Genomic DNA, 112,115 nt, shown 5'->3' with positions numbered 1-112,115 from the left:
GCTCGGCGAGGGCGTCACCGGCTGGACCGCCGGGGACCGCGTCTTCGGCGGGAAGCGCCACGAGGCCATCGCCGACTTCATCATCACCGCGCCGGAATCCCTGCAGCGGACGCCCGAACGGCTCCCGGACGAGGTCGCCGCGACCCTGGACATCGCCGGACGGACCGCGGCGGCGGCCATCGACCAGCTGAAGCTCACCCCCGAGGACACGGTGCTGATCGGCGGAGCGGCGGGAGGTGTCGGGGTGCTGGCCACCCAGCTCGCGGTGGCCACGGGAGCCACGGTCATCGGCACGGCGTCCGAGCGGAACCACGAGTTCCTGCGGGAGCTCGGCGCGATCCCCGTCGTCTACGGCGAGGGGCTGGAGGAGCGGGTGCGCGCCCTCGGGACCCCCACCGCGGCCGCGGATCTGAACGGGACCGAGGTGATCGACGTCGCGCAGGCGTTCGGCGTGCCCGCCGAGCGGATCACCGCCATCGCGGCCCACGGCCGTGAGCCTGAGGGCTTCACCGCCACGGGCGGCGGCGACGCCACGCCGGGAGCCCTCGGACGGATTGCGGCCGGACTCGCCGAGGGGACCCTCGTCCTGCCGCTCGAGGCGAGCCACCCGGTGGAGGAGGTCGCCGACGCGTACCGGCTCCTGGAGGACGGGCACGTCCGCGGCAAGGTCGTCGTCACGCTCAGCTGAGCGGAGCGGCGGGGCCCGGGCCGTGACGGACCGGGGCTCGCCGGGCCTCCTACCGGACGGCGGATGCCTGGACGGCGGCCGGTTCGAGGGTGACCGTCCGGTCACACACGGCCAGCGTGCTGTCCCGGTGGGAGACCACCAGGACGGTCGTCTCCTCCCTCAGCCCGCGGATGACGTCCAGGACGCCCTCCTCGGAGGGGCCGTCCAGGCTGGCGGTGGTCTCATCGAGCACCAGCAGCCCCGGTTTCAGGAGCAGGGCCCGCGCCAGGCAGAAGCGGGCCCTCTCCCCACCGGAGAGGCTCGTGCCGCGTTCCCCCAGGACCGTGTCCAGTCCATCGCTCCAGCGCGGACCCTCCAGCGGCAGGCCCACCCGCCGCAGCATGGCCTCGGCAGCCGCGCGGTCCACGTCCGGGACCGCGAGCCGGAGGTTGTCCAGGACCGTCCCGTGGAAGACCGGGGTGTCCTGCTCGACCATCGTCACCATCCTCCGGAACTCCGGCTCGGGGATCGCCCGGAGCTCGGCACGGCTTCCCTCCGTGCCGTGGAGGCTGATCGTCCCGGCATCCGGGGACCACAGCCGCACGATCAGGCGTGCCAGCGTGGTCTTCCCGGCGCCGGAGCGCCCCCGGAGGCCCAGCAGCTCACCCGGCCGCACGCTCAGGGAGAAGGGTCCCAGGGGCGGCGAGCCGTCGTCGTGCCGGAAACGGACGTCCCGCACGCTGAGCCCCAGCGGCCCGGCCGGGTGGAAGCCGACCGGCTCCGCGAGCGGAGGCTCCTCGGATGCCAGGCCGATGCCGTCGAGGACCCTGCGGGCGCTGGCCCGGTGCGGCTGGAGCTGGGTCACGGTCGCCGCGGCGTCGGCCACCGGGGCGAGCAGTGTCAGCGATCCCGCCACCAGGGCGGGCACCCACAGGGGGTCCGTCCCCTGGCCGAGAGCGGCGAGGAACACGGACACGACCGTCAGGAGCACGCAGAGTTCACGGACCGATCCCGCGAGCGCCAAAGCGGCTGCGAGCCGTCCCTGCACGGCATCCACTGCCGCGGCCTTCCGCGCGAGCTGCGCCTGCACGCGGTCCTGCAGCCCGAACCCCAGGATCTCCCGCGTTCCGCCGAGCAGGTCCACCACGGTGGCGGAGACGTCGGCCCGGGCATCCTGCACCGCTTCACCGAGCGCGGTGGTGCGGCGGCCGCCCAGAACCGTGACCAGACCGAGCGCCAGGGTCCCTCCGAGCAGCGAGAGAGCCACCCCGGGCGCCTGCGCGACCAGAAGACCGAAGCCCAGCCCGAGCAGCACCACGGCCCCCGCCAGCTGGGCGATCGTGTGGGCGTAGAAGAACTCCAGCTTCTCCACATCGCCCATCGCGGTGGCCGCGAGCTTCCCGGTGTGCTGGCCCCGCCGCCGGGACGGCACCCCGCGGGTGAAGCCGTCGAACAGGGCCATCCGCAGGGCGGCGAGGATCCGGTACGCGATGCTGTGCGACACGTCCATCTCGTGCCAGGTGAGGACGGCACGCAGCAGCACGGCGGAAACGCCGGCCAGCCACCACCCGGGCGCGGCGGGTTCATGCCGCAGGACGGCGAGCGCCACCACGGTCGAACCGGTCACCGCGAGCGTGACCAGCGCCAGGTTGTTCAGGAGCCCGACGACGGCGGTCCACACCATCCCGGGCCACTCGCCGGTCAGGTGCGGGATCAGGGCGAGGAGCGGGCGCCGCGTCCCGCGATCGGAGGAGGCGCTCATCGCTGGGCTCCTTGCGGTTCGGAGGAACGGGTGCTCTGGTGAAGGACGCCGTCGGACAGGAGGAGCACGGTGTCCGCGGCGGCGATCGCCTCGGGCCGGTGCGCGATCATGAGGACGGTCCGTTCGCGGGCGTGGTCCCGCAGCCCCGCGAGGACCTCCTCGGCCAGTTCGGGGTTGAGGGCGGAGGTGGGCTCGTCGAGCAGGAGGACGGGCCGGTCCGCCAGGAGTGCCCGGGCGATCGCGAGCCGTTGTGACTGCCCGCCCGACACCGATCCCCCGGCCTCGGACAGCACGGTGTCCAGCCCGTCGGTCCACGCGTCCAGTTCCGCGGCGAGGCCGGCCTGCCGCAGGACACGGATCAGGTCCTCCTCGGTGGCCGCGGGATTCACCGCGGTCAGGTTCTCCCGGATGGTGCCCGGGAAGAGGTAGCTGCGCTGGGAGACCACGCCCAGCTCGCTCCGGAGCAGGGGCCGCCCGTCCAGGAGGATCCGCCCCTCCGCGGCCGGGAGGAACCCGAGGAGGAGATCGAAGAGGGTGCTCTTGCCCGCGCCCGAGGCTCCGGCCAGAGCCGTGATGCCCCCGGGGCGGAGTTCCGCCTGGGCGCCGCGGAGGACCCAGGGCGCCTCCGCGGAATAGCGGAAGGAGAGCCCGTCCAGTACCAGGTGGCCTTCTGCGGGGCTGACCGCGGCGGCGGCGGTGCCGCCGGGGGCGGGCCGTGCGCCGTCCCCTGAGGGTCCGGCGTCGGACGGTCCGGCGTGAGCCGCCTGCGTGACCGATCCGCCACCCGCCGCGTCGATGCTGCCGAGAGCCGACAGCCCGAGGTACCCGGCGTGCCACTGCCGGGCGAGGTCGCGGACCGGACGGAAGACCTCGGAGGAGAGGAGGAGCACGAAGTACACGACGGCGGCCCCCGCGACTCCCGCCGTCGGCCCGGCTCCAAGGGCGCTGAGGGAGGCCAGGGCAGCCGCGGCGAGCAGCCCCGCCTGGATGCCGAGGTCCGTGAGGGCGGTGTCGGCGAGGGAGACGCGCATGGTGGCGACGGTCGCGCGATGGAGCTGGTCCGAACGGTCGTCCAGCCGGGCGCGGACACCGGGGACCGCATGCAGGATCTTCAGGGTGCGCATGCCCTGCAGCGCTTCCAGGAAGTCGGCGCTCAGGTCCTCATAGCTGTCCCAATGCTGTCGTCCACGGCGGGTGAGCAGCCGTCCCCAGAGCCGAGGAGCCCCGACCGCCACGAGCACGGCGGCCGCGAGCATGAGCGCCAGCCAGGGGTTCAGGAAGGCGATGCCGACGAGCAGGACGGGGCAGAGGATCTGCAGCTGCAGGGCGTGCGGGATGTACTGGCTCAGGTACAGGTCCACACCATCCACCCCTTCGGTGAGGGCCAGGCGGCGCGCGCCCGTGCGTTCGGAGGTGTCGTGCAGGCGGTCCGGTTGCAGCAGACGGTCCATCAGGTTCCTCCGCAGGTCTCGGCGGACCGCGGCGCCCAGCGAGACGGCGAGGCGGCTGTGCAGCTGGAGGAGCGCGCAGCGGAGCAGCCCGCAGAGCAGGACGGCCCCGAGCGGGGCGACCGCGGGATGCGCCGCGAGTGACTCGCCCCGCGGCGGCGCGGCCAGGGCCGCGAGCGCCTGAGCGAGGAACCATGCCTGCGCCCAGTAGCTCATGGTGCTCAGGCACAGGACCGCGGTGACGGCCGTCAGACGGCCCCGATGCCCCAGGCTCAGCGCCAGGAGCCTTTTGTCAACGAGCATTCCGGTGTCCTTTCCGGGGGTGGCAGTGCTGTCGGGGGCTCATCGTCCGGTGCCCTGGGGTCCGGCGCCCTGTGTTCGAAAGCCCCGTCCTCTGTACCCGAGGCCGTGGAGGGTCGGACGGCCCGGGACGCCGCCGGTCCATCCGCTCACCGGGCGGAAGTCGAGCCGCGGGCTCGCGCCATCGGGGCCGTCCGCCAGCGAGGAGTACAGGACGTGAGCGGCCAGCTCCGCCGCCCACCACACGTCACGGGCGTCCGGAACACCCTTGGCCTCGAAGAGGACGAGGCCGTCCAGGGTGGACAGCCAGCGCTGACCGGCAGCCCGCTCCGCGAGGTCTGGATCCTGCAAGGCGGCACGGCCGATGTCATCGGTCCTGTTCAGGAGGGCGATCCGGCATCCCGCGGGCTGCGGACCGGGCAGCGTCCGCCGCGCCGTGGTCAGGAGGTCCCGCACCGCGGAGACGGCGGCCTCCGCCGCCGCGCCGCCGCCGTCGGGCGATACAGCGTCCAGGGCCGCGCTCCGGCGGGCCCGCAGCGCCGCGGGACCCGCTCCCGGCAAGCCCTGGTACGGCAGCACCGCGGGGGCGGGTCGATGCGCGACGGCCCAGGCGACGACTTCCGGCAGCAGGCGCGGCCTGCGCTCGGGAACGGGGAGCGGCCCCGGGCCGGCCGACGGGGTCGCGACACCGGGCAGGAAACCCTCCAGGGACACGGCGGCGAGCGCGAGCTCCGGCCCGGTCGCGGGCCACCGTTCCTTCCACTCGCCGTACCCGGGAAGATCCGCCAGAGCGGCCAGCGTCCCCGGGTCGGACCGCACCTGCGCCGCCGTCACCCCGTGCCACGCCGCGTGATGCGCCAGCGCGGCCACCGCATAGGCCGTGTCGGAGAGCAGGAGCGGCAGGGCGCGGTGGTGGTACCGGGCGGCGGTCCGCTGCGGCAGCACGGTGAACACGACGACGGCGCCCCGGCCGACAGCCCCACCCGGAGGACCGCTGCGGCGCAGCAGGATCCCCTGCTCGGCGTCGAAGGCGTAGCGTCCGGGAGGGACGTCGCACCCGGCGCCGCACACCAGGTGGACCTGGACCGGATAGCACGCTCCCGCGGACGGCACGGCGCGACGGCGGATCGTGCCCGGGCGTCCCGTCGCCGGGTCGGGGTGCAGCTCGGGCCCCCAGAACACGGTGCGGATCAGGGACAGCACGGGCACGCGTTCCTCCCCGGGGAGGACCTGCTGGATCCGTCCCGGCCACTGGTTCACCCGCGGCCCCGGAGGTTCGGGAGGTCCGGGGATCTCCGAGGAGAACGCCCGGAGCAGAGGGTCGGCGTGAGAGGTCGTCATGTCACATGTGGGGCGGCGGGACGAGGGTGAAGTCTTCGGGCCGGTGCGGGGCCGCGTCCCGCCAGCCGCGGTCCAGCGCCACCTGAGCGAAGCGCGGGCAGCCCAGATAGGCGAACGCCGCCGGAGCATTCGGCACCAGTCCCCCGACGACGGCGCGCACCACCCGCAGGCCGGTCTGCGCGACGTCCGCGGTGGTCAGGTCCCGGAGGTGGACCGGGTGCCCGGCCTCCCGCAGGCGCGCGTGCACCTCCGGCAGGGCGACGCCGTCCAGGGTGTCGATGTCCACGAGGCCGAGCTCGGGCGCCATGAACCGGGAGGCGAGGTGGTGCACCCGGGGATCCAGCCACAGCTGCACGTGGGCGCCGAGGTCCCGGACCGCAGAGAAGTGCTCACCGGCGTCGTCCAGGTAGGCGCGGTCCTCGCGATGGTCCAGATAGAGGCCGCGCGCCATGAGGCCGGCCTCCACCGCCTGGAAGACCCAGCCGTCGGCGTCCTGGCAGCCCTGCGTGTAAATCCAAGTGTGGACCGCTTCGAGGACCGCTTTCCGGGCGGCCTCCGCGGGGTCGGTGCGGCAGGCGAACCCGGCCGCGTAAAGGCCGGTGTCCGGGTCGTGCACCAGGGCGGCGACGCACGGCGCGAACTCGCTGGGCATCTCCACCACCCAGTACTCCAGCCGGCAGCCGGCCATGTCTTCGACGAGGCCGGGGACCGACTCGGGCCGGATGCCCCGAACGGGGCCGCCGAGGTGCCACCACAGTTCCAAGGCGTCCCGCTCGATGACTTCGAGCACCGCCCGGTCGGCGGCGTCCTGGAATCCCTGGCCGGTCGCGATCCCTGCGTAATTGAGGTGGTGCACGCGCGGCAGTTCACGGAACCGGCGCTGCCGCCAGTTCAGGTACACGAGACTCGCGGGCAGCCAGCAGTCGGCGGAAGCGGACGGCGCGGCGCCCTCCGCCGCGGTGGATGGTCCAGCGGCGCTGGGCGGCGCGGGTTGCGGGGCGCCACCGGGCTCCGTCGTCGTGCAGCGGACCCACAGGGTGCGGACGTCGTCCTCGAGGTTGCGGTACGGGAACCCGGTCCGCGCCTCCTGCCAGGGCGCGAAGCGGGGCAGCGTGTCCAAGGGCGCGTGGCGGAGGCCCTGCGCGCGGAGTTCGGCCGCGGTCGCGACGAGGTGGTCGCCGTCGTCGAGATCGGCCGGGATGAAGTTGCCGCAATACCGTTCCATGCCTTCCGCGACGGCCGCGATCCAGGCCTGGCGCTCGTCCCCGAAGGTCGTGCCGAGCGAGACGCGGTCGGCGGGCCAGTCGCCGAGCCAGCGGGCGTCGGAGACCTCGGCGGTCATGGAGGTGTAGGCCGGAGGGGCGTGCTCGGGCGTGAGCACGGGACGGACCCTGCGGATGATCCCGGTCTGTTCGTCGACCAGGGCCTGCAACGGCAACGGGCTGGCGGGAGGGGCGGCGAGGTTCATGGGGTTCGGGCTCTCTGCTGTGGTGGGTGAAGCGGCGATGAGGACGGTGTGGCCGGGAGCTCGTCACGGGCGACGGGCCTCCAGGCGGGCCCGGTGGGGTCCGGGGAGCCGGGGTCCCGGGAATCGAACGCCCAGGTGCGGGCGTGGTCCGGCGGGGCCTCCGACCAGGACCTGATCCGATGGAGCAGGCCGCCCGCCGCCCGCAGCGCGGCTTGCCGGCGCGGTTCCAGATCCGCTGCGAGCCGGTGACCCCACGGCCCCCAGAGCAGCTCCGTCCTGCCTTGCCCCCAGGCGCCGGCGAGGCGGAGCGTCTCCGCGGCGAAGAAGTCCCGGCTCCCGCCGATCACCAGGAGAGGCGTCCGGAGCGACCCGTAGCGGGCCGTGAGATCGAGGGGACTCGCCACCCAGAGCCGCCGCCAGGCCGCAGTGGCGCCCGGACCGTGGACACCGTCCTCGACGACACTCAGCACCCCGTGCCGCCGGGCCTGGTCGCAGAGCCGGTCCAGCTCGTCGTCCGGGAGCGGCGGACCGGATTCCCGGGCGAAACCGTGCTGATGCCACCAGCCGATCCGGTCCCGCAGCCGCGGGCGCCCCTGGGGATCATGCGCGGTCTCGAACAGGCCGAGCGCGGGCACCATCGCCACGACGGCGACGGCGGGTTCGGACCTTCCCGGAACGGCTTCGCCGGGGTCCCCCAGCTCGAGCGTCCGGGCGGCCTCCAGCGCACAATGGGCGTCGTAGGACGCGCCGGCGAGCAGAACCCGGCCGCGCAGCATGCCCTGTGACGCCAGGCACCGGACGGTCGCGGCGCCGTCGTCGCCCTCGGAACGGTAGGGGCGCCACTCGCCCTCGGAGCCGTACCGGCCCCGGACGTCCTGCACCACCACGTCGAATCCGGCGCGGTTCCAGGAGGCGGCCTGGGCGCGGTGCCGGGCGCGGCCGTAGGGGGTGCGGAGGAGGACGGTTCCGCGGCTCCGCCCTGTCGTGTCGGGGCCAGACCACGGGTAGTGGTCGGCGAGCAGGCGGCAGCCGTCGGCAAGCGTGACACTCACCGTGCGAGGAGAGGCTTCCGTCACCGCCGCCTCCCCGGATGGGGCGCCGGTTCGGGATAGGCGAGGACGAGATGCCCCGTGGCGAGAAGAGTGGTGGTGTCCAGGCGCCAGAGGGTGCGGCGGTGCTCGTCGAGGGCGGGCGTGTGGTGCTGCCAGTCGGTCAGCACGGTCAGGAGCCGCGCGAAGAAGAGGGTGACGGCCGCCGTCGGCAGACCGTCGAGGAGGTCCCCGGGCTGCTGGCGGCCGAGCCAGGTCTCCAGCTCGGCAGGGGCGGACGACGCCGCGAGTCTGCGGCGCAAGACCTGGCGGGAGTCGGGGTCGCCGTCGTGCAGCCGCAAGGGGTCGATGAACAGGAGGCCGCCCTCGCGGTAGCAGCGCAGCACGCCGGTCCCCGCCGCGGGGAGCCGGTCGGCCAGGCCCCGCTCGCCGGGCGTCTCCGCGACGTGCAGCAGGAGGCCCGGCAGGTGGCCGGGGAGGGTCAGTGCGTCGGGAGTGACGGTGCGGAGCCGGAGCGCGGAGCCCGGAAGCTCGGCCTCCAGCATGCGGGTGAAGGCCTCGGCGGCCAGGATTCCGACGTCCGTGCGGCCGGCCACGGGGGCCGTGCGGGCGCGACGGCGGTCCTCCAGCTCGCCGCGGACGCGCGCTTCGAGGGCCGGCCCGAGAGCGTCGGCCCCGTCGCGCTGCTCCGCCAGGCGCAGGAAGGTCCCGTCCTCGGTGCGCACGGTGGTCCGCCCCTGGACTTCGAAGGCGTCGACGGTATGGATCGTGGGCATGGTCCCTCTTCGCGCGTGGTAAGTGACGGGTCCGGCGGGCCGTGCTCCCGGGGGCGGGCTGCCGGCCGCCCGCCCCCGGTCAGTGCTCAGCCGAAGCTCAGTCGAACGGGTTCTCGACCAGAGCGTTCGAGTGCGTCGCGGAGAGGTGCGCGAGCTGTTCGGTCTCTTCAACATCAACCAGGACCTTGGTGTTCTCCATGGCTGGTCTCCTTTCGGTGTGGGTGATCGCTGCCGTGCGGCAACATCGACAGGCTATCGTTAATGAGAATCATTCTCAAAATCAGAAAGAACCGCCATGTCTTCAGAGCTTCTTCTCGTCGCCGACCAGCACGCCGGCGCCGTCCACTTCCTCGACCCGGCCACCGGCGCCGAGGTCGCCCGGCTGGACCATGTGGTGCTGGCCGAGCACGCCGGCGTGCTGGGTCTGGGCGGCGGACGCTGCGCCTTCGTGGACGACGGCGGCGGGGCGGTCGTCGTGGTCGACCCGTTCCGCCGGGGCGCCCCGTCGGACGACGGGGTTGAGCGGATCCCGGTCGCGATTCCGGGAGAACACCTCGCCTGCGACCCCACGGGCAGATACCTCGCCGTCACCACCGGCCTCGGCGCCTCCTGGGAACCGTGGAGCGATCTGCTCACCGTGATCGACCGCGACGCCGACGGCGGCCCCCGCTCCCGCCGCATCCGCACCCGGCCCGGGGAGCCGGGAGTCGTGGTGACCGGCGTCCCCGGGGAGCCGCGCGTCGTGCTCCGGCACCGCGAACCCGGGGCGATCGAATCCCTGCCGTTCCACGCCGTGCTGGAGCAGGGGGTCCACTGCCCTCCGCTGCGCGGTGAGATCCTGGACGGCTTCCCGGCCGACGGTCACGGCGACGCCTACGACCCCGTCACCGGGACGCTGTACGTGGCGACCGGGCGAGGCCTCGAACGGGTGGACGTCGACGGGCCGGAGCCGCGTCCGCTCGGGGTTCTGCCGTGGATCGCGCCCGGTCGCGCATACTTCCTGCGGTTCGACCCGGAGCGGCGCCTCCTGGTGGCCGTGCTGCGGGACGGAGGCGGGAATCCCCGCGAGTGGACCTCCTGGGCCAACCACCTGTGGGTCCACGACCTGGGCTCCGGCCGCACCCGGACGGCGCCGCTCGACGACGGCCTGATCTTCCGTTTCGCGCTGACGGCGACGGGGGTCGCCGTCGCGTCGGTGCACCCGGACGGGGACCGGCTGACCGTCCTCGACCTGGGCGGGCCGGACAGCCCGGACGGCCTCCCGGTCCGGGGCCGCTGGGAGCTGCCCGCCATGGACCACGCCCCGCGTCCCGGGCACGAGCCCTGGGACGACGCCGACCGGCGGGCCATCGCCGCCTCCCCCTCCTCGGAGCTCGTGGCCGTCACCCGGGGCGGTCACGGCGAGCTGCACCTGGTGGACACCGCCGCCCCGGGAACGGCGTGGCGCACGGTTCGGATGGACGGCCCGCTCCGCGACGGCGGTCACTTGGCGTGGCTCTCGGCCTCGGCCGACGCACCCGGGGACACGGTGGGCCGGTGAACGGCATCCCGGGTTCCGGCCCAGGTCAGGAGCGCTTCCGACGGCTCCTGCGGCGCTGGGACGCCAGTCCGCGGCAGGGGATCCCCCAGCTGTCCGGGGACGTGGCGGTGTTCCTCTGGCGCGGCCGCGACGACCCCCAGCCCGCGCTGCACGTCGCCTCCACGACCTCGCTCCGGAACGCGTGGGACCTGCGCTCCGGACCGCCCCCGGCGACGTCTCCGGGCACGCCGTTGCCCACTCCGGACGGACTGCTGGTGCGGGGATTCGCCCTCGCCCCGGACGGGTCACACGTGGCCGCTCTTCTCAGCGGCGTGGGCGAGGAGCTTGCACGGGTCTGGCTCCTCGCCCCGGACCGTCCCGCCCGGCCGCTCCTCGGCGCCCGCTCCTGGCACGCCGTCCCCGTGTGGACCCACGGCGGGGAACGGCTGTGGGTCCTGGACGGCAGTCCCGGCGCGCAGCGGCTCGTGGCCTGGCTCCTGCGCGACGCCGAAGAGGGAACCTCACCGTCCGCGACGCCTTCCGTCGTGCCGTTCCCCGACGGCCTGGCCGGCGACCTCCCGGGGCGTCGCCTCACCCTCGGCGCCGACGGCGAGGCGCTCAGCCTGAGATCCCGGGCGCCCGGGCGCCCCGAGCAGCAGTGGACGCACGACGGCGGCGCCTGGGTTCCGCTGGACGTCACGGGCGCGGCCGGCGGCCCGGGGTCTGCGGCGCCGCCGCCCGTTCCGTCGAGACCGGGGGCGGAGCCGGCGTCGACGCCGACGCCGAGGTCGATGCGGGCCGCAGAGCGTCCCGACATAGAGCAGCCGGGTTCTAAGCAGCCGGGTTCTGAGCAGCCGGGTTCCGAGCGCGAGCTGGCCCGGCTCGCCACGGCCACGGGAACCCTCCGCGCGGTGGAACGCGATGGCGTCACGACCGTGGACCTTGAGGGATCCGAGCTGGTGCGGCTGGGTCCGGCCGAGCGGCTCCAGGAGCTGTCCGTGAGCCGGACCGCGGCCGGGGACCCTCCGGACGGGACGCTGTGGATCCGCACCGCGTCCCCCGAACGACCGTCCGCCGTCGTCTGTCTTCCGCTTCCGCACCAGCCCGGCGGACCGCCCCTCACCGCGCCGCTCCAGGCACCCATCGGGCCGCCGGGTGCGGCGCGCGCCCGGCCACGCCTCACCGGCGCCCCGGAGGACATCGTCCATCGGCGGCTCCTGGCCACGGCGGATGACGGGACTTCGATCCCCCTCATCGCCTCCGTCCGGGCGGACGCGCTCGGACCGGACGGCCTGCCCCGGAGTCCGGCGCCACTCCTGCTGAGCTGCTACGGCGGCTTCGGGGTCCGCCATCACCCCGAGGCCGAACCCAGTGTGCCCGCGTGGCTGGAGGCCGGTGGCGTCCACGTCGCCGCCCAGCTGCGCGGGGGCGGCGAGCTGGGACCCGCGTGGCACGAGGCCGGCCGGGGCTCCGGCAAGACGCGGACGGTCCGGGACCTGCTCGACGTCGCGCGTTTCCTCGCCGCGGAAGGCTGGACCACCCCGCGGCGGACGGTCGCGGTGGGGGCGTCGCATGGGGGCTTCGTCGTGACGGCCGCCGCGCTCCGGGATCCATCCGCCTTCGGAGGTGTGATCGCCGTGGCCCCGCTGCTGGACATCGTGGACCTGGACCGGCACGGGCTGGGAGGGCAGTGGCGCCACGAGTTCGGGGCGGACGGGGAATGGCCGCCGGAGGAGCGCGCCGCGGCGTCGCCCCTCCACGTGCTCCGCCGGACCGGACGCCTGGACGAGGCCCCGGCCCTGCTGTGCTGCGTCATGGGGCGGGACGAACGCGTCGACAACGAGGCGGCCCGCGAGTTCGTCCGGCTCTACCGGGACCGCGGCGGCCAGGCGTGGCTGCGTGAGGAGGCGGACTCCGGGCACGGGCAGCGGCGGGCCTCGGACGTCCTGGACTTCTCGGCCACGGTGCTCGCGTTCGCCCGGGCTGTCGCGGACCGGGACGCCTGACGCGCCTTCACCCACGGATTCGTGGTTCACCCCCTGAAATTTCCGGGGGTGAACCACGAATCCGTGGGTGATCCCATCACCTCGCTGACATCGCCGCCCGTCGAGGGGGGTGTTGCATTCCCCGGCCCCGGCCTAGCGTGGAAGAGAGGGGCGATGCCCCGCCGCCGCCGTCGGGAGCACGGCGCAGCACCCGGTGACGGTGGTTCCATCCGATCGAGGAAGGGGAACACCATGACGTCACTCTGGCTGGACCGGCCACCGATCGAAGGAGCCGGGGAGTTCGTCCCGGAGGCCCGCTACGACACCGTGGTCGTCGGCGCGGGACTGAGCGGGCTGGCGACCGGACTGCTCCTGGCCCGTGGCGGCCAGCGCGTCGCGATCGTGGAGGCCCGCGCCGTCGGCTCCGGCACCACCGGCAACACCACCGCGAAGCTGAGCCTCCTGCAAGGCACCCGGCTGTCCGCGCTGCGGGACCGCCACCCGCTGAGCCTGGTCGAGGCGTACGTCGAGGGCAGCCGGGAGGGCCAGGCCTGGCTCCTCCGCTTCCTCGAGGAACAGGGCGTCCCCTTCCAGCGGCGTGACGCTTACGTCTTCTCCGTGACCGACGACGGCGCGCGCCAGCTGAGCGCGGAGCTCCAGGCCGCGCGGGAGGCCGGGCTGGACGTGGCGGAGGCTGCGGCCACGGAACTGCCGTTCCCGATCACGGCCGTCCTCCGCCTCGACAACCAGGCGCAGTTCGACCCGATGGACGTGCTGGACGCCATGACCCGGGACTTCCTCGCCCACGGCGGGCTGCTCCTGGAGGGGACGCGCGTCCACGACCTCGAGGAGGAGGACGGTCTCATCCTCCGCACCTCCCGCGGCAGACTCCTGGCCGATCAGGCCGTGCTCGCCACCGGCATCCCGTTCCTGGACCGCGGCGGCTATTTCGCCCGTCTCCACCCCTCGCAGTCCTACGCCGCGGCGCTCCGGCTGCCCCCGGGCACGCCCGTCCCACAGGGCATGTACCTCTCCGTCGAGACGCCTGCGCGGTCGCTCCGCAGCGCCCCGGGCGACGACGGCGAACTCCTCCTGATCGGAGGCAACGGCCATGCGACGGGCAAGGAGCCTTCGCCCCAGGCCCGTCTCGACGAGATGCTCGACTGGGGCCGGCACCACTTCGACGGAGCCGAGGTCACCCACACCTGGTCCGGCCAGGACTACCGTTCGGCGGACCGCCTGCCCTACATCGGACCGATGCCGTTCGGCGGAGGCCGGATCTTCGTGGCCACCGGGTACGACAAGTGGGGCATGAGCACCGGCATGGCGGCCGGGCTGGCCCTCAGTGCCGAGATCCTGGGCGGTCGGATGCCGTGGGCCGAGGCGCTGCGGGACCGGCCGGCCACCAGCCCGGGGCTGCGGTCCGGGCTCGCGCAGAACGCCGCGGTCGCCGTCGACTGGGCCAAGGACTGGGTCAGCTCCCGGTTCCTCTCGCCGCCGGACGCCCACGAGGTGGTGCCCCGGGAAGGCCACGGCGTGGTGGCGCACGACGGCGGCAGGCCGGAGGCGGTTTCCACGGTGGATGGACGCACGTGCCGGCTCTCCGCGGTCTGCACGCACCGCGGCGGGATCGTGCGCTGGAACGACGCCGAACGCAGCTGGGACTGCCCCTTGCACGGGTCCCGGTTCGCCCCGGACGGCACCGTGCTCCAGGGTCCGGCGACGCGGGATCTGGTGGTCGATTCCGTGGCCACCGGTGCCGCGACCCACGAGCCGGAGGAGTGAACCCTGCGCTTCTCGCGTGGTTCACCCACGGAAACGTGGTTCACCCCCTGAAATTTACGGGGGTGAACCACGTTTCCGGGGGTGATTCCGTCAGCACGGCCGGCCCGGTTTCATGACACAAGATGAAGGCTCCCGTCATACTTCTCCCCGGGGCCTGGTGCTAGATTTTTTGCAGAGTAACGAGCACCGGTGACAAGCCCTGACTGACCGGTCGGCAACCCTCCAGACGCGGCGGGGTGCCTCAGGTGACTACTCGGCATGTGTCAACTGCAAGCGCGAAGGAGCCCCACTTGCCTGCCCGCAAAGAACCCACGTCCGCCCCCGCCGGAACCACCGGCGCCGCCAAGGCCACGACGCCCCGGAGCACCGCGGCCAAGCCCGCCACCCGGGCTCCGCGCACCACCAAGGCCACGGCCGCCAAGCCGGCAGCCGCCAAGGCCTCCCCCGCGAAGGCCGCCACGACGACGGCGACCGCCCCCGCCGCCGAGCAGGCCGCTGTGGCTGCGCCCGGCGTCGCGCCCCAGGACGTGACGGCCGAAGCGCCAGCCCGCCTGCCCTACCGCCTCCTGACCGGCCCGGACACCCGCGAGTTCTGCGAGCGGGTCTCCGCCGCCCTGGCCGACGGGTACATCCTGTACGGCAGCCCGTCCGTGACCTTCAACGGGGAGACGGTGATCGCGGCTCAGGCCGTCGTCCTGCCGTACGCGCCGCCCGCACCGCCGGCCCCCGTGGTCGATCCGTACGCCGTCCCCGCCACCGGCTTCGCCCCCTACGGCGGTGCCCTGTGAGCTACGCGGGTGACCTGACGCCGCAGCAGGCCTGGGACAAGCTCAAGGACGGCGCCATCCTCGTGGACGTGCGCACCGAGGCGGAGTGGGCGCACATCGGCCGCCCGAAGGCCCCGTCCGGCGACCCCCTGTTCATCCAGTGGAACCTGGCCGGCGGCGTGCCGAACCAGGGGTTCCTCACGGAACTCGCCGAGCAGGCGCCGGAGGCGGGCACCGCGGACCTCGTGTTCCTGTGCCGTTCCGGGCAGCGGTCGATCGCGGCTGCGGAAGCCGCGACAGCGGCGGGCTGGTCCGCGTACAACGTCCTGGAGGGCTTCGAGGGCGTCCCGGACCGGTACGGGGAGCGCACCGTGAACGGCTGGAAGAACAGCGGCCTGCCGACCACCATCGGAGCGTGAGGCATGGCGTTCAATCCTGAGGCCGCATCCTGGTCGCCGGCCACCCAGGCGGTGCGAGGCGGCTTGGACCGCACGGGCTTCTACGAGACCTCCGAGGCGTTGTTCCTGAACTCGGGCTTCGTCTACGACTCGGCCGAAGCCGCCGAACGAGCCTTCACGGGTGAGGACGAGCGCTTCGTCTACTCCCGGTACGGCAATCCGACCGTCGCCACCTTCCAGGAGCGGCTGCGGCTGCTCGAAGGCACCGAGGCGTGCTTCGCGACGGCGTCCGGCATGTCCGCGGTGTTCACCGCTCTCGGCGCGCTGCTCGCAGCCGGGGACCGCGTGGTCGCGGCACGGTCGCTGTTCGGGTCCTGCTTCGTGATCCTGAACGAGATCCTGCCGCGCTGGGGTGTGGAGACGGTGTTCGTCGACGGGCCCGATCTGGAGCAGTGGCGTCAGGCCCTGGCCGTGCCGACGCAGGCGGTGTTCTTCGAATCGCCGTCGAACCCGATGCAGGAGATCGTCGACATCGCCGCGGTCAGCGAGCTCGCGCACGCCGCGGGCGCCACCGTGGTGGCCGACAACGTCTTCGCCACCCCCATGCTGCAGCGGTGCACGGATCTGGGGGCCGACGTCGTCGTGTACTCCGGGACCAAGCACATCGACGGCCAGGGGCGTGTCATGGGCGGCGCGATCCTCGGGACCAAGGAGTTCATCGACGGGCCCGTGAAGAATCTCATGCGGCACACGGGGCCGTCGCTGTCGAGCTTCAACGCCTGGGTCCTCACGAAGGGTCTGGAGACGCTGGACATGCGCGTGCGGCACTCGTCCGCCTCCGCCCTGACGCTGGCCGAATGGCTCGAGCGGCAGCCCGGCGTGAACTGGGTGAAGTACCCGCTGCTGCCCTCGCACCCGCAGTTCGAGCTGGCGCAGCAGCAGATGAGCGCCGGCGGCACCGTGCTGACGTTCGAGCTCGCGCCACTGCCTGGCGGGACGGCCAAGGATGCCGCGTTCACGCTGCTCAACGGCCTGAAGATCGTGGACATCTCGAACAACCTGGGCGACTCCAAGAGCCTCATCACACACCCCGCGACGACGACGCACCGCGCCATGGGCCCGGAAGGCCGGGCCTCGATCGGGCTGGGTGACGGTGTGGTGCGCCTGTCGGTCGGGCTGGAGGATGTGGACGACCTGATCCGCGACTTCGAGCAGGCGCTGGCGGACTAGCGACCTGGAATGCGGGGTCAGTTGATGCCGCGTGATCGCTGATCATGCGGCATCAACTGACCCCGCATCACGTCCGGGCCGGGTCGCGCCCCGCCTTATAGCCCAGCCGTGCTATAACGACTCCGGTCATGGGGAGCGCTCCATGGGTACCCCTCCCCATCGACTGTTGGTGCGCGGTCCGGATAGCTTTGAGTCAACAGAAACCGGGCAGGCCGGGTTCACCACGAGCAAGGAGTAAGACAATGGCAGTTTGGGGTGCAGACGTCCAGCAGCTTCGGGCACTGGGTAAGAAGCTCGAAGCAGGCGCACAGACCATCGACGAGCAGCGCAACCAGCTCACCAGCGCACTCAACGGCGTCCAGTGGATGGGCCCGGACGCGGACAAGTTCAAGAACGAATGGCAGTCCCAGCACGTCCCGGCCCTGAACAAGGTCGCCGAAGCACTGCGCACCGCCGGCAAGAACGCCGCCAAGAACGCCCAGGAACAGGAAACCGCTTCCCACTAAGCGGCCCACCCCACCCTGGTGGGGAAACCTGGACCCACACCCACGGCGGGCACCCCACACACGGGGAGCCCGCCGTCGGGCGTTTAAAACACACCCCCTCCCCCGCGAGAGAACAGCTGGTGCCACTAAAACCCCGCCAAAAGGGCATCAGCTGTTCCTTCGCGGAGTCGGGAGGCGAACTGGCCGGCATGGGGAGCGCTGCCCATCGACTCCGGGGCCGGGGCTGCGTACCGTGATCGCAGGATCCCCGGCCGCGACAGCCCCCGGGCAGAACAGCAAGGAGAAGGTCATGGCCGTTTGGGGCGCGAATGTCGAGCAGCTCAGGACCCTGGGCAAGAAAATGCAGAAGGGCGCGGACGTGCTGAACGACCAGCGCACCAGCCTGTCCTCCAGCCTGAACAGCACGCAGTGGATGGGCCCCGACGCGGAGAAGTTCCGCTCCGAATGGGACTCCACGCACGCCCCGGCGCTGTCGAACGCGGCGCACGCCCTGAGCGTCGCCGGCACCGCCGCCGCCCGCAACGCCAACGAGCAGGAGCAGGCCTCCCACTGACGGGTCGCCGCGAGGGAACACGTCGTGCCCCGAAATCAGCGCGGAGAGGGCACCATCTGCTCCCTCGCGGCGGACGCGCGACGACGGCGGGAGGCCCCGCCCGCCCCCTACGCCCGCACCGAGTCCCAGGTCAGCCAGGTCATATCCACCGAGACCTCCAGCCGCGAACCCCCGCCACCGGACAGGATGCCCTTGAGCGGCGCCACGTCGCGGTAGTCCCGGCCGCGCGCCACCACCACGTGGAAGTCCCCGGCGGCCTTGTGATTGGTCGGATCCCAGCTGTGCCAGGCGCCGTCCCACCATTCGAGCCACGCATGAGACTGGCCCGCGACGGTCTGCCCCGGGTCGGCCTCGGCCCGCGGGTGCAGGTAGCCCGAGACGTACCGGGCGGGGATCCCGAGACTCCTCAGGCAGCCGATGGCCAGGTGCGCGAGGTCCTGGCAGACCCCCTGCCGCTGGGCCCATGCCTGCGCCGCATCGGTGTGCACCCCGGTGCTGCCGGGCATGTACGTCATCTCGCCCCGCAACCGGGAGAACACCTCCTCCGCGGCGGCCTTCGGCGTCGGCCGTCCGGCGAGCGCCGCCACCAGTTCCGTCGCCTCGTCCCCCGGCGCCGACAGGTCCGTCTGCGGCAGATGGTCGCTGAACTCGTCCTGCACGCCGCGGCTGGACAGCTCGGCCCAGCCCAGCGGCTCGCCGTCGGACGCTGGTGCCTGTTCGCGGTTCACGTCCACCGTGGCACTGGCCACCACCTCGAGCCACTCATGGGGTTCGTGGACCTCGAAGGTGGTCACCTGTGTGCCCCAGTAGTCGGCGTACCGGGATTGGGTGGCGCCGGGCCGCTCGACGGTGACGCGGGAGCCGAGCACCGTCTGTCCGGGTTCCGTGGGCGGCGTCATCCGCGCCTCGTTGTAGCTGACCAGCACCGGCTTGTTGTAGTGGTACCCGGTGCGGTGCACGATCTTCAGACGTGTCATGACAGTTCTCCCACCCATGCCTGCTCCTCGCGGGCGCTGTAGTACCTGCGGGCGATCTCCTCCGAGGCCCGCGCGACGGAACGCTGGATGCGCTCCATGTGTTCCGGCAGCTCGTCCATGAGATTCTCACTGCGGTGGAACTCCAGGAACGTCCGGGCCTGCCCCACGATCCTCCGGGCGTCGTTGAACGCCCCGGACCGCTGATCGGTGGGCTCCAGCAGTGCCAGGGCCTCGTCCGCGTTCTTGAGCGAGTAGACGATCGAGCGCGGGAACTGCCGGTCCATGAGCAGGAATTCGGCGGCGTTGCGGTCATCGAATGCGGCGCGGCGCGTGCGCAGGAACGACTCGTACGCCCCGGCACAGCGCAGCATGTTCACCCAGGACACACCCGCCGGGTTGGCGTCGCACGTGGCGAGCATCCGGGCGGTCATGTCGGCGCGCTCCAGCGACCGGCCCAGGACCATGAACAGCCAGCTGTCGTCGTGGCTCATGGTGCTGTCCGTCAGGCCGCTCGTGGTGGCCGCCCGCTCGATCACCCATTGGCAGAACCGGTACGTCCCGGCGACGTCCTCGCGGTGCCGGCTGAGCCCGAAATACGTCGTGTTGAGGCATTCCCAGAGGCTCGTGGAGACGGTCTCCCGGGCCCGGCGGGCATTCTCCCGCGCGGCTCCGAGGGCCCCGGCGATCGACGTCGGGCTCGACCGGTCGTAGGCGAGGACCCGCAGCAGCTCCGGCAAGGTGATGTCCTGACGGTCCAGGGGCGACCCCATGACCTGCAGCAGGTCCCGGGCCACCTGTTGCTGCTGCTCCGGCGGCAGATGGTTGAGGCGTTCCAGGTGGACGTCCAGGATCCGCGCGGTGCCATCCGCACGTTCCACATAGCGCCCGATCCAGAACAGCGATTCGGCGATCCGGCTCAGCATGATGTCCTCCTGACGTGCGGCGCGGAAGGGGATTGACGACGACGGCGCGCGGCGCTCATTGCTGCTGCCCCGCCTGTGAGTCGCGCCAGCTGGTCTCCACTGGCCACACGCTGGTGCGTGCACTGTGGCCGAACCGCCGCCGTGACGGCCCGGGGTCCGCCGCACCCGTCTCCTCCCCCAGGACCCAGGTGTCCTTGGACCCGCCGCCCTGGCTGGAGTTGACCACGAGGCTGCCCTCCTTGAGCGCCACCCGCGTGAGGCCGCCCGGCAGCACCCAGACGTCCTCGCCGTCGTTGACCGCGAAAGGCCGCAGGTCCACATGGCGGGGGCTGAACCGCTCGCGGTGCAGGGTGGGGACGGTACTGAGCTGAAGCACGGGCTGGGCGATCCAGCCGCGCGGGTCCTCGATGAGCTGCCGACGGAGGGTGTCGAGTTCCTCCCGGCTGGCGTCGGGGCCGATCACGAGGCCCTTGCCGCCCGAACCGTCCACGGGCTTGACGACGAGTTCCGGCAGCCGGTCCAGGACCTCCTCGCGGGCCGCGTCCTCCTCAAGCCGGAAGGTGTCCACATTGGCCAGGAACGGCTCCTCGCCCAGGTAGTACCGGATGAGGTCCGGGACGTAGGAGTAGATGAGCTTGTCATCGGCCACGCCGTTGCCGACGGCGTTCGCGATCGTCACCCCGCCCGCCCGCGCCGCGTTGACCAGGCCGGGGCAGCCCAGCATGGAATCGGCCCGGAACTGCAGGGGATCCAGGAACTCGTCGTCGAGGCGCTTGTAGATCACGTCCACGCGCTGCTCCCCCGAGGTGGTCCGCATGAAGACCTGGTTGCCGCGGCAGGTGAGGTCCCGGCCCTCCACGAGTTCGACGCCCATCAGCCCCGCCAGGAGGGTGTGCTCGAAGTACGCGGAGTTGAAGATGCCCGGGGTCAGGACCACGACCGTCGGGTCGTCGACGCCTTCCGGGGCGGTCTTCCGCAGAGCCGAGAGCAGGCGGCGCGGGTACTCCTCCACCGGGCGGATGGACTGCTGGCTGAACACCTCCGGCAGCGCCTTCGCCATGGCCCGCCGGTTCTCCAGGACGTAGCTGACGCCCGAGGGGACGCGCACATTGTCCTCGAGCACCCGCAGCGTGCCCTCACCGTCGCGGACGATGTCGATGCCGGACACGTGCACCCGGACGCCGCCCGCCGGACGGAAGCCGTGGACCTGCCGGTGGAAGTGCTTGCTGGACGTGATCAGCTTGCGCGGCAGGACGCCGTCGCGCACGGCATCCTGTGCGCCGTAGACGTCGTTCAGGAACGCTTCCAGGGCCCGGACCCGCTGCGCCACGCCCCGTTCCAGGCCCTGCCATTCCTCGGCGTCGATGACGCGCGGGACGATGTCCAGGGGGAAGGGCCGCTCCTCGCCGGCGAAGTCGAAGGTGACGCCACGGTCCAGGAAGGTCCGGGCCATCGCCTCGGCGCGGGCGGCGATGTCGTCCGGGGTGAGTCCGGCGAGCACCCGGGTCAGCTGGCGATACGAGCCGCGCGCCGTGAGGCCGACGGTCTCCGCACCCCCGCCGGCCGCGATGAACATTTCGTCGAAGGCTTTCGACGTGGCCAAGGCCCCCGAATAGCTGGCGAACAGATCCGATGATGATGCCGGCATGACCCCTCCAAAGACCGCGGTGACGCTGAGGAAACAGAGCTTCCCACCGGGATGTGTCGGGCGGATTTCCAGCAGTCACCTCACGATGTCCGGGGTGTTTCGGCCGGGTGTCCTGGCAGGTCAGCACACTGGGGCGCTGACGACCCTCCTCGCGGGGCGCGCCGGGCGCCACGGGACCGCCGGCTTATTCGCGGGATTGTGACGCGGGGCGGCCCCGCCCGGTGGTCCGGAACACCGAACGCACGACGCCGGGCGGCCGGGCAGCGCCGCCGTCAAGGCGAGTGGGCAGCGCCGCCGTCACGGCGGGCTGTTGTCGACCCGTGACAACGCGGGATCCGGTCCGATAACCCCGGAATTCCGGGGTTTTCGGCATGGGGAGAGGTTAATGGGGAGCACTCCCCATCGACGGCTCGTCCAATCATTGGATAGTTTGTTCTCAGAGGTTCACGGAAACGAACCACCTCCCGCCAGGGAGGTGAGCCGGGAGCCCACAACGGAATACCACTGACATGGGAACCCGGCACAGTTCGGATCCATCACAACAAAGGAGTAAGACAATGGCAGTTTGGGGTGCAGACGTCCAGCAGCTTCGGGCACTGGGTAAGAAGCTCGAAGCCGGCGCACAGACCATCGACGAGCAGCGCAACCAGCTCACCAGCGCACTCAACGGCGTCCAGTGGATGGGCCCGGACGCGGACAAGTTCAAGAACGAATGGCAGTCCCAGCACGTCCCGGCCCTGAACAAGGTCGCCGAAGCACTGCGCACCGCCGGCAAGAACGCCGCCAAGAACGCCCAGGAACAGGAAACCGCTTCCCACTAAGCGGCCCACCCCACCCTGGTGGGGAAACCTGGACCCACACCCACGGCGGGCACCCCACACACGGGGAGCCCGCCGTCGGGCGTTTAAAACACACCCCCTCCCCGGCCCCCGGCGCGAGAGAACAGCTGGTGCCCCGAAACTCCCGGTTTCGGGGCACCAGCTGTTCCTTCGTGCGTCTCCCCCGGCGCGGGCGGGTGCACACTGGAGGTATGAGCTTCACCATCGCGGAGGTCGCCGAGCGGACCGGCCTCAGCCAGCACACACTCCGGTACTACGAGCGCGACGGGCTCCTGCCGCGCGAGGTCGGCCGCGCGTCGTCGGGCCGTCGGGCCTATACCGAGCAGGACGTGAACGGCATCATCATGATCGCCCGGCTACGGGCCACCGGTATGCCGATCGCCGACATCCGACGGTACGCACGGTTGGTGCGCGACGGCGACGCCTCCGTTCCCGCGCGGCTGAGCCTCCTGCTGGAGCACCGCGAGCACGTGATAGCACAGCTGCGCCAAGTCGAGGAGAACCTCGCCGCGATAGACACCAAGATCGACATCTACCGCGCGACGACGGCGGAGGCGTTCGCATGCCCGGCCCGGAGCGGGGCGGAGCAGGAAGCGGAGCCCCTCGCCGCACGCTGACCTCGCTACCCTGCGGCTCATCTCGCTGCTCGGTGCAGCGAGTTCGAACCTGAATCAGCGAGCTCAGTCGAGATTTGGACCAGCGTTTCGCCCGAGCCCTCGACTTGGAGCCCTTGACTTAGAGTGCGCTCGAAGGAGTTTGCTGGTCTCATGACGATCTCCACACGAACTCTCGGCACTGATTCCTCCCTCACCGTCTCCGCCCTGGGCCTCGGCTGCATGGGCATGTCCGAGTTCTACGGAACGCCGGACCCGGACGCCGGCCTGGCCACCATCCACCGGGCGCTCGACCTCGGCGTGACCTTCCTCGACACTGCGGACATGTACGGGCCGTTCACGAACGAAGAGCTGGTCGGGCGGGCGATCGCCGGCCGCCGCGACGAGGTCCAGCTGGCTACCAAGTTCGGCAACATGCGCGGACCGAACGGCGAACGACTGGGCATCAACGGCCGGCCTGAGTATGTGCGTTCCGCGTGCGACGCCTCCCTGCAGCGGCTCGGCGTCGACCACATCGACCTGTACTACCAGCACCGCGTGGACCCGAACGTCCCCATCGAGGAGACCGTTGGCGCCATGGCGGAGCTCGTGGCCGCCGGCAAGGTGCGGCACCTGGGGCTGTCGGAGGCCTCGGCCGCGACGATCCGCCGCGCCCACGCCGTGCACCCGATCACCGCCGTCGAGACGGAGTACTCCCTGTTCTCCCGTGATGTCGAGGACTCAGTCCTGCCCGCGCTGCGCGAGCTGGGGATCGGCCTGGTGCCGTACTCGCCGCTGGGCCGCGGCATCCTGACGGGCACCATGACGGCCGAGTCGGTGACCGGCGACGGCGACGCCCGGGCATCTGCCTACTTCCCGCGCTTCCAGGGTGAGGCCCTGGAGGCCAACCTGAAGCTGGCCGCAAGGGTGACGGAGCTGGCCGAGGCTCGGGGCTGCACGCCGAGCCAGCTCGCCCTCGCGTGGCTGCTGGCCCAGGGCGAGGACATCGTCCCGATCCCGGGCACCCGCCGCGTGAAGTACCTGGAAGAGAACGTGGTCGCCGCGTCGCTGGAACTCAGCCCGGCGGAGCTGGAAGCGCTGGAAGAGGCCGTCCCGCGTGGCGCCGTTGTCGGTGAGCGCTACGGGGACATGAGCTCGATCGACGGGTAGTTCCGTCGGGTGCCGCGAAGGAACACGTGGTGCCCTCAAAACCGGGTTTTGGCGGCACCACGTGTTCTCTCGCGGTCAGCAACTTTGAGGTACTCCTGAAAACGCCGGTCCAAGCTACCGCGATCCGGGCGGAGCGACTTAGCGCTCGGAACGTACAATGAACGACCATTCATGTCCTGCATCCCGTGTTTCACCAGCGAGGTTCCCGTTAGCGCGAGAACATCGGGCCTCACCGAAACTCGATAATGACGGTCAATGCCCAGCAAGTTGCCGTCAAATGCGGCATGATGCAACTTGCACAAGGCCAAACCATTGGACACTTCGGTTGAGCTCGAGACATGAGCGTCCGGAGTGATATGCGCAGCATCAATCAAGGCATGAATATCCAGTTCACAGATGGCGCAATGATACTCATAGGCGTACACCACACGACGCCGGAAGTCCTGCTGATGCAAGCGAACTTTGCGGACCCGTTCGGCGTAGGCTTTCGGCGTACCGGAGTCGTAAAGCGGGTCCTCCGGGTCACTCAGCGCACGATCCAAGAAGACGTCAACGTAGCCTTCGACCGGATCATCTCGGTCAAGAAAGACCGGGTATCGCGGCACATACAACGCCGGATGGATTTCCTGAAACAGAATGACTGGGTCATTACGCTCCGCCGCTGCTCGGAGCTTAAGATTGCGGCCGCTGACCAATGGCTGGCCAGACCGCCTCTCGTAGGAGTACCTCAAATACTCCGCGTTCGTCTCGTCATCGTAGGGGCCCTTCAGCGTATTGGTAATAGATAGGGTTGTATCAAACCCTCGAGGATTCCAAATACCTGTCTGGGGATCCATCAGCGCGATCTGATGTCCACGATAGCTATATGCCGACCGCAGGAAATCTCTACGAAACTCGTACCCGCCATTGGCAATCTCCTGACCCTGAAGCCACCTGAAGATATCTCGCCTGATCTCCGCCTGTTCGTCCACGGACCATCGCATCGCGTCCAAACCCGGACCTGTTCCTCGAGCCATGACATCCCCCTCGCTTCCAGCCTATTCTGCATGCTTGCCCGATCTTGCGTGCCTCCACTCCGCGCCCCGTGCCACAATTCCCCCATGCCCCACACGTCCACCCCGTCCCCGCCCGTCCTCGGCCCCACGGTCGACGGCGAGACCCGGTGCATCCACTACCGCACGCCCGTGGACATCATCGCGATCAAGTTCTTCTGCTGCGGCGACTACTACCCGTGCCACCTCTGCCACGAGGAAACCGCCGACCACCCCGCACGCCAGTGGCCCCGGGAACGCCGCGGCGAGAAGGCGATCCTGTGCGGGGTCTGCCGGACCGAGCTGAGCATCGACGCCTACCTCGCCACCGACAGCTGCCCCGCCTGCCGCAGCCTCTTCAACGAACGCTGCCGCCTCCACACGCACCTTTACTTCGACTGATCACACCTCTCGCCTATCCTCACTGAGTGCGGCGACACCGCACGGATTCCCATCCACGTGCCCCGCGCCGCCGTCGTCGGGCATGCTGGAAGGACCGCATCACCTCATTGAAGGAGAGAACCTTGATCTTCATCACCGCCCAGTTCCCGGTCAAGCCCGAGCACGCCGACGCCTGGCCCGAGATCTCCCGCGCCTTCACCGAGGCCACCCGCGCCGAAGAGGGCTGCCTGTTCTACGAATGGTCGCGCTCCCTGACCGACCCCAGCACCTACGTGCTGATCGAGGCGTTCAAGGACGACGACGCCGGCGCCGCCCACGTGAACTCCGCTCACTTCAAACAGGCGCAGGCCGATCTTCCCCAGTACCTGTCGCGGACCCCGGACATCGTCAATGTGAAGGTCGACGGCTGGTCCGAGCTCGGCGAACTCGCCGTCCGCTGACCAGACTGTCGCTGCGCTGACGCGGGGCGGGGTCACTCGATACCCGGTGGTTGTCCACATAGGGGACCTCGAGGGACCCCGCTCCCGTCACGGAAGCCCTATCCTGAAGGCGGGAACTCACTCTCACCTCCGGCCATTCGGCCCATTCAGGAACAGGGACCATGAAGAATCGATTGGCCGCGGCTTTTGCCGCCCTTCTGCTCGGCACGGGACTCCTCGTCGCGGCCCCTGCGCCCGCTGATGCGGCGACCCCCACCGGCAAGGTGGCGATCAAGACACAGCGCATGGCCAAAGCCACCCTCAACGGCACTCAACTCGGCTGGTACAACGCCGGGCAGACCCTGACCCTGAAGTGCTATGCCCGCGGCCAGGCCGTCAGCGGCTACTACAGCCCGTGGCTCCCGAACGGCGGCCTCGACGACCTCTGGTACAAGACGTCGGACAACGGTTTCGTCGCCGACGTGGACATCAACACCAACTCGAACGACCCCGTCACCCCCGCGTGCACGGACCCGTTCACCACCGCCCCGAACCCCAGCATCGCCGGCACAGCAGCCGTCGGCCAGGTGCTCCGCGCGGTCCCCGGCACGTGGGACCCGGCCGCCACCTTCAAGTACCAGTGGCTCCTCGCAGGCGCCGCTGTCACCGGGGCATCCGGACCGACGTGGACCCCGCCCGCCACCGCGCTCGGCAAGACCGTCTCGGTCCGCGTCACCGGTTCCCGGCCCGGCTTCGCGACGACCACTCGCACCTCGGGCGCGACGGCCGCCCTGCAGCGCGGCACGATCACCACGGTCCAGCCCGTCATCACGGGCGTCCCCGCCCCCGGCCTCACGGTCACCGTGAACCCCGGAGCATGGAACCCGAAACCGGCCACGTTCACCTACCAATGGCGCCGCAACGGGGCGGCCATCGCCGGAGCCACCGCCGCGAGCTACAAAGTCGCCGCCACGGACACCGGAACGGACCTGACGGCCGTCGTCACGGGAACCGTCACCGGCTACAACACGGCCACCAGCGTGAGCGCTCCGGTACGCGCAGGCAAGCAGTTCACCGCCGCTCCCAATCCGTCCATCTCCGGCGGGCTCGACGTCGGCAACCGGCTCACCGCCGTCGTCGGCGCCTGGAATCCCAAGCCGGCGTTTGCGTACCAGTGGCTGCGCAATGGCGCACCGATCGCCGGGGCGACCACGACCACCTACGTGCTGACGAACGCCGACGCCGGCCGGGCCATCAGCTTCCGGGTCACCGGCACGCTGAGCGGCTACGCCACGGCGGTCCGCACGTCGAATGCGCTCACCACGCGCTCCCTCCTGGGTCCCGCACCGACCCCGGTCTTCCGCGGCTACCCGGCCGCCGGACAGACGCTCACCGCACTCGCAGGAACCTGGGGGCCGGGCGCCGTCTCGCTCAACTATCAGTGGCTGCGCAACGGCGCACCCATTGCCGGGGCGACCTCCACGACCCTCGCCCTGAACAGTTCGCATGTCGGAGCGCGAATCTCCGTCCGGGTCACCGGCACCCGGGCCGGGTTCATCCCCGCGACGCGCACCTCGGTGGCATCCACGGTGACGGCCTCGACCGCCGGAATGCGGCCCTACAAGCTGCCGTTCCCTCGGGGCAAGGCATACTCGATCCTGCAGGGTCCGGCCGAGCACGCCCGCGGCATCCTGCCCGAGTACAACAAGCACGCTGTCGACTTCGGCACAGGCACGGGCGCACCGATCACCGCCTCCGCAAGTGGCCTGGTGGTGTTCAGTGGCCGGGGCAGCACCGGTGAGATCCAGGTCCGAATCGACCATGGCGACAACCGCTGCACGCAGTACTCCCACCTGAACAGCACCACGATCAGTGCCGGGACGCCGATCCAGCAGGGACAGCTCTTGGGATACTCGGGTCAGACCGGGATCGCGTCCGGCCCGCACCTCCACTGGAACGTCGTGTACTGCGATTCCCAGATCAGCCGAGAAGTACCCAACAGCGTCGAAATGGGTACGACGTACCGCGTGGGAGCCATCGCCACGAGCCAGAACGGCTGACCACCGGGGCGAGCGACCCCTTCCGCCAGCTGTATTCCTCCAGTATGCTCTCGCTAACTTACCGAACATTCGGTCATCAACGCGCGGCAGATCCGCCCGCGCGCAGGAACAGAACAATGGAGTTCGCATGTCGTCACCTGCCATCGCTCCCGCCCGGGGCCGGAATCTCTCCTCCGAAGAACGCAAGGTCCTCGCCGGAACGCTCGTGGGGACGTCCATCGAGTGGTACGACTTCTTCATCTACGCCCAGGCCGCCGCCCTCGTCTTGGCCCCGCTCTTCCTGGCACCCGTCTCCCGCGAAAACCCGGCCCTCGCTCAGGTGCTCTCCTTCGCCACGATCGGCATCTCCTTCCTCTTCCGCCCTCTCGGCGCGGTCGTGGCAGGCCGCCTCGGTGACCGCCTGGGCCGAAAGAAGATGCTGGTCCTGACCCTCGTCATGATGGGCCTCTCGACCTCTCTCATCGGGTTCCTGCCGGACTACAACGCCATCGGCATCGCGGCCCCGATCCTGCTGATTCTCCTCCGGATCCTGCAGGGCTTCTCAGCCGGCGGCGAATGGGGCGGAGCGGCACTCATGGCCGTCGAGCACGCCCCGAAGAACCGGCGCGGCCTCTTCGGCGCGTTCCCGCAGATCGGCGTGCCCATCGGCATGATCCTGGCGACCTTCACTCTCTGGGCCCTCACCAGCTCGATGTCCAAGGAAGCTTTCCTGAGCTGGGGCTGGCGGGTACCCTTCCTGCTCTCGATCGTGCTGATCGTCGTCGGCTTCGTGATCCGCCGCGCCGTCGAGGAAAGCCCGGTCTTCGACGAACTTGTACGCCGTCGCAAGGAATCCTCCGCACCCCTCGGTGAACTGTTCCGCCACCACACCCGCCAGGTCATCCTCACCGCGATCATCTTCATCGCCAACAACGCGGCGGGTTACCTGCTCATCGCGTACTTCGCGGCCTACGCCTCGACCGCACTGCGCATGGACCGTCCGAGCGTCCTCCTGGCCACCGCGCTGGCCTCGTTCGGCTGGCTGATCTTCACACTCTGGGGCGGTCACCTCTCCGACCGCCTGGGGCGAGTGCGGACTTTCCAGCTCGGCTACATCCTCCTGGCCGTCTGGGCCATCCCGATGTGGTTCCTCATCGATTCCCGGAACATCGTCCTCTACTTCGTCGCACTCTTCGTCATGACGCTGGGGCTCGGACTGTCCTACGGCCCGCAGGCCGCCCTCTACGCGGAGATGTTCCCGGCGAAGGTCCGCTACTCGGGCGTCTCCATCGGTTATGCCCTCGGCGCCGTGCTCGGCGGAGCCTTCGCCCCGATGATCGCCGACGCACTCCTCAACCAGTTCCACTCCTCCTGGGTGATCGGCCTCTACATCGCCCTGGCCGCCGTGATCTCGTTCATCGGGGTCTCGCTGGTGAAAGAACCGCGCGAGGTCGACCTGCTCGCCTGACCGACTCGCTCCCGGCCCCGGACGACGGCGGGCCACGACGACCGGCCCCGACGACGGCGCGTCACCGGGTCCCGTTCGACGTTCCCGCGGACCTGTCAATGGGGAGTCGTCCCCTCACTTCGCAGATGCCCGCCGGACTCGCCGCCTTTAGGATGGTGTCAAGCGGTAACTACAGTCGCTTGACTATCACTCGGAGAGCACCATGTCGCACAACACCCCTTCCGCCGGCTCGGGACCCGACGGACGACAGCCAGAAGACCAACCTCGCAACACCCCGGCTCCGCCGTATCCGGGCCAGGGAACGCCCGGTCAGGGCAACCCCGGCCAGGCCAACCACGGACAGGGCACGCCCGGTCCGGCGGCGCCTGGTCAGGCACAGCCTGGTCAGCAGCAACCGGGTCAGCCGTACCGGGGTCCTGGTGCTCCCACCGGATCGCCCTACCCGGGCCAGGCTTCCTCGGGCCAGCCTCAGCCCGGCCAGTCCTACCCCGGCCAGGCTCAGCAAGGCCAGCCCGGCCAGTCCTATCCCGGCCAGCCCCGTCCGGGGCAGGCGCCCGGCACCCCCTATGGCGGACCCCAGCAGTACGGCGGGTTCGGCCAGGGTGGCCAGGGCGGCGCAGGCACGGGTGGCCCCGGCTACGGCGGCCCGGGCTATGGAGGTCCAAGCTATGGTGCGCCCCAGTACGGTGGCCTGCCGCCGGCGTCGTCGGGGCCCAAGGGGCTGGCGATCGCCGCCCTGATCTGTGGCATCGCCTCCCTGGTGTTCGCCTGGATCCCGGTCGTCAACGTCGTGGCGCTCGTCGCCGGCCTCGCCGCCATCACGCTCGGCGTGGTGTCGCTCGTGAAGAAGTTCGGCGGCACGGTCATGGCGTGGTTCGGCGCAGGCCTGGGTCTGGTCGGAGTGCTCGGCTCGATCCTCGCGATGCTCGCCTTCGCGGCGCTGACCAGCATCGCGGAGGGTCCCGATCCGCTCAAGACGTACAACGAGGACCGGAACAAGCAGGTGTCCGTCAAGTACATCGTCACCACCTCGACGCCGACGGATGTCCGCTGGTCCACCCCGACAGGGACCTCCGAAGTGAGCATCAGCAAGGATCAGACCACGGAGTTCACCGCTCAGGCCAAGGACTCCCTGCGCATCTCGGCGAACCCGACCAGCAGTTCGGCCACCGATGCCAAGATCAGCTGCGAGATCGTGGTGGACGGGACCACCGTGGCCAAGGAGACCGGCGAGGGCAAGTACGCGAGCGCGAGCTGCTACTACTACAAGTCGTTCTCCCGTTACACGAGCCCCAAGCCCTCCAAGGACGTGTCCGTCGAATTCAAGGTGACCACGAACGGCAAGGCCTCGGTGAACTCTCGCTGGTCGGCCAGCGGAGCCCAGAGCTCCAGCAACCGTTACGTCGAGGTCGACGCCGACTCCACGAGCACCGTCCAGGCCAAGTCCGACGGCACCCTCACCATGACCGTCCGCGGCGAGGACCGGGACAACAACAGCCCGGCCTACGGCTGCGAGATCCTGGTCGACGGAAGGTCCGTGTCGAAGCAGGAGAGCAACACGCCCTACGGCTCCGCGCGCTGCACGTACACGCCCGAGAAGTGAGCCGATCTCCGCACGCCGAGTGAACCGGCGGGCGGGTGGAGCCCCGGCGGGAGCACCCGCGCGGCGTCCACCCGCCCGTTCGGCGTTGAGGCCACAATCGTCAGCAGACCCGACGAGCACACTGTCACCTGGGCCGCGCACCTTCCTTCGACCGCGATGTGACCACGCCCCGGTTACCATCAGACCCACGCGGATCCCGCGGGCCTGCGGGCACTCGACATGAGGACAGCCCACGGGACCGCGAGGTGGGCCAATGACTGAACCGAGCCCGGCCGCAGACCGGCCTTGTGTCATCACGTTCCGCCGGTCGTGCATCATGCGGCGCCCGAACCTCTGCAAGGCCGACTTCATACCGTCGAAGGAGCATTGATGCCCCAACCGGATAGCTACGAAACAACTCCCGTGCACACAGCCATCGGCTGGGGACTCCACCACGTGCAGCTGGCCTTTCCCCAGGGCGGAGAGGAAGCGTGCCGCAAGTTCTACGTGGAGATCCTGGGGCTCTCGGAGGTGCAGAAACCACCAGCGCTGGCGGCGCGCGGCGGACTTTGGGTGCGGGCCGACGACCTCGAAATCCACCTGGGTGCGGAGGACGACTTCAAACCCCAGAAAAAAGCTCATCCAGGAATTCTGGTGAGAGACATCGATGCCCTGGCTCAGCGAATCAATCACTTCGGCCTCACGGTGAACTGGGACGAGAACTTCCCAGGGATGAGGCGCTTCTACCTCTGGGACAACAACGGGAACCGTTTGGAGTTCCTGTCCCCCGAGGGAGCTCATTGACGGCATTCCGGCCCATGGCCGCGCCACACCGCACGGCGAGTTCGCCGGAGTGGAGCGCCGGCGGGAGCACCCGCGCAGCGTCCGCCCGCCCGTTCGGCGTTCGATGCGGGACACCCCCCGGAGTTGTCCCGCTGCCGCGTTCGCGTGGCGCCGGGGCGTGCCGCCGTCGTGCCCGCCCCCGGACAGCCCCGCCCACTCGGTAATCTGGACCCAGACACCCGACCAGCGGCAGGAAAACATGAGCCTCAACGGACCCGACGAGCGCGCCGTCTTCGCCGGCGAACGCCAGCAGCGCATCCTGGCGCTCCTCCGCGCGGCCGGCCGGGTCGACACCCGCGACCTCGCCGAGTCCTTCGATGTCAGCATCGAGAGCATCCGCAAGGACCTCATCCATCTGGAGCGCCACGGCCAGCTCCAGCGGGTCCACGGCGGCGCGATCCCCGCCGAATCCGCGTCCTTCGAGGCCCCCGTCCAGGAGCGCACCGGGTTCGCCCGCGAGAAGACCCGCATCGCCGAAGCTGCGCTCGGCCACCTGCCCGTCGGCGGTTCGATCCTCCTCGACGCCGGCTCGACCACCGAACGCCTCGCTGAGCTCCTCCCGCCCGGTCCCGCACTCACCGTCTTCACGAACACCCTGCCGATCGCCCTGAAACTGCTCGGTCACGCGCAACTGGACGTGTTCACGCTGGGCGGCCGCGTGCGCTCCCGCACCCTGGCCGAGGTGGATGAGTGGGCCCTGCGCTCGCTCGCGGAGCTGAACGCCGACGTCGCGTTCCTCGGCACCAACGGCCTGCACCCCGAGCGCGGCCTCACCACGCCCGACCCCGCCGAAGCGCACGTCAAGCGCGCCATGCTCGCGAGCGCGCGCCGTCGGATCCTGCTGTGCGACCACAGCAAGATCGGCTCGATCAGCACCGTGCAGCACGCCACCCTCGAGGACATCGACCTCCTCATCACCGACGACGGCGTCACCCCGGACCAGCTCGCCACGCTCCGCGCCGCGGGCCTCGAGATCCAGGTGGTCTGAGTCCCCCGCCCCCATCGACTGCGCTCGCCCATCGACTGCTTCATGGGATGCCGTTCCGGACCGAAATCCCGGAAAAAGAGCATCGTAGGGAGCAGTCGTTCGAAGGAGAGGGGAGATGAGGGCCTAGCGCATCAGGGTCAGGAACTCCGCGTACCGGTCATCGAGGACCGAACCCCAGTGGTGCTGCGGCTCGTGGCGTCGGACCACCGTCACGGCGGCGACGGCGGCTTCCGTCAGACCGGAGTACGCCCCGACGCCGATCGCGGCCAGGAGCGCCGCACCCCGGGCGCCGGCCTCGGTGGAGTCGGTGACCTCGAGTGGCACGTTCAGCACATCGGACATGAGCTGCGTCCACGGCTCGCTCTTCGCCCCGCCACCGCACAGCCGCGCCGCGCCGGAGAACGTGAAGGCCGACCGCAGTGCGTCCACATGCCAGCGGTGCTGGTGCGCGACGCCTTCCAGGACCGCGCGGAACACATCGTGACGGTCGTGGCTGCCGCGCAGGCCGCTCAGCTGCGCGCCGTCGGCGCCGTGACCCAGCGGCGCCCCGTACAGGTACGGCAGGAAGTGGGGCGCCTCGCGATAAGCCGCCGGATCCAGCAGCCGCGCCGCCTCGATGACCTCCGCGTAATCGGCCCCGCCACCCCAGTTCCGCATGGCCCACTCGAAGTTGGACGCGCTGCTGGGCGACGTCGACATGTGCAGCCAGCGCCCGCGCTCCAGGAAGGACCGGGCCTGCCAGCGCGGGTCGCCGACCGGCGCGTCCCACACCACCTGGTTGATGCTGAACGTGCCCATGACGACGCTCAGCGACCCCACTTCGATCGCCCCGATCCCGAGGGCCGCCGCGTCCACGTCGTGCGCCCCGGTCACCACGGGGGTGCCCGGTGCCAGTCCGGTCTCCTCCGCCGCGGCCCGGGTCACGTGACCGGCGACGGCGGAACTCGCCCGCAGCGGCGGCAGCAGCTCGCGGTACGCCCCGAGGCCGTAGATCCGCAGCGCCTCGTCGGACCACTCCTGCTCGTGCAGCCCGGTGAACGACGCGCTCGCCTCGGACGGGTCCGTCGCGATCTCACCGGTCAGTCTGAACCGCAGCCAGTCCTTGCAGAACAGGTACCAGCGGGTCTTCGCGAGGGTCTCCGGCTCGTGCCGTTCGAGCCACAGCAGGAGGGCGGAGGGACTGTAGGGTGCGGGGATCTGCCCGGTCGCCGCCAAGGCCGCCGCGCCGCGGGCGCCCTCTCCCAGTTCGGCCGCCTCGGCAACGGCGCGGGAATCCGTGGCGAGGATGGCCGCGCGGGTGGGGGCGCCGTCGTCGTCCACGAGATAGGCGCCGTCATTGTGGCCGCAGACGCCCACGCCGGCCACCTGCGCGCCGACCACCCCGGCGGACACCAGGCACTCGCGGATCGCCTCGGCGGCCGCGCGCCACACGTCCTCGAGATCCCGTTCCTGCCACGACGCGCGGGGCGAGGAAGTCGCCACCGACGCCGCACCCCGCGCCACCTGTCGGCCGTCCTCCGTGAAGAGCACCGCCTTGGTGAAGGTCTGGCCGGCGTCGAGGCCCAGGAAGTACCGCGCCGAGCTCAGCGCCATCCGAGCTCCCGGGCGTTGAGCGCGCGCTCGATCCGGCCGTGCTCCCGGAATTCGAGGATGGCCTCGGCGACCAGGCGCGCGGACATGGCGTTGGTGTCCTCGGTGTCGCCGCCGAAGTGCGTGGTGATGGTGACGTTGTCGAGGCTGCGGAAGCGGTCGTCCTCCGCGAGGGGTTCCGCGTCGAAGACGTCCAGCCCGGCGCCCGAGATCCGGCCCGCCGCGAGCACGTCGTAGAGGGCGTCGTAGTCCACGAGGCGGCTGCGGGAGACGTTGACGAAGTACGCCTCGGGCTTCAGCAGCGCGAACTGCTCCGCGCCGATGAACCGCTCGGTCTCCGGGGTCAGACGCGCCTGGACCAGCACGAAGTCGCTCTCGCGGAAGACGTCGTCCAGGCTCTCCGCACGCTCGACACCGGAGGCGGCCAGGGCGACGCCGCTCGCGTAGGGGTCGAAAGCCAGCAGCCGCGGCCGGAACCCGGAGATGCGCTCGCTGAAGATCCGCCCCACGTGCCCGAATCCCACCATCCCGACGGTGCGACCGTGGATCTCCACCCGCGCCCCCGGGAAGTCCTTGCGCCAGCCGCCCGCCTTCACGCTGGCGTCGGCCCGGGCCACATTGCGGGACTCCGCCAGCATGAGCGCGATCTGCAGCTCCGCGACCGCGCCCGCGTTCCGGCCGAGCGCCTGCACCACGCCGATGCCGCGGCGCGTGGCCTCCTCCACGTCGATGTTCTCGACGCCGGTGCGGGCCACCGAGATGAGCTTCAGCCGGGGCGCGGCGTCCAGAAGCTCCTTGGTGACCGGGGCGAAGTGGAAGGCGATGGCCTCGGCCTCCGCGATGTTCTCCAGCATCTCGGGAGGCGTGCCCACGGAGTTCGGGCCCTGGTGCTCCATGATCGTCTGGAGGGCGTGCTGCTCGGCCTTCTCTCCCGACCAGTCAATGTAGTTCACGGCCAGGCCGGAGCCGTCCAGGTGCTCGGCGTAGCTCCCGGTGGGGATGAACTTGTCCCCGACGACGAGGACGGAGTTGAGGTGCGGCATGGGTTGTCCTTCTCTGGTGCTGGTGCTGAAGCGGATGAGTGGTGGGGTGCAGGGTCGGCGGAGCGGAACCGGTGGGGACTCAGGCCCCGGGCTGGACGAGGACCTTGCGTCCGTGCCCCGCGGCGAACAGCGCCATCGCCTCCGGCGCCTGTTCGAGGGGGAAGCGGTGACTGATGAAGATCTCGGGCGGGATCAGTCCCGTGGCGAACAGGTCTGCGGCCCGTTCGAAACTGTGCAGCACGGCCATGGATCCGAGGATGCTGATCTCGTGTTTGTAGACGCGGAACGGGTCGAATTCCACCCGGGCGTCCTCCGGCGGCACCCCGAACTGCAGATAGGTCCCGCCCTTGGAGACCCTGCCGAGCGCGTCGGCGATCGCCCGCGGATTGCCCGTGGCGTCGATGACCACGTCCCAGCCCTGGGGGCGGTCGAACTCCTCGGCGGAGGCCGCCGCGCCCGTGGCGCCCAGCAGGTCCACGGTCGCCAGGCGGTCCGGGTTGAGATCCACGAGGTGCACGCTGGTCGCCCCCGCCTGTTTGGCGAGCTGCAGGAGCATGAGCCCCATGGTCCCCGCGCCGTAGATGAGCACGCGCGCGCCCAGGCGGAGGGAGAGGACGTCGAAGGCGTGGATGGCGCAGGACAGTGGCTCGACCAGCGCGGCGTCCTCCAGCGCGAGGTGTTCCGGGAGCTTCACCGCCAAGGGCGCGGGCACCCTCACGTACTCGGCCATGGCGCCCGCTTCGCTGACCCCGAGGGCTTGGAAATCGTCACAGAGGTTGCCCCGCCCCACGCGGCAATAGGGGCAGTGCCCGCACGGCATGTTCGGATCCGCCGTGACGCGGTCTCCCACCCGGAACCCGGTGACCTCCGAGCCCACGGCCACCACTTCACCCGCGAACTCGTGTCCGGGGACCAGCGGCAGCGACTGCGCGAAGCCCCCGTGCAGGATGTGCAGATCGGTGCCGCAGATCCCGGCCGAGGCCACCTTGAGGAGGAGGTCGCCGGGCCGGGGCGTGGGGTCCGGCAAATCCACCACCTCCAGCCGGCCGGGCTCGGTGACGAGCGCGGCCCTCATTTCACCGCACCCAGGGAGAGGCCCTGGACGAGCTTGTCCTGAGCGGCGAACCCGGCCACCAGGACCGGCAGCGAGATGACCACGGCCGCCGCGCAGACCTGGGCCAGGAAGAGGCCCTGGCTCGTGACGAAACCCGTGAGGAACACGGGGCTGGTCCCGGCCCGGACTCCCGTGAGGACGCGGGCCAGGAGGAGTTCGTTCCACGAGAAGATGAAGCAGATCAGGCTCGTGGCGGCGATGCCGGGCATCGCGACCGGGGCGATCACCTTGCGGAGCGTGAGCACCAGGCTGGCGCCGTCGAGCTGCGCCGCCTCCAGCATCTCCACCGGCACCTCGGCCAGGAAGGACCGCATCATCCACACCGCGATCGGCAGGTTCATCGAGGTGTACATGAGGATGAGGAACCAGATGTTGTCCAGCGACCCGGAGCTCTTGGCGAAGATGTAGAGCGGCAGCACGGCGGCGACCACGGGCATCATCTTGGTCGAGAGGAAGAAGAACAGCACGTCCGTCCACTTCTTCACGGGCTTGATGGACAGCGCGTAGGCGGCGGGGATCGCGAGCAGCAGCACCAGGACGGTGGAGAAGACGCTCGCCATCGCCGAGTTGATGAGCGGCGGCCAGGGGCTGACGCCGGAACTGGAGCCGAAGAACTGGGCGTAGGAGTCCAGGGTCAGCGACGCCGCCACGGACGGCGGATTGGTGGCCGCGTCCTGCTCGCTGTGGAAGGAGGTGAGCACCATCCACAGCACGGGCAGGGCGAAGAACAGGGCCGCCAGCCAGGCGATGATTCCGGCGGCCGTGTTGTTGCGGGTGGGGTCCAGACGTGACTTACGACGGCGGCGGGGCGCGGCCCCCGGGTCGGCGCCGGCGCCGCGGCGGGTGCCGGAGCCGGTCAGTGCGGTGCTGCTCATCGTGCGGCCTCCTTCTTGAAGAGGGTGAAGACGGTGCGGAGGGCGAACGTGGCCACGATGATGCTGCCGATCACCACGATCACGCCGGCCGCCGAGGCGACTCCGTACTCATTGGCGAAATAGAACGTCTGGTACACGGCGTAGGGGAGGTTCGCGGTGCCGAGCCCGCCCGACGTCAGCGTGAACACGGCGTCGAAGTTCTGGACGATGTAGATGGCGCCCAGCAGCCCACCCAGCTCCAGGTACTGCCGCAGGTGCGGCAGGGTGATGTGGCGGAAGACCTGCCAGCCCGTGGCGCCGTCCATCTGCGCCGCCTCCATGACGTCAGCGGGCCGGGACTGCAGACCGGCCAGCAGGATCAGCATCATGAAGGGGGTCCACTGCCAGACCAGGGACAGGATGACGGCCAGGAGCGGCTGCGTGGACAGCAGATCGAGCTGCGGCGGGTTGGCGTTGCCGGTGAGCTGGCCGATCCAGGTCAGCACGCCGTTGATGAGGCCGTAGGTCGGGTTGAGGATGGCGTGCTTCCACACGAGGGCGGCGGCCACCGGGACCACCAGGAACGGCGCGATCAGCAGGGTGCGCGCCAGGCCACGGCCGAAGAACTTCTGGTTCAGCAGCAGGGCGAGCACCAGGCCGATGACCAGGCTGACCAGGACCACGGACACCGTGAGGACGATCGTGACCAGGATGGCCTGGCGGAAGTCGTTGTTGGTGAGGACCTCCACGTAGTTCTTGAACCCCGCGAAGCCCGTCTCCGTGGGCTTGAGGGCGTTCCAGTTCATGAAGGAGATGATGATCGTCACCACGAACGGCAGCTGCGTGGTGATGATCAGGAAGATGAGGGCGGGCATGAGGGGCGCCCGCCGCGCCCACGCGGTGGCGCGCTCGCGGGCCGTCGGCCGGGGCAGCGGCGCCCGTCCGAGGCGGCGGCCGGTGTCCGGCAAGGCTGTGGTGGTCATGGTGGCTCCTGGTGGGTGCGGCGCCCGGGACGGACGCCGCACCCTGTTCGAAGGAAGGGTTACTTCTTGTACTTGTCGCCGACCTTGGTGGCGGCTTCCTGGCCCTTGTTCAGGGCGTCGTCCACGCTGGTCTGCCCGGCGATCGCGGAGCTGACACCCTGGGAGACGGTGGTGCCGAGATCGGCGAATTCGGGGATGCCCACGAACTGGATGCCGACCGTGGGGCGGGGCTGCACGCCCGGGTTCTTCGGATCGACGCTCAGGATGGCCTCCTTCTCCGCCTTGAAGAACGGGGCGGCCTTCTGGAAGTCCGCGTTCTCATAGGTGGAGCTGCGCTTGCCGGAGGGCACCTTGGCCCAGCCGAGCTGCTTGGCCACGAGCTCCTCGTACTTCTTGGAGCTGGCCCAGGCGATGAACTTGCCCGCCGCGTCCTGCTTCTTCGACGCGGCCTGGACGCCCCAGGACCAGGTCCAGAGCCAGCCGGCCTGCTTGGTCTGCTTCACCGGGGCCTGGACATAGCCGATCTTGCCCTTGACCGGCGATGAGTCGGCTTCCAGCGAGCCACCGGCGGAGGAGGCGTCGTACCACATGGCCACCTTGCCCTGGACCATGTTGTTCAGGCACTCGGTGAAGCCCGCCTGTGCCGCGCCGGCCTCGCCGTGCTTGCGGACCAGGTCCACGTAGAACTGCGTGGCGGCCTTGAACTCGGGGGCGTTGACCTGGGCGTTCCAGTCCTTGTCGAACCAGGTGCCGCCGAAGGTGTTGACCACGGTGGTGAGCGGCGCGAAGACCTGGCCCCAGCCCGGCTGGCCGCGCAGGCAGATGCCCTTCATGCCGGGCTGCGCGCCGTCGGCCTTGGCCGCCAGATCGGCCACCTGGTCCCACGTGGGGTTGGACGGGACGGTCAGACCCTTGGCCTGGAACACGTCTTTGCGGTACATGAGCAGGGAGGACTCGCCGTAGAAGGGCTCGCCGTAGAGCTTGCCATCCGTGCCGGTCAGGGACGCCGTGTAGGCGGGGAGGATGTCCTTCTGGTCGAACTCCGCGTTCTTCGCGACGGTGTCGTCCAGCGGGGCGAGCCACTTGTTGGCCGAGTAGAACGGGATCTCGTAGTTGGAGAGGGACGCGACGTCGTACTGGCCGGCCTGGCTGGAGAACTCCTGGCTGATCTTGGCGCGGACGTCGTTCTCCGGCATGACGGTGTAATTGACCTTGATGCCCGTCTCCTTGGTGAAGTTGTCCGCGGTCAGCTTCTGGAGATCCAGCATCTGCGGGTTGTTCACCATGAGGACGTTGATGCTCTGGGCGTCTCCAGCACCGTCCCCGCCGCCTGCGCCGGAGCAGGCGGACAGGGCCGTGGTGGCGAGGGCGAGGACTGCGAGCGACGCGGCGATGCGACGTGGTGTAGGCAGGATCTTCACGGTTTTTCTTTCTTCCAGGGCCGTTTCAGGCAAGGGTGTAGTGCGGTGAGTGGTGATGCGGGTGTTCTGGCGCAGTTTGCTTCGGCGCAGCTCAGACCTGGGTGATCTGGACTCCGAGCCGACGGAATGGCTGAAGGTGGGACTCCGGGACGGTCTTCTCCGTGACCACGGCGTCGAGGTCATGGAGATCGGCGAACTTGATGCTGGAATCGACGCCGAACTTCGATTCGTCGGCGATCAGCAGCGTCCGGCGGCTCGCTCTCACCGCCGCGGATTTCACGGCGGCCACGGAGGAGTCCGGGCAGGTGAGCCCGTGTTTGCCGGTGGCGCCGTTGGTGCCCACGACGGCGAGGTCCAGGACCAGCCGGCTGAGCATGTCGGTGGCCCAGTGGTCCACGGCGCCGAGGGTGTTGGGACGGACCCGGCCTCCGAGGATGACCACGTCCAGATGGGGACGGACCGCCAGCTGGCTGGCCACCGGTAGGGAGCTCGTGACCACCAGGACCGGCCGGTTGGGCCGGAGCTGCGCTGCGTACGCGGCGGCCGTGGAGCCTTCGTCGATGAAGATCGACTCCACCTCGTCCGTGTACTCGAGCGCCGCCTGAGCGATTCTGGCCTTCGCCTCGGGGTGTGAGGAACCGCGGGCCAGGAGCGTGCTTTCGAAGCCGAGCTTCTCCACGGGGATGGCTCCCCCGTGGACCCGGCGGATCAGTCCGCGCCGTTCCAGGACGTTCAGGTCCCGGCGAACCGTCTCGACGGCGACGCCCAATTGCCCCGCGATCTCCGGAACCTCGAGGCGGCCCTGCGCACGGGCCGTCTCGATGATCCATCGATGGCGTTCCACTGGGTACATGTCTGCCCGTCTCTTAGAGTTTGCGCCCGAAGCTGACTGCTTGGCTGCGATCGATTGTGGCATCCGCCACACCGTCCGCGATACGCCCAGGTGAAACGGGCATCCCAGCGTGGTCATTCGGGCTGAAACGGGCAATCACTGCGGGATTGATGACCGATGACGGGGTGCCGGAGCGGCGCTGGAGGACGCGGCGTGCGAAGAAGGGGTGCATGACGACGTTGTGCATGGTGCTGACTCCCAGGGTTCGAAGCGGGGACAGCTCGATTATGGGCAGCGTTCAGCCCCGCCCCGGCGACCGTTTGGGTGGCTGTGCGTGACCGATTGGTGACCGGCTCGACGGCGACGCGGCCGCCTTTGGTGTCCGCCGACGTCGTGCCAGGTCGCTGCCGGAGTCAGACGCGCAGCACGCGCGGGCCGAGCGTCTCGTACCGCTGGGCCTCGTGCGCGGAGAGGGCGCCGTCCGTGACGATCGTTTCGAAGTCCTGCACCGTGGCGAAGCGGCAGAAGCTGGTGACGCCGAACTTGGTGTGGGTGCCCACCAGGATGCGCCGCCGGGACTGCCGGACCGCTTCCTGTTTGATCGCGGCGACGGCGGGGTCCGGCGTCGTGAGGCCGTGCTCGCGGGAGATGCCGTTGGCTCCCAGGAACGCGACGTCGATCTGCAGTTCGCCGAGCATGCGCAGCGCCCAGTGGTCGACGGTCGCGAGGGTGTGGCCGCGCATGCGCCCGCCCAGGAGGAGCACCGTCACCCCGGGGCTGCGCGAGAGGGCCTGCGCCGCGAGGAGGGACGCGGTCACCACGGTCAGGCGCCGTGCGGTCTGAAGCTGCTCCGCGATGAGCCGTGGCGTGAAACCCTCGTCGAGGAACACCGTCTCGGCCCCCTGCAGCAGCTCCGCGGCCGCCGCCGCGATGCGCCTCTTCTCCGCGACGTTGGCGGTGGCCCGGTAGCCGGTGTCGGATTCGAAACCGGCCGTCTCCACCGCGACGGCGCCGCCGTGGACCCGGCGCAGCACGCCACGGTCCACCAGGGCCCGCAGATCCCGGCGGACGGTCTCGGCGGCAGCGCCCAGCGCGGGCACGAGCGAGGCGACCTCGACCTTCCCCTGCTCCCGCGCGAGATCGAGAATCCGGGCCTGGCGTTCCTGTGGTTCCATCCGACCATTGTGACGCCCGATCGGTCACGGCGGGAGGCCCGATGGCACCGATGCGGGGTCACTTGACGTCGCCCGAGGGCCCGACATCCGGCAACGAGTGACCCCTCATCGACTCGCGGAGCCCGTCAGCCCTTCGCGGGCTCCGAGAGGGGCCGGGCCGCGTCCGGCGCATCTGTGACCGTGATCCGGTCCCGCAATTCCGGGTCCAGGTCGAAGAGGGTCGTCGCGTGGCCGACCGCCGAGGACGCGTACAGGATCGCGGAGGCCAGGCACCCGGCCGGCTCCGCGCCGCCGTCGCGCGCGGCGAGGAAGCCCGCCAGCGACGCATCGCCGGCCCCCACCGTGTTGAGCACCCGCACGTCGCGGGCCCAGCCGTGCAGCGCGTGCCCGGCATCCACGTAGACCATGCCGTCGGCGCCCAGGCTCGCCAAGACCGCCCCGGCGCCCCGGGTCAGAACCTCCCGGGCGGCGTCCACCACGTCTCCCACCGTGCCGAGCTCCCGGCCGGTCTCGGCCGCCAGTTCGTGCACATTCGGCTTCACGAGCCCAGGCCCGGCCGCGAGCGCCCGGCTCAGCACCTCTCCCGACGCGTCCACGACGACGGCGGCGCCCAGCTCCCGGCCCAGCCTCACGAGCGCGGGGTGGAACCCTTCCGGGGCGCCGGGCGGGAGGCTCCCGCACAGGGCGAGGGTGGTCACGCCGTCGGACGCCGTGAGTGCTTCGGAGAGCGCCACGCGCACCGCGTCGATCAGTCGCTGCGCAAGGTCCTCCCCCAGGGGCGCCCCCGGTTCGTTGATCTTGGTCCCCGCATGACCGGGGACGCGGAGGGTGATGTTCGTCCGAACCTCCGCACCGCTGGGCACCACCACGGCGTCGACGCCCATTCCAGCGAGTTGCTCCCTCATGAAGACTCCGGTGCCCCCGCCGGCCGGGAAGAGGGCCTGCGTGGGCACGCCGTTCCGCCGCAGCGCGACGGACACGTTGATGCCCTTGCCGCTCGCCTCGCGGGTGCTTTCCGTGGCGACATTGACCGCGTCGAAGGCGAAGGAGTCCGTGGTGACGGTCCAGTCGATGGCCGGATTCGGGGTGACGGTGAGGATCATGGCGGCTTCCCTGGATCGAAGTGCAAAGGGTTGTATTTGGTTGGATTTAAGCCAATACTATTGGAAATACCTCAGAAGCCCAAGACCCTCGGAGTACACCATGGCGCTCGTCACCACCGCCGAACTCGTCGCCGATGCGCAGGCCCGCCGCGCCGCCGTCGTCGCCTTCAACGTCATCACCCTGGAGCACGCCCAGGGCATCCTCGCGGGCGCCGAGCGCGCGGGCCGGCCGGTCACCCTGCAGCTCAGCCAGAACGCCGTGAAATACCACGGCTCCCCCACCGCCATCGCGGCCGCGATCACCGCCGCCGCGCGTGAATCCCGCGCGGACGCCTCGTTCCACCTGGACCACGTGACGGACATCGACCTGGTCCAGCGGGCCGCCGCGCTGGGCGCCAGTTCCGCGATGTACGACGGCGCGCACCTCCCGTTCGCCGACAACGTCGCCCAGACGCGGGCCATGGTCGAATGGGGCGCCGAGCACGGCGTGTGGATCGAAGCCGAGCTGGGCGAGATCGGCGGCAAGGACGGGGCCCACGCCCCGGGAGTCCGCACCGACCCGGCCGAGGCACGTCGGTTCGTCGAAGACACCGGGGTCGCCGCGCTGGCCGTGGCCGTCGGGTCCTCGCACGCCATGACCGAACAGACCGCCACGCTGGATCTGGACCTCATCCAGGCCTTGGCGGAAGCAGTCCCCGTACCGCTCGTCCTGCACGGCTCCTCGGGTGTCCCCGACGATCAGCTGCGCAGCGGCGCGGAGCGCGGCATGGTGAAGATCAATGTCGGCACCGCACTGAATGTCGCCTACACGGGCGCCGTCCGGTCCGCGCTGGCCGCGGACCCGGCCCTGACGGATCCCCGCAAGTACTCGGCCCCGGCGCGCGCCGCCGTGGGCGACGCCGTCGAACACGTCCTGGGCGTCCTCGCTTAGCGGGTCAGCCCCCATACCCCGCTGACCAGTGCCGGAAGGCGGCGAGCGCTGCGCCGTCGCCCAGGGTCTGCGGCACCAGGTGACCGTCCTGCGGCCACGCGGGGAACGCACCTGCCAGGACTCCGGCCGCCTGGATCGCCGCGCCGCGCGCCACGTACTCGTCCGGGTCGGGGACGAGGACCGGGAGGCCGAACACGTCCGCCGCCACGGCCCGCGCGGTGTGGGCCTGGCTGCCGCCGCCGATGAGAATGACCCTCCGGGCCCTGGCGCCCTGGGCCTCCAGCGCGTCGAGGCCCAGGGCGAGCGAGGCGATGACGCCCTCGAACGCCGCCCGCGCCACATTGCCGGGGGTCCAGTTCTCCAGGGTCATCCCGTGGAGGCCGCCCTTCGCATGCGGCAGATTCGGGGTGCGCTCGCCTTCGAAGTACGGCACCATGGTCAGCCCGCCGGACCCGGGGCGGGCCGCACTGGCCAGCGCGTCCAGCCGATCGAGCTTCACGCCGAGCAGCTGCGCCGTGGCGTCGAAGACCCGCGCCGCATTGAGCGTGCAGACCAGGGGCAAGTAGTTTCCGGTGGCGTCTGCGAATCCCGCCACCACCCCCTCCGGATCGTGGCTGGGGGCCGAGGACACCGCGAAGATCGTGCCGGACGTCCCCAGGGACACGACCACGTCCCCCAGCTGTGCGCCGACACCGAGGGCCGCCGCGGCGTTGTCCCCGGCGCCGGGCGCCAGAAGCTGCCCCGACGGAAGCCGCCCCGCGGACTCGAGCGGGCCGAGCACCCGCGGCAGGACGACGTCGTGCCCGAGCACGTTCCGGACCACCTCGGGCAGATACGCCCCCTGCGCGGCCGAGTAGTACCCGGTGCCCGAGGCGTCCGAGCGGTCCGTGACCAGCGCGTCCAGATCGGGGTCGCCGGGACCGTGCCCGGACAGGCGCCACTGCAGCCAGTCGTGGGGGAGGCAGACGGCGGCCACTTTCCGGGCGTTGGCCGGTTCGTTGGCGGCGAGCCAGTGCAGCTTCGACACGGTCAGCGAGGCGACCGGGACCGTGCCCGTGGTGCGGGCCCAGTAGTCGCGGCCCAGCTCGGGAGTGGGACCGGCGGTGGCCACGAGACGGTCCGCGTCCGGGGCGGAACGCACGTCGTTCCAGAGCAGCGCCGGCCGGATGACCTCGCCCCGTTCATCGAGGCAGACCATGCCGTGCTGCTGTCCCGCGATCGACACCGCGTCCACGCCGTCCAGTCCCCCGGCCTGACGCAGGGCCTCGTGCAGCGCATCCCACCAGTGTTCCGGGTCCACCTCGGTGCCCTGCGAATGCCGGGCCCGGCCCTGGCGCAGCACCGTTCCGGTCTCGGCATCCCGGATGGTCACCTTGCACGACTGGGTGGAGGTGTCAATCCCCGCGACGAGCGCCATGCTCAGCCTTCCCGTCCGGCGGGGCCCGCCAGGTCCGCCACGGTCGCCGCGGCGCCCCGCTCGTGCAGGCTTCCCAGGGCCGACAGGTACGGCTCGGTGAAACGCGGGTCGTCCACCAGGTCCCCGAACACCTCGCGCTGAGCGACGAACGCCAGCGGATCCTCCGCCTGCCGTGCCGCGGCGGCCATGAGCGGTTCCTTCAGGCGGTCGACGACGGCGATCGGCGCCCCCGCCTCGTCCACGCCTTCCGCGTACCGCGCCCAGGAGGCGACCACCGCGGCACTGCGGCCCACCTCCCGCTCCTCCCCCGCATCTGACGCCGCGAGGTTCTCCCGGATCACGGGGACCAGCCACTTGGGGATCCGGTCCGAGCTCTCGGCGCAGAGCCGGGCCAGGGTGTCCCGGATGTGCTCGTTGGAGAACCGCTCGATCAACTGACGCTTGTAGGCGTCCAGGTCCACGCCGGGCACCGGGCGGAGGGTGGGGGTGGCCTCGAGGTCCATGTAGTCGAGCAGGAACCGGGCGAGATCGGGGTCCTGCGCCGCCTCATGCGCGTAGCGGTGGCCCGCCAGGTAGCCGAAATATCCCATGCCCTGGTGGCTGGCGTTGAGCAGGCGGAGCTTCATGAGTTCGTACGGTTCGACGTCCGGCACGAGCTGCACCCCGGCGTCCTCGTAGGGCGGCCGTCCGGGACCCGACGCGCTGGGCACGAAGTGGTCCTCCAGCACCCATTGCGTGAACGGCTCGCAGACCACGGGCCAGGCGTCGGTGTATCCGTGGTCGTCGCGGACGGCCGCACGGTCCGCGTCGGTGGTGACGGGGGTGATGCGGTCCACCATCGAGTTGGGGAACGGCACCTCGGCCTCCATCCAGGCGCCGAGCTCCGGGTCCCGCAGCCGGGCGAATGCCGTGAACATCATGCGGGCCACGTCCCCGTTGCCCTGGATGTTGTCGCAGGACATCACCGTGAAGGGCGGCACTCCCCGGGCACGACGCCGGGCGAGGGCCTCCGTGACCAGGCCGAAGACGGTGCCGGGTACGGCGCCCGCGGCGAGGTCGGCCCGCACGGCGGGGGCGGCGTCGTCGAACTCGCCGGTGACGTGGTGGAAGTTGTAGCCGCCCTCGGTGATGGTCAGCGAGACGATGCGGATCTCCGGGGAAGCCATCTTCTCGATCACGGCCTCGGGGTCGTCGGGGGCGAAGAGGTAGTCCACGATCGAGCCGATGACGCGGGCCTCACGACGGCCGTCCGGGTGCTTGACGACCAGCGTGTAGAGATGGTCCTGCGCTTCCATGACGTCGAGCATGTGCCGGTCGCTGGGGAGGACGCCCACGCCGCAGATGGCCCAGTCGAACGCCTCGCCCTGATTCATGAGGGTGTCCAGGTACATGGCCTGATGCGCCCGGTGGAATCCGCCCACCCCGAAGTGGACGATCCCCGCCGTGAGCCGCGAGCGGTCGTAGGAGGGCACGGTCACCGGGGTGGCTCCGGGCAGGCCTTCGGCGAGGGCGGGCAGCAGGTGCTGGGAGAGCGGGAGCATGGGTTCCTCTCGTGACGGGTACGTGGGCTCCACCGTCTGCGATCGGCGCGTCCGGGGCAAGAGGCGGCGCCGTATCGGTCGGAAACGGGCAAGACGGCCGGTCACGACGCTGCAGGATCCCCGTGGACATTCACTCATTTCGTGTATATCGTGACAGATGTTGTCATGCACATGACACCATATCGGCCGTTTCGGCCGTACCTCCCCTGCTTGCGAGCACATCGCCGTGCGCGCAAGCCGTCCCGAAAGAAGATCGATGAAGAAATTCACAGGAATTGCCGCTGGCGCACTGGCGGCAATGCTCCTCACGAGCGTAGCGACGCCCCCCGCCCTCGCTTCAGAAGCTCCGAGTACCACGGCCGGCTTCGCGCACCACGTGGGGCAAGCCAAGAAGTCTGCCAGCACTTCCGGGAACTGGTCCGGGTATGCCCAGAGCAACGGCGGCTACACGTCAGCCTCCGCCACCTGGACGGTCCCGACGGTGACCACGTCCAGCACCGACCGTTACGCCACCACCTGGGTGGGTATCGACGGCTGGTCGAACAGCAATCTGATCCAGACAGGTACCGAAGAAGACACCGTTAACGGGAAGGCCGTCTACTACGCCTGGTGGGAGATCTTGCCAGCGGTGCAGACCCGAATCAGCCTGGCCGTGGCCCCTGGAAACTCGATCACGGGGACGGTGGCCAAAGTGAGCGGCACCACCTGGAGCATTACGCTCAAGAACAACACCACCGGACAGTCGTTCACGACGAATCAGACGTACAAGGGCTCCGCGAGTGACGTTGAGTACATCCACGAAGCCACCCAGATCAACGGCACGATCGCTCCCATGGCGCAGACCACGCCGGTCACGTTCACCAATCTGACGGAGAACGGCATCAGCCCGAATCTGACGTCCGACCAGAAAATCTCCTTGGTCCAGAATGGGGTGACGGTGGAAACCCCCGACAACCCGAGCGCCGGCAACAGCTTCACTGATCGATACACGGGCTAAGGCCCCGGAGTCACCGGTGTACGGGCCAGGCGGTCCCGCGCACCGGTGACTCTGCGTATCTCGCCCTGCTGCCCGGCCTGTTCGATGCGCACAGGACGGACGTCCGCGTGGAAGGATGGCCCCATGCCGAGCAGAGAGAGCATCGTCAGCTTCGAGGAACCTCCGGCCCCGGAGGGCGCCGATCCCTATGTGAACGGCGCCGGGCCGAGCCCGGGCATCGCCGTGGTGCCGCCGCGGGCGGAGTGGCCCGGGCTGTTCGAGACGCTGGCCGTGCGGATCCGCGCCGCGCTCGGCTGGCGGGCGCTGGCCGTCGAACACGTGGGCTCCACCTCCGTGCCGGGGCTGTCCGCCAAGCCGACCATCGACATCGACCTGATCGTCGCGGCCCCGGACCGGGAGGAGGACTACGTCCCGGCACTCGAACAGCAGGGATTCGTCCTGCGGGTCCGCGAGCCTTGGTGGTTCGGCCACCGGATGCTCGCCCTGCAGGAACCGGCCTGCCATCTGCATGTCTTCGGCCCGGACAGCCCGGAACCGGTCAAACACCGGATCTTCCGCGATTGGCTGCGCGGGAATCCCGATGATCGCGAACGCTACGAGGCCGCGAAGCTGCGCGCCTCAGCGGAGGCGACCGCCGCGGGGGAACACTCCATGGAGTACAACGCCCGCAAGGAGTCCGTCATCCGGGAGATCTACGACCGCGCCTTCCGCGCCGCGGGGCTCCTCCGCTGAGCCGTTTCGCCCGTCGGTTCCTCTACGCTGAGGCCTCATGGAGTTCACCATCCGCCCCCGTGTTCCCGGCGACATCTCCGCACTCGCCGAACTGCTCGAACGCCAGCAGCCCACGAGCCGCTATCCCTTCGTCTGGCCGTTCCCCGGCGGCGCAGAGTCCTTCCTCGTGCGCGACGGCGAGCTGGCCTCCTGGGTGGCTGAAGCCGCCGACGGCACGCTGCTGGGTCATGTCGCGGTCACCCGGGTCGACGACGGCGACGAGGGACGACTGTGGGCGGAGGCGCTCGACGCGGACATCGAGGAACTGCGCTGCGTGAGCGTCCTCTTCACCGACCCGGCGCAGGCGGGATCCGGCGTGGGTTCGGCGCTCCTGGAACGCGCCACCCGGGCCGCTGCCGCCGACGGCCTGCCGGTGCTCGACGTCGTCGCGTCCGCCGAGCGCCCCGTGCAGCTCTACCAGCGGCGCGGCTGGCGGATCATCGCCACGATCTCCGCGCCCTGGCACCCCGAGCTCGACCTGCCCATTCACCTCATGGTCCTCCCCCGGAACGGCGCGGCGTAAACCTCGCCCCTCACTCCGGCCGCACGACGACGGCGGCCCGCCCCCGCGCGGCACGGATCAGGCGGGCGTTGGCCTCGTCCGTCCCGAGGGCCCAGGCGCGTGCCGCGTCGGGGCTCTTCCCGAACGCCTCGTGACGCGCGATGAGCCGCTCCAGCCGGACGCCGTCGTCCGGCTCCACGAACCAGGCCTCGTCAAGGATCGGGAGCACGCCCGCCCACGGCCCGTCCTGGAGCAAGAGGTAATTGCCTTCCGTGATCACGAGCCGCGCTTCCCGGGGGACGGCGATGGCCCCCGCCACCGGCTCCTCGATCTCGCGCCGGAATTCCGGGGCGAACACGACGTCCTCATCCCGCGCGCGGAGCCGGCGGAGCAGCGCGACGTAGCCCGCGCCGTCGAACGTTTCAGGAGCGCCCTTGCGCTGCCGCAGCCCTCGCCGTTCCAGCACGGCGTTCGCGAGGTGATACCCGTCGAGCGGCACCGCGACGGCGAGATCCGGGCCGAAGTGTTCTACCAGGGCCGTGGAGAGCGTCGTCTTCCCGGCACCGGGCGAGCCGGCCAGGCCCAGGATGACGCGCTCCCCGGACGCCAGCAGCCGTTCGATCCGCTCGAGCGCCACGGGCAGGCCGAGCGTGGGTGGGGCGAGGTCCGGGGCGGCGAAGTCCATGCCGGAACCGTACCGCGACGGAGCCGTCGTCGGGACGCTCCCGGCCCGTGCCGGACATCCGGGCACCGCGGCGGGGCCTGACGGGCGCACCCGGGCAGGGCCGCCCCTCACTCCGTCCGCTGCTCCGGCGCCGGCTCGAGTGCCCGACCGGGCCGGCGCACCGGTTCAGCGCAGCGCGAACACGCCCCGGATCCCCGCCATTCCGGGCTTTCCGGCGGTTCCTGGGAGTTCACCGGGTTGCGGACCCAGAACAAGTGTGATGAGGATTGAAGTATCGCTTCACGGCGTAGCGGTTGATGGGAGAGTCATCTCTTACCGCCCGTTCCAGGATTCGACCAAGGGCCACGAGCCCGCTGACGAGGAGGACATCATGGGTATCGGCGACAAGATCAACAACAAGGCTGAAGAGCTGGGTGGCAAGGCCAAGGAAGCGGCCGGCCAGGCGAGCGGCGATGAGCGCCTCGAGGCCGAGGGTCAGAAGGACCAGGCTTCGGCGGGCCTGAAGCAGGCCGGCGAAAAGGTCAAGGACGCTGCGGCCGAGGCCGTGGAGAACGTCAAGGACATCTTCAAGAAGTAGCTTCCCGACGGCGGGCTTCCGCCACTCGCGACATGCAGGCTGTGGCCCGGGCGATGCCCGGGCCACAGTCATGTCCGGGAGGGTCCCCGCCGATGGGCCCAGCCGGATTCATCGGATTAGCCCATCGACTGGATACACTGTCGCCATGCAGACCATTCCAGAGCGTCAGCGCCGCGTCTTCCGCATCTCCCTGCTGTGCCTGTCGATCGCCGCGGGGCTGGTGCTCGGTGGATTCGTCGGACTTCTGCTGGGCCTGAACCGGCAGAGCAGCAACGCCGCCTCGCCCGTGCTGTTCGGACTCTCCGCCGCCTTCTCGACGGTGATCATGGCGGTGCTCATCCCGCTGATGGCTTCGGAAGAGCGGCGTTTGCAGCGGCGACTGGATGACTGCGGCACCGCCGCCTCAACCGGCCCAGGGTCCACTGCGTGGCCGGCGGTGCCGGCGGTTCTCGTGCGCGTCATGCCGGCACGACGGCGTGCGCCGTTCACGACGGCGCTCTTCACGGCGAACACCCCCGAACGGGGCGTCCTTCCCGTCGCAGTCCGGCTCCCCGTGACGGCTTCGCCGCAGCCCTCCAGCGGCGCGTGGCTCCGCCTGAGCCCCGCCGACCCGGCGGTCGCGGTCATCGACCCCTTCGCCACGCCGGACGACCACGCGAACGCGGGTTCCGACCCGGCCCTCGCCCGCCTCAGCCGCGTGCAGCGGGGACTCGCCGTGCCGGCCGGGGCCTGGGTCGGTCCGGTGCTGATCGGCATCGCGGTCGCGGCGATCATGGCGGCGCTGACGGCCCTCCTCGCCCGCTGACCTGCGGCGGGGGCGGCCCCGCCGTCGGCGCCGTCGAAGACCAGCCCCTCCTCAGAGCTGCGCGACCACCTTCTGGGCGGTCTCCTTCGCAGAACCGGGGTTCTGGCCGGTGACGAGTTTGCCGTCGGTCACGGCGTAGGAGACGAACGGCAGCTTGGCCTTCTGGTACAGGGCGCCGCGCTTCTTCATCTCCTCCTCCACGTTGTACGGCACGAGCTTGTCGACCCGCGCGAGGACCTCCTCCTGCCAGGCGAAACCCGTGAGGTGCTTGCCGTCGACCAGCAGGCTCCCGTCCGTGAGACGGACGTTGAGCAGACCGCAGTAGCCGTGGCACACCGAGGAGACGACCTTGCTCTGCTCCCACAGCTCGCGGGTGAGGCGTTGCAGGCCTTCGCTGTCCGGGAAGTCGTACATGACCGCGTGCCCGCCGGTGAAGTAGATCGCGTCGAAGTCCTCCGTGTTCACCTGATCGGGGCTGAGCGTGTTCTCCAGCAGAGCCATCCGCTCCGGATCGGCGTGCCAGGCCTTCGCGGACTTGTCATAGCTCGGGAACTTCAGCGAGCGCGGCTCCAGCGGCACCTTCCCGCCCTGAGGGCTGACGATGACCTGCTCGTAGCCGTGCTCTTCGAACACCTCCCAGGCGTGCGTGAGTTCGGAGAGCCAGAGGCCGGTGGGGTGCTCCGGATCGTCGTAGTGGCTGACATTGGTGACAACGTGCAGGATGCGGGTCATGATTCCTTCTTCCTGGTGATCTTCTTCGGAGGAGCTTGTCGCCGAGTTCGGGGGTTCGTTCCGGCGCCGAGGGTTGCAGGCTGTGCTCTCGGCGCGAACCCCCGAACTCAGCGGGTGTGGACGCGCGACGGCGGGGTGTCATCTCGGGGCGGGCGCTCCCAGGCCCAGCACCGCGGCGATCGCGGCACGCACGCGCGCTTCGACGTCGTCGAGATTCTCCGGGCGGAGCTTGCCGTCCAGATGCAGGAACGCCAGGCCGTGGGCCATGCCCCAGAAGGCGACGGACAGATTCGGGACGTCGGCCTGCGGGAACATGCCGGCCAGGACGTCGTCCAGGACCGCGTGCAGCTGCGCGGCGGCGAGGACGCGGTCGTCGTCGGCGTCGTCGCATTCATTGCCGAACATGATCCGGAACTCCGCGGGGCGCTTGAGCGCGAAGAAGACATAGGCCACGCCGAGGCCGCCGAGGATGTCGGCGGGCGCCGCCCCTTCGGGAGCGGCCTCCAGCGCCGCGGCGAGATCCGCCGTCAGATCCCGGAAGCCCGCGACGGCGACGGCGCCGTCGAGCGCTTTCCGGTCCGCGAAGTGACGGTAGGGCGCGGTCTGCGAGACCCCCGCGCGACGGGCGACCGCCCGCATGGAGAACGGCTCCCCGGACTCCAGCAGCTCGATCGCGGCCTTCAGGAGCGCGGCGCGCAGGTCCCCGTGATGGTAGCTCTTCTCCAAAGTTGACACTGAACACTTCCACTCGTACGCTGATGTATGCAGTGACAACATTACCTCACTGCGGCAGCACTGCGCATCCACCGAACTGGCGGATGGCGGCCGGACGAAAGGCGGAAACGATGCAGACGATCCTGGGGGCGAGCGGGCAGATCGCAGTCGAGCTGGCTCGCGAGCTCCACCGGGCCCACACCACGGACCTGCGACTGGTGAGCCGCAATCCGCGGAAGGTCAATGCCACGGACACCGTCCAGCGGGCCGACCTCCTGGACGCGGAGCAGACGCACGCCGCCGTCGCGGGCAGTGAGACCGTCTACTTCACGGCGGGACTGCCCGCCGACACGGCGCTGTGGGAAGCCCAGTTCCCCACCATGCTCCGGAACGCCCTGGACGCCTCCCGCGCCGCCGGGGCACGGTTCGCCTACTTCGACAACACCTACATGTACCCGCAGGACGCGCGGGTCCAGACCGAGGACACCCCGTTCGAGCCGGTCGGGGCGAAGGGCCGGGTCCGCGCGGCCATGGCCGAGATGGTCCTCGCGGAGATGGACCGCGGCGACATCCCCGTGCTGATCGCCCGCGCCCCCGAGTTCTACGGACCCGGCCGCACCCAGGGCTTCACGAACACCCTGGTCATCGACCGCCTGAAGGCCGGCCGGAAGCCCGTGGTCCCGGTCCGGGACGACCGGCGCCGCAGCCTCATCTGGACTCCGGACGCGAGTCGCGCCCTCGCCGCGCTCGGCAACGCCGACGACGCGTACGGCCAGACCTGGCACCTCCCCGTCGACGACCAGCACCCCACCTATCGCGAGTTCATCACGGAGGCGGCGCAGGTGTTCGGGCGGAACCCCGGGTACACGGTGGCGCCGGAATGGGTGCTCCGCGCCGCCGGCGTCGTCAACGCCCAGGCCCGCGAGATCCGCGAACTCCTGCCCCGCTACCGGCACGACAACCTCTTCGACTCCACCAAGTTCCAGACGCGCTTCCCGGACTTCCCGGTGACCACGTACCAGGAAGGCCTGCGGGCCATCCAGCGCGAACACGACGCCGCGCAGGCTGGCTGACCCTACCCGCCCATCCGGTTCTTGGTGCGGGCGGTCGCGACGGCGGCCCACGGGTCCTCCGGCCAGGGATGCTTCGGGTACCGCCCCCGCATCTCGGCCCTGACCTGCGCATACGGACCGGACCAGAACGACGCCAGGTCCGCCGTCACGGCCAGCGGCCGCCCCGCCGGAGACAGCAGATGGAACACCACGGGCACCCGCCCGTCCACGAGCCGCGGCGTCTCGGCCCAGCCGAAGCACTCCTGCAGCTTCACGGCGACCACCGGCTGCGGCACGGGAGCGCCGTCGTCCGGGGCCTCCTCGACCTCCGGATACTCGAGGCGCACCCGGCGTCCGCTCGGCACCTCGAGCTCCGCGGGAACCAGCTCCTCCAGCCGGACGGCCTCGGGCCACGGCAGCAGCCGGCGCAAGGCGTCCACGAGCGGCAGTCCCTTCACGGACGCCCCGCCGGCGAGCGCGTCGAGGTCCGGGCCCAGCCACTCGTCGGCGCGGGCCAGGAGCGCCGCCGACGACATGTCCGGCCACGGATCCCCCAGCACACGGTGCAACAGCGCGAGCCTCCGCCGCAGCGCATCCGCCGGGCCGGGGAAGCCGATGGCGTCCAGCCCGTCCCGTTCCAGAGCCCGGAGGACCGCGGCATGCCCCTCCCGGGGACCGGGCTTCACAGGCGTCGAGGACAGCACGATCGCCCCCAGCCGGGACACCTTCCGCGCGGCCACTCGGCCGCCGTCGAAGGACGCCTCCACGCCATCGGCCAGCAGATGCGACGCCGCGAGCGCCGCGGTCTCCCCGGAGATCCCTGCGGCCGCACGGATCACGGCACCGGTCCCGGCGGCCTCTCTGCCACCGGCTCGGCTCGCCTCCGCCACGGCGAGCCACTCGTGCCCCGAGAGCGGGCTCCCCGACGGCAGGGCCGCCCGGGTCCCGGAGGCCAGCAGGTAGACCTCCCGCTCGCCCGGCACCCTGCGCGCCACCTGCGCCGGGAAGGCCAGCGCGACGACGGCGCCCACCTCTTCCCCGCGCGGCACCGGCCGGGCGGGGGCCGGCGTCGTCGCGCGTGAGGAGTCGGCGATGCGCTCGAAGCGGCGGACTTCGTCCTTCCAGGCCCGCGCTTGCGGGTCTTGCCCGGAGCGCAGCCCGCTCAGGAGTCTGCCTAGGTCGGCGCCCGGCGCCCGGAACTCCCTCGCCACGAGGGCCACGGCCTCCGCCGCAGGCCGGGCGCCCAGGAGCGCCGCGCCTTCGAGGAGGGCCCGGCCCAGCCGGGGGTCGGCGGGGATCCCGGCGAGGGTCCGGCCCTCCTCGGTCGGCTGGCCGTCCGGCGTCACGGCTCCGAGAGTTGTCAGGGTGGCGAGGGCGTCGCGCAGAGCCGGCGCCGGAGGTGCGTCGGGCAAGGCGAAACGATCGGGACCGTCCACGCCGGAGAGCACTCCCGGGAGCGCGCCCCAGCAGGCCAGGACGAGGGCGGCCTCCGTCAGATCCGCGGCGGCGATCTCCGGCGTCGGCTGCGCGGGGGCCGCGGCGAAGGCCCGCTCGTCGCAGCAGCGCACAGCACGTCCCGGACCTTGCCGCGCGGCGCGTCCGGCCCGCTGCTCGGCACTCGCCCGCGAACAGGCGACGGTCACCAGACCGTTCATGCCCCGCGAGGCATCCCTCCGGGGCTCGCGGCTCAGGCACGAGTCGATCACGAGGCGCACACCGGGAACCGTGAGCGAGGATTCCGCCAGGGACGTGGACACGACGATGCGCGGACGGTCCCCCGGTCGGCGTCCGGAGACGGCTCTCTGCTGTTCCGCGGGGCTGATCTGGCCGTGAAGCTCGAGGACCTCGGTCTCGGGAGCCAGGCCACGGAGCCGTTCGCTGACATGCCTGACCTCGCAGGCCCCGGGCACGAAGACGAGAGCGTCGACGTCCGGGGCGGCGGCGAGCGCGGCCCGGTGCTCGCGGGCCGCCGTGTCGGCCACGTGATCCAGGAAACCCCTCGTCACGCCGCGTTCGTCCCTGCGGGCGACGGGCGAGGGTTTCCAGGCCACGTCGAGCGGATGCAGCGCCGAGGGGCAATCGACCACGGGCACCGCGCCCGCAGCCCCGCCGAGCAGCTCCGCGAACCGCGCGGCATCGAGGGTGGCGGACATCGCGACCACCATCAGGTCGTCGCGGAGCTGCCGCAGCTCGGCGAGCATGGCGAAGAGCAGGTCGCTCTCCAGGGCGCGTTCGTGCACCTCATCCAGGACGACGGCATCCACCCCGTCCAGGGCGGGGTCGGCCAGGAGGCGGCGCAGCAGGATGCCCGGGGTCACGAACTCCACGACCGTGTCACGCCCGGCCTGCCGTTCGCCACGGACCGTGAACCCCACTGTCCGTCCCAGCGGGCTCCCGTCCAGGGCGGCCAGGCGCGTCGCCGCGGCTCGTGCGGCGACCCTTCTCGGCTGGGTCACGACGACGCGCGGGCTCCGCCCCGCGGCCCGCGCACCGGCGAGGGTGGCCACGAGAGGCGGGACGAGGGTCGTCTTGCCCGTCCCGGGCGGCGCCTGGACGACCGCGGCGGGCCCGGCGTCGTCGCCCGTCCGGCCGGAAGCGGTCCCGTCCGGTCCGCCGAGCGCGGCGGACAGCTCCCCCAGCGCCGCGGCGAAGGGCAGGCCCGCGCCGATCACGTCAAGGTCGAACAGAGATGCTCCGGTCATGCGGCGGCCTGGGCCCGGCGCAGTTTCGTGACGGACAGGACGGCGATCTTCAGGCCGACCAGGGCGCTGCGCAGGCCGAACGCGAAGGCCAGCACGGTGGTCCCGGTGCCCGGCAGGACCGCGCAGAAGGCGGCCAGGACCAGGTCCAGGATGCTCCGGAGAAGGTCCTGCCACGGCGCGTCGGAGTGGTTGCGGAGCACCTCGACCAGTCGCGTGGCCCCACTGGAGACGAAGGTCAGAGCCGCCAGGTACACCAGCACGGCGGACGGGAGCGGGATGAGCAGCACGACCAGGCCGGCCGCGATCCAGACGAGCCCGAGGAGGAAGGGCCAGAGCCGGCGTCGCGCCTTTCCGCCCCGGGCCTCCTGCGCGGCGTCGGCCAGGTCTCCCAGACCGGACAGCACGAAGCCCGCCCCGGCGTAGATCTCGATGCGGGTCAGCGCCCCGAGCGGATGCAGGAACAGCCAGACACCACCCGCCAGGGATGCCAGGCCGACCAGGAACACGACCCACCAGGGCAGACGAGCGACGTGCTTGCCGAGCAGGCCGGGCAGGGTCCAGAAACGCTGGTGGATGGAGCTCATCCTTCCATTCTCCCCGGCGGACGCCCCCACGGTGCGGAGGGCCCCGCGAGAGAACAGTTGACGCCCCCAAAACCTGGTTTTGGGGGCGTCAACTGTTCTCTCGCGAACCGCAGGGGGCGGATCAGTCCTCGAAGTACTCGATCCGCGCGCCGATGGAGTTGAGACGGTCCGCGAGGTCCGCGTAGCCGCGCTCGATCACGTAGATGTTGCGCAGGGTCGAGGTGCCGCGGGCCGCGAGCATCGCCAGCAGCAGGCAGGCCGCCGGGCGGAGAGCCGGCGGGCAGCCGATCTCGGCCGCGCGCCACTTGGTGGGGCCGTTGACGTAGATGCGGTGCGGATCCAGGAGCTGCACGTTGGCACCGAGGCGGTTGAGTTCCGTCAGGTAGATGGCACGGTTCTCGTAGACCCAGTCGTGGATCATGGTCTGGCCCTCGGCGTTGGCCGCGATGACCGCGAAGAACGGCAGGTTGTCGATGTTCATGCCCGGGAACGGCATGGGGTGGATCTTGTCCACGGAGGCGTGCAGCGTGCTCGGCTTGGTGGTGACGTCCACCAGGCGCGTGTGGCCGTTGCGCGCCACGTACTCGCCCGAGATCTCCAGCTCCTGGCCCATGTGCTGCAGGAAGGCCAGCTCGATCTCCATGAACTCGATCGGCACGCGGCGCACGGTGACCTCGGAGTTCGTCACGATGCCCGCGGTGATCAGGCTCATGGCCTCGATCGGGTCCTCGGACGGGAAGTACTCGATGTCCTGGTCGATGTTGGTGCGGCCGGTGATGCGCAGCGTGGTGGTGCCGATGCCCTCGATGGTCACGCCCAGCATCTGCAGGTAGAAGCAGAGGTCCTGGACCATGTAGTTGGGGCTCGCGTTGCGGATCACGGTGGTGCCGGTGCGGTGCGCGGCGGCCATGATGGCGTTCTCGGTGACGGTGTCGCCACGCTCGGTCAGCACGAAGGTGCGGTCCTTGCTGTCGGCCTCGGGGGCCTGGACCAGGTAGAAGCCGGACTTGGCCTCCACGGCGAGCCCGAACTGACGCAGCGCCTGCATGTGCGGCTCCACGGTGCGGGTGCCGAGGTCGCAGCCGCCGGCGTAGGGCAGCTGGTACTCCTCGCGCTCGTCCAGGAGCGGGCCGAGGAGCATGATGACGCTGCGGGTACGACGGGCCGCGTCCACATCCATGGCGTCCAGGTCCAGGACGGCGGGGCGGCGGATCTGCAGGTCGTTGTCGTTGAGCCAGGTGCACTCGACGCCGATGCTCGCGAGCACCTCGACGATCCGGTTGACCTCCTCGATGCGCGCCAGGCGGCGCAGCGTGGTGGTGCCGCGGTTGATGAGGCTGGCCAGCAGAAGCGCGACGCCGGCGTTCTTGCTGCTGTTGACGTCCACCGCTCCGCTGAGCTGATGTCCGCCCTCCACCCGCAGGTGGGTGACGCGCGGCCGCGCGGGGGTGAGGAGCGTGGCCTCGAACAGATCCTCCAGGCGGCGGATCATGCGCAGGCTCAGATTCTGCTTGCCGGTCTCCATGCGGGCCACGGCGCTCTGGCTGGTGCCGAGTTCCTCGGCCAGCTTGCCCTGGGTCCAGCCCTTCTCGCTGCGGGCGTCGCGAAGCCAGGAAGCCAGGTGATCCATCGTCTCAGTCATGAGCACGAATATATCAGATGTGAGTTACCGCGAAGCAAATCACCGGCCCGTCGGCTCGAATATGGGATACCTAAGTCATATTGTGCGATATTTCCTATGCCGTTTCGCGTCACGATCCGCGGGTCCGGGCCACTCAGCAGCTCAGGCCGGCTGCCCGTGTCCGCACCTGCCGGCTTCACCCCCCTCCCGGCCCGTCTGCCCCATCTGCCCACCCGCCGAGTTGCCCCACCTGCCGAGTTCGGGGGTTCGTTCGCGCGGCGCGGGTTGCAGCCAGTGCTTTCGGCACGAACCCCCGAACTCGGCGCGGATCAGGATTCCGGGTCCACGGCGCCCACACCTCCGGACCCGTTCCCTTGTCCACATATGCCAGGAGACCCCTCTTCCATCCCCGGATTCCAGACGAGACTTCACACATGAAAACCGTCACCGGGCAATTCCTCGAACACCTCGAGACCAGCGCTCCGCGCTTCTGGCGCACCCGTCAGCTGCTGGACTCCGGGGTGGGACACGAGAGCATCCGGTGGCTGCACCGAACCGGGCATCTTCAACGGCTCAGGAGAGGGTGCTATTACCCCCGCGCCGCCTGGGAGCAGCGGAAACCCTGGGAACGGGACACGCTGCGGATCCTCGCGCACGCCCACGTGGCGGTCCAGGCATCACCGGGCCGGTATGCCTACAGTCACGCCACCGCGGCGCGGCTCAGGGGATGGGCGGTCCTCCATGCGGAGCCACGGATTCACGTGACGAGTTCAACGCGCCCGGGTCAGGGACAGCATGCGCCCGACGTCGTGGCGCACACCGCGCCGCTTCCGGTGGACCAGACCGAGGTGATGTCCGGCGTCGTGGTGACGACGGCCTGCCGGACCGCGGTGGACTGCGCGCGGTCCCTCACCTTCAGCGGAGGAATGGTTGTCATGGACCAAGCGCTGCGATCCGGAGTGCGCGCACAGGATGTGCTGGACGCGACGCGTCAGTTGGTGGGCCACCGGGGCGTGATCCAGCTCCGGAGAGTCCTGGACGGCGCGGATGCCCGAAGCGAGTCACCCGGCGAGAGCTGCACCCGAGTGGCCGTCGCGCGAATGAACATCGAACAGCCCACGCCTCAGCTGGAGGTGTGGACCGCCCGCGGAATCCGTCGCCTGGACTTCGGGTGGGAACAGGAGAAACTCGCTCTGGAGTTCGACGGCAGTTCCAAGTACTTCGACTTCAAGCCGGCGGATCAGGCGCTCGTGGAGGAGCGGCAGCGCGAGAAGCTCTTGATGGAGCACGGCTGGTCCTTCATCCGGATCTCCTGGCGCGACTTGCAGGACGAGTCCGCCCTCAAGCATCGGATTCTGGCCGGCCTGAGGAGGAGCCGATGAGCCGGCGGTCCTTCGCGCCGGGTTCGGGGGTTCATGCCGAAAACACCGGCTGCAACCGGCGGTCTCGGAACGAACCCCCGAACTCGCCGCCCATCCGGCAGCCGTCGGCCACGTCAGTACACCACGTGCCAGACGCCCAGCAGGACCGAGGTCCCCACGGCCACGCCCGCGATGACCAGAGCACCCAGCACCACCCAGGCGTCGACGGCGGACAGCCGGGACGGCCGGGCCCAGGTTCGTGGTCCCGCGCCGAAGCCCCGGGCCTCCATGGTCACGGCCAGACGGGAAGCGCGGCGGATCGACTGGACGAGCAGCCCGAAACTCTGGCCCAGCTTCGCGGCAAGTCCGGACAGGACGTTCCCGGAAGCGCCGACCCCGCGTGCCCGGCGAGCCATGCCGATGGTCTGCCACTCGGCCACCATGAGCCCCACCAGGCGGAGCGCCGCGAGGGTGCCCAGGACGAAACGGTGCGGGAGACGCGCCAGCTGCGCCAGGGCGTCGGCCAGATCGGTCGGCTCGGTGCACGCCATGACGATGACCGCCGGCAACGCGATCGCCAGTCCACGCAGGAAGAACCCGACGCCCAGGAGCAGGGAATGTTCACCCATGGTCCAGATCCCGACACTGAAGATGAGCGGCCCCTTGTCCGGGGCGAGCACCGCTGTGCTCCAGCCTCCCAGGACGGCCGCGGCCACGAGCGGCCACGCCCTGGTCCACAGCAGGCGGAGGTTCAGGCCCGCCAGCGGAAGCACGAGGAGCTCGCAGAACACCGCGATCCCGGCCGACAGCCAGTCGATCGACCACACGAGTGCGACGGTGATGATCGCCAGGGCGCCGAACTTGGACAACGGGTTCGCACGCCCCAGAAGCGGAAGCTCGGCGCGGGACGCCGCGTACGGGTCGATGACGGCACGGTCGTCGGTCACGATGCTCATACGTCCCCCTTCCCGGGTTCGTCTCCGGTCCGCACGACGGCGGCCGCGCCCGCCAGCTCCGGCCCCGGCGCTCCCCCGAGCACCAGCTCCGTGGCGCCGAGGGCTCGCGTGAAGTCGGCGTCGTGCGTGACGGAGAGGAGTGAGACGCCCTCGTCGAGCAGTTCAAGAAGCAGTGAGCCCAGCTCAGCCCAGGTACGGGCGTCCTGCCCGAAGGTGGGCTCGTCCAGGATCAGCAGTCGGGGATGGGCGGCGAGCACCGTCGCGACGGACAGCCGCCGCTTCTCGCCTCCGGACAGCGTGTACGGGTTGGCGTCGGCCAGGCCGTCGAGCCTCAGGCGGTGCAGCAGCTCGTCCACGCGTTCCTCGCCGCGGCCCAGCTGCCGTGGCCCGAAGCGCAGCTCGTCCAGCACACTGCCGGTCACGAACTGGTGCTCGGGTTCCTGGAACACCGTGCCGATCCGCGTGATCAGTTCCTTGGCCTTCCAGCGGTACGGTTCCGGGTGCCGAGGCACGGCAGCGCCAGCGGCGAGCAGTTCGGACGAGCCGACGACGGCGCCCCCGGCCGGGGCGAGCAGCCCCGCCAGGGTGAGGGCCAGGGTCGATTTGCCCACGCCGTTGGGGCCGGTCACCGACAGCGCGCTGCCGGCCCGCAACTCCAGGTCCACCCCGCTCAGCACGGGGACGGACTTCCGGGGTGCGAATCCCCGGCGGGATGCTGAAGCCCGGCTCACGGCCAGGTCCCGGGCTTCCAGGAGGACAGCACCGGGAGGCGAGGCATCGGCAAGCGCCCCCACGGAACGAGCACTCGGACGGCCGATGGGACGATCTCCTGTCCTGCCCGCGGCGTCCCCGGGCAGGACGCGGCCGGAGCCCGCCAGCACGGGCACGCGACCCGGGATCCAGACCCCCTGGGCGGCCAGAGCCTCACCCTGGGCGTCGAGGACGGCGTCAGGATCACCGGACGCGACCACGCCAGACGGCCCGTCGACTCCCGCGCCCAGGACTACCACGCGGTCCACCGAGTCCTTCCACACCTCCACGCGGTGCTCCACCACCAGGAGCGTCGCGCCGGAAGCGGTGACCGCTCGGATCACGGCGTCGCGGACCTCGAGCACGCCGTCGGGGTCCAGGTTGGCCGTGGGCTCATCGAGCAGCACCAGCCCGGGACGCATCGCGAGCACCCCGGCGAGTGCCAGACGCTGCTTCTGCCCACCGGACAGGGCATGGGTGGGGTGGTCGAGGGGCAGGAACCCGAGGCCGACGTCGTGCAGGGCCTGGCGCACCCGAGACCAGATCTCGGAGGGCGGCACGGCGAGGTTCTCCGCGCCGAAGGCGACGTCGTCACCCACGCGGCCGAGCACCACCTGCGTCTCCGGATCCTGCTGAACTAGCCCGGCCCGGCCCCGGGCGTCCCGGGGCGCACGGCCGTCGATCAGCAGCGTGCCCGACTCGTCGGCGTCGTCGTCCTCCGCGGAGCCGAGGACTCCGGCCAGGGCGTGCAGCAGCGTCGATTTCCCCGCACCGGACGGACCCAGCAGGAGGACCTTCTCCCCGGGTTCCAGGTCCAGGTCGAGCCCTGCCACGGCGGCGCGGCTGCGGCCGCCGTGACGCCAGCCCCAGTCTCGTGCCGTGACCCGGGCCGGCTGAACGGCGCCGGCGAATCCGCCCACGATCAGCCGAAGACCGGCTCGGTACCGGCCTTGCGGGAGGCGAAGGAGGAGAGGGCGCCGGTCCGGGCCAGGCCACGCGTAGCCACCCAGGACAGCGCGCCCGCGATCACGGCGCCGGAGATGACGCAGAAGAGGATGTAGAGGAACTTGGCGGTGCCGTCGTAGGCGATGTTCCAGCCCCAGGGCAGGAAGCTGTCGTTGAGGCCGCAGAAGAGCCCGGATGCCGCCCCGGCCAGGAGCGCGGTGGGCAGGTTGAACTTCCGGTAGAGGAAGGCGGCGAAGATCAGCTCCGCGCCGAGGCCCTGCAGCAGCCCGGAGATCAGCACGGTGAGGCCGTACTGCGAACCCATGATGAGCTCACCGCTCGCGGCGACCGCCTCGCAGAAGATGGCGGCGCCTGGCTTGCGGATGATGAGCGCGCCGAGCACGGCCGGGATCATCCAGCCGCCGGCGTAGAGGCCCGAGAGCGGAGCGTAGGCGGCGGTCAGCGGGGTGATCAGGTTCGCGCCCTGGGACCACGCCCAGAACAGCACGCCACCGGCGACGGCGATCAGCGCCGCCACCACGATGTCCACCACGCGCCAGCCACGACGCTGGGCAACAGCCTGAGTAGTCATTGTCATCCTCCTGGGATTACAGGAGGGGAGGTGCCCGGAGGCACGTTCTGAGATGCTCGACTCCCTATCGCCGGTACTAACCGGATCAGGTTCGAGGGTCTGCGGTTGCTCCGCACTCTCAGCGCCCACACACCCTGAGGTGGCGGCGCTCCCCTGTCGTTCGTTGTGCCTCCCAGTTTATACCTGCACGACGACGCCGGCGCAGGCCCCACTGTCACATTCCCCGGGTGCCGCGGGAGTCGGCCCGGGCCGGGTGATCGCGGGACGCCCACCGACGGCTGAACTCGCTATGGAGAGCCCGACCTCGCTGTCGCCCGTAGCGATCTCGAACCCCTCATAGCGACTTCGCCGCCACGCCCACGGGCAGCGCACGGGTGGCCCGCCTCACGAAACTTGGCCCCGTCTCCGCGCCCTCGTTAGGCTCACACGCAAGCCGAACGTGACGATGGAAGAAGACTGATGCGCACCCAGAAGGCCGGATCGACCGCCAAGACCCTCCTCGCCTCCCTGGCCCTCGTGGTCGCCGCGGGGACGCTGGGAGCGTGCGGGGCGCCGTCGTCGTCCGACGTCTCCGCGCCGTCCGCGAGCGCCACGCCCAGCAGCACCGCACCGGCCACGCCGTCGGCCGAGCTCATGGCGAAGCTCGTCCCCTCGGATGCGCGGATCATCGCGAACCCGGCGAAGCCGCGGACCACGCTCATCCTCTTCACCGACTACCAGTGCCCGTATTGCGCCAAGATGGACACGCTGATCGAGCGCGCCAAGAAGGAGTATGGGTCCGAGGTGCGGATCGTCGTACGCAACTTCCCGCTCCCGATGCATGAGAACGCGCCGCTCGCGGCCAAGGCCGTGGAGGCCGCAGCCGAACAGGGCGCCCTGGAGAAGATGAGCCACCTCGTGTTCAGCAAGCAGGCCGAGTGGGCCAAGTCCACGTCGGGCCAGGCAGAGACCTTCACCGGGTACGCCCGCGAGCTCGGGCTGAACATGGACCGCTTCGCCAAGGACTTCGCCTCCCCGGCCGTCGCGACCCGTGTCCAGCGGGACCTCGACGACGCCAAGGAACTCGGCCTGCGGGGCACCCCGTCCCTGGTCTTGGAAGGTCAGCTGCTGCAGGTCGACTCCAGCGACTACAACACCCTGAAGTCCCCGCTGGACCAGGTTCTGGGGAACTGAGCACCGCCCTCAGACCGGGGCGTCCGCCGAGCCCTCCACCACGGGTTCCCCACCGGCCCCCGGGGTCCGCCGCCTGGCGCTGAGTCCGCTGTCAACGTGGTGAATCCGCTCCACGAGTCAGCGGATTCGCCCCCTTCATAGCGGACTCACGAGCGGGCCGAGCGCCACCCCAAACTTTGCACTCGGTCCCCTAATTGCACTGGGTGCACAAATTGTCGTACCATCGGAGCATGGACTCCACCACTTTCCTGGACGGAACTCCACCGGATCATCCCCACGGCGGCTCCGCGGAGGAGAAGACCTCCCGCCGCGAGCTCAACAAGCAGGCCACCCGCGCAGCCATCATCGAGGCCGCGGTGAACCTGCTCTCCGAGAACGGCCTGGGCAATTTCACGGCGGAGGACCTGGCCGACGCCGTCGGCATCTCCCGCCGCACCTTCTTCAACTACTTCCCGAGCCCCGAGGCGGCCCTGGCGGCCACGGTCCAGAACTTCCTGGACGGCGCCATCGGGGAGTTCCGCCAGCGCCCCGCCGACGAGACGATCCTCGATTCCGCGATCGCCGCGGTCATGGCGCTCGTCGAGCCCGGATCACTCTCCCGCATGGCGCGGATGTGTCTCCTGACCGAGAATCAGCCCCAGGTCCAGCGCTGGCAGCTCATGGCCTGGGATGATGCCACCAGCAAGCTCAGCGCGGCCGCGGTGGAACGTCTGGGAACAAAAGCGGACCCCTTCTTCGTCAGAACCATGGTGGGCGCCATCATCGGCGCCGGGAAGGCCGCCACGGAGTTCTGGCTGGAACACGAGGCTCCTCGCAGCGGACAGGTGACGGATGCCGACAGCATGGTCCTCAGAAACCTCATCACCCAGGCCCTCCAGCACCTCCGCAACGGCTTCGCCTGAGCGGCCCGCCCCGGCCCGGCCCACCCGGGAACCCGGAAACCCCGAACCCCAGACCTCCCGTCCACTCGCACTCCGCCCCGCACCACCGGCACCAACAAAGGCACAGACCATGGCACTCCTGCTCTACAGGCTCGGCAAGTTCTCCTACCGGCACCGCTGGTGGGTCGTCTCCTTCTGGCTCGTGGTACTCCTGGCCGTGGGCGGCTCCGCCGCGCTGTTCAAGGGGCAGCTGACCAACGAGTTCAAGATCCCGGGGACCGAGACCCAGCGGGTCATCGACCACCTCAAGCAGGCCCTCCCGGAGGCGGCCGGCGGCACGGCCTCCGTGGTCTTCCAGAACAAGGACGGCAAGCCGTTCACGGATGACCAGAAGAAGGCCGTCTCCGACGCCCTGGACAAGCTCAACGGCACGTCGCAGGTCCAGTCGAGCGTGGACCCGTTCACCACGCAGGCCGAGGTGGACGCCGCACCGGCGAAGCTGGCCGCGGCGCAGAAGCAGCTCGACGCCGGCAAGGCCCAGCTCGATGCCGGCAACAAGCAGCTGGACGACGCCAAGAAGCAGCTGGACAGCGCCAAGGCGCAGGCCGCCGCAGCCCAGAACTCGGGCGTGCAGGTGCCCGCCGCCCAGGCCGAGGCCGCAGCCGCCCAGATCGCCGCCGCCGAGAAGGACTACAACGCCGGCCGTGCCAAGTCCGATGCCGCGGCCAAGGAACTCGCGGCCCACCAGGCCGAGCTGGACTTCAACAAGCGGAAGTCCGATGCCTCGCAGGGCATCCGCTTCGTCTCGAAGGACAACACCGTCGCGGTCGCGCAGATCAGCTTCAAGGGCTCCCTGAGCGCCCTCTCCACCGAGGACCGGGACCACGTGGTGAACAGCCTGGTCGCCACGGAGAACACCGGCCTCAACGTCTACCCGAGCAAGGAACTCTCCGAAGACCTGGGCAGCCTGGCCGGACCCGCGGAGATCATCGGTCTCTGCGTGGCGGTGCTGGTCCTGATCATCATGCTCGGCACCCTGATCGCCGCGGGTCTTCCGCTCCTCATGGCCATCGCCGGGGTGGGCGTGGGCGTCGGCGGCACCATCGCGCTCTCGGGCGTCATCCAGATGAACAGCATGACGCCGATCCTGGCCCTCATGCTCGGCCTCGCCGTCGGCATCGACTACTCCCTCTTCATCGTCAACCGGCACCGGGGTCAGATCCTGTCCGGCATGTCGATGGAGGAATCCGTCGCCCGCGCGACCGGCACGAGCGGCAACGCCGTGTTCTTCGCCGGCGTCACGGTGGTCATCACCCTGGCCGCCCTCGCCGTCCCCGGTCTGCCGTTCCTGAGCCTCATGGGCCTGGCCGCCGCGGCCACGGTCGCCGTGGCGGTCCTCGTCTCCCTGACTCTGACGCCCGCGGTGCTCGGGCTGATCGGCAAGCGTGTCATCTCGAAGCGGGGCTGGCGTCGCGCCGCGGACAGCGCCGCGCACCCGCTGGCCGATCACGACGACGCCTCCCGCGGCTGGGGCGCGTGGGTCACCAAGTGGCCGTGGCTAGCCGTGGTGGTGTCCGTCGTCGTACTGGGCGTGGTGGCGCTCCCCGCGCAGAAGCTGCACCTGGCACTGCCGGACGGCGGTTCCGAGGCCGCCGACTCCTCCGCCTACAAGGCGTACTCCACCATCAGCACGTCCTTCGGGGACGGCATGAACGGGCCGATCGTCGTGGTCGGCGAGTTCCCGGCCGGTCTCAGCGAGCAGGATGCCGCCCTCAAGCAGCTCGACCTGGCCGACCGCCTGCGCTCCGTGCCGGGCGTCGTGGCGGCCGTGCCCGCCAAGCTCAGCGACGACCGCCAGACCGCGGTCTTCCAGGTGATCCCCACCGAGGGCCCGGCGAGCGAGAAGACCGTCCAGGTGGTCGCGGACATCCGTGCCAAGGGAGCGGACATCCAGCGCGATCTCGGCGTGAAGATCGGCCTCACGGGTCAGACCACCGCGAACATCGACGTCTCGAACAAGCTGATCGAGGCCCTGCCGCTGTACCTGAGCATCGTGGTGGGCCTGTCCCTGATCCTGCTGCTCCTGGTGTTCCGGTCCATCTGGGTACCCGTCCTGGCGACGGCCGGCTTCCTGCTGTCGCTGGCCGCCTCGTTCGGCGCGGTCGTGGCCGTGTACCAATGGGGCTGGCTGGGCTCCGTGTTCGACGTCCCGCATCCCGGTCCGATCCTGAGCATGCTGCCCATCATCCTGATCGGCGTGCTGTTCGGCCTGGCCATGGATTACCAGGTGTTCATCGGCTCCGGCATGCGCGAGGCCTACGTCCACGGCGCGAAGGCCAAGGCGGCCGTCCGGATCGGCTTCAAGCACGCCGCCGTCGTGGTCACCGCCGCAGCGATCATCATGACCAGCGTGTTCGCGGGCTTCATCTTCAACCACCTGACGATGGTCCGGCCGCTCGGCTTCTCCCTGGCATTCGGCGTGCTGGTGGACGCGTTCGTGGTCCGGATGACCCTGATCCCCGCGGCCATGCACCTCCTGGGCAAGCGGGCCTGGTGGCTGCCGGCCTGGCTGGAGAAGCACCTTCCGGACGTCGACGTGGAAGGCGCACGCCTGAACCAGGACCACGGTGAGGACTCCGCCACGACCGACGACGCCGACGGGACGGCTCCCGCCCTGGCCACGGCGACGGCGGGCGTCTCCGCCCCTGCCGCCTCCGGAGCGGGCGCCGCGTCGACCGCCCCGGCCACCGCCGTGGCGAGCCCCGGGAAGCCGAAGAAGAAGGCGAAGGGGAAGCGCGTCGTCGTCGAGCAGCCGGAGGAGCCGCACGCCCACACCGGCTCCCATGCGCTCATCCAGCTCCCCGATGCCGAACCGCGCGAGCTCGGCAGCCCGATCCCGGGCGGCCGCCGGGAAGCCCGGCAGCGCGAACGGCTGATCGAGACCGGGATGATCCCCGTGGTCCCGGCCGCCGGCGAGCAGAAGGCCCAGCGTGACGACGAGCCCGAGAGCGACCCGGTCAACGCCGGCCGCTGACCCGTCGCGCACAGCTGAGCCCCCGCCCACCCGGCGGGGGCTCAGTCGTTTCGGAGACAGCGCGTTCCAAACTCGCAAGCTCCCCACCGGCTCCCAAACTCGCAAGCTCGCTCGGGGCCCCTCGCGTACTAGCGCCCAGTCCGCTCCCCAAACTCGCAAGCTCGTTCGGGGCCCCTCGCGTACTAGGCTTACAGTGACGGCATTGTCATTACCGTGAGGGAGAAACATGCAGCTTCTGTTCAAATTGCTCGGTACGGCCGTGAGCATCGGCGCAGGTCTCGTGGGGTCGAAGCTGGTGAACGCCGCGTGGGAGAAGGCCACGGGCAACAAGCCCCCGCAGAAGGGCGACGACGCCGAGGCGAGCCTCCGCGCGGCCCTCAGCTTCGCGGTCATCTCCGCAGCCGTGAGCGCCGTGATCCAGGTCCTCACCAACCGTGGCACCCAGCAGGCCATCGCCAAGTTCAACAAGTCGCGGGACGTCGTCTGATCTGACGGCTGCCGCGCCACCCGCATCGCGAGTGGGTCTTTCACTCACCATCCCGTCCGGGATCCTGTGATCGAAAGGCCCACTCGTGGCGTTTCGGGGACTTCAGCCCTCGGCAGGCGCGTGGCTGTCGTGGGCCGAGCAGTGCGACTGCCCGCCGTAGACCGGGACCGGCGCCGGGTCGACGTCGGCGTCGTGCACCACCTCGCCGCCCACCAGCGTCAGGGCCACGCGGTGTTCCAGGAGCGCCGCGGGGTCCTGCTCGTGGTCGTAGAGATTCCCGCTCCAGGCCACCAGATCCGCGAGGGCCCCGGGCCTGATGACGCCGAGTTCGTGCTCCGCGTGCCAGGCCCAGGCGCCCTCGGCCGTGTAGCCGCGGAGGGCCTGGTCCAGGGTGAGGCGTTCCGCCGGAGTCCAGGCGTCCGAACCGTCCAGCCCGGCCCGGGTCAGCGACGAGTAGAAGCCCACCACGGGATCCATCTCGCCCACCTGCCAGTCGCTGGACAGGGCCACGTGAGCCCCGGATTCCATGAGCGACCGGAACCGCCAGGCACGGTCCCAGCGTTGTTCGCCCACGTTCTCCATCCACGTCCCGGCCACGAGATCCGGGGAGCAGTGCCGCGGCTGCATGGCCGCGGTGACCCCCAGCTCACGGAACCGGGGCAGGTCCGCGGGGTCGAGGCATTCGACGTGGACGATCCCGTGGCGGCGGTCGGTGGTCCCATTGGCCCGCGCGGCGTGCTCGATCGCGTCCAGCGCCAGGCGGATGCCGCCGTCGCCGGTCGCGTGGGTGTGGGTCTGGAAGCCGAGGCGGTCCAGCTCGGTGACGATCCGCGTGAGTTCACCCAGGGCCGCCGAAGGGTGCCCGCGATGGCCGGGACGGTTCGCGTAATCGTCCAGCATCCAGGCGGTGTGAGGTTCGATCACGTCGTCGGCGTAGAGCTTGATGGGTCCGAGCCGGAGGCGGTCGTGGGACGGGCCGTGGTCGACGGCGTCGCGGAGTTCGCGGCGGAAGGCGTCGTCGGCGTCGACAGGGTGGAAGAGCGCCGCGATGACCCGGGAGGACAGCTTGCCCTCGCGGATGGCACGGTCCAGGAGCGGCACCTCGGCGAGGGGGACCTGCGGCTCCACGACCGTGGTGATGCCCGTGGCCGTGGCCATTTCCAGGCTCGAGAGGAACTTCCGGTAGCGGCGGTCCGGGGAGTACATCGGGATGTCGCGCTGGAGGCCCGCGAGACCCGCCGTGGTCATGGCGCTCGTGTAGAAGTCGGTGACCCAGCCGGTGGGGCGGCCGTCGGCGTCGAGCTCGGGGTTGCCCCACGGGATGCCGCCACCGTCGTTGATCCCCAGAACCCGCAGTGCGGCCTCGTTGAGCCAGACGGAGTGCTGGTCGTAGGTCGTGACGAACACCGGACGGTCCGTCAGGCCGGCCAGGTCACGGGCGTTCGGGCGACGGCCGTGGACCACCGAGTAGACGGCGTTCTCGGCGCAGATCCAGTCGAGCTCGGGGCGACGGTCCGCGAGCTCCTTGATCCGCCGGCGGACCTCCTCGAGCGTCTCGGCGCCCTCAAGACTGACCGCGTCGGCGTCGAAGCCGAGGAGGAGATGGTTGTGCGAGTCGATCACGCCCGGGGTGACCAGCGCGCCGTCGAGGTCCCTGGTCCGGCGGGCCGCCGGGGCGTCCGCCGCGCTGCCCACGTAACTGATGCGGCCGTCGGTGATACCCACGGCCTCAGCCCACGGCTGAGCGGGATCGAAGGTCCGGACGGTCGCGCGGGTCAGGAGGAGATCGAGCATGGCGGGGTCCTGTCGGGAGTCAGAAGAATTCTTTGACATCAACGTCAAATAACTCTCTCAGTGAAGCACCGGCGCTCTGCTAACGTCAAGGCATGGCGAGGCCGAGCAACCAGACTGCACGACGCGAGAAGCTCGTGGCCGCTGCACTGGAGGCGGCGTCGGAGCGCGGGCTGCGCTCCATCTCGATGACCGACGTCGCCGCGAAAGCCGGCCTGACCAGGGGCGCCGTCCTCTACTACTACGAGGATCTGGACGAGCTGCTGGTGGAGGCGCACCGCGCCGGCGTCGCTCGGTTCTGCGACGCCCGGGACGAGATCGTGGCCGGTCTGCCCACGGCCGCCGCCCGTCTCGCGGCAGCCATCCGGCACGGCCTTCCGAGCGGCCCGGACGACGCCCTCATGCGCCTGCTCTACGAATTCGACGTCCTCGCGGGGAACTCCGCGCTGCACCATGAACTGGTCGAGACCATGTACCGGCGCCAGCTCCGGACCTACCGGGGCGTCCTGGAGGGCGGCGCGGCGAGCGGGGACTTCACCCTCCGCCTGCCCGCCGAGACCCTGGCCATGAACCTCGTCGCGCTGGAAGACGCGTACGGCCTGCACATCACGGCGGGGAACAGCCTCATCACCGTGGCCACGGCGGAACAGGCCATGCGCGACGCCGCAGCCGCCCTGGGCGCGGCCCCCGCCTGAGGGCGTCCCCTGAGGGAAGGGACGGTCAGTCCTGCGTCTTCCGCTCCTCCGCGGCCTGGGACACGACGGCGGCGAGATCGTCCTCCGTCAGCAGCTCCGGGTGACGGTGCTTGGTGCGGTAGCCGGCACGGCTGACCATGTGAGCCGAGATCGGCACCGTCAGCAGCTGGAAGAGCCAGGCGAGCAGGAGCACGGGCCAGACCACCCAGCTCCTCATCTGGAGCCCCAGTGCCACGAGGACGAGCAGCAGACCCAGGACCTGCGGCTTGCTGGCGGCGTGCATGCGGCTCATGAGGTCCGGGAAGCGGACCATGCCCACGGCGGCGCCCAGGCTCAGCAGCGCGCCGAAGGTCAGGGCCACACCACTCAGGATGTCGACCACGCTGTTCCAGTCGATGCTGTTCCCGTCAGCGGTCATCGCGGGGCTCCTCACGGCGGTCCTGCACGAAGCGTGCGACGGTCACGGAACCGATGAAGCCCACCACGGTCAGCGAGATCACCAGGATCAGATTGTTCAGGTGCCGGTGCACGGCCATGTCGATGCACAGGGCGGTGATCACGATGCTCAGCAGCACATCCGTGGCGAGCACGCGGTCCAGCAGGGACGGGCCCTTGGCGATGCGGTAGATGGCCGCGGCGGAGGCGAGCCCCAGCGCCACGACGGCCACCGTCACGAAGACCGGGTTGATCATGCCGTCACCTCCCCGGTCCGTTCGGCCCGCAGTCGTTTCAGTTCCTCGCGCGAGCCCATGACCTCGATGAGCTTCGCCTCGATGCGCCGCACCCCGGCGCGCACCTTCTCGGCGTCGGCCTCGGTGTGCACGTCCAGCGCGTGCAGGTACAGGGTCGACGTGGAGCGGTCGACCTCCACCACCATGGACCCGGGGATCCAGGAGCTGACGTGTCCCACCGCGGTCAGGATGAGGTCCGAGTGGCTGCGCAGCGGCACGCTCAGCACCGCGTTCCGCACGTTCGGACCCTGGAAGACCGCCACCAGGCTGACCTGGAGGGACGCCCACGCCATGCGTGCCAGCACCTCGATGCCGAACGCGATCGCGTGGAACACGTTGAAGCGACCGCTCAGCTGCACCGGCGGCAGGTAGAACACCCGCGTCACGGCGATGGCCAGGAGCGCCCCGAAGAGCAGCGTCCCGGGGCTGAAGTCCTGCCAGAGCATGGCCCACACCAGCATCAGCCAGATGAGCAGGGGCAGCTCCTGCAGGAAGCGGATCTTGCGGCGGTGGAGACTCATCGTGCACCTCCCGAGGTGTCAGCGGATGGGCTGTCAGTGGCCGGGGACTCGGCGGACGACGGCGGCGCCTCCAGGGGCGGCACCGCCACGTCCGGGCCGAGCACCGCGTGGATGTAGGAACTGCGGTCCAGCATCTGGGCGGCGGAGCGGTCCGCGAGCCCGAAGAGCGGACCGGCGAACACCGTCAGGGCCACCCCCAGGACCACGAGTGCCGCCGTCGGGGCGACCATACCGCGCGGCATGAGGCGCCGTGCCGCAGCGCCCGTGGTGAGGAGCTCGGGCTCCGGGTCCTCGGCGTCGTCGGTCGTGCGCCAGAAGGCGCGGTTCCACACGCGGGCGATCGCCAGCAGTGTCAGCAGCGAGGCGAAGACGCCACCCACCACGAGGATCACGGCGAGCACGGTCCCCTGCGCGACGCCCGCCTGAAGCAGGCCCAGCTTGCCCAGGAAGCCGGAGAACGGCGGGATGCCGGCCAGGTTCATCGCCGGGATGAAGAAGAGCACGGCCAGGAGTGGGGACAGCTTGCCCAGACCGCCGAGGCGGTCGAGGGATGAGCTGCCCGCCCGGAGTTCCACCAGCCCCGCCACCAGGAAGAGCGAGGTCTGGATGGTGATGTGGTGCGCCACGTAGAAGACGGCGGCGCCCAGCCCCGCGGTGGAGCTCAGGGCCAGCCCGAACACCATGTACCCGATGTGGGAGACGAGGGTGAAGGACAGGAGACGTTTGATGTCGTTCTGCGCGACCGCGCCCAGGATGCCGACCACCATGGTCAGCAGCGCGACCACCATGAGGGGCTGGTTGAGGGTGTCGCCCGGGAACAGGAGCGTCTCGGTCCTGACCATCGCGTAGACGCCGACCTTCGTGAGCAGGCCCGCGAACACCGCGGTGACCGGCGCAGGGGCCGTCGGATACGAGTCGGGGAGCCAGAAGGACAGCGGGAACACAGCCGCCTTGATGCCGAACGCCACGAGCAGCATGACGTGCAGCAAAGTCTGTATGCCGGGGTCGAGCTGCGCGAGCTTCACGGCCAGGTCCGCCATGTTGACGGTTCCGGTGGCCGCGTAGATCATCCCGATCGCGATCAGGAAGAGGAGCGAGGACACCACGGACACCACCACGTAGGTGACGCCGGCCCGGATGCGCGCCTCGGTCCCGCCAAGGGTCATGAGCACGTAACTCGCGGTGAGCAGGATTTCGAAGCCCACGTAGAGGTTGAACAGATCGCCCGAGAGGAACGCGTTGGACACGCCCGCGATCAGGATCAGGTAGCTCGGGTGGAAGATCGACACCGGGCCGTCGTAACCGGATTCACTGGCGCCCTGAGCCGAGGCGTACAGGAGCACGCAGAGGCTCACGGCCGAGGAGACCACGAGCATCAGCGACGAGAACGCGTCCACCACCATGACGATGCCGAACGGCGGGAACCAGTGCCCCAGCCGCACGGCCGTGGTGCCACCGTCCCAGCTGGAGGCCAGGAGGAAGCACTCGAGGAGCAGCGTCAGGGAGAGGACCGAGACGCTGACGGTGCGCTGCGCCCGAGGGTGCCGGACGAGCGTGAACGCCACGGCCGCGCCCAGGATCGGCAGCAGAACGGCCAAGGGGGCCAGGTACGCGAGATTGACACTCATGCCCGCCCTCCTTCCTCGGGGTGCTGTCCATGGTCGGCTTCAGGGTCGGCGCGGTGGTTCCAGCCTTCCTGGGGCTCGACGCCGGGCTGCGGGCCGGCGCCGTCGGCTGCGGGACCGCGGGTCCCACCGTCGGCGGAGCGGGTTTCGGTGCCCACGCCGTCCGCCAGGGCGGCCCCCGCACTGGACGCCGTGGAGCGGGTGCCCTCGGAGCTGTCCGAGCCGGTGGAGCTGCTGGAGCCCTCGGCGTTCCCGTCGCCCTCCCCCGCGGAGCCGTCGCTGCGAGCGGCGCCGTGGGCGTGGGTGGCCGCGCCCACGGCGGCGAGGACCGCGCCGTGCTGGGCGTCGTCGTCGGCCGTGAGCGGGAACTCGGTGGTCTCGTCCGGGATGACGGCGTCGTCCTCGGCGTCGAAGCTGGGCGTGTTGGCCACTCTCTGGTCTTCCGTGTCGTCCGCGATGACGTCCTGGCGGCCCAGGACCCATGTGCGGTAGATGATGCCGAGCATGAACGCCGTGACCGCGAAGCTGATGACGATCGAGGTCAGGATGAGGGCCTGCGGGAGAGGGTCGTTGTAGTCGTGCGGGTCGGTGCCCTTGACGAAGAGCGGCGCCAGGCCCGCGTACCCGCCCGTCACCAGGATCAGCAGATTGGTGGCGTTGGCCAGAAGCATGAGGCCGAGCGTGACGCGGGTGAGGCTGCGCTCCAGCAGGAGGTAGATGCCGCACGCGTACAGGATCCCCATGATCACCAGGAGGGTCATATTGGCGCTCATCGTGCCGCCACCTCGCTTTCCTCCTCGAGTTCGACATCGATCTGGGCGCCGAAGCCCCTCAGCACGTCCAGCACCAGGCCGATGACCACGAGATACACCCCGATGTCGAAGAAGGTGCTCGTCACGAATTTCACGTCGCCCACCACGGGCAGGCTGAAGTGGACGATGGCGCTCTGGAACACGTTCCCGCCCAGCAGAAGCGGGGCGAGCCCTGACACGGCGGCCAGCGCGAGGCCGATGCCGAGCACGAGACCCGGACTCATCCGGAGAGCCTCCGCGAGCTCGAAGCGACCGCCCGCCAGGTACCGGATGGTCAGGGCCATGCCGGCCATCAGGCCGCCGGCGAACCCGCCGCCCGGGAGATTGTGCCCCGCGAACAGCAGATACACGGAGAGCACCACCATGGTGTGGAAGATGAGCCGCGTGACCACCTCGAACAGGATGGAGCGGCGTTCCGGCGCCAGGGTCCGGCCCGCCACGATCCACGGGTTCCGCAGGGCCACGCCGGTCTTGGCGCGGGGCGGCGCCCCGAACTTCCGGGCCGTGGCCAGCGCCGCGGCCTCCGCGGAGCCTTCCGCCTGGACGCGCACCCGCCCGACACTGCCCGTCTCCACCCCGGCGCTGCGGCCGAGGCTGTTGCCGATGTTCCGGACGAAGATCAGGCTGGCGACGCCGGTTGCGGCCAGCGCCAGCACCGAGATCTCGCCGAAGGTGTCCCAGGCGCGCAGGTCCACGAGCGTCACGTTGACCACGTTGAGTCCGCCGCCCTGTTCGTAGGCGAGCTTCGGGAAGTCGAGCGAGATGGGCGTCGCCACCCGGGAATCCGTGGCGAAGAGCGCGAACACCACCATGGCGGCGCCGAAGGCCAGGCCCAGGATCACGCGGATCACCCGGAAGTGACCGCCCGTGCGGTCCCGGAGTTCCGGCGGAAGCCGGCGCATGGCCAGGACGAAGGCCACCAGGGCCACCGTCTCCACGAGCATCTGGGTCAGCGCGAGGTCGGGAGCTCCCTGCAAGGCGAAGATCAGCGCCATGCCATAGCCCGTCACGGAGACGAACAGGACGGCCATGAAGCGCTTGTCGGCGCGGACCGCGCCGAAGGCGCCGATCACGATCGCCAGGCCGATGAGCCACTGGAACGGGGAGCCGGGGTCGATCCAGTACAGATTGGACGGCACCGCCTGGCCGTGCCAGAGCAGGGTGACGGACGGCATGATCACCGCGACGGCGAGGATCACCACGAGGTAGAAGAACAGGGAACCGCGCTGCGTGCGGCCCGTGACCCAGACAGCGGTGTCATCGAGTCCGCCGATGACGTGCTGGTACACCCGGTCCGCCTCGGGGACCTTCGGCATCGCTGCCTGGAAGCGGGTGACCCGCTCCCGCGCGACCACCAGCAGGGTGCCGACCAGGAACGTGACGGCGGTCAGGCCGAGCGCGGCCGTGAAGCCGTGCCACAGCTCGAGGTGGCCGGCGGAGGCCGCCTCCTCGATGTGCTCCTCGGTCTCCTGGAAGAGCGCCGCGTACGGCTGGACCCACGAATCCACCGGCACCGGCCACAGGCCGTAGACGAGGCTGAGCGCGGCCAGGATCGCGGGCGACGCGAGGAAGGAGAAGCGGATCGGCTTGAACGGCGTGGGCGGCACGCCCGGCTTCGTCGAGAAAGCCCCCCATATGAACCGAGCGGAATATGCGAACGTGAGTATAGATCCCACCACGATGCCGATCAGCACCACCGGGCCCCAGGGCCCCGGCGCCGTCGACGTCTCACCCGTGGCCCAGTCGACGAACGCCGTGAACACGCTCTCCTTGGCCACAAATCCGGCGAGCGGCGGGATGCCGGCCATGGAGGCCGCGGCCAGGACGGCCACGACGCCGAGCGCCCGGGAGGAGCGGAACACCCCGGAGAGCTTGCGGACGTCGCGCGTGCCCGTCTGATGGTCGATGATGCCCACGACCAGGAACAGCGCGGCCTTGAAGAGGCCGTGCGCGAGGAGCAGGGCGAGGCCTGCGAGTCCAGCTTCGGGGGTGCCGAGGCCCACCACCATCGTCAGGAAGCCGAGCTGCGACACTGTGCCGTACGCCAGGATGAGCTTGATGTCCGTCTGGCGGAGCGCCCGGTACCCGCCCACCAGCATGGTGATCAGGCCCAGGCCGAGGACCACGGGAAGCCAGGTGTCGGCCTGCGAGAACCCGGGTGCCAGGCGCGCCACGAGGTAGATGCCGGCCTTCACCATGGCCGCGGCATGGAGGTACGCGCTCACCGGGGTCGGCGCGGCCATCGCGCCGGGCAGCCAGAAGTGGAACGGGAAGAGCGCGCTCTTGGTGATCGCGCCGACCAGCACCAGCACGACGGCGACGCCCAGCGCGGCGGCCGCGGCGCCGTCGCGGTTCGCGCCCGTCAGCAGGGCCGGGGCGCGCTCCAGGAGGGTCGAGACGCGGCTGGTCCCGGTGATCTGGGCCATCATGAGGAGGCCGATCAGCATGGTCAGACCGCCGGCGGTGGTGACGATCAGGGCCGTGAGGGCGGAGCGCCGGGCGGACAGGCGGGCCCGGGCGTACCCGATCAGGAGGTAGGACAGGATCGTGGTCAGTTCCCAGAACACGAACATGAGGATGAGATCATCCGAGGTGACCAGCCCGAACATGGCGCCCGCGAAGGCCAGGAGCTGGGCGCCGAAACTGCCCAGATCGGCGTCGTCCGCTTTGAAGTAGCGGGCGCAGTACGCGAGCACGAGCGATCCCACGCCGAGGACCAGGAGGCACATCACCCAGGACAGCGGATCCATGCGGAAGGTCAGGTCCAGCTGGAGCTGCGGGATCCAGTCGAAGTGCTCCACGAGGCCTGCGCCGTAGGCGGCGGGGTACTGGAAGAGCAGCCAGACGAAGGCGGCGGCAGGGGCCGCGGCCAGGAGGTAGAAGGCGTTCCGCCCCAGGCGCTTGAAGATCAGCGGAGCCACCGCGGCAAGCGCGAAAAGGGAACAGAGGACTAGGGTCACGTGGTCATCACCACTTCCGGTGTTGCTGGCCGCGGGCAGTCCTGTCATCCGGAGCGGTTCCTTAAACAGGTGTCTTCTCATTTTAGCAACTGGCGCCCGTTACTATTCGTGCTATGAGCCCCGAAGCGACTTACAACGCCGGTAGCGAACACGTGTCGCAGGAGACCGGACGGCGGCGGGGCATGGTCCTGGCCTGGGCCTCGTGGGATTGGGGTTCGGCCTCGTTCAACGCGGTCATGACGACGTTCGTTTTCACCGTTTACCTGACGTCCAAAGCATTCGGCGGCGAGGACCACGCGTCCGGCGTGCTGGGGCTCGGCTTCGGACTCGCGGGCTTCGCGATCGCCTTGCTCGCCCCCGTGACGGGACAGCGCGCGGATGCGGGCGGACGGCGGAAGCTCTGGCTCGGCATCTACAGCGCCGTGGTGGTCATCCTCATGGCGCTGTGCTTCTTCGTGCGGCCCGAACCCGAGTACCTCCTGCTCGGCGTGATCCTCATCAGCGTGGGGCACGTGTTCTTCGAACTGGCGGGGGTCAACTACAACGCCATGCTGACCCAGATCTCCACCCCGTCGACCATCGGGAGGGTCTCCGGCTTCGGCTGGGCCGCCGGGTACCTGGGCGGGATCGTGGCGCTGCTGCTGGTGCTCCAGCTGTTCGTCCAGCCGGCGTTCCACTGGTTCGGCGCGTCGACCGACGACGCCCTCAACATCCGCCTCGTGGCGCTCTTCTCGGCAGTGTGGTTCGGCGTGTTCGCGCTTCCGGTGTTCTTCCGGGTCCCGGAACCGCCGGTTCAGCCGGGCGAGGCGCGGGTGGGATTCCTGCAGTCCTATGTGGTGCTCGTCCGGCGGATCCGGGCCCTGTTCCGGCGGTCGCCGCACACCATCTACTTCCTCCTGGCGAGCGCGGTGTTCCGGGACGGTCTCGCCGCGGTGTTCACCTTCGGCGGCGTGATCGCGGCAGGGACCTTCGGGTTCCAGCTCAAGGACGTCATCTTCTTCGCGGTCTTCGGGAACGTGGTGGCCGCTGCGGGGGCGATCCTGGGCGGCTTCCTGGACGACCGCATCGGGCCGAAGCGCGTGATCGAGCTGTCCCTGGTGGGCCTCCTCGTGGCGGGGACGGCCATCCTGATCCTGGGCAACAGCGAATATTCCTTCTTCGGCATGCAGTGGCACGGCAAGCTGACCTTCTGGGTGTTCGGCCTGCTGCTCTGTCTCTTCGTGGGGCCGGCGCAGGCTTCCGCGCGGGCTTTCCTGGGACGGCTCGCTCCCGACGGCGAGGTCGGCGAGCTCTTCGGCCTCTACGCCACGACGGGCCGCGCCGTCTCCTTCCTGGCGCCCACGCTCTTCACCATCTCCATCGCCGTCGCCTCCCACTATGTCGCGGAGGGTCAGGCCCAGCGCTGGGGGATCCTGGGCATCATGGTGGTGCTCCTGGCCGGCCTGCTGGTCCTGATCCCGGTCAAGGCCCCGGCGAAGGACAAGGCCGCCTGACCCGCAGGACAACCCCGCCCCACTCCACGCCCCACTCCACGCCGTCCACACCCCCCGCAGTTGCGTGCTCAGTAGTTGCGGGTATTTCGGGCCAGGACCCGCAACTACTGAGCACGCAACTGCGGGAACCGGGAGCCACCGGAAACCTGAGCCATCCACATAGCCGGAACAGCGCGGCCATCCGCGCTCCCGCCTTGTTCCGATGGACGGATGAGAGCACAAGAACTTCCCGAACGATTCCTGAACACCTCGTTCACCGTGGCGGAGGCACGGGAGAGTGGTGTGTCCAGCAGCCGCCTCCGGGCCGCAGACCTGCGGGCGCCGAGCCGTGGGATACGCATTCCCCGAGGCGCGGATCCGACACTCCTGGCGAGCCTTCGGGCTCTGACCGCACTTGACGACGCGACGGCGGTCTCCGAGCTGACCGCTGCACGCGCCCGCGGCATCCCTCTGCCGTTCTGGTGTGACCAGCGGATCCACGTTTCGCGCACACGGGGTGGCACCCACCCTCGGCGCGCCGGCGTGGTCGGGCATCGAACGCTGCTGCTGCCAGGGGAAGTCGAGTACCTGGCCGGTGTGCGCATCACCTCGGCGGCACGAACCTGGCTGGATCTGGCGCACCATCTGCCCCTCGCGGATCTCGTGGCGGCGGGAGACCACCTCGTCAATGAGCACGGCCCGGATCACCCCTTTCCACGGGTGCCGCTCTGCACGGTGGCCGACCTCCGCCGCGTCACGATGGCCCACCCCAAGATGAAGGGGAAGAGGAACGCCATGGCGGCGTTGGACCTGATCCGCCCGGGCGCGGATTCGGTGCAGGAGACCCGGATGCGCCTGATCCTGGTGGATCATGGCGTCCCCGAGCCGGAGCTCAATGTGGTTCTCTACGACCCCTGGGGCAACCCGCGGGTGTGGCCCGACCTCGCCTACCCGCGGCAACGGCTCAGCGTGCAATACGACGGCAAGGTTCACGGGGCAGAGCGGCAGTACGACCGGGATATCGCGCGAGCCACGATCACGGCGGAGCTGGGTTGGCAGGAACTACGCATCAGCGCCGCCGACCTCCGCGGAACGTGGCCGAGCGTGGTCAGGAAAGTGCAACGGGCTCTTCGCGCGGCCGGTGAGCCTTCGTGACCGCGTTGTGTGCTCAGTAGTTGCGGGTGTTTGGGGTCTGGACCCGCAACTACTGAGCACGCAACACGAGAAGAGTCCGGGGACTAGGCTTATGCCATGCACGTGGATGAAACCGACCTCCCCGGACTCGGGGTGCGGAAAGACTTCATGACCGCCAGCGGCCGCAGGATCGGCGTGGTGGTCCACCGTGATGGAACCACGGAGTTCATCGTCTCCACCTGGGACGACCCGGACACTTGCCAGGCCTCCATCCCCCTCACGGGACAGGAGACCACCACCCTCGCCCAGCTGCTGGGCGGCCAGCTCATCGTCAACCAGCTCACGGAGGAGCACCGGGACGTCCCGGGCATCGTGACGCGCCAGTTCTCCATCCTCCAGGATTCGCCCTTCCGGGATCGCCCGATGGGAGCGGCCTCGATCCGCACCCGCAGCGGCGTCTCGATCGTGGCGATCATGCGGGAAGGCGAGGTGATCCCCTCGCCGGGTCCCGACGTCGTGCTCCACCGTGGTGACCTGCTCGTGGCAGTGGGGACGCTCGAAGGCCTGGACAAGGCCGCCGAAATACTCCGCAAGGGATAGCGGTGGACCAACTCGCGGTGACCCTGATCGAGTTGGGGGCCGTGGTCTTCGTACTCGGCCTCCTGGCCCGGCTTGCCGGACGGGTGGGCATGTCCCCCATCCCGTTCTACCTGCTGGGCGGCCTGGGCTTCGGCGCGGGCGGGATCATCCAGCTCGACGGCGTCCGTGAGTTCAGTCACCTGTCGGGTGAGATCGGCGTGATCCTCCTGCTGCTGATGCTCGGCCTCGAGTACACCGCGGACGAGCTTTTCACCGGCCTCAGGAAGTCCTGGCAGGCCGGTGTGCTCGACGCCGTGCTGAACGCCATCCCGGGCGCGGCCGTGGCACTCCTGCTCGGCTGGGGTCCGGTGGGCGCCCTCGTGATGGCCGGCGTCACGTACATCTCGTCGTCGGGCATCGCCGCGAAGACCCTCACCGATCTGGGACGGCTCGGCAACCGCGAGACGCCCGTGGTCCTCTCCGTGCTGGTGTTCGAGGACCTGGCCATGGCCGTCTACCTCCCCATCCTGACGGCCACGCTGGCCGGCGTGGGCTTCTTCGGCGGCCTGCAGGCGGTGGCCATCGCGCTGGCGGTCATCACGGTGGTGCTCCTGGTCGCGATGAAGCACGGGCAGCGCGTCTCGGCGATCGTGCACAGCGAGAACGCCGAGGTCTTCCTGCTGACGGTGCTCGGCGCGGCCCTCCTGGTGGCAGGCCTCGCCTCGGCGCTCCAGGTGTCCGCCGCCGTCGGCGCGTTCATGCTGGGCATCGCCATCTCCGGCGCGACGGCGCACAACGCCACCCGGATGCTCGAACCGCTGAGGGACCTCTTCGCCGCCATCTTCTTCGTGGCCTTCGGCCTCAGCACCGACGCGACGTCCATCCCGCCGGTCCTCGGCTGGGCGCTGCTCCTGGCCGTCGCGACCACGGCCACCAAGATGCTCACGGGCTGGTGGGCCGCAGGACGGGCCGGGATCGGCAAGCCGGGTCGTGTGCGCGCCGGCGCGGCGCTCGTGGCCCGTGGCGAGTTCTCCATCGTCATCGCGGGCCTGGCCGTCGCCTCCGGCGCGGTGCCGGGCCAGATGGCAGCCCTCGCCTCCTCCTACGTGCTCATCATGGCGGTGCTCGGGCCGCTGATCGCCCGGTTCATCGAAAGCTGGGTCAAACCCTTCATCAAACCCCGCAAAGCACCGGTGGCCGGAGCCGGAACCTCGGCCTGAGGTCCGGTTCCGGCCACCGTCGGATCGCTGCGGCGAGTCGGCGTCAGGCGGCGAGCGCCTCGTCCGACCGCACCGGGATTCCGGCCCGCGCCCGTGCCGCGAGCACCTGGCGGATGCGCCAGGCCGCGAAGATCGCCACCACGCTGATGACCAGGTGCATGATCAGGAACGCATCCCCGAGGCCCGCGCCCAGCAGCACGCCCGCGATCAGCGGACCGGCCGCGGAGAACGCCGTCTGCAGCGCCGCGACCACGCCGAGGGTCTGGCCGACCATGCCGGCGGGCGCCAGCGAGGCCGTGAGCGGGTTCAGCACCGGGCTGTAGACCGTCTCCCCCACGGCGAAGATCCCGTAGGTCATGACGAACAGCGCCGACGCGATCCCGGGCATGAACTGCGCCACCGAGAGCAGCAGCCAGGACACCAGCCAGACCGAGCCGACCGCCATGAGCAGGGTCGCGGCGGGCCGCTTGGCCGTCAGCTTCACGACGACGAGCTGCAGCGCCACGATCACCAGGCAGTTCACGGCCGCAGCGGTTCCGATCACGGACGGCTCGGCGTTCAGCACCGTGAGCGCGTAGGCGGGCAGGCCGGACTCGAACTGGGCGTAGAACCCGAGGGCGAGGGCGATCGTCACGACGGCGGTCCAGCGCATGGCGGGATCCGCGAAGATGAGCCGCAGGGCGCCACGGCGGCGGCCGCCGTCGTCGAGCGCCTGATCAGTGGTGGAGGCGACGCCGTCGAGCACCGGGGCGGCGCCGCGGCCGAGGCCCCCGGCCAGGGCGATGATCGCCGAGGAGATCACGAAGCCTCCGGCGGCCATGAGGAAGCCGACGGTCAGGCCGTCGGCGCGGCCGAGGTCGACCACCAGGCCGGCCAGGAACGCGCCCGCGGCCATGCCGAGGGACTCACCCGTGAACTTGTAGGCGAAGACCTTGCGGCGGTCGGCGCTCGAGGACCACTCGAGCGCGAGCACCTGCTTCGCGGGGACCGCGCCGGAGAGGCCGAGGCCGAACACCAGCATCCCCAGCAGGAAGGTGGCCGGCTCCTGGACGAACATGAGGGAACCGACCGCCACCGCGCCGACCAGCTGCGCCAGCACGGCGACCAGGACCGGGTTGAAGCGGTCCGCGAGCCTTCCGGCGACCGGCGAGGCGAAGAGCGCTCCGAGAGAGAACAAGGAGGCGGCCGCGGCGGCCACCAGGGCGCCCCAGCCACGCGTTTCCGCGGCATAGGCGTACTGATAGGGAAGAACGGCTCCCCAGCCGAGAGAACCGATGGCGGACGCGAGGATCAAAAGCTTCGCGCGCATGAGTGCACCCCCTTGGGTCTGATGAAGGAACGATGTCCGCTGAAGGACGTGTGGCGTCGAATTGCTCTGTGCTCAACAGGCTCTGCGCTTAACAGACTTTGTGGTCAACAGGACGAGCCGCCCTCATTCCCTCCGGAGTGAGCGCGGCCACATTTATTCGACTTCGAATATTTCGATATCGAAATATTACCACATCGAAGTTCGTGAGAGAATCCCTGAATGCCCCCTCGCAAGCCCAGTGCCCAGGAAGAACACCGCCGGAGCGTCGCGGCCTATGTCGCGGCCGGTGGCGAGGAGACCGTGCAGCGGGTCATCACCGCCGTGCAGTCCCTCAACCGGAAGCTGGATCAGTGGTACGCCCGTCAGCTGGCCGACCTGGACGTCACCGCCGGCGAATGGGGCGTGGTCACCGCGCTGGTGAAGGCGAAGGAGCCCCTCACGCCGAGTCAGCTGGCCGACCTGAGCAACGTCGCGCCGTCGTCGATGACGCATCGCCTGGACAAGCTCGCGCTGCGCGGGCTGGTCGAACGCACGCAGGACCCCGGCAACCGCACCCGCGTGTTCGTGAGCCTCACCGAGGAGGGCCGTCAGCTCTTCAACCTCGCGATCAAGGGGTCGAGCGTCGTGGAGACGGACGTGCTTCAGGACCTCAGCAGCCCGGAGATGAAGGAACTGGCCCGGATGCTGGAGGTCGTGATCGCGCGGCTGGACGACATCGAGGCGTAGGCCGTCCGGCTCAGCGCCCGCCCCGCGGAACGGTCAGGCGCCTGCGCCCTCCGCCTCCTCGAGTTCCTCGATCCGCTCCGACGCCGCGAGCGTGGCCGGCAGCTCCAGCAGCACCACCAGCAGGATCATGACGACGGCGGCGGCCGCCATCGAGCCGAGGGTGTTCTCCCCGGGCACGAACGCACAGGCCGCCAGGAGCACGGTCAGCACCAGGAAGAGCAGGCTGGTGGGGCGCGGAAGCGACTTCCGCAGCGTGATGAACCAGGTGGTGAGCACGAAGAGCGCGATCGGCACGGTGAGCGTGGCGGCGGCGGCCACCCGGCCCAGTTCGGCGTGGCCGTCCGCGAAGTCGATCGCCACTTCGATACCCGCCGAGAACGAGGCCGCGGCGGCGAACACCAGGTAGTGGCCGTAGCCGAAGGTCAGCGCGTTCCGCAGCGAACCGAAGTGCTCGTGGTGCTCCCGGGAGAAGTAGATCCACCACATCCCCGCGGCGAGGACCAGACCGCACGCGGCGATCGGCAGCAGGGCGCCGAGATGCTCCTGTGCCGCCGCGGCGTCGACGATCGCGCCGGTGGACGCCAGGATCGACTCGCCGAGCACGATCAGGGTGAAACAGCCGTACCGCTCCGCGATGTGGCTGGGATGCCAGGGCGTCTTCCGCGCGGTCTCGGCCCAGACGGGCACTGAGACCTCGGCCAGCACGAGGACCAGGAAGCCCCAGATCCCGACCTCCGCCGGCAGCAGAAGCCTGAGCAGCCACAGCACCTGGACCACCGCGACCCCGCCGGCGTAGCGCAGTGCGGTGACCCTGAGTTCCGGGCTGGACGCCGCCGCGCGGAGCCATTGGCAGACCAGCGGAACCCGCATCACGAGGTACCCCAGGGTCGCGACGGTGAAGTCGCCCTCGGACATCGCCGCCCCGACGCCGCCGGCCAGGACCAGGGCGCCGGCCATCTGGATGATCGTCAGGATCCGGTAGAGCCAGTCATCCGTGTCGAACGAGGTGGCGAACCAGGTGAAGTTCATCCACGCCCACCAGATGCCGAAGAACACCAGGAGGAAGGCCACGATCCCCTCTCCCACGTGGTTCTCCGCATAGAAGTGGTGCAGCTGGGCCGAGATCATCGACACCGCTACCACGAACACCAGGTCGAAGAACAGTTCCAGAGGGCTCGCGGCGCGGAACGTCTCGAAGGGGTCGCGGGGCTTCATGCGCCGGAGTCCAAGTCGGGCGGTGCTCATGTGCGGTTCTCCCTGCGCGATGCCGGGGCGGTGCGCCCCGGGGTCCGGATCGGTTCTGCCTTCCACGATAGAGAACCCGCGCAAGCCGACGACGTTCCGGGCCAAGAAACGCCGGTGTCCCCTGGTCTCCGCGCTGCGGAACCAGGGGACACCGTGAACGGCGGAGCCTCGCTTCAGGCGAAGTTGCCGATCTCCAGGACGAGGCCGCCGGGCGCGCGGACGAAGGCGGCCCGCTGGCCCCATTCGCGGTCGGTGGGCTCCACGAGCGATTCGGCGCCCGCGGTGACGGCCTGCTGGTAGGCGGCGTCGACGTCGTCGGCGACGAAGCTGAGCACGCCCGTGACGCGGGCGGGATCGGCGACCTCGAGCGGCTGCCCGGGCAGGTGGTTGCCGGCGGCCTCCAGGGTGCCGAAGGCGAGCTTGGTGTCACCTGCGGCGACTTCGGCGTAGCCCTCGCCGTAGACCTGGGTCTGCAGTCCGAAGGCGGCGCCGAAGAACTCGGCGGCGTCCTTGGCGTTGTCGACGTAGAACATGCTCTTGGCGTAGCGCATGGGATTCTCCTTCAGGATCGATACGGGCACTTCCCGCATTCACCCTCTTGACGTCTGGGCGTTCGAAGATGTGACATGGCCAGGGCGACGCGTCACATCAAGCGCCCGCCGGACGTCGAAGAGGCATGGAGAACATGGAATCCGAGCTCGAACTCGCCACCCGCTTCGACCAGGAGCGCCCCCGTCTGCTGGGCATCGCCCAGAGGATCCTCGGACCGTCCGGCCCGCTCGGCGCCGAGGACGCCGTCCAGGAGGCCTGGTTCCGGCTCGCCCGGCTGGACGACGACGTCGACAACCTCCCCGCCTGGCTCACCACCGTGGTGAGCCGCATCTGCCTCGACGCCCTCCGCTCCCACGCACGGCACGAGGCGCTGGCGGAGACGCTCGCCGGACAGCTCGACGAGGTCACGCCCGGACCGGAGGAACAGGCGCAACTGGACGACTCGCTGAGCGTGGCGCTCCTGGTCGTCCTGGACACGCTGAGCCCGGCCGAACGGGTGGCCTTCGTGCTCCACGACCTCTTCGGCGCACCGTTCGAGGAGGTCGCCGCGGCCACCGGACGGTCCGCCGCGGCCGCGCGACAGCTGGCCAGCCGGGCCCGGCGCCGGGTGCGCGGCCAGGCGGGACCGGAGCCGTCGGCGTCGTCGGACGCCGCGCCCGAAAGCCCGACGGCGGAGGAAGCGGACGGCGCGCGGGCGCCCCGGGCGGTGGTCGAGGCGTTCATGACGGCGGCGAAGGGCGGCGACCTGGCCGCCCTGGTCAGACTGCTGGATCCCGACGTCGTCATGACCTCGGATGCGGCCGCCGCGGCGATGGGCTCCCCGGCCCTCAAACTCGGACGGGACGAGGTGTCCGGTTTCTTCAACGGCAAGGCCAAGGCCGCACGCTTCGCGATGCTCGGCGGCGAACCCGGGCTCGTGTGGCAGCACCGCGGCGTGGTCCAGGTGGCCTTCACGTTCCAGCTCCGCGACGGCGTCATCCACGCGGTGCGCCTGATCGGCGACCGCGAGGAACTGGATCGGCTGACGGCGTAGAGCGTGCCCGGCCTTGTGGGCTCCGTCGCCTTGTGTGCTCAGTTGTTGTGGGTCTTTCCGTCCACAACCCGCAACAACTGAGCACACAACCGTCCAGGGCCGGCCGGTCCCCGCTCCTCGCTAGGATGAGCAAACGGGGCAACCGGCATGTTTTCGCGCCTCGTGCTGAGACCAGAGCACCTCACCGGCATCTGAAAGGGACATCATGACGCACTCGACCCGCCCCCTGGCCGTCGTCACCGGGGCGACCGGAGGAATCGGCCGCGACATCTGCCGCCTGCTGGCCCGCGAGGGCTACGACATCGTGGCACAGTACAACTCGCAGCACGAGAGGGCCGAGCAGCTGAAGCTCTCCCTCGATGAGCTCGGAGCCCACTGCACCACGGTGTCCTGCGACCTGGGAGCGCCCGAGGCCGTCGACGCCGTGGACGCAGCCGTCGAGGATGCGCTCAGCAGCACCGGCGGCGAGCTCAAGGCCCTCGTCAACAACGCGGCGATGCTCCTCGGACCGTCCCTGAGCAGCGCCACGCACGAGCAGTTCGACGCCTACATGGCCGTGAACGTGCGCGCCCCCTTCTTCCTGGCGCAGAGGCTTTCGCTCCGGATGCCGCCGGGCGGCGCCATCGTCAACGTGTCCTCCGCGGGCGTGCACTTCTCCTGCCCCGACGACATCGTGTACGCGATGGGCAAGGCCGCGCTCGAATCCATGGCGTTCCACGCGGCCGAATCACTCGCGGAACGCGGCGTCCGCATCAACGCGGTGATCCCCGGGTTCACCGACAACGGGCACGAGCTGTTCAGCATCCCCGAGGCGCGCGCCCACATGTCGACGTTCGCGGTGCAGGGCGATGTGGCGGACCCGTCCGTGGTGGCCGAGGCCGTGCTGTTCCTGCTGTCCGACCGGGCATCACGGACCACCGGGACCACCCTCGACGTCAGCGGCGGCAGCACCCTGGGAGCCAGGCCGCGCTCCGAGGAGAAGCTGACGCTCCTGGCTCTGCAGGGCCAGGGCGCCTGACGGAGGCGCGACGCCGGGGGCGAGCGGCAGCGACAGTGTGAGCTCTCGTTGCGTGCTCAGTTGTTGCGGGTGTTCCGCCCTGGAACCCACAACAACTGAGCACACAACGGAGGGTCGCCCGGCCCGTGGCCAGTGATTCCAACTGGCTACATCTTTCGAGGCCACTTTCCGCGAGACTGGCTCCGTGGCGCCGTGCCGGCATCCCTCACGGGCGGCCCGCCACACGAAGGATCCCGGAATCATGAAGGAGCCCCCGGCATGGACAGCGAGCAGCTGCGACAGGCGTATCAGGACCTCAGCACCCCGCACGTCGCCGACGCGTGCCTGCGTCTCGGCGTCGAGGTACGCTGCGCCCCCGTCGGCACGACAGCGCCCTGGGAGGGGGCCGCCGTCGTCGGCCGCGCCCGGCCGGTGCAGCACTTCGGCAGCGCCGACATCTTCCTCGAAGTGATCAACGGCGCCGAACGCGGCGACGTCCTGGTCGTGGACAACGGCGGCCGCGCGGACGAGGCGTGCGTCGGCGACCTGGTCGCCCTCGAAGCCAGCCAGGCGGGGCTGGCCGGCGTGGTCATCTGGGGCCTGCACCGCGACACGTCGGAGCTCCGGGCCATCCAGTTGCCCGTGTTCAGCCTCGGTGCGCTGCCGGCTGGGCCGCAGCGCCTCGATCCGCGGACCCCGGACGCCATGGACTGGGCGCGGATCGGCGACCACGTGGTCACGGCTGACGACGTCGTCCTGGGCGACGACGACGGCGTCCTGTTCGTCCCGCTCGACCGCGCCGCGGAAGTGGCCGAGACCGCCGCCGCGATCCGCGAGACCGAACGTGGCCAGGCCCTCAGGATGCTGCAGGGCACGAGCCTCCGGCAGCAGACCGACTTCGACGGATACCTCGCGGCCCGCGCCGAGGACCCGGCACTGACCTTCCGTCGCTACCTCCGGGCGGTCGGCGCGGAGATCGAGGAGTAGGCAGGAGCCCGGGCGGATCACCCGCGGCGCCCGGTCGACTCAGCTCAGCCGTTCCCGCAGGACCTCGAGGTGCTCCGGGCCGATCCCGCAGCATCCACCGATGATCGCCGCGCCCTGCTCGCGCCAGCGCTCCGCCCAGCTCAGGTACCCGGCCGGGCCGAGGTCCTCACGGAGCTCGTCGAGGCCGTCGTTCGCCGTCGCGTCCTCGGGCTGCGGCGGGAAGGCGTTCGCGTACACGCCGAGCTCCAGCTCCGCCCCCAGCCGCCCGACGACGGCGCCCGCCTCCGCGAGTGCCGCCCCCATGACCTCCGGCCGGCTGCAGTTGAACAGCAGCGCCGCAGCTCCCAGGGTGACGGCCGTCTCGGCAGCCTCGGCCACGCTTTCCCCGGACCGCAGTGCGGCCGGACCGTCCTCCTGCTCATCTCGGAGGGTGAAGGAGATCCAGAAGGGGAGGCCGTCGTCGGGAAGACCGGCCTTCACGGCACGGACTTCGGCGAGGGACCCCTGGGTCTCGGCCAGCCACAGGTCCACATGCCCGGACAGGCCCGCCACCAGGGGAGCCAGCACCTCCGGCGCACGCTCGGCGTCGAAGAGATCGGGGCGGTAGGAGCCGAACAGCGGCGGCAGGGAGCCCGCGACGCGCACGCCCGCGGAGCCGGCGTCGTCGGCCGCAGCACGCGCCAGACGCCCCGCACGGTCGGCCAGCGTCCGAGCCTGGGCCGCGAAGATGTCCTCACCCAGGTGGAAGGGGACCAGGGCGTAACTGTCGGTGGTGATGACCCGCGCGCCGGCGCCGATGAAGTCCTCGTGGACGGCCTGGACGTGCTCCGGCGCCTCCATGAGGGCAAGCGCGGACCACTCGGGCTGCCGGAAGGGCGCGCCCCGTCGTGCCAGCTCCCGGCCCATGCCGCCGTCCAGCAGCGTCAGAGCACCGGGCACCCTCAGATGTCCGTCCGGTGGAAGTTCAGGTGGCTGCGGGAGGCGGTGGGCCCGCGCTGACCCTGGTACCGGTTGCCGTACTCACGGGAACCGTACGGATGCTCGGCGGCCGAGGTGAGCTGGAAGAAGCAGAGCTGACCGATCTTCATGCCGGGCCACAGCTTGATGGGCAGCGTCGCGACGTTGGAGAGCTCCAGGGTGACGTGGCCGGAGAACCCGGGGTCGATGAACCCGGCGGTCGAGTGCGTCAGCAGGCCGAGGCGGCCCAGGGAGGACTTGCCTTCGAGGCGGGCCGCGATGTCGTTCGGAAGCGTCACCGTCTCGTAGGTGGAGCCGAGCACGAACTCACCGGGGTGCAGGATGAAGGGTTCGTCGCCGTCCACCTCGACCAGGCGGGTCAGCTCGGGCTGCTCCTGCGCCGGATCGATGTGGGCGTATTTGTGGTTGTCGAAGAGGCGGAAGAACCGGTCCAGCCGGACATCGACGCTGGAGGGCTGCACCATGGAGGGCTCGAAGGGGTCCAGAGCGATGCGCCCTGCGGCCAGTTCGGATCGGATGTCGCGGTCAGAGATCAGCACAGTCTCAAAAATACCGCACCGGGCTCAGGCCACGCGCTCCAGAGGCGTCTCGAGGACTTCTTTGAGACGTTCCAGCTGGCGGACCTCCTGCTCGAGGATGCGCTGCGAATCGCGCCAGTAGAAGCGGCGGAAGCCCCGCGGGGTGAAATCGAGGGCGTACCGCACGCGGGTGGAGTCACCCTCGGTGCTCAGGTAGTACCCGCCGCGCGTGCCCACCGGCCCGTACAGCACGGCGAACTCCAGCTCGGCGCCGCTGCGGGAGGCGGTGATCCGGTACGTGCCGGGGATGCTGCTGGCCGAGCTGTGCTCATACGACTGCTGGTAGACGGCGCCCACGGCACCCGGCGATCCGCTGCGCAGGATCACGGAACGCAGACCCTCCCGCCAGCGGGGGTTGTTCGCGCCGTCCGCGAGGAAGCTGAAGACAGAGAGCGCATCACAACGGATGAGCACATCATGCGACGCATGCACCACTGCCATAGTCCTTCCTCGAGAGTCGTCAACAGCCCGTATCCCCCGATCAAGGCACAAAAAAGAATACGTTTCACTTGCAGGTACAACCAGGACTTCGGGGCAGGTTTTACCGAATGGTTATCCCTTGTCACGAAGAACTCCCGCGTCGCGCCTCTTCCACCCGCCGGAAATCAAGGGGATGATGAGCCTGACTGCACAGGGGGTTGCTCATGTCCGAAACCGTTCACGTGTCCACATCACCGGGTTCCCGCACGCGGCGCGGACTGCGCCTGGTGGCCGCTGCCGCCGCAGCCGCCGCCCTGGCTCTGGGATTCACGACGCCGGCCCACGCCGCCGGGAATCCGCTCCCCTCGGTGGACCCCTCGCCGTCCGCGTCCAGCATCGCGGTGCTCGTCAACAAGCAGCGCCCGCTCAACCCGGCGCAGTACTACCCGTCCGATCTGGTGAACTTCCGCGGCACGGGCTATTCCCTCCGGCGTGAGGCCGCCACGGCGCTGAACAGCCTCTTCACCGCGGCCGGCGCCGCGGGCAAGCCCCTGACCGTCGTCAGCGCGTTCCGGAGCTATCAGACCCAGGTGAGCACGTACAACTACTACGTCAGCCAGTACGGCGAGGCATATGCCAGCACGATCTCCGCCCGCCCCGGCTACAGCGAGCACCAGACGGGCCTGGCCGTCGACGTCGGCAACACCTACAACTGCGGCCTCAGCACCTGCTTCGGCAGCACGCCGGAGGGCCAGTGGGTCGCGGCCAACGCGTGGCGCTTCGGCTTCATCGTGCGATACCCGAACGGGTACACCGGCACCACCGGCTACGCCTACGAGCCCTGGCACCTGCGCTATGTGGGCGTGGATGTCGCCTCGGACATGCGCGCCCGCTCGATCCCGACCCTCGAGCAGTACTTCGCCGGCAACCCGGCACGCTCCGCCTCGGTGAAGAGCGGCGGGGATCTCCTGGCCGTGGACGGCTCAGGGAACCTGCGGCTGTACCGGGGGGCTGCCAGCAACCTCTCCGCCGTAGGGGTGGTGGGGAGCGGCTGGTCCGGATTCCGTTCCGGACATCTGGTGGACTGGACGGGCGATGGGGTCTACGACATCCTCGCCCAGACCAACGACGGGCGGCTCCTCCTCTACCGGGGCGCCACGGGCGGAGGCTTCTCAAGCGGTCAGGAGATCAGCAGGGGCTGGGCGGGCCGGACGCTCGTCACGGGCCGGCTGAAGACCGGGCAGCGGCCAGGCATCCTGGCGTACGACAGTGCGGGGGTCCTCTCCTATTACGCCAACACCTCGGGTGGTGCGCCGTCAGCCGGGCAGAGGATCGGCACCGGCTGGAAGGGCGCACTCCTGACGCTCACCGACTTCAACGGCGACGGCAGGACCGACCTCCTGGCCCGCATGTCCACCGGGACCATGCGGCTCTACGGAGGAACGGGGGCCGCGTCCTTCACGTCCGCCGTCACGGTGGGCAGCGGTTGGCAGGGCTTCACGGCCCTCGTGGCGGACTACGGTTTCGCCGGACCGGGTTCGCGCGGCGTGATGGCCCGCAAGCCCGACGGCGGCCTGGTGTACTACGGTTTCCGCAGCGGCCAGTGGCTGCCGGCCCGCACCGTGGGGCAGGGCTGGGGATCCCTCAACATCTTCCGCTGAGCGGCTTCCCGCGAGCCAGGATCTGGCACCCGGACAGGATTCGCACCCGACGCCGGGCTGCGCTAAGCTGAGGCGTGCTGCCACGGCTTGGCCCTGGCCGCGGGGCTGTAGCTCAATGGTAGAGCACCTGCTTCCCAAGCAGGTGACGCGGGTTCGATTCCCGTCAGCCCCTCGTTTCCGAAGGCCCCCGCTCCTCAAGCGGGGGCCTTTCGCGCGCCCGGCCGGAGCCCAGGCGCGGTGGCCCTGCACCCGGGTACGCGAAGGGCCGGCCATCCCTGCGGATGACCGGCCCTTCAGTCTCAGGTGGAAGCGACCCTCAGAGGGTCACTGTCCTACCAGGAAGACTTGGTGATGCCCGGCAGCTCGCCCTTGTGGGCCATGTCGCGGAAGCGGACACGGGAGATGCCGAACTTCTGGAAGGTGCCACGGGGGCGGCCATCGATGGCGTCGCGGTTGCGGACGCGGACGGGGGAAGCGTTGCGGGGCAGCTTCTGCAGACCCAGGCGGGCCTCCTCGCGTGCCTCGTCGGTCGCGTTCGGGTCGACCAGGGTCTTCTTGAGCTCGAGGCGCTTGGCAGCGTAGCGCTCAACGATGACCTTGCGCTGCTCGTTACGAGCAATCTTGGACTTCTTCGCCATGTTTAGCGCTCCTCTCGGAATTCGACGTGCTGGCGCACAACCGGGTCGTACTTCTTCAGGACCAGGCGGTCCGGGTCGTTACGACGGTTCTTGCGCGTCACGTAGGTGTAGCCGGTGCCCGCGGTGGACTTCAGCTTGATGATCGGACGTACGTCCTTGTCCTTCTTTGCCATTAGAGCTTCACCCCACGAGCCAGAATCTCGGCGACAACAGCGTCGATACCGCGCTGGTCGATGACCTTGATGCCCTTGGCAGAAACCTGCAGGGTCACGTTACGGCGCAGGGACGGAACCCAGTAGCGCTTCTTCTGGATGTTCGGGTCGAACCGACGCTTGTTGCGGCGGTGCGAGTGCGAAATGCTGTGCCCGAAGCCCGGCTCGGCCCCAGTCACCTGGCAGTGTGCTGCCATGATCGACTCCTCGATGTCAGTGATACCGGGAGGGTTTTCCATCCCGGGCGCCGCCGTCGCGTCCACGCACCTCACCCCTGAAAGGATGAGCACGGGAAACAGAAATGGCTGACTTGAGCCCCTAACTACCGGCGAGCTTGACCGCGAGGTCCGCTGCAAGCCGGAGCAATCAGGCACACTTCACACAACTGAGCGCCTATCAAGTCTACGGGGCCGCGTCAATTAAGGCCAATCAGCGTGTTCCGCCCGCACGACGACGGCGGGCGCCGCCACCGCCGCGACCGGCAGGCCGGCGCGGTCCCGGCTCAGTCGCCCAGACTGCGCGGGTCCACCAGGTGGGGGTAGCGGGGGCTCAGCGAATCCCCGGAGGAGGTCCCTGTCAGACGACGCTTGACCCAGGGCACGGCCTCGTCGCGCGTCCACGCCGCGTTGGCCTTGAACGCCTCGGCCCGCGGGACCACGGGCGCCGCCGGCAGGAGCGGCGGGGTGAACGGCCCCGGCTCCGCGCCAGGCGTCTGGATCCCGCGCAGGCGATGGAACACCCGCTCGGCCATGTTCTGGTGTCCCAGGGTGGACATGTGCATCCGGTCGACGCCCCAGAGGCGCCAGTCGTTGTATTCGGCGAAGCGCCAGTAGTCCACCACGATCGCGTCGTGGTCCTCGGCGATGCCCCGGACCAGTTCGTTGTAGATCGCCGTCCGGCCGCGCATGGCCCCGAACACCTTGGAGGACCGCGCGTCGAAGCCGGTGAAGAGCAGCACCTGCGCACCGGTTTCACGGAGACGCGCGACGGCCCGCGCGTACTCGGCCAGGAGCGCGTCGATGTCAATCTTGGGCCGGAGGATGTCGTTGGCGCCGGCGTAGATGCTCACGAGCGTGGGTTTCAGCGCGAGCGCGGGCTCGATCTGCTCGGCCAGGATCCCGCGCATCTTGCGCCCGCGGATCGCCAGGTTCGCGTAGCCGACCCCGCCGTCGTCGCCCGCGTCCTGGGCGAGCAGCGCGGCGAACCGGTCCGCCCAGCCGCGCACGCCGTTCGGGCGGGTGGGGTCGACGTCACCGACCCCTTCCGTGAAGGAGTCGCCCAGTGCCACATAGCGGGTGGTGAAGTCGGTCATGGTCCTTCTTTCAGCGGCCTTCCTGGAGTTCACGGCCCTCGCGGAGGATCCAGTGGTCGCAGTTGAGGCGTTCCACGATCCGCTCGCCGACGCGGGCCAGGTCCTCCACATCCTGCTCGTCGAGAGCGTCGAACACCAGCTCCCGCACCACCTCGACGTGCTCCGGGGCGAGCCGGGTCAAGGTCTGGAAACCCTCGTCCGTCAGATGCGCCACGGTGACCCGGGCGTCCTCGGGATGCGACTCCCGCTGGACCCAGCCGCGGCCCTGGAGCTTGGTGACGACATGCGAGAGGCGGGAGAGCGACGCGGACGTCCGGGCGGCCAGCTCGCTCATGGCCAGGTACCGCCCGTCAGCCTCGGAGAGCATGGCCAGGACGTTGTAGTCGAACAGGGAGAGACGGCCCCGGGTGTTGAGGTCCGTGTCCAGCGCCGCAGGCAGGAGCGTGCTCACGCTCACCACCGCCAGCCAGGCCCGCCGCTCAGCCGGCGAGAGCCACCGTACATCCTTCATAGGGAGATTCTATGTGCACTGACGAGCGAGGTCAGGGCCGGATTCCGCGGTGCCCGGCGGAGTGCGCGGGAGCGGCGGCTAGACTCTCGGCTCATGGGAACCGGGGGAACAGTTCAGGGCACGAGGCATCTTCTGTGGCTGAGCGCGGACGGCTCCCGCGTGCCGCCACGTCACGAACCACGATCGAATTGAACTGATAATGAGAATCATTACCATTTAACGAATGATCCGCACCCTCCTGAAACACGCCCCTGCCCACCCCCGCCCGGACTCGCGCCGCGCCAAGCCGTGGTTCGCACTCACCGCGCCGGCCGCCGTCGTCGGGCTGCTGCTCACCGGCTGCGGCACCCCGGCGCCCGCCGCTGAGCCCTCCCCGACAGGCACCGCGCCCGCGAGCGCGACACCGCGCGAGGCGGCCGGGCCGACCCCGCGGCTCGTCCTGAGCCACGACGGCGGCCTCACGGTCCTCGACGCGAAGACGCTCAAGCCTGTGGGCGGCGCCGAACTCGACGGCTTCCTCCGTCTCAACCCCGCCGGGGACGGCCGCCACGTGCTCGTCTCGACCGGGGACGCCTTCCGGGTGTTCGACGCCGGGGCCTGGGCGGAGCCCCACGGCGACCACTCGCACCACTACACGACCGCCCCGCGCCTGACCGACCACGCGTTCGCCGCCGACCACGCCGGGCACGTCGTGCGGCACGCCGGACGGACGGTCCTGTTCAGCGACGGCTCCGGCAAGGTCGAGTCCTTCGACCCGAAGACCCTCACGGAAGCGCTGAAGACCGGCCTGCCCGCCACGTCCGTCTACACCACCCCGCACCCGCATCACGGCGTGGCGGTCGAGCTGTCCGACGGGAAGCTCCTGGTGACCCGCGGCGACGAGAAGACTCGCAGCGGCATCTCCGTGCTCGGGCCCGCTCCGAAGGGCGGCAGCAGCCAGAACCGCCCCGAACTGCTGAAGAACGACGACTGCCCCGGCGTGCATGGCGAAGCCGTCGCAGCGCAGGAGGCCGTGGTGGTCGGCTGCCAGGACGGCATGCTGATCTACCGGGACGGCAAGATCACCAAGGTCGACAGCCCGGACTCCTACGGCCGCCTGGGAAACCAGGCCGGATCGGAGAAGTCTCCAGTGATCCTCGGCGATTACAAGGTGGACCGTGACGCGACCCTCGAACGCCCCACCCGCGTCTCCCTCGTGGACACCAGGACGGCCACCCTGCGGCTGGTCGAGCTGGGGACCAGCTACTCGTTCCGTTCCCTCGGCCGCGGACCCGCCGGTGAAGCGCTCGTGCTCGGCACCGACGGCGGCCTGCGCGTGATCGACCCGGCGACCGGGAAGATCTCCGCGACGATCCCCGTGGTCGGCGCCTGGACCGAATCGGAGACCTGGCAGGACCCCCGCCCGACGCTCCACGTCCGCGGCGGCACCGCCTACGTGACCGAGCCCGGAAAGCGCACCCTGCACACCGTGGACCTCGGCACCCGCAAGGTCACCGGGAGCACCCGGCTGGAGCACGTCCCCAACGAGGTGACCAGCATCGACGGCTGACGAGCGGCCGCGCGAAGGCGTATGACGTGGCCCCGTCGGCACTCTGTCCGGCGGGGCCACGGGGCCCTTACCCTGGAAGCATGATCGTGGTGTCCCTCAGCTATAAAGTCCCGCTCGACGTGGTGGAGTTCCACATCCCGGCCCACCTCGAGTGGCTGGACGAGTGCTACTCACGCGGGCTGTTCGTGGCGTCCGGCCGCAAATCGCCCCGCACCGGCGGCATCCTGCTGTCCACGGCGGGCCTGGACGAGGTCCGCGCCGCCGTGGAACGCGACCCCTTCAACATCAACGGCGTGGCCGAGTTCGACATCGAGGAGTTCGTGCCCAACCGGGTCGCCGAAGGGTACGAGGCGCTCCTCCCGCCGGAAACCGACTAGCCCCGTCACGGGATCCACCGGGCCGGGCACCGGCCAGCGGGGGCCGAGCGCATCGCCGCTGGACACTCCCCGCACCTTGCGCCCGAGCCAGGGCGCGAAATCACGCCGCAGCCACGCGGCGTCGTCTTTCATGCGGCGCGCCAGGGTCGCTTTCGCCTCAGCCCCCGACGACGGCGCCGCATCCCCCTCCGCGGTCAGGCGCGGAACCCCCAGCACCTCCAGGACTTTGGCCGCCATGTAGCGGTGACCCTCCGCGGACATGTGGAGACGGTCAGGAGCCCACAGCGCCCGGTCCTGGAACCGCTCGAAGCACCAGTAATCCACCAAGGGGCAGTCGAGCTCACGCGCGATGCGCCGGACCCGCGTGTTGTACGCGGCATTGCGGAGCTTGAGCGGTTCCAGCAGCGGCGACAGCGGCACGTTGTAGCCCGTGAACAGGAGCACCTGCGTGCCCGACTCCCGCAGCATCCGCACGGCCCGTTCCAGCCGGTCGAGCAGGGACGTGAGGTCGAGCCGGGCCATGAGCAAGTCGTTCCCGCCGGCATAGAAGCTGACCAGCGTGGGGCGGAGGGCGAGTGCCGCGTCGACCTGCTCCTCGACGATCCTGTCGAGACGCCGCCCCCGGATCGCCAGATTCGCGTACTCCGTGCCGGGATTGAAGCGGGCGAGCTCCTGGGCCACGCGATCCGCCCAGCCCCGGCAGCCGTGGGGAAGATCCGGCGCCGGGTCACCGACGCCTTCGGTGAACGAATCCCCCAGCGCGACGAAGCGCAGCCGGCCGCTCAGGTCGACGATCATGGGCGCCCCCCGTTCTCTGCGGCGTCCAGCAGGCGGCGTTCCGCGAGTTTCCGCAGGCCGCCCTTCCGGGGGACCTTCACGGGTTCCGGCCAGCGCGGTTCGAGGGTGTCCCCCAGGGTCACCCCGCGCAGCTTCCGCCCGAACAGCGGCAGCACCCAGTCATGCACCCAGCGGCGCTGAGCGGCCTCCCACTCCCGGAAGCCGCGCGGTGTGGGCGGTTCCCAGTCCTTCTCCTTGATACGGTGCGGGACGCCGAGCTGCTCCAGGACGCGGGCGGCCAGGTACTTGTGGCCGGCCTTGGACATGTGCAGCCGGTCCGTGTCCCACATGCGCGGGTCGCTGTAGGCGTCGAAGCACCAGTAGTCGACGAGGACCGCATCGTGCTCGGCGGCGATCTCCCGGACGCGTTCGTTGTAGAAGGTGTTGCGCTTCTTGAGGGGCTCCAGGAGGGCGGAGACTTTGACGTCGTAGCCCGTGAAGAGGATGAGTTTCGCGCCCGTGGACGCCAGGGACGCCACGAGCCCCCGGTACTCCTCCATGAGACGGTCCATGTCGGTGCCGACGTCGAGGATGTCGTTGCCGCCCGCATAGAGCGACATGAGCGTGGGCTTCATGGCGAGCGCGGGCTCGAGCTGCTCGTCGATGATGTGGCGGAGGCGCTTGCTGCGGATCGCCAGATTGGCGTACTCCCACCCCGGCTCCGCCTTCGCCAGGCGCTCCGCGACCCGGTCCGCCCAGCCCCGCACCCCGTTGGGCATCAGGGGATGGCGGTCCCCCACGCCCTCGGTGAAGGAGTCCCCCAGGGCGAGGTACCGTCGCACCCCGTTCTGCTCGGCCACAGCGCCAGCCTAGGGACGCCGGGCGACGAGCGCGGAACGTCCACGGAACGGGAGGGTGAACTCTGGATCCGAGGTGACCCGCGCCCTGCTGAAACAGCGAGTTCCCGTCGAAACAGCGTGTTGTGGTCACTGTTTCGACGGGAACTCACTGTTTCACCGGGACCGAAAGGTCGACGGGCCGCAGAACCTCAGTCCAGCACAAGCGCTCAGTCCAGCACGCGGCCGTGGCGCCAGTAACCCATGAAGGCCACCTGCTTACGGTCGATGCCGGCGTCGCGCACCAGGTAGCGGCGGATCTCCTTGACCACACCGGCCTCCCCGGCCACCCACGCGTAGAACGGCAGAGCACCCGCCGGGGCGCCCGGCACACGAGTCGCCTCCACCTCGGACGGATCCAGCAGCTGCGGGGTGTCCCAGAGGATCTCGGCGTCGATGTTGACGTCCGCGGGCTCGGCTCCCGCCACGGCGGCGCCGGTCTCGGCCCCGAGCCGGGCGTGGCCGGGAAGGGGCACGGCACGGCGCACGGCCTCCTGCAGCACCTCACCGTGGGGACGGGAACGGCCCAACGAGGCGCCGCGGGCCAGCCACGTGATCTCGACGTCGGCCGCGGTGCGCACGTCCTGGAAGTCGCCCGCTTCCGGGACCTCGAGGAAGGCGTGGCCGCTCATGTACGCCGGCAGGGTCTCCAGGATGGCGCAGATGGCGGGGACCGCGGTCTCGTCGCCGGCCAGGAGCACGCGCTGAGCCAGGCCCGGGCGCCATTCGATGCCGCCGTAAGTCTGCGCGGTGATGCAGTGCGCGGCCCGGTTGTTCGGCCCGATGATCGTCAGTCGGTCGCCTGCCGTCGCCTGGGCGGCCCAGGTCGCGGCGGGGCCGGCGTCGCCCTCGCCGTGCACGCCGTGCAGCACGAAGTCCACATCGATCTCCGGGTAGGCCGCGTCGAGGCGTGCCTGCCGGACGGAGTAGGTGCGCATGGAGCCGCGCTCATCCTCCGGGAGCGCGAGCCACTGCTGATACCAGCCTTCATCATGCGCGTCGAACTCGGGCAGTTCGGCCCAGCCGTCGGCGGTCCGCGGCGGGATGATCACCTTGATGCGGGCATCCAGCAGCTCACCGTGCACGCCGAACTGGCGCAGGCTGTACCCGCCGAACGTGATCCGGCGGAAATTGGCCCCCAGATCCTGCACCGCGGTCACCTGAACGGCGAAAGCGATGGCCATGGGTTCGACGGCGGCGGTGCCTGCCGTCACGGACGTTCCACTCATGCGTGGGCCTCCTCGCGTCGGGTGCTGTGGTGCCTGCCGATGGGGACGATCAACGGCGTCCCGGAGACAGGGTCGAGCAGGACCTGGGATTCCAGGCCGAACACCTCGGACACCAGGTCCTGGGTGAAGACTTCCTGGGACGGACCCTGTGCCACGATCCGCCCTTCCTTCATGGCCACCACGTAGTGAGCGTAGCGCGCGGCCAGATTGAGGTCGTGCAGCACGATGGCCACCGTGGTCCCCCGGCGCTGATTCAGCTCCGTGACCACGTCCAGGACCTCCACCTGGTGGGCCAGGTCGAGGTAGGTGGTGGGCTCGTCGAGCAGGAGCACGTCGGTCTCCTGGGCCAGGGCCATCGCGATCCAGACCCGCTGGCGCTGGCCGCCGGACAGCTCGCTCACGGGGCGCTCGGCCAGCTCCAGCGTGCCGGTGACCTCGAGCGCCTGGTGGACGGCGGCGTCGTCGTCCGCGCTGGCGCTCCGGAAGAAGCCCTGGTGCGGGTAACGGCCACGGCCTACGAGCTCCCGGACCGTGATCGCGTCGGGCGCCAGCGGATGCTGCGGCAGGAGGCCGAGTTCGCGGGCCAGATCACGGGCCGCGCGCGTGTGGATGTCCTTGCCGTCCAGGGTCACCACGCCCTGCGCGGGCTTCAGCAGGCGGGACAGCCCGCGCAGCAGTGTGGACTTCCCGCAGGCGTTGGCCCCCACGATCATGGTGATCCGGCCCTCGGGCAGGGTGAGGGAGAGGTCCTCCACGATCGCCCGGTCCTGGTACTGGAGCGTGATGTTCTGGGCGTTGAGCCGGCTCATGCCGCCGCCTTTCGTGTCGTACGGTCCGCCCGCTGGGCGCGCCCGGCAGGGGCCACCAGAAGCCAGAGGAGGAAGGGGGCGCCGAGAGCGCCCGTGACGAGGCCCACCGGGAGCACGGAGCCGCCCAGCAGGAGAGGCGCCAGATTGGCGCCGGCGAAGTCCGCGATCACCACGATCGCCGCGCCGCTCAGGGCCGCGGTCGGGAGTCCCGCCCGGGGGTCGAGCTGCCGGGCGAGCGGCAGGGACAGGAAGGCCACGAACGCCAGCGGACCGGCCGCGGCGGTGCCGAACGCCGCGAGCGCGACGGCGACCAGCAGCAGCCCGAGCCGCGCGCGGGGGACGTTCACGCCCAGGCCCGCGGCGGCGTCGTCGCCCAGCTCCAGCACCCGCAGCGGCCGGGACAGCCAGAGGAGGGCCGGGACCAGCACCACGAGGGCGAGCGCCAGCACCGTGATGCGCTCCCCCGACGCCGGGTTCAGCGACCCGGAGACCCAGAGGAGGGCGTCGGCGGCGGTGCGGATGTCGGTGCGCGCCATGAGGAACTGCACCACGGCCTGAAGAGCCGCACCCACCCCGATGCCGGCCAGGATGAGGCGGAGACCCGCATTGCCGCCGCCCAGGCCGCCCCGCGAAAGCGAGTAGATCAGCAGCGCCACGGCGAGCGCGCCCACCAGCGCGGCCACGGAGACGGCGACCCCGGACGCGCCGAACAGCACGATCGCGGCGACGGCACTCGCGCTCGCGCCGGAGCTCACGCCGATCACATCGGGGCTCGCGAGCGGATTGCGGAGCATGGTCTGGAAGGTCGCGCCGGACAGGCCGAACGCGAGGCCCGCCAGAGCGCCGAGGACGGCGCGCGGGATCTTGTTCTCCAGCACGATGAAACTCGCCCCGGGGATGCCGGGTTCGCCGCGGAGATTGCTCACCACGATCGTCACCAGGTCCGGGAACGTCACGGTGTAGCTGCCGAGCAGGACGTACCCGAGCACCAGCAGCGGCACCAGGACCGCGAGGACCACGGTCAGCGGCCGCACACGGCGGCGGGCTTCACGCGGCGAGCGCACGACGGCGGCCGGCGCCTCCGCGCCGCCCTCCCGCGGGTGACCGCTCGCCGGAGCGGTGGAACCGGGGACCCGGGGGTCCGTGAGAGCCGGGCTCATACGCCCACCCCCTTGCCGCGTCGGAGGAGCAGGACGAAGACGGGGGCCCCGACCATCGCGGTCAGCACACCGGCCGGGATCTCGCCCGGCAGCACGACCACGCGGCCCAGGATGTCCGCCACGAGCACCAGGGCCGGGGCGGCCAGGAGCGTCGTCCCGAGGAGCCAGCGGTGATCCGGGCCCGTGAAGCGGCGCAGGGCGTGCGGGACGACCAGCCCGACGAAGCCGATCGGCCCCGCGACGGCCGTGGCCCCACCGGCCAGCAGCACCACGGAGACGCCGGCCACCGCGCGGGTCAGGCCGACACGCTGGCCCAGGGCGCGGGCCGCGTCATCGCCCATGGCGAGGCCGTTGAGCGGGCGGGCCATGCCGAGCGCCAGGACGGCGCCGACGGCCAGGAAGGGAAGAGCGGGGAGGACGGCGGCCCATTCGCGCGCGGCCACACTGCCGAGCTGCCAGAAACGGAAACGGTCCAGGGTGTCCTGCCGGGTCACGAGGGCCATGCTCATGAGGGAGTACAGCCCGGCCGAGAGGGCGGCGCCGGCAAGGGCGAGGGACAGCGGGGTCGGGCCGGAGCCGCTGCCGCCCTGGGCGCGTCCGGCGAACGTCGCCAGGACGTACACGAGGACCATGGCCACGGCCGCACCGATCAAGGCGACCCAGAGGTACGCGCCCACGCTGGCGAGGCCCAGGAACTGGATGCCGAACACCACGGCGCACGCGGCGCCGGCGTTGACGCCGAGGATGCCGGGGTCGGCCAGGGGGTTGCGGGTCACGCCCTGCATGAGGACGCCTGCGAGGCCGAGGGCCGCACCCGCGACGACGGCCAGCACGGTGCGCGGCAGGCGCGACAGCACGACGGCCTGGTCGCCGTTGCCGGGGTCCGCGGCCGGGGCGAACGCGTGGCCGAGCGCGTCCAGGACCTCGGGGAACGGCACGGCCCTCGCGCCGACCGCCAGGGAGGCCAGGCAGGCCAGCCCCAGCAGGACGGCGAGGGTCAGCAGGAGGAGGCCGCGGCGTCGCGCGTCGCGGCCTTCCCCCGTGGTGGTCTTCCCCGGGGACGACGGAGACTTCAGGCGCCGCACGGCGTCATCTCCGGTGTCGGGCCCCGAGGAGGGCCGTGCCTGGGTGAGGGACACGGGTTACTTGCCGGCCTTCTCGGCCGCGGCCGCGATCTGGTCCAGCGTGGTGTCCAGGGCCCACGGGAGGCTCAGCGGGGAGGCCGCGGAGGTGGCGAGGGTGACGGTCTTGTCCTCGAACGCGACGAAGGCGCCCTTCTTGATGGCCGGGATCTGGCCGAGCAGCGGGTCCTTCTTGATGGCGTCGGTGGTCTTGGCGTCCGGCACCCAGGTGACGAAGACGTCGCTGGCGAGCTCGTTGGCCTTCTCCGCCGACCACGGCAGGAAGAACTCCTTGCTGCCCTTGCTCTTGTCCGCGACGACGGGCGCCAGGGTCATGCCGATGGCGGAGAGGAAGCGCGGGCGGTTGTCGTTGGCGGTGTAGACGTTCACGCCATCACCCTTGGCGGGCTCCAGGTTGCCGTAGATGAAGGACTTGCCGGCGATCGCCGGGTGGGCGGCGGCCTTGTCCTTGATCTGCTGCTCGACGTTCTTGACCAGTTCGTTGGCCTCGGTCTCCTTGCCGAGGGCCTTGCCGATCATCGTGGTGGCGGTCTCCCACGGGGTGCCCCAGGCGAGTTCCGGGTAGGCGACGACGGGTGCGATCTTGGAGAGCTTCTCATAGTCCTCCTTGCTCAGGCCCGAGTAGGCGGCCAGGATGACGTCCGGGTTGGTCTTGGCCAGCTCGGTGAAGTTGATGCCGTCGGCCTCGGAGTACATGGCGGGGGCCTTGGCGGTGCCGAAGGAGGCGCCGAGCTTCTCCAGGGCGGCGTCCTTCCACGGGGTGGAGCCCTTGTCATTGCCACCCCACTCGACCTTGGGAACGCCGACCGGGACCACGCCGAGGGCGATGGCGACGTCGTCGTTGACCCAGGCCACGGTGGCGACGCGCTGCGGCTGCGCCTTGATGGTGGTCTCGCCGTACACGTGCTTGATGGTCACGGGGAAGGAGGCGGAACTCGACTGCGCCGGTGCGCTGTTCGAGGCGGTGCCGCCGGCCGGGCCCGTGGCGCAGGCCGCCAGGACGACGGCGGACAGGGCGGCAGCGCCCAGGCCGGCTCCCGTCCGGAGCAGGGTGCGGCGGCTGGGCTGGTTGACGTCGGACGACATGCGGGCTCCTCGAGGAACAATGAAAGGTACTTAGGCAAGGCTAAGCTATTTCTGCGGCAAATACGTTAAGTTTTTATCACTTATTGCTCCGAGCTGGGAATCCTCCGTCGCCGATGTGACGAAGCGCACGCTCCGGGGGCGCGCTACACTGAAGAAGTCGGAAAAGACGCTTTCACATCCCGGTGCCGTCCGGGCAGAGGAGTTGAGCATGCGCACCAGTACCGTGCCTCATGCCGCGGATCGCGGGGTGGCCGTCATGGCCTGCTGCGCACCCGTGCCCTCCTCCTCTCACCACTGAACCGCCGGTTCCTCCTCGCTCAGACCCCGGGCATTCCTCTGCCCGCCGTGGCATCTCACGCGAGCACTCGGCGGCTCTCCACCGACTCACCGTGAAAGCACAGAACCATGCAGCAACCCAGCGCCCAGAAGATCCGCGCCTCCTTCGTCAACGCCAGCCGCTCCGAGGCCTCCAAGCTCAACCTGCCCAAGGATTTCGACTCCCTGGACTGGGAGAACCTGGACTACCTCGGCTGGCGGGATCCCAAGATGCCCCTGCGCGGGTATCTCGTCCTGCCGTCCGACGACGGCAAGCTCACCTCCGTCCTGCTCCGGGCGCCGGAAGGCGGGGCCCGGAAGAACCGGTCCGTGCTCTGCGAACTCTGCCGGGCCGTTCACGCCAAGAACGACGTGTTCCTCTGGGTGGCCCGCCGCGCCGGCCAGTCCGGCCGTGACGGGAACACCGTCGGCACGTTGATCTGCGCCGACTTCGACTGCAGCGCCAACGTGCGCGTGGAGCCGCCGAAGAACGAGATCAACCCGGACCCCGCCGTCGTCGTGCAGGAACGCATCGTGGGCCTGAAGGACCGCGCCCAGCTGTTCCTGGACCGCGTCCGGGGCCTCTGAGGCTTACGCCGAGGGGCCCGGGAGTCCGAAGGTCCGGCGCCGTTCGCCGAGTTCGCTAGTGAGGGTGTGAGTTCGCTACACGATGTAGCGAACTCACACCCTCCATAGCGAACTCGGCCACCGGGCGGGCCAGTCAGCCCAGGGTCAGGCCCGTCGGGACGCCACAGCCCGCCGGAACACCGCCGGCGCGATCACCACGAGCAGGCCCACGGCCGAACCGATCACGGTGTCGATGAGCCGGTCGTGGAACAGCGCGCCCGGCTCCACCGGAGCGACCAGGAGCGTGGACAGCAGAGCCAGCGGGGTCACGAGCACTTGCGCCAGGAAGTACTGCCGGGTGATCAGCAGCTCGACGCCGAACTGGCACAGCGCGATGAGCACCACCATCTGCCACACCTCCGGCCGGAGCGCCACGATGGCTCCGAGCACGGCGAGACCCACCACGGTGCCGAACACCCGCTGAAGACCGCGGGTCACGCGATGCCGGGTGGAATGCCCCACGAGCGGCACCACGGACGCGACCATGGCCCAGTAGTTGTGCCCGAATCCGAGGGCTTGACCGACCGCCGTCGCCACACAGCCCGCGATCGCCGGCGCCACGATGTACCCCACGGACTCGATCCACACCATGCGCTGTTCCGCGGGAGCCACCCGGATCCGCCAGACCCTCCGCAGCTCTTTCCAGTTCAGCGGCGTGCGGTGGGACGGCCTGACCCGGGACAGGAGGCCGATGCCGAGGCACAGGGCGATGGTCAGGACCGAGGTCAGCGCCACCTCCCAGAGGGGCGGCTGATGCGGGACGGACGCGACGGCGGCGAAGGCGAAGATGTAGAACAGGGAACCCGCGGGCCGCAGATGCCACAGCCCCGCGATCACCGAACAGGCCCATGCGACGCCGGTGGTGACGGCGACGCTGACCCAGGGGTCGAGGACCCCGCCGGGGCTCTGCCGGGCCAGGAGCGTCGCGGCCATGAGCACCCCGAACATGAGGAGACCGGCCCGCGTCTGCGTGACCACGCGCATCCGGTGCGGCTCGTTACGGCCGTAGATGCCCGTGAACGCGGAGAAGTTGGCGAAGATCGCGAGGTCCAGACGTCCCGTCAGAACCAGCAGGAGCAGCGGCAGGAAGAGCCCGAGCGCCACGCGGGCGGCCGGGTGATGATCACGCCCCGCCGGCCCGATGCTGAACAGCATCTCCCGGAAGAACGAGCCCACGGCCCGTACGCGCCCTCCGGCGGCCCGGCCGTCGCCGGGCGCCTCGTCCAGTGCGCCGCTCCGAGTCACGTGCCGCTTACTCCGCCGCGGCGAGCTGCCCGCAGGCGCCGTCGATCTCCTTGCCGCGGGTGTCCCGCAGCGTGGTGGGCACGCCGGCGTCGCGCAGGGTGGCGACGAAGAGGTCCTGGATCTCCGGCTCGGAGGCCGTCCAGATCGAGCCGGGCGTCGGATTCAGCGGGATCGGGTTCACGTGGACCCAGCCACGGCCGCGCCGGTTGAGCTTCTTGGCCAGGAGCGCGGCACGCCAGGCGTGGTCGTTCATGTCCTTGATGAGCGCGTACTCGATGCTCACGCGGCGGCCGGTCTTGCGGAAGTAGTCGTATGCGGCGTCGATGGCCTCGTCCACGTTCCAGCGGTTGTTGACCGGGATCAGTTCGTCCCGGAGCTCGTCATCCGGGGCGTGCAGGGACAGCGCGAAGGTGACGGGCACGTCCTCGTCCGCGAGCTTGCGGATCGCCGGGACCAGACCGACCGTGGACACCGTGATGTTGCGGGCGCTCATGCCGAGGCCCTGCGGGGACGGGTCGACGAAGCGGTGCACGGCGGCCATGACGCGCTTGTAGTTGGCCAGCGGCTCACCCATGCCCATGAAGACGATGTTGGTGACGCGCTCGTCGTCGTGCTCCTTCTCGCCCAGCTCGCCCGCGGCGATGGCACGGTTCGCCGCCACGACCTGGTCCACGATCTCCGCCGTGGACATGTTGCGGGTCAGGCCGGCCTGGCCGGTGGCGCAGAACGGGCAGTTCATGCCGCAACCCGCCTGGGAGGAGACGCAGAGCGTGATGCGGCCGGGGTACCGCATGAGCACGGACTCGACCAGCGCGCCGTCGAACAGCCGCCAGAGGAACTTGATGGTGTTGCCGTCATCCGTGCGGAGACGGCGGACCTGCGTCAGGAGCGGCGGGAACATGGCCTCGACCAGTTCCTCACGGCCGGCCTTGGGCAGATCGCTCATCTCCTCGGGGTCCGTGGTCCAATGCTGGAAGTAGTGCGTGGAGAGCTGCTTGGCGCGGAACGCGGGCAGGCCGAGCTCCTTGAGCTTCGCGGCGCGCTCGTCCAGCGTCATGTCCGCGAGGTGCTGCGGCGGCTGCTTCACGCGCGGCGAGGCGAACTGCAGGAGCGGGCGGCCCTCCGTGGTGCGGGCCTGCTCCCAGCCTTCGGTCGCGGGGCGGACCTGCGGGCGGTCCTCGGTGAGAGCGACCTTCGCGACCGCTTCACCGTGTGCCGAACCCTGGATCTTGGCGGGCACGACGCCGGCACGCGCCGGGCGCGCGGAAGCCTTGCCGTTGCTGGGCGTTTCAGAGCTGGGGTTACGGGGTGAGGAAGCCATCACCTTCCATTGTCCCACGGCTGCCCGGCGGCCCGACAGCTCCCGGACCCGGCCGGCGCCGCATCCCGCCGGCCCCCGGTATGCCGAAACAGTGAGTTTCCGCTGAAACAGTGATCAGAACACACTGTTTCAGCGGAAACTCACTGTTTCGGCGGGGAGAGCCTCGGCCCGGCCTGCGAACCGGCACCCTGACAGGCCCGAACCCGCCCGCTACCCCAGCCGGATGTCCACGGGGTTCGCCTCACTCCGGGGCTGACCTGGGGCGGCCTTGCCCCCGATCGGCAGAACGCCCGAGCGGTTCGTGCGGCGGTCCCGCAGGATCTCCGTGACGGATCCGAGGTGGCGTGAGAGATCGATCACGTTCTCCGGCGCCGCCAGGAGGAGCTGGAAGCCGAACTCGTGCAGCGCGGCGATGCCCTGACCCGCGAACTCCTCGCTGGCCAGCACGAACGCCTCGTCCATCATCACCGTGCCGTAGCTTGTGAAGCCCTGCTCCGCGATGCCCAGCTGGTAGCTCAGGGCCGCCGCCATGATGAACGCCGTGAACCGCTGCCGCTCGCCACCCGACATGGAACCGGTGTCCGAGTGCATGAACACCTCGGCCCGGGGCTCCTCGCCCTCCACCTGCACCATGCGGTGCTCCTTGCACGCGATGAACAGGTGTCCGCGGACGTCCAGGACCTCCGCCCGCCAGCGGCGGTCCTCCGGCGCCTGGGAGGACAGCCGGGTGACCAGGTTCTCGAGGGTCTTGTAGCGGATGGTGAGCTCGTCGTCGTCGGCCGTGGCGCCGGCCGCGCCCCCGGAAGCCGCCTCCGCGCCGCGCGCAGGCCGGACCCGCAGCGCCCGCGAGATGGCGTCCTTGAACGCCTTGGCACTCGGCGGGACCGTCTGCTTGATGTCGAGTTCCAGGTGGCTGCCCTCGTGGAAGTCCACGCCGGCGAGGATGCCGTTGAGGGGCAGGATTCGGCTCGTGATGGCGCGCCGCTCCTCGTCCAGAAGGTGCAGCAGGGTGGAGAAGGACTCGTGGGTGCGCTGGTTGAAGAACGCCCGGAACTCGTCCTCCTGGGCGGGCAGGCCGTCCCGGACGATCGCGTGGTAACGCTCCTCGTAGTCCGGCGCGGCCCCGATCCCGGTGCCGTGATCCGCCGAGACGGTGCCGCCCCAGCGACGGGCGAACGAGTCGAAGATCCTGGTCAGACGCTCGGCGGTGGCCTGCGCGGCGCTCTCGGCCCGGTGCAGTTCGTCCTGCAGGGCGGAGCGCACCCGCACGGCGGCCAGGTCGAGCTCGGCGATGTCCCCGAACTCCCCCATCTCCTCGAACCGCGGGGCGAGCGCCTCCACGGTCTCAGGCGACGGCGGGTTCTCCGCCACACGCTTGCGGGCCGCGGCGAGCAGCTTGTCCGCGGAGACCAGTTGCGCGTCCAGGGCCTTGTACTCGTTCTGGAGGACGGCCGCGGCTTCGGTGCTCTCCTGATGCTGCTTCCTGGTCTGCTCGACCTTGGCCCGCAGAGGCTCCAGATCGGCCTGGGCCGCGAGCGCATCGGCCAGACGCCGTTCCAGCCGCTGGACCTCCTCGGCCGCGACCTCCGCGGAGACCTCACTCCACTCGCGGTGATCCGCGGCGACCCGGCGCAGGGCCTCGAGCTGCCGGGCCACGCCCTGGTGCGAATCCTCGCGGTCCTGGGCCACGGTCTCCGCAGCCTTGAGGGTCTCCCGCAGTTCGGCGATCCGGTCCTGGACCATGGCGACCTTGCTGGCGTTGTCGAAGCCGAGCACGAAGTCACGACGCGCGGCGAAGCGGTCGTCCTTCTCCACGGTGTGGCTGTTGCGCTTGACCACGCCGCCCAGCGACAGGCCGCGTTCCAGTCCGGCGAGCTCGGCCGGGTCCTCCACGCATGGATAGGCGTAGTCCAGCGCGATCCGCTCGCGCAGCCACTCGACGGCCGTCTCCCGGGCCGGCGTCAGTCCGGTCTCAAGGAAGCGCAGCTTCGCCAGGAGGTCCCGGGGCTCCACCGCGGACAGGGCCGCCTCCGCGCCGGGCAGCACGCGGGAGACGTCGACGGCGCGCAGGGCCCCGCGGATCGTGGTGCCGTCCAGGAACTCGGTCACGCGGGTGAACAGCTCGCCCGGGACGAGGAGCGTGGTGGCGAGATTGCGCAGGGCGCGCTCGGCGGCGGGGCGCCACCGGTCCTCCTCGGGGAGCAGGTCCATCAGCTCGCCGGCGAACGGCAGCTCCGAGATCTCGACCTCCAGCGCCGCGGCGATCGCGGCCCGGTTCTCGAGGGCGGGCTGCGGCATGAGCGACGTGCCCGACTGCAGGGACCGCAGTTCCTTCCCGGCCTCCTCCAGCTCGCGCTTGGCGGTGGCGTGGGCGTCGAAGGCCTCGAAGCGGAGCGCCTTGAGGGACTCGGCGTCGCCCGTCAGCTCGGCGCTGCGCTGCTCGGCCTGCTGGTGCGCCTGCGCCCAGCCCTCGGCCGTCCACTCGAGTTCCAGGCCGGCGTCGCGCAGTTGCTTCTGCACGGTCGTCTCGAGGTCGCGCCGGAGCCGCTGCGCCAGCCGTGCGTTCTCCAGGCCCGCCTCGATCGAGGCGATCGCGTTGCCGCCCTGGTTGTTGTAGTCCAGTTCCAGCTCGCGCAGCTGCGCGGCGAGGGCATCACGGCTCATCCGCTCGGCCTTGAGGGCCTGCGCCTTGTCCGCGGCCAGCGCCTTGAGCCGCGCCACGGTGTTCTCATGCACGACGACGGCGAGCGCCTGCCGCTGTGCGTCGAACTCGGTGCCGCCCAGGGTCCGGAGGCGGTTGGCTTCCAGCAGGTGGCGGGCGTAGTCCTTGTTCAGCTGCGGGACGGGGGCGAGATCATCGCGCTGGAGGCGGACGTCCTCGAGCCGCTGACGGATCGAGATGAGATTGCTGAACTCCTCCACGACGGCGTCCGCGGCGTCCAGCGTGGCGGGCGGATCGAGGACCTGGTCACGGAAGAAGGTGTTGACGCTGCCGCCGAGACCTTTGCCGGCCTGGATGACTCGCAGGAGCGGGAGGGCCTGGTCGCTGCCGATGCCGAGGATGCGCCGGAACCGTTCGGCGAAGGTGCGGTGCACATCGAAGACCTGCGCGCCGGGGAAGGCGTCCTCGAGAGCCGAGCGCGTGAAGCGTTTGTGCGCCAGGGTCTCCAGCACGTCGACGTCGAGCGGGACGGAGTCGATCATGTAGTGCCGGCCGACATTGGCCTCGGTGCCGTTCTTCGGGAGGTCGAAGAGGGCCGAGAGCGTCACCGTGGTGCCGGCGGCGTTGTCGAAGGTCAGCGCGACGGCGGACCAGGTGGCGCCCGGGCGCTGGAAGGCGCTCGTGGCGCCGTCCGTGGTGGCGCGGTCGCCGACCTTGCCGCGCATGTAGGTGTAGGTGGTGCGCTTGTCGTCCACCGCGCCGCCCATCCGGGCCGCGGCGGCCTCGTTGGAGCGGGGCCGGGCGTCGAACACGCGGAGCATGGCGTCGAAGAGCGTGGACTTGCCGACGCCGGAGTTGCCGGTCAGGAGGGTGCCGCGGCGGTCGACGTGCATGACGTGGGCGCCGTGGAACGTGCCCCAGTTGACGAGCTGGACCCGCGCCAGGCGCATCTGGCCCGGGTTGATGTCGTCACCGATGGGCAGCAGTGCGGGGATGCTCATGCCTGCTCCTCCTCGTGGGTTCCGGGCTCGTCAGTCGGGTCGACGTCCGGCTCGGCGTCGCCAGGCTCGGCGTCGTCCGGCTCACCGGCGTCACCGGCGTCGTCGATGTCCAGGAGCGCCTGGGTGCCCACGGCGTCCTCCGTGGCGTGCTGGAGGCGTTCCAGCTGCGCGGTGATGGCGGTGATGCTGTCGAACGGGAGGGCCAGCGGCAGGGCGCCGCTGATGCCGTACACGTTCTCCAGACCGGTCGGCAGGAGCAGCTGACGGGCGCGGAGCTTCTCGACGGCGGCCTGGACGGTCTTGGCGTCCCGGTACGCGTCCTGCTCCGCGGCGGGCTGGTAGTGCGCCACGATCTCCGCGATCTCCTCCAGGGTGACCGTGGGCTCCGTCTGGGCCTCGCTGTGCCGGTCGAGGAGCAGGCGCAGGCGCAGCAGGACGATGGTCTCCACGCGGCTGAGCGCGCGCTGCTGGCGGAGCAGGCTGGACCGGGCGTTGCCGCCGAGCAGCTCCGGGTCCACCGGGCGCAGGACGGCGATCTTGCGTTCGTGGTCCAGGTGCAGGGTCAGGAACAGCTCCGAGAGGCGGGACCTCAGGATCTGCTGATGATCGGTCAGCGTGGTCCACAGCTTCTCGTCACGCCCGCCGTCCACATAGGGACCCTTGAGGAGGCGCACCAGGGCATGGCGCAGACGCAGCGGAAGGACTCCGGTGTCACCGGGGTAGAGCTCGGCTCCGTCGACGAACGTGTCCCGCGCGTCGACGCCGTGGATCTGCTCGCTCATTCCTGTCCTTCCTTCGTGCGTTTCCTGCGTTTGGTGC

104 protein-coding genes, 1 tRNA gene, 2 pseudogenes and 2 riboswitches (2 of these 109 only partly in view) are annotated in these 112,115 nt (G+C 70.3%); of the genes and pseudogenes, 45 read left to right on the top strand and 62 right to left on the bottom strand.

Annotated elements, in window-relative coordinates; genetic code table 11:
- Positions 1-688, top strand: partial view of an NADP-dependent oxidoreductase gene (locus BLV63_RS03480; protein WP_066216116.1) — the 3' portion only. The gene continues 224 nt to the left of window position 1, outside the view; only the last 688 of its 912 coding nucleotides appear in the window; its start codon lies beyond the left edge, outside the window; the stop codon is at positions 686-688.
- Positions 689-737: 49 nt separating this feature from the next.
- Here BLV63_RS03480 and BLV63_RS03475 read toward each other — a convergent pair whose 3' ends face one another.
- The 7 genes from BLV63_RS03475 to amiA all read right to left on the bottom strand — a co-directional run bounded on the left by BLV63_RS03475 (position 738) and on the right by amiA (position 9,010).
- Positions 738-2,429, bottom strand: a complete 1,692-nt coding sequence (locus BLV63_RS03475) for an amino acid ABC transporter ATP-binding/permease protein (protein WP_066216115.1) — start codon at positions 2,427-2,429, stop codon at positions 738-740.
- Positions 2,426-4,180, bottom strand: coding sequence for an ABC transporter ATP-binding protein/permease (locus BLV63_RS03470; protein WP_066216113.1), 1,755 nt, complete (start codon positions 4,178-4,180; stop codon positions 2,426-2,428). Before BLV63_RS03470 ends, BLV63_RS03475 begins: the two co-directional genes overlap by 4 nt.
- Before the next feature lie 39 nt (positions 4,181-4,219).
- Positions 4,220-5,518 (bottom strand): nitroreductase family protein, encoded by a 1,299-nt coding sequence (locus tag BLV63_RS03465; protein WP_066216111.1) that lies wholly within the window; start codon positions 5,516-5,518, stop codon positions 4,220-4,222.
- 1 nt (position 5,519) lies between these two features.
- Positions 5,520-6,986: a YcaO-like family protein gene (locus tag BLV63_RS03460; protein WP_066216109.1), complete on the bottom strand. Its 1,467-nt coding sequence runs from the start codon at positions 6,984-6,986 to the stop codon at positions 5,520-5,522.
- Complete coding sequence (locus BLV63_RS03455; protein WP_169795533.1) at positions 6,983-8,038, bottom strand: CocE/NonD family hydrolase; 1,056 nt, start codon at positions 8,036-8,038, stop codon at positions 6,983-6,985. Before BLV63_RS03455 ends, BLV63_RS03460 begins: the two co-directional genes overlap by 4 nt.
- 20 nt (positions 8,039-8,058) lie before the next feature.
- The gene (locus tag BLV63_RS18600; RefSeq protein ID WP_066216105.1) at positions 8,059-8,811 is read right to left on the bottom strand and encodes a hypothetical protein; all 753 of its coding nucleotides are present in this window, start codon (positions 8,809-8,811) and stop codon (positions 8,059-8,061) included.
- Between the two features lie 97 nt (positions 8,812-8,908).
- A complete protein-coding gene (gene amiA / locus BLV63_RS18895) occupies positions 8,909-9,010 on the bottom strand; it encodes a streptamidine family RiPP (protein ID WP_243874664.1) in 102 nt (33 codons plus the stop codon).
- A gap of 96 nt (positions 9,011-9,106) precedes the next feature.
- Here amiA and BLV63_RS03445 point away from each other — a divergent pair, with 96 nt between their 5' ends.
- From BLV63_RS03445 to BLV63_RS03410, 8 genes are all read left to right on the top strand, one after another.
- Positions 9,107-10,351 (top strand): YncE family protein, encoded by a 1,245-nt coding sequence (locus tag BLV63_RS03445; protein ID WP_066216104.1) that lies wholly within the window; start codon positions 9,107-9,109, stop codon positions 10,349-10,351.
- Positions 10,348-12,336 (top strand): prolyl oligopeptidase family serine peptidase, encoded by a 1,989-nt coding sequence (locus BLV63_RS03440; RefSeq protein WP_139244634.1) that lies wholly within the window; start codon positions 10,348-10,350, stop codon positions 12,334-12,336. Before BLV63_RS03445 ends, BLV63_RS03440 begins: the two co-directional genes overlap by 4 nt.
- Before the next feature lie 231 nt (positions 12,337-12,567).
- Positions 12,568-14,100 (top strand): FAD-dependent oxidoreductase, encoded by a 1,533-nt coding sequence (locus BLV63_RS03435; RefSeq protein WP_066216094.1) that lies wholly within the window; start codon positions 12,568-12,570, stop codon positions 14,098-14,100.
- A 175-nt stretch (positions 14,101-14,275) separates the two neighbouring features.
- A riboswitch (SAM riboswitch) is annotated at positions 14,276-14,382 on the top strand.
- A gap of 8 nt (positions 14,383-14,390) precedes the next feature.
- Entirely contained in the window at positions 14,391-14,888 is a 498-nt protein-coding gene (locus BLV63_RS19200) for a DUF1737 domain-containing protein (RefSeq protein WP_373277867.1), read from the top strand.
- Positions 14,885-15,286: a rhodanese-like domain-containing protein gene (locus BLV63_RS03425; protein WP_066216093.1), complete on the top strand. Its 402-nt coding sequence runs from the start codon at positions 14,885-14,887 to the stop codon at positions 15,284-15,286. Before BLV63_RS19200 ends, BLV63_RS03425 begins: the two co-directional genes overlap by 4 nt.
- Before the next feature lie 3 nt (positions 15,287-15,289).
- The gene (locus BLV63_RS03420; protein ID WP_066216091.1) at positions 15,290-16,495 is read left to right on the top strand and encodes an O-succinylhomoserine sulfhydrylase; all 1,206 of its coding nucleotides are present in this window, start codon (positions 15,290-15,292) and stop codon (positions 16,493-16,495) included.
- A 242-nt stretch (positions 16,496-16,737) separates the two neighbouring features.
- The gene (locus BLV63_RS03415) at positions 16,738-17,001 is read left to right on the top strand and encodes a WXG100 family type VII secretion target (RefSeq protein ID WP_066216089.1); all 264 of its coding nucleotides are present in this window, start codon (positions 16,738-16,740) and stop codon (positions 16,999-17,001) included.
- Positions 17,002-17,290: 289 nt separating this feature from the next.
- Positions 17,291-17,554, top strand: a complete 264-nt coding sequence (locus BLV63_RS03410; RefSeq protein ID WP_066217507.1) for a hypothetical protein — start codon at positions 17,291-17,293, stop codon at positions 17,552-17,554.
- Between the two features lie 107 nt (positions 17,555-17,661).
- Here the strand turns inward: BLV63_RS03410 and BLV63_RS03405 are convergent, their stop codons facing one another.
- From BLV63_RS03405 to BLV63_RS03395, 3 genes are read right to left on the bottom strand one after another with little or no spacing between them, the layout of a single operon-like run.
- Complete coding sequence (locus tag BLV63_RS03405) at positions 17,662-18,531, bottom strand: transglutaminase family protein (protein WP_066217505.1); 870 nt, start codon at positions 18,529-18,531, stop codon at positions 17,662-17,664.
- Positions 18,528-19,454, bottom strand: coding sequence for an alpha-E domain-containing protein (locus BLV63_RS03400; RefSeq protein ID WP_066217503.1), 927 nt, complete (start codon positions 19,452-19,454; stop codon positions 18,528-18,530). The genes BLV63_RS03405 and BLV63_RS03400 overlap by 4 nt, the downstream gene beginning before the upstream one ends.
- Positions 19,455-19,509: 55 nt before the next feature.
- Positions 19,510-21,102 carry a circularly permuted type 2 ATP-grasp protein gene (locus BLV63_RS03395; RefSeq protein ID WP_066217501.1) on the bottom strand — a complete coding sequence of 531 codons (1,593 nt, stop codon included), beginning with the start codon at positions 21,100-21,102 and terminating at the stop codon, positions 19,510-19,512.
- 557 nt (positions 21,103-21,659) lie between these two features.
- On the opposite strand from BLV63_RS03395, the gene BLV63_RS03390 reads away from it, so the two are divergent.
- The 3 genes from BLV63_RS03390 to BLV63_RS03380 all read left to right on the top strand — a co-directional run bounded on the left by BLV63_RS03390 (position 21,660) and on the right by BLV63_RS03380 (position 23,704).
- Positions 21,660-21,923, top strand: a complete 264-nt coding sequence (locus tag BLV63_RS03390) for a WXG100 family type VII secretion target (protein ID WP_066216089.1) — start codon at positions 21,660-21,662, stop codon at positions 21,921-21,923.
- 209 nt (positions 21,924-22,132) lie between these two features.
- A complete protein-coding gene (locus BLV63_RS03385; RefSeq protein ID WP_066214067.1) occupies positions 22,133-22,558 on the top strand; it encodes a MerR family transcriptional regulator in 426 nt (141 codons plus the stop codon).
- A gap of 156 nt (positions 22,559-22,714) precedes the next feature.
- Entirely contained in the window at positions 22,715-23,704 is a 990-nt protein-coding gene (locus BLV63_RS03380) for an aldo/keto reductase (protein ID WP_217640462.1), read from the top strand.
- A 35-nt stretch (positions 23,705-23,739) separates the two neighbouring features.
- On the opposite strand, the gene BLV63_RS03375 is transcribed toward BLV63_RS03380, so the two are convergent.
- Positions 23,740-24,675, bottom strand: a complete 936-nt coding sequence (locus tag BLV63_RS03375) for an HNH endonuclease (protein ID WP_169795515.1) — start codon at positions 24,673-24,675, stop codon at positions 23,740-23,742.
- A 129-nt stretch (positions 24,676-24,804) separates the two neighbouring features.
- Here BLV63_RS03375 and BLV63_RS03370 point away from each other — a divergent pair, with 129 nt between their 5' ends.
- The 7 genes from BLV63_RS03370 to BLV63_RS03340 all read left to right on the top strand — a co-directional run bounded on the left by BLV63_RS03370 (position 24,805) and on the right by BLV63_RS03340 (position 32,476).
- Positions 24,805-25,137, top strand: a complete 333-nt coding sequence (locus BLV63_RS03370) for a CHY zinc finger protein (RefSeq protein WP_066214059.1) — start codon at positions 24,805-24,807, stop codon at positions 25,135-25,137.
- A 122-nt stretch (positions 25,138-25,259) separates the two neighbouring features.
- The gene (locus BLV63_RS03365; RefSeq protein WP_066214056.1) at positions 25,260-25,577 is read left to right on the top strand and encodes a putative quinol monooxygenase; all 318 of its coding nucleotides are present in this window, start codon (positions 25,260-25,262) and stop codon (positions 25,575-25,577) included.
- Positions 25,578-25,738: 161 nt separating this feature from the next.
- Positions 25,739-27,616 (top strand): peptidoglycan DD-metalloendopeptidase family protein, encoded by a 1,878-nt coding sequence (locus BLV63_RS03360; RefSeq protein ID WP_139244633.1) that lies wholly within the window; start codon positions 25,739-25,741, stop codon positions 27,614-27,616.
- 127 nt (positions 27,617-27,743) lie between these two features.
- Entirely contained in the window at positions 27,744-29,063 is a 1,320-nt protein-coding gene (locus BLV63_RS03355; RefSeq protein WP_066214050.1) for an MFS transporter, read from the top strand.
- Positions 29,064-29,265: 202 nt separating this feature from the next.
- Entirely contained in the window at positions 29,266-30,666 is a 1,401-nt protein-coding gene (locus BLV63_RS18265) for a DUF4190 domain-containing protein (protein WP_139244632.1), read from the top strand.
- A gap of 369 nt (positions 30,667-31,035) precedes the next feature.
- Positions 31,036-31,449 (top strand): VOC family protein, encoded by a 414-nt coding sequence (locus tag BLV63_RS03345; RefSeq protein WP_066214045.1) that lies wholly within the window; start codon positions 31,036-31,038, stop codon positions 31,447-31,449.
- Positions 31,450-31,687: 238 nt separating this feature from the next.
- A complete protein-coding gene (locus BLV63_RS03340) occupies positions 31,688-32,476 on the top strand; it encodes a DeoR/GlpR family DNA-binding transcription regulator (RefSeq protein ID WP_066214040.1) in 789 nt (262 codons plus the stop codon).
- Positions 32,477-32,599: 123 nt separating this feature from the next.
- On the opposite strand, the gene BLV63_RS03335 is transcribed toward BLV63_RS03340, so the two are convergent.
- The 10 genes from BLV63_RS03335 to BLV63_RS03295 all read right to left on the bottom strand — a co-directional run bounded on the left by BLV63_RS03335 (position 32,600) and on the right by BLV63_RS03295 (position 42,591).
- Positions 32,600-34,069, bottom strand: a complete 1,470-nt coding sequence (locus tag BLV63_RS03335; protein ID WP_066214038.1) for an FGGY-family carbohydrate kinase — start codon at positions 34,067-34,069, stop codon at positions 32,600-32,602.
- Positions 34,060-35,109 carry a 2-hydroxyacid dehydrogenase gene (locus BLV63_RS03330; RefSeq protein WP_066214034.1) on the bottom strand — a complete coding sequence of 350 codons (1,050 nt, stop codon included), beginning with the start codon at positions 35,107-35,109 and terminating at the stop codon, positions 34,060-34,062. The genes BLV63_RS03335 and BLV63_RS03330 overlap by 10 nt, the downstream gene beginning before the upstream one ends.
- Before the next feature lie 79 nt (positions 35,110-35,188).
- Entirely contained in the window at positions 35,189-36,184 is a 996-nt protein-coding gene (locus BLV63_RS03325; protein ID WP_066214031.1) for a zinc-dependent alcohol dehydrogenase family protein, read from the bottom strand.
- Positions 36,181-37,098 (bottom strand): carbohydrate ABC transporter permease, encoded by a 918-nt coding sequence (locus BLV63_RS03320; protein WP_074783977.1) that lies wholly within the window; start codon positions 37,096-37,098, stop codon positions 36,181-36,183. The genes BLV63_RS03325 and BLV63_RS03320 overlap by 4 nt, the downstream gene beginning before the upstream one ends.
- Positions 37,095-38,060 carry a carbohydrate ABC transporter permease gene (locus BLV63_RS03315; RefSeq protein WP_082724130.1) on the bottom strand — a complete coding sequence of 322 codons (966 nt, stop codon included), beginning with the start codon at positions 38,058-38,060 and terminating at the stop codon, positions 37,095-37,097. The genes BLV63_RS03320 and BLV63_RS03315 overlap by 4 nt, the downstream gene beginning before the upstream one ends.
- Before the next feature lie 59 nt (positions 38,061-38,119).
- On the bottom strand, positions 38,120-39,481 hold the full coding sequence (locus tag BLV63_RS03310; protein WP_243874665.1) for an ABC transporter substrate-binding protein: 1,362 nt from the start codon (positions 39,479-39,481) through the stop codon (positions 38,120-38,122).
- Positions 39,482-39,572: 91 nt separating this feature from the next.
- Positions 39,573-40,334, bottom strand: coding sequence for a DeoR/GlpR family DNA-binding transcription regulator (locus tag BLV63_RS03305; protein WP_066214026.1), 762 nt, complete (start codon positions 40,332-40,334; stop codon positions 39,573-39,575).
- Positions 40,335-40,347: 13 nt separating this feature from the next.
- Complete coding sequence (locus BLV63_RS18260; RefSeq protein ID WP_139244631.1) at positions 40,348-40,560, bottom strand: hypothetical protein; 213 nt, start codon at positions 40,558-40,560, stop codon at positions 40,348-40,350.
- Between the two features lie 166 nt (positions 40,561-40,726).
- Positions 40,727-41,488, bottom strand: a complete 762-nt coding sequence (locus BLV63_RS03300; RefSeq protein ID WP_066214019.1) for a DeoR/GlpR family DNA-binding transcription regulator — start codon at positions 41,486-41,488, stop codon at positions 40,727-40,729.
- 125 nt (positions 41,489-41,613) lie between these two features.
- A complete protein-coding gene (locus tag BLV63_RS03295; RefSeq protein WP_066214016.1) occupies positions 41,614-42,591 on the bottom strand; it encodes a 1-phosphofructokinase family hexose kinase in 978 nt (325 codons plus the stop codon).
- Between the two features lie 100 nt (positions 42,592-42,691).
- On the opposite strand from BLV63_RS03295, the gene BLV63_RS03290 reads away from it, so the two are divergent.
- Positions 42,692-43,522 carry a class II fructose-bisphosphate aldolase gene (locus tag BLV63_RS03290; RefSeq protein ID WP_066214013.1) on the top strand — a complete coding sequence of 277 codons (831 nt, stop codon included), beginning with the start codon at positions 42,692-42,694 and terminating at the stop codon, positions 43,520-43,522.
- 4 nt (positions 43,523-43,526) lie between these two features.
- Here BLV63_RS03290 and xylB read toward each other — a convergent pair whose 3' ends face one another.
- Positions 43,527-44,939, bottom strand: coding sequence for a xylulokinase (gene xylB, locus BLV63_RS03285; RefSeq protein ID WP_066214010.1), 1,413 nt, complete (start codon positions 44,937-44,939; stop codon positions 43,527-43,529).
- A 2-nt stretch (positions 44,940-44,941) separates the two neighbouring features.
- Entirely contained in the window at positions 44,942-46,480 is a 1,539-nt protein-coding gene (locus BLV63_RS03280; protein WP_066214007.1) for a mannitol dehydrogenase family protein, read from the bottom strand.
- Between the two features lie 256 nt (positions 46,481-46,736).
- On the opposite strand from BLV63_RS03280, the gene BLV63_RS03275 reads away from it, so the two are divergent.
- The 3 genes from BLV63_RS03275 to BLV63_RS03265 all read left to right on the top strand — a co-directional run bounded on the left by BLV63_RS03275 (position 46,737) and on the right by BLV63_RS03265 (position 48,771).
- Complete coding sequence (locus BLV63_RS03275) at positions 46,737-47,477, top strand: G1 family glutamic endopeptidase (protein WP_082724129.1); 741 nt, start codon at positions 46,737-46,739, stop codon at positions 47,475-47,477.
- 123 nt (positions 47,478-47,600) lie between these two features.
- Positions 47,601-48,209 carry a GrpB family protein gene (locus BLV63_RS03270; protein ID WP_066214001.1) on the top strand — a complete coding sequence of 203 codons (609 nt, stop codon included), beginning with the start codon at positions 47,601-47,603 and terminating at the stop codon, positions 48,207-48,209.
- Positions 48,210-48,246: 37 nt separating this feature from the next.
- Positions 48,247-48,771: a GNAT family N-acetyltransferase gene (locus BLV63_RS03265; protein ID WP_066213998.1), complete on the top strand. Its 525-nt coding sequence runs from the start codon at positions 48,247-48,249 to the stop codon at positions 48,769-48,771.
- A 10-nt stretch (positions 48,772-48,781) separates the two neighbouring features.
- On the opposite strand, the gene BLV63_RS03260 is transcribed toward BLV63_RS03265, so the two are convergent.
- A complete protein-coding gene (locus BLV63_RS03260; RefSeq protein ID WP_066213995.1) occupies positions 48,782-49,435 on the bottom strand; it encodes a nucleoside/nucleotide kinase family protein in 654 nt (217 codons plus the stop codon).
- A gap of 370 nt (positions 49,436-49,805) precedes the next feature.
- Between BLV63_RS03260 and BLV63_RS03255 the strand changes: the two genes are divergently transcribed.
- Together BLV63_RS03255 and BLV63_RS03250 are read left to right on the top strand one after the other, a co-directional pair.
- Complete coding sequence (locus BLV63_RS03255) at positions 49,806-50,012, top strand: CsbD family protein (RefSeq protein ID WP_066213992.1); 207 nt, start codon at positions 49,806-49,808, stop codon at positions 50,010-50,012.
- A 145-nt stretch (positions 50,013-50,157) separates the two neighbouring features.
- Positions 50,158-50,817 (top strand): hypothetical protein, encoded by a 660-nt coding sequence (locus BLV63_RS03250; RefSeq protein WP_066213990.1) that lies wholly within the window; start codon positions 50,158-50,160, stop codon positions 50,815-50,817.
- Between the two features lie 51 nt (positions 50,818-50,868).
- On the opposite strand, the gene BLV63_RS03245 is transcribed toward BLV63_RS03250, so the two are convergent.
- On the bottom strand, positions 50,869-51,549 hold the full coding sequence (locus BLV63_RS03245) for a type 1 glutamine amidotransferase domain-containing protein (protein ID WP_074783974.1): 681 nt from the start codon (positions 51,547-51,549) through the stop codon (positions 50,869-50,871).
- Positions 51,550-51,687: 138 nt separating this feature from the next.
- Positions 51,688-52,284: a TetR/AcrR family transcriptional regulator gene (locus tag BLV63_RS03240; RefSeq protein WP_066213985.1), complete on the bottom strand. Its 597-nt coding sequence runs from the start codon at positions 52,282-52,284 to the stop codon at positions 51,688-51,690.
- A 110-nt stretch (positions 52,285-52,394) separates the two neighbouring features.
- Between BLV63_RS03240 and BLV63_RS03235 the strand changes: the two genes are divergently transcribed.
- A complete protein-coding gene (locus BLV63_RS03235) occupies positions 52,395-53,336 on the top strand; it encodes an NAD-dependent epimerase/dehydratase family protein (RefSeq protein WP_066213982.1) in 942 nt (313 codons plus the stop codon).
- 2 nt (positions 53,337-53,338) lie between these two features.
- Here the strand turns inward: BLV63_RS03235 and hrpB are convergent, their stop codons facing one another.
- From hrpB to BLV63_RS03220, 3 genes are all read right to left on the bottom strand, one after another.
- Positions 53,339-56,017 carry an ATP-dependent helicase HrpB gene (gene hrpB / locus BLV63_RS03230; protein WP_066213979.1) on the bottom strand — a complete coding sequence of 893 codons (2,679 nt, stop codon included), beginning with the start codon at positions 56,015-56,017 and terminating at the stop codon, positions 53,339-53,341.
- On the bottom strand, positions 56,014-56,601 hold the full coding sequence (locus BLV63_RS03225; RefSeq protein ID WP_066213975.1) for an HdeD family acid-resistance protein: 588 nt from the start codon (positions 56,599-56,601) through the stop codon (positions 56,014-56,016). The genes hrpB and BLV63_RS03225 overlap by 4 nt, the downstream gene beginning before the upstream one ends.
- A 121-nt stretch (positions 56,602-56,722) precedes the next feature.
- Complete coding sequence (locus BLV63_RS03220; RefSeq protein WP_066214199.1) at positions 56,723-58,243, bottom strand: UDP-N-acetylglucosamine 1-carboxyvinyltransferase; 1,521 nt, start codon at positions 58,241-58,243, stop codon at positions 56,723-56,725.
- A 413-nt stretch (positions 58,244-58,656) separates the two neighbouring features.
- On the opposite strand from BLV63_RS03220, the gene BLV63_RS03215 reads away from it, so the two are divergent.
- A complete protein-coding gene (locus tag BLV63_RS03215; RefSeq protein ID WP_066213972.1) occupies positions 58,657-59,604 on the top strand; it encodes a type IV toxin-antitoxin system AbiEi family antitoxin in 948 nt (315 codons plus the stop codon).
- A 113-nt stretch (positions 59,605-59,717) separates the two neighbouring features.
- Here the strand turns inward: BLV63_RS03215 and BLV63_RS03210 are convergent, their stop codons facing one another.
- From BLV63_RS03210 to BLV63_RS03200, 3 genes are read right to left on the bottom strand one after another with little or no spacing between them, the layout of a single operon-like run.
- On the bottom strand, positions 59,718-60,539 hold the full coding sequence (locus BLV63_RS03210; RefSeq protein ID WP_082724128.1) for an energy-coupling factor transporter transmembrane component T family protein: 822 nt from the start codon (positions 60,537-60,539) through the stop codon (positions 59,718-59,720).
- The gene (locus tag BLV63_RS03205) at positions 60,536-62,212 is read right to left on the bottom strand and encodes an ABC transporter ATP-binding protein (RefSeq protein ID WP_066213969.1); all 1,677 of its coding nucleotides are present in this window, start codon (positions 62,210-62,212) and stop codon (positions 60,536-60,538) included. The genes BLV63_RS03210 and BLV63_RS03205 overlap by 4 nt, the downstream gene beginning before the upstream one ends.
- On the bottom strand, positions 62,212-62,826 hold the full coding sequence (locus BLV63_RS03200) for an ECF transporter S component (protein ID WP_066213965.1): 615 nt from the start codon (positions 62,824-62,826) through the stop codon (positions 62,212-62,214). Before BLV63_RS03200 ends, BLV63_RS03205 begins: the two co-directional genes overlap by 1 nt.
- Before the next feature lie 44 nt (positions 62,827-62,870).
- Positions 62,871-62,991: riboswitch (TPP riboswitch) on the bottom strand.
- 294 nt (positions 62,992-63,285) lie between these two features.
- Here BLV63_RS03200 and BLV63_RS03195 point away from each other — a divergent pair.
- From BLV63_RS03195 to BLV63_RS03180, 4 genes are all read left to right on the top strand, one after another.
- Entirely contained in the window at positions 63,286-63,999 is a 714-nt protein-coding gene (locus BLV63_RS03195; RefSeq protein ID WP_066213962.1) for a DsbA family protein, read from the top strand.
- A 230-nt stretch (positions 64,000-64,229) separates the two neighbouring features.
- The gene (locus BLV63_RS03190; protein ID WP_066213958.1) at positions 64,230-64,901 is read left to right on the top strand and encodes a TetR family transcriptional regulator; all 672 of its coding nucleotides are present in this window, start codon (positions 64,230-64,232) and stop codon (positions 64,899-64,901) included.
- A 109-nt stretch (positions 64,902-65,010) separates the two neighbouring features.
- A complete protein-coding gene (locus BLV63_RS03185; protein ID WP_074783971.1) occupies positions 65,011-67,914 on the top strand; it encodes an MMPL family transporter in 2,904 nt (967 codons plus the stop codon).
- Positions 67,915-68,140: 226 nt separating this feature from the next.
- A complete protein-coding gene (locus tag BLV63_RS03180; protein ID WP_066213955.1) occupies positions 68,141-68,401 on the top strand; it encodes a DUF4235 domain-containing protein in 261 nt (86 codons plus the stop codon).
- Between the two features lie 102 nt (positions 68,402-68,503).
- On the opposite strand, the gene BLV63_RS03175 is transcribed toward BLV63_RS03180, so the two are convergent.
- Complete coding sequence (locus BLV63_RS03175) at positions 68,504-70,195, bottom strand: amidohydrolase (protein WP_066213951.1); 1,692 nt, start codon at positions 70,193-70,195, stop codon at positions 68,504-68,506.
- Between the two features lie 92 nt (positions 70,196-70,287).
- Between BLV63_RS03175 and BLV63_RS03170 the strand changes: the two genes are divergently transcribed.
- Complete coding sequence (locus tag BLV63_RS03170) at positions 70,288-70,887, top strand: TetR/AcrR family transcriptional regulator (RefSeq protein WP_066213948.1); 600 nt, start codon at positions 70,288-70,290, stop codon at positions 70,885-70,887.
- Positions 70,888-70,912: 25 nt separating this feature from the next.
- Here BLV63_RS03170 and mnhG read toward each other — a convergent pair whose 3' ends face one another.
- From mnhG to BLV63_RS03140, 6 genes and pseudogenes are all read right to left on the bottom strand, one after another.
- A complete protein-coding gene (gene mnhG, locus BLV63_RS03165) occupies positions 70,913-71,305 on the bottom strand; it encodes a monovalent cation/H(+) antiporter subunit G (protein WP_066213945.1) in 393 nt (130 codons plus the stop codon).
- Positions 71,295-71,579, bottom strand: coding sequence for an MrpF/PhaF family protein (locus BLV63_RS03160; RefSeq protein ID WP_066213942.1), 285 nt, complete (start codon positions 71,577-71,579; stop codon positions 71,295-71,297). Before BLV63_RS03160 ends, mnhG begins: the two co-directional genes overlap by 11 nt.
- Positions 71,576-72,139 (bottom strand): Na+/H+ antiporter subunit E, encoded by a 564-nt coding sequence (locus BLV63_RS03155; protein WP_066213938.1) that lies wholly within the window; start codon positions 72,137-72,139, stop codon positions 71,576-71,578. The genes BLV63_RS03160 and BLV63_RS03155 overlap by 4 nt, the downstream gene beginning before the upstream one ends.
- On the bottom strand, positions 72,136-73,767 hold the full coding sequence (locus BLV63_RS03150) for a Na+/H+ antiporter subunit D (RefSeq protein WP_066213935.1): 1,632 nt from the start codon (positions 73,765-73,767) through the stop codon (positions 72,136-72,138). Before BLV63_RS03150 ends, BLV63_RS03155 begins: the two co-directional genes overlap by 4 nt.
- 296 nt (positions 73,768-74,063) lie before the next feature.
- A pseudogene (locus BLV63_RS19195) lies at positions 74,064-74,537 on the bottom strand (Na(+)/H(+) antiporter subunit C); the annotation flags it as partial.
- Complete coding sequence (locus BLV63_RS03140; protein ID WP_373277845.1) at positions 74,534-77,536, bottom strand: Na+/H+ antiporter subunit A; 3,003 nt, start codon at positions 77,534-77,536, stop codon at positions 74,534-74,536. The gene BLV63_RS03140 and the pseudogene BLV63_RS19195, both read right to left, overlap by 4 nt.
- Positions 77,537-77,649: 113 nt before the next feature.
- Here BLV63_RS03140 and BLV63_RS03135 point away from each other — a divergent pair, with 113 nt between their 5' ends.
- The 4 genes from BLV63_RS03135 to BLV63_RS03120 all read left to right on the top strand — a co-directional run bounded on the left by BLV63_RS03135 (position 77,650) and on the right by BLV63_RS03120 (position 81,941).
- The gene (locus BLV63_RS03135) at positions 77,650-79,029 is read left to right on the top strand and encodes an MFS transporter (protein WP_066213930.1); all 1,380 of its coding nucleotides are present in this window, start codon (positions 77,650-77,652) and stop codon (positions 79,027-79,029) included.
- A gap of 210 nt (positions 79,030-79,239) precedes the next feature.
- A complete protein-coding gene (locus tag BLV63_RS03130; RefSeq protein WP_066213928.1) occupies positions 79,240-80,163 on the top strand; it encodes an endonuclease domain-containing protein in 924 nt (307 codons plus the stop codon).
- 96 nt (positions 80,164-80,259) lie between these two features.
- On the top strand, positions 80,260-80,742 hold the full coding sequence (locus tag BLV63_RS03125) for a cation:proton antiporter regulatory subunit (RefSeq protein ID WP_066213925.1): 483 nt from the start codon (positions 80,260-80,262) through the stop codon (positions 80,740-80,742).
- A gap of 2 nt (positions 80,743-80,744) precedes the next feature.
- Positions 80,745-81,941 (top strand): cation:proton antiporter, encoded by a 1,197-nt coding sequence (locus BLV63_RS03120; RefSeq protein ID WP_066213922.1) that lies wholly within the window; start codon positions 80,745-80,747, stop codon positions 81,939-81,941.
- 43 nt (positions 81,942-81,984) lie between these two features.
- On the opposite strand, the gene BLV63_RS03115 is transcribed toward BLV63_RS03120, so the two are convergent.
- Positions 81,985-83,250 carry an MFS transporter gene (locus BLV63_RS03115; protein WP_066213919.1) on the bottom strand — a complete coding sequence of 422 codons (1,266 nt, stop codon included), beginning with the start codon at positions 83,248-83,250 and terminating at the stop codon, positions 81,985-81,987.
- A gap of 219 nt (positions 83,251-83,469) precedes the next feature.
- Between BLV63_RS03115 and BLV63_RS03110 the strand changes: the two genes are divergently transcribed.
- A complete protein-coding gene (locus BLV63_RS03110; RefSeq protein ID WP_066213914.1) occupies positions 83,470-83,976 on the top strand; it encodes a MarR family winged helix-turn-helix transcriptional regulator in 507 nt (168 codons plus the stop codon).
- A 33-nt stretch (positions 83,977-84,009) separates the two neighbouring features.
- On the opposite strand, the gene BLV63_RS03105 is transcribed toward BLV63_RS03110, so the two are convergent.
- A complete protein-coding gene (locus BLV63_RS03105) occupies positions 84,010-85,221 on the bottom strand; it encodes a low temperature requirement protein A (RefSeq protein ID WP_066213911.1) in 1,212 nt (403 codons plus the stop codon).
- Between the two features lie 173 nt (positions 85,222-85,394).
- A complete protein-coding gene (locus tag BLV63_RS03100; RefSeq protein ID WP_066213909.1) occupies positions 85,395-85,772 on the bottom strand; it encodes a VOC family protein in 378 nt (125 codons plus the stop codon).
- 125 nt (positions 85,773-85,897) lie between these two features.
- Between BLV63_RS03100 and BLV63_RS03095 the strand changes: the two genes are divergently transcribed.
- The 3 genes from BLV63_RS03095 (at position 85,898) to BLV63_RS03085 (ending at position 88,790) form a co-directional block, all read left to right on the top strand.
- A complete protein-coding gene (locus tag BLV63_RS03095) occupies positions 85,898-86,806 on the top strand; it encodes a sigma-70 family RNA polymerase sigma factor (protein ID WP_217640437.1) in 909 nt (302 codons plus the stop codon).
- 205 nt (positions 86,807-87,011) lie between these two features.
- The gene (locus tag BLV63_RS03090; protein WP_066213907.1) at positions 87,012-87,824 is read left to right on the top strand and encodes an SDR family NAD(P)-dependent oxidoreductase; all 813 of its coding nucleotides are present in this window, start codon (positions 87,012-87,014) and stop codon (positions 87,822-87,824) included.
- Positions 87,825-88,082: 258 nt separating this feature from the next.
- A complete protein-coding gene (locus tag BLV63_RS03085) occupies positions 88,083-88,790 on the top strand; it encodes an RraA family protein (RefSeq protein WP_066213905.1) in 708 nt (235 codons plus the stop codon).
- Between the two features lie 39 nt (positions 88,791-88,829).
- Here BLV63_RS03085 and BLV63_RS03080 read toward each other — a convergent pair whose 3' ends face one another.
- Genes BLV63_RS03080 through BLV63_RS03070 form a run of 3 tightly spaced genes read right to left on the bottom strand, consistent with a single transcriptional unit; the run spans position 88,830 to position 90,787 of the window.
- Positions 88,830-89,729 (bottom strand): homocysteine S-methyltransferase family protein, encoded by a 900-nt coding sequence (locus BLV63_RS03080; protein ID WP_217640436.1) that lies wholly within the window; start codon positions 89,727-89,729, stop codon positions 88,830-88,832.
- 2 nt (positions 89,730-89,731) lie between these two features.
- Entirely contained in the window at positions 89,732-90,307 is a 576-nt protein-coding gene (gene dcd / locus BLV63_RS03075) for a dCTP deaminase (RefSeq protein WP_066213902.1), read from the bottom strand.
- 24 nt (positions 90,308-90,331) lie between these two features.
- On the bottom strand, positions 90,332-90,787 hold the full coding sequence (locus tag BLV63_RS03070; RefSeq protein ID WP_066213900.1) for an SRPBCC family protein: 456 nt from the start codon (positions 90,785-90,787) through the stop codon (positions 90,332-90,334).
- Positions 90,788-90,990: 203 nt separating this feature from the next.
- Here BLV63_RS03070 and BLV63_RS03065 point away from each other — a divergent pair, with 203 nt between their 5' ends.
- Together BLV63_RS03065 and BLV63_RS03060 are read left to right on the top strand one after the other, a co-directional pair.
- Positions 90,991-92,427, top strand: coding sequence for a D-alanyl-D-alanine carboxypeptidase family protein (locus BLV63_RS03065; protein ID WP_139244630.1), 1,437 nt, complete (start codon positions 90,991-90,993; stop codon positions 92,425-92,427).
- A gap of 101 nt (positions 92,428-92,528) precedes the next feature.
- Positions 92,529-92,599, top strand: a tRNA-Gly gene (locus BLV63_RS03060).
- 160 nt (positions 92,600-92,759) lie between these two features.
- On the opposite strand, the gene rpsN is transcribed toward BLV63_RS03060, so the two are convergent.
- From rpsN to BLV63_RS03035, 5 genes are all read right to left on the bottom strand, one after another.
- A complete protein-coding gene (gene rpsN / locus BLV63_RS03055) occupies positions 92,760-93,065 on the bottom strand; it encodes a 30S ribosomal protein S14 (RefSeq protein ID WP_066213895.1) in 306 nt (101 codons plus the stop codon).
- Between the two features lie 2 nt (positions 93,066-93,067).
- Positions 93,068-93,238, bottom strand: coding sequence for a 50S ribosomal protein L33 (rpmG, locus tag BLV63_RS03050; protein ID WP_066213893.1), 171 nt, complete (start codon positions 93,236-93,238; stop codon positions 93,068-93,070).
- Positions 93,238-93,474 carry a 50S ribosomal protein L28 gene (rpmB, locus tag BLV63_RS03045; protein WP_066214183.1) on the bottom strand — a complete coding sequence of 79 codons (237 nt, stop codon included), beginning with the start codon at positions 93,472-93,474 and terminating at the stop codon, positions 93,238-93,240. The genes rpmG and rpmB overlap by 1 nt, the downstream gene beginning before the upstream one ends.
- A gap of 305 nt (positions 93,475-93,779) precedes the next feature.
- On the bottom strand, positions 93,780-94,589 hold the full coding sequence (locus tag BLV63_RS03040) for an SGNH/GDSL hydrolase family protein (RefSeq protein WP_066213890.1): 810 nt from the start codon (positions 94,587-94,589) through the stop codon (positions 93,780-93,782).
- A 10-nt stretch (positions 94,590-94,599) separates the two neighbouring features.
- Positions 94,600-95,100, bottom strand: a complete 501-nt coding sequence (locus BLV63_RS03035; protein ID WP_066213888.1) for a MarR family winged helix-turn-helix transcriptional regulator — start codon at positions 95,098-95,100, stop codon at positions 94,600-94,602.
- A gap of 223 nt (positions 95,101-95,323) precedes the next feature.
- Between BLV63_RS03035 and aztD the strand changes: the two genes are divergently transcribed.
- Both aztD and BLV63_RS03025 read left to right on the top strand, forming a co-directional pair.
- Positions 95,324-96,649 carry a zinc metallochaperone AztD gene (aztD, locus tag BLV63_RS03030; protein WP_066213886.1) on the top strand — a complete coding sequence of 442 codons (1,326 nt, stop codon included), beginning with the start codon at positions 95,324-95,326 and terminating at the stop codon, positions 96,647-96,649.
- An 80-nt stretch (positions 96,650-96,729) separates the two neighbouring features.
- On the top strand, positions 96,730-97,026 hold the full coding sequence (locus BLV63_RS03025; RefSeq protein ID WP_074783968.1) for a YciI family protein: 297 nt from the start codon (positions 96,730-96,732) through the stop codon (positions 97,024-97,026).
- 285 nt (positions 97,027-97,311) lie between these two features.
- Here the strand turns inward: BLV63_RS03025 and BLV63_RS03020 are convergent.
- From BLV63_RS03020 to BLV63_RS02990, 7 genes and pseudogenes are all read right to left on the bottom strand, one after another.
- Positions 97,312-97,824: pseudogene (locus BLV63_RS03020) on the bottom strand (SGNH/GDSL hydrolase family protein); the annotation flags it as partial.
- A complete protein-coding gene (locus BLV63_RS03015; protein WP_066213884.1) occupies positions 97,821-98,663 on the bottom strand; it encodes an SGNH/GDSL hydrolase family protein in 843 nt (280 codons plus the stop codon). The pseudogene BLV63_RS03020 and the gene BLV63_RS03015, both read right to left, overlap by 4 nt.
- A 206-nt stretch (positions 98,664-98,869) precedes the next feature.
- Positions 98,870-99,928: a siderophore-interacting protein gene (locus tag BLV63_RS03010; protein ID WP_066213881.1), complete on the bottom strand. Its 1,059-nt coding sequence runs from the start codon at positions 99,926-99,928 to the stop codon at positions 98,870-98,872.
- Complete coding sequence (locus BLV63_RS03005; RefSeq protein ID WP_066213879.1) at positions 99,925-100,737, bottom strand: ABC transporter ATP-binding protein; 813 nt, start codon at positions 100,735-100,737, stop codon at positions 99,925-99,927. The genes BLV63_RS03010 and BLV63_RS03005 overlap by 4 nt, the downstream gene beginning before the upstream one ends.
- Positions 100,734-101,897 carry a FecCD family ABC transporter permease gene (locus BLV63_RS03000; RefSeq protein WP_082724124.1) on the bottom strand — a complete coding sequence of 388 codons (1,164 nt, stop codon included), beginning with the start codon at positions 101,895-101,897 and terminating at the stop codon, positions 100,734-100,736. The genes BLV63_RS03005 and BLV63_RS03000 overlap by 4 nt, the downstream gene beginning before the upstream one ends.
- Positions 101,894-103,036 carry a FecCD family ABC transporter permease gene (locus BLV63_RS02995; protein WP_074783962.1) on the bottom strand — a complete coding sequence of 381 codons (1,143 nt, stop codon included), beginning with the start codon at positions 103,034-103,036 and terminating at the stop codon, positions 101,894-101,896. Before BLV63_RS02995 ends, BLV63_RS03000 begins: the two co-directional genes overlap by 4 nt.
- 3 nt (positions 103,037-103,039) lie before the next feature.
- Entirely contained in the window at positions 103,040-104,125 is a 1,086-nt protein-coding gene (locus tag BLV63_RS02990) for an ABC transporter substrate-binding protein (RefSeq protein WP_066213876.1), read from the bottom strand.
- Positions 104,126-104,530: 405 nt separating this feature from the next.
- Here BLV63_RS02990 and BLV63_RS02985 point away from each other — a divergent pair, with 405 nt between their 5' ends.
- Positions 104,531-105,028, top strand: coding sequence for an FBP domain-containing protein (locus BLV63_RS02985; protein WP_066213874.1), 498 nt, complete (start codon positions 104,531-104,533; stop codon positions 105,026-105,028).
- A 144-nt stretch (positions 105,029-105,172) separates the two neighbouring features.
- Here the strand turns inward: BLV63_RS02985 and BLV63_RS02980 are convergent, their stop codons facing one another.
- The 5 genes from BLV63_RS02980 to BLV63_RS02960 form a co-directional block, all read right to left on the bottom strand.
- Complete coding sequence (locus BLV63_RS02980) at positions 105,173-106,312, bottom strand: FUSC family protein (RefSeq protein WP_306306596.1); 1,140 nt, start codon at positions 106,310-106,312, stop codon at positions 105,173-105,175.
- Positions 106,313-106,319: 7 nt separating this feature from the next.
- Complete coding sequence (gene rlmN, locus BLV63_RS02975) at positions 106,320-107,633, bottom strand: dual-specificity RNA methyltransferase RlmN (RefSeq protein ID WP_082724123.1); 1,314 nt, start codon at positions 107,631-107,633, stop codon at positions 106,320-106,322.
- Between the two features lie 210 nt (positions 107,634-107,843).
- Positions 107,844-111,296, bottom strand: a complete 3,453-nt coding sequence (locus tag BLV63_RS02970) for an ATP-binding protein (RefSeq protein WP_066213871.1) — start codon at positions 111,294-111,296, stop codon at positions 107,844-107,846.
- Positions 111,293-112,078, bottom strand: coding sequence for a DUF4194 domain-containing protein (locus tag BLV63_RS02965; protein WP_066213870.1), 786 nt, complete (start codon positions 112,076-112,078; stop codon positions 111,293-111,295). The genes BLV63_RS02970 and BLV63_RS02965 overlap by 4 nt, the downstream gene beginning before the upstream one ends.
- On the bottom strand, positions 112,075-112,115 hold the 3' end of the coding sequence (locus BLV63_RS02960) for a DUF3375 family protein (RefSeq protein WP_082724122.1). It continues 1,510 nt past the right edge of the window; the window shows 41 of its 1,551 coding nt (coding positions 1,511-1,551); its start codon lies beyond the right edge, outside the window; its stop codon occupies positions 112,075-112,077. The genes BLV63_RS02965 and BLV63_RS02960 overlap by 4 nt, the downstream gene beginning before the upstream one ends.

It is taken from the genome of Arthrobacter woluwensis, from assembly GCF_900105345.1.
GTDB classification, from domain to species: domain Bacteria; phylum Actinomycetota; class Actinomycetes; order Actinomycetales; family Micrococcaceae; genus Arthrobacter_E; species Arthrobacter_E woluwensis.
The sequence above is the reverse complement of the archived record's forward strand: the minus strand, read 5'-3'. Positions and strand labels throughout refer to the sequence as shown.

Excerpts from the sequence above, each read along its gene's own strand:
- BLV63_RS03475 (WP_066216115.1), bottom strand. The coding sequence starts at position 2,429 with ATGAGCGCCTCCTCCGATCGCGGGACGCGGCGCCCGCTCCTCGCCCTG.
- BLV63_RS03470 (WP_066216113.1), bottom strand. The coding sequence starts at position 4,180 with ATGCTCGTTGACAAAAGGCTCCTGGCGCTGAGCCTGGGGCATCGGGGC.
- BLV63_RS03465 (WP_066216111.1), bottom strand. The coding sequence starts at position 5,518 with ATGACGACCTCTCACGCCGACCCTCTGCTCCGGGCGTTCTCCTCGGAG.
- BLV63_RS03460 (WP_066216109.1), bottom strand. The coding sequence starts at position 6,986 with ATGAACCTCGCCGCCCCTCCCGCCAGCCCGTTGCCGTTGCAGGCCCTG.
- BLV63_RS18600 (WP_066216105.1), bottom strand. The coding sequence starts at position 8,811 with ATGCCCACGATCCATACCGTCGACGCCTTCGAAGTCCAGGGGCGGACC.
- amiA (WP_243874664.1), bottom strand. The coding sequence starts at position 9,010 with ATGGAGAACACCAAGGTCCTGGTTGATGTTGAAGAGACCGAACAGCTC.
- BLV63_RS03445 (WP_066216104.1), top strand. The coding sequence starts at position 9,107 with ATGTCTTCAGAGCTTCTTCTCGTCGCCGACCAGCACGCCGGCGCCGTC.
- BLV63_RS03435 (WP_066216094.1), top strand. The coding sequence starts at position 12,568 with ATGACGTCACTCTGGCTGGACCGGCCACCGATCGAAGGAGCCGGGGAG.
- BLV63_RS03420 (WP_066216091.1), top strand. The coding sequence starts at position 15,290 with ATGGCGTTCAATCCTGAGGCCGCATCCTGGTCGCCGGCCACCCAGGCG.
- BLV63_RS03415 (WP_066216089.1), top strand. The coding sequence starts at position 16,738 with ATGGCAGTTTGGGGTGCAGACGTCCAGCAGCTTCGGGCACTGGGTAAG.
- BLV63_RS03410 (WP_066217507.1), top strand. The coding sequence starts at position 17,291 with ATGGCCGTTTGGGGCGCGAATGTCGAGCAGCTCAGGACCCTGGGCAAG.
- BLV63_RS03405 (WP_066217505.1), bottom strand. The coding sequence starts at position 18,531 with ATGACACGTCTGAAGATCGTGCACCGCACCGGGTACCACTACAACAAG.
- BLV63_RS03400 (WP_066217503.1), bottom strand. The coding sequence starts at position 19,454 with ATGCTGAGCCGGATCGCCGAATCGCTGTTCTGGATCGGGCGCTATGTG.
- BLV63_RS03395 (WP_066217501.1), bottom strand. The coding sequence starts at position 21,102 with ATGCCGGCATCATCATCGGATCTGTTCGCCAGCTATTCGGGGGCCTTG.
- BLV63_RS03390 (WP_066216089.1), top strand. The coding sequence starts at position 21,660 with ATGGCAGTTTGGGGTGCAGACGTCCAGCAGCTTCGGGCACTGGGTAAG.
- BLV63_RS03385 (WP_066214067.1), top strand. The coding sequence starts at position 22,133 with ATGAGCTTCACCATCGCGGAGGTCGCCGAGCGGACCGGCCTCAGCCAG.
- BLV63_RS03370 (WP_066214059.1), top strand. The coding sequence starts at position 24,805 with ATGCCCCACACGTCCACCCCGTCCCCGCCCGTCCTCGGCCCCACGGTC.
- BLV63_RS03360 (WP_139244633.1), top strand. The coding sequence starts at position 25,739 with ATGAAGAATCGATTGGCCGCGGCTTTTGCCGCCCTTCTGCTCGGCACG.
- BLV63_RS03355 (WP_066214050.1), top strand. The coding sequence starts at position 27,744 with ATGTCGTCACCTGCCATCGCTCCCGCCCGGGGCCGGAATCTCTCCTCC.
- BLV63_RS18265 (WP_139244632.1), top strand. The coding sequence starts at position 29,266 with ATGTCGCACAACACCCCTTCCGCCGGCTCGGGACCCGACGGACGACAG.
- BLV63_RS03345 (WP_066214045.1), top strand. The coding sequence starts at position 31,036 with ATGCCCCAACCGGATAGCTACGAAACAACTCCCGTGCACACAGCCATC.
- BLV63_RS03340 (WP_066214040.1), top strand. The coding sequence starts at position 31,688 with ATGAGCCTCAACGGACCCGACGAGCGCGCCGTCTTCGCCGGCGAACGC.
- BLV63_RS03335 (WP_066214038.1), bottom strand. The coding sequence starts at position 34,069 with ATGGCGCTGAGCTCGGCGCGGTACTTCCTGGGCCTCGACGCCGGCCAG.
- BLV63_RS03330 (WP_066214034.1), bottom strand. The coding sequence starts at position 35,109 with ATGCCGCACCTCAACTCCGTCCTCGTCGTCGGGGACAAGTTCATCCCC.
- BLV63_RS03325 (WP_066214031.1), bottom strand. The coding sequence starts at position 36,184 with ATGAGGGCCGCGCTCGTCACCGAGCCCGGCCGGCTGGAGGTGGTGGAT.
- BLV63_RS03320 (WP_074783977.1), bottom strand. The coding sequence starts at position 37,098 with ATGAGCAGCACCGCACTGACCGGCTCCGGCACCCGCCGCGGCGCCGGC.
- BLV63_RS03315 (WP_082724130.1), bottom strand. The coding sequence starts at position 38,060 with ATGACCACCACAGCCTTGCCGGACACCGGCCGCCGCCTCGGACGGGCG.
- BLV63_RS03305 (WP_066214026.1), bottom strand. The coding sequence starts at position 40,334 with ATGTACCCAGTGGAACGCCATCGATGGATCATCGAGACGGCCCGTGCG.
- BLV63_RS18260 (WP_139244631.1), bottom strand. The coding sequence starts at position 40,560 with ATGCACAACGTCGTCATGCACCCCTTCTTCGCACGCCGCGTCCTCCAG.
- BLV63_RS03300 (WP_066214019.1), bottom strand. The coding sequence starts at position 41,488 with ATGGAACCACAGGAACGCCAGGCCCGGATTCTCGATCTCGCGCGGGAG.
- BLV63_RS03295 (WP_066214016.1), bottom strand. The coding sequence starts at position 42,591 with ATGATCCTCACCGTCACCCCGAATCCGGCCATCGACTGGACCGTCACC.
- BLV63_RS03290 (WP_066214013.1), top strand. The coding sequence starts at position 42,692 with ATGGCGCTCGTCACCACCGCCGAACTCGTCGCCGATGCGCAGGCCCGC.
- xylB (WP_066214010.1), bottom strand. The coding sequence starts at position 44,939 with ATGGCGCTCGTCGCGGGGATTGACACCTCCACCCAGTCGTGCAAGGTG.
- BLV63_RS03280 (WP_066214007.1), bottom strand. The coding sequence starts at position 46,480 with ATGCTCCCGCTCTCCCAGCACCTGCTGCCCGCCCTCGCCGAAGGCCTG.
- BLV63_RS03275 (WP_082724129.1), top strand. The coding sequence starts at position 46,737 with ATGAAGAAATTCACAGGAATTGCCGCTGGCGCACTGGCGGCAATGCTC.
- BLV63_RS03270 (WP_066214001.1), top strand. The coding sequence starts at position 47,601 with ATGCCGAGCAGAGAGAGCATCGTCAGCTTCGAGGAACCTCCGGCCCCG.
- BLV63_RS03265 (WP_066213998.1), top strand. The coding sequence starts at position 48,247 with ATGGAGTTCACCATCCGCCCCCGTGTTCCCGGCGACATCTCCGCACTC.
- BLV63_RS03260 (WP_066213995.1), bottom strand. The coding sequence starts at position 49,435 with ATGGACTTCGCCGCCCCGGACCTCGCCCCACCCACGCTCGGCCTGCCC.
- BLV63_RS03255 (WP_066213992.1), top strand. The coding sequence starts at position 49,806 with ATGGGTATCGGCGACAAGATCAACAACAAGGCTGAAGAGCTGGGTGGC.
- BLV63_RS03250 (WP_066213990.1), top strand. The coding sequence starts at position 50,158 with ATGCAGACCATTCCAGAGCGTCAGCGCCGCGTCTTCCGCATCTCCCTG.
- BLV63_RS03245 (WP_074783974.1), bottom strand. The coding sequence starts at position 51,549 with ATGACCCGCATCCTGCACGTTGTCACCAATGTCAGCCACTACGACGAT.
- BLV63_RS03235 (WP_066213982.1), top strand. The coding sequence starts at position 52,395 with ATGCAGACGATCCTGGGGGCGAGCGGGCAGATCGCAGTCGAGCTGGCT.
- hrpB (WP_066213979.1), bottom strand. The coding sequence starts at position 56,017 with ATGACCGGAGCATCTCTGTTCGACCTTGACGTGATCGGCGCGGGCCTG.
- BLV63_RS03225 (WP_066213975.1), bottom strand. The coding sequence starts at position 56,601 with ATGAGCTCCATCCACCAGCGTTTCTGGACCCTGCCCGGCCTGCTCGGC.
- BLV63_RS03220 (WP_066214199.1), bottom strand. The coding sequence starts at position 58,243 with ATGACTGAGACGATGGATCACCTGGCTTCCTGGCTTCGCGACGCCCGC.
- BLV63_RS03215 (WP_066213972.1), top strand. The coding sequence starts at position 58,657 with ATGAAAACCGTCACCGGGCAATTCCTCGAACACCTCGAGACCAGCGCT.
- BLV63_RS03210 (WP_082724128.1), bottom strand. The coding sequence starts at position 60,539 with ATGAGCATCGTGACCGACGACCGTGCCGTCATCGACCCGTACGCGGCG.
- BLV63_RS03200 (WP_066213965.1), bottom strand. The coding sequence starts at position 62,826 with ATGACTACTCAGGCTGTTGCCCAGCGTCGTGGCTGGCGCGTGGTGGAC.
- BLV63_RS03195 (WP_066213962.1), top strand. The coding sequence starts at position 63,286 with ATGCGCACCCAGAAGGCCGGATCGACCGCCAAGACCCTCCTCGCCTCC.
- BLV63_RS03190 (WP_066213958.1), top strand. The coding sequence starts at position 64,230 with ATGGACTCCACCACTTTCCTGGACGGAACTCCACCGGATCATCCCCAC.
- BLV63_RS03185 (WP_074783971.1), top strand. The coding sequence starts at position 65,011 with ATGGCACTCCTGCTCTACAGGCTCGGCAAGTTCTCCTACCGGCACCGC.
- BLV63_RS03180 (WP_066213955.1), top strand. The coding sequence starts at position 68,141 with ATGCAGCTTCTGTTCAAATTGCTCGGTACGGCCGTGAGCATCGGCGCA.
- BLV63_RS03175 (WP_066213951.1), bottom strand. The coding sequence starts at position 70,195 with ATGCTCGATCTCCTCCTGACCCGCGCGACCGTCCGGACCTTCGATCCC.
- BLV63_RS03170 (WP_066213948.1), top strand. The coding sequence starts at position 70,288 with ATGGCGAGGCCGAGCAACCAGACTGCACGACGCGAGAAGCTCGTGGCC.
- mnhG (WP_066213945.1), bottom strand. The coding sequence starts at position 71,305 with ATGACCGCTGACGGGAACAGCATCGACTGGAACAGCGTGGTCGACATC.
- BLV63_RS03160 (WP_066213942.1), bottom strand. The coding sequence starts at position 71,579 with ATGATCAACCCGGTCTTCGTGACGGTGGCCGTCGTGGCGCTGGGGCTC.
- BLV63_RS03155 (WP_066213938.1), bottom strand. The coding sequence starts at position 72,139 with ATGAGTCTCCACCGCCGCAAGATCCGCTTCCTGCAGGAGCTGCCCCTG.
- BLV63_RS03150 (WP_066213935.1), bottom strand. The coding sequence starts at position 73,767 with ATGAGTGTCAATCTCGCGTACCTGGCCCCCTTGGCCGTTCTGCTGCCG.
- BLV63_RS03135 (WP_066213930.1), top strand. The coding sequence starts at position 77,650 with ATGAGCCCCGAAGCGACTTACAACGCCGGTAGCGAACACGTGTCGCAG.
- BLV63_RS03130 (WP_066213928.1), top strand. The coding sequence starts at position 79,240 with ATGAGAGCACAAGAACTTCCCGAACGATTCCTGAACACCTCGTTCACC.
- BLV63_RS03125 (WP_066213925.1), top strand. The coding sequence starts at position 80,260 with ATGCACGTGGATGAAACCGACCTCCCCGGACTCGGGGTGCGGAAAGAC.
- BLV63_RS03115 (WP_066213919.1), bottom strand. The coding sequence starts at position 83,250 with ATGCGCGCGAAGCTTTTGATCCTCGCGTCCGCCATCGGTTCTCTCGGC.
- BLV63_RS03110 (WP_066213914.1), top strand. The coding sequence starts at position 83,470 with ATGCCCCCTCGCAAGCCCAGTGCCCAGGAAGAACACCGCCGGAGCGTC.
- BLV63_RS03105 (WP_066213911.1), bottom strand. The coding sequence starts at position 85,221 with ATGAGCACCGCCCGACTTGGACTCCGGCGCATGAAGCCCCGCGACCCC.
- BLV63_RS03100 (WP_066213909.1), bottom strand. The coding sequence starts at position 85,772 with ATGCGCTACGCCAAGAGCATGTTCTACGTCGACAACGCCAAGGACGCC.
- BLV63_RS03095 (WP_217640437.1), top strand. The coding sequence starts at position 85,898 with ATGGAGAACATGGAATCCGAGCTCGAACTCGCCACCCGCTTCGACCAG.
- BLV63_RS03090 (WP_066213907.1), top strand. The coding sequence starts at position 87,012 with ATGACGCACTCGACCCGCCCCCTGGCCGTCGTCACCGGGGCGACCGGA.
- BLV63_RS03085 (WP_066213905.1), top strand. The coding sequence starts at position 88,083 with ATGGACAGCGAGCAGCTGCGACAGGCGTATCAGGACCTCAGCACCCCG.
- BLV63_RS03070 (WP_066213900.1), bottom strand. The coding sequence starts at position 90,787 with ATGGCAGTGGTGCATGCGTCGCATGATGTGCTCATCCGTTGTGATGCG.
- BLV63_RS03065 (WP_139244630.1), top strand. The coding sequence starts at position 90,991 with ATGTCCGAAACCGTTCACGTGTCCACATCACCGGGTTCCCGCACGCGG.
- rpsN (WP_066213895.1), bottom strand. The coding sequence starts at position 93,065 with ATGGCGAAGAAGTCCAAGATTGCTCGTAACGAGCAGCGCAAGGTCATC.
- rpmG (WP_066213893.1), bottom strand. The coding sequence starts at position 93,238 with ATGGCAAAGAAGGACAAGGACGTACGTCCGATCATCAAGCTGAAGTCC.
- rpmB (WP_066214183.1), bottom strand. The coding sequence starts at position 93,474 with ATGGCAGCACACTGCCAGGTGACTGGGGCCGAGCCGGGCTTCGGGCAC.
- BLV63_RS03040 (WP_066213890.1), bottom strand. The coding sequence starts at position 94,589 with ATGACCGACTTCACCACCCGCTATGTGGCACTGGGCGACTCCTTCACG.
- BLV63_RS03035 (WP_066213888.1), bottom strand. The coding sequence starts at position 95,100 with ATGAAGGATGTACGGTGGCTCTCGCCGGCTGAGCGGCGGGCCTGGCTG.
- aztD (WP_066213886.1), top strand. The coding sequence starts at position 95,324 with ATGATCCGCACCCTCCTGAAACACGCCCCTGCCCACCCCCGCCCGGAC.
- BLV63_RS03025 (WP_074783968.1), top strand. The coding sequence starts at position 96,730 with ATGATCGTGGTGTCCCTCAGCTATAAAGTCCCGCTCGACGTGGTGGAG.
- BLV63_RS03010 (WP_066213881.1), bottom strand. The coding sequence starts at position 99,928 with ATGAGTGGAACGTCCGTGACGGCAGGCACCGCCGCCGTCGAACCCATG.
- BLV63_RS03005 (WP_066213879.1), bottom strand. The coding sequence starts at position 100,737 with ATGAGCCGGCTCAACGCCCAGAACATCACGCTCCAGTACCAGGACCGG.
- BLV63_RS03000 (WP_082724124.1), bottom strand. The coding sequence starts at position 101,897 with ATGAGCCCGGCTCTCACGGACCCCCGGGTCCCCGGTTCCACCGCTCCG.
- BLV63_RS02990 (WP_066213876.1), bottom strand. The coding sequence starts at position 104,125 with ATGTCGTCCGACGTCAACCAGCCCAGCCGCCGCACCCTGCTCCGGACG.
- BLV63_RS02985 (WP_066213874.1), top strand. The coding sequence starts at position 104,531 with ATGCAGCAACCCAGCGCCCAGAAGATCCGCGCCTCCTTCGTCAACGCC.
- rlmN (WP_082724123.1), bottom strand. The coding sequence starts at position 107,633 with ATGGCTTCCTCACCCCGTAACCCCAGCTCTGAAACGCCCAGCAACGGC.
- BLV63_RS02970 (WP_066213871.1), bottom strand. The coding sequence starts at position 111,296 with ATGAGCATCCCCGCACTGCTGCCCATCGGTGACGACATCAACCCGGGC.
- BLV63_RS02965 (WP_066213870.1), bottom strand. The coding sequence starts at position 112,078 with ATGAGCGAGCAGATCCACGGCGTCGACGCGCGGGACACGTTCGTCGAC.